The sequence below is a fragment of the Pseudomonas sp. NFPP04 genome, from assembly GCF_900113815.1.
Classification (GTDB): domain Bacteria; phylum Pseudomonadota; class Gammaproteobacteria; order Pseudomonadales; family Pseudomonadaceae; genus Aquipseudomonas; species Aquipseudomonas extremorientalis.
The window spans coordinates 1-113,555 of record NZ_FOQS01000014.1 but is presented as its reverse complement, the minus strand read 5'-3'; the positions used below and the strand labels follow the sequence as shown (position 1 = coordinate 113,555).

Sequence of the window (113,555 nt, the reverse complement as noted above, 5' to 3'; positions counted from 1 at the left end):
CCGGCGGCGGATTGGGCCGGGCCCATGCGCTGCTGTTCGCCAGGCACGGTGCCAAAGTACTGGTCAACGATCTCGGCGGTTCCACCCAAGGTGAGGGCGCCAATGCGTCGGCGGCCGATCGGGTGGTGGCCGAGATTCGCGAAGCGGGCGGTATCGCCGAGGCCAACCACGACTCTGTCACCGACGGTGACAAGATCGTGCAGAACGCCCTCGATGCGTTCGGGCGTATCGATGTGGTGGTCAACAACGCCGGGATCCTGCGCGACAAGACGTTCCACAAAATGGAGGACAGCGACTGGGACCTGGTTTATCGGGTGCATGTCGAAGGCGCCTACAAAGTCACCCGCGCTGCCTGGCCCCATCTGCGTGAGCAAGGGTATGGCCGGGTGATCTTCACCGCGTCCACCTCGGGTATCTACGGCAACTTCGGCCAGTCCAACTACGGCATGGCCAAGCTCGGCCTGTATGGGCTGACCCGCACCCTGGCGCTGGAAGGGCGCAAGAACAACATCCTGGTCAATGCCATCGCCCCCACCGGCGGCACCCGCATGACCGAAGGCCTGATCCCCCCGCAAGTGTTCGAGCGCCTCAAGCCGGAGCTGGTCAGCCCGCTGGTGGTGTACCTGGGCAGCGAGGCATGCCAGGAAACCTCGGGGTTGTTTGAAGTGGGCGGCGGTTGGATCGGCAAGACCCGCTGGGAACGCAGCCTGGGCGTTGGCTTTGATCCGGAGGCGGGGTTTTCGCCCGAAGACGTGGCTGCGCACTGGCAGCAGATCTGTGACTTCGAAGGCGCCGTTCACCCCAAGGACAACATCGAGGCGTTGAAGGAAATGATGGCCAACTTGCAGAAATACAGCCTGTGATCGTTGCTTGAAAAAGCTTTAATCCTGCGGGGCGCTGATGGCGCCCCATTTTATTCAGGGCAAAAAAAAGCCGCTGCAAACGCAGCGGCTGAAGTCAGACGTTGGATCAAGGAGCGACAAATCAACGTCAGTGAACACCGGTAACAGATTGAAAGCAGGCCTCAATCCATTTGAATCTGGCTTTTCTTCCGGTCGGGGAAGCGGGCCGTCTGCCCTGAAAGCCCGGTAAGAATAGTCGTTTGTAACAGGATGAGTAATGCCGGTTCGTGACAAGGACTGTTACCAAAACAGCAATAGTTGGGCTGCGCGTCATCCATTCTCCTGATAACCCCTTATCCACCCGCTGCATGCCCGCGCCCAAACCCCGGCCAGAGCGCCTTGTCATCCTTTCGAGCGACAACACGAATCCCTCCTTGGTGCGCTTATCGCTCCTGAGACGCGGCAGTAGGGTGGGGCCTTCTGTCACTCACCGGGGAAGACGCATGACAAGAACAACAATGCGCGCCATCTTCAGGCCACAGGCGCTGGCCGCTGCGGTTGCGTTGGGGTGCTGTGCCCAGGCACAGGCTGTTTCGTTCAACATTGGCGAGATCGAAGGGCAATTCGATTCTTCGCTGTCGGTGGGCGCGAGCTGGGGCATGCGCGACGCCGACAAGAAGCTGGTGGGCACCGTCAACGGCGGTACTGGCCAGGCGTCTACCGGCGATGACGGACGCCTGAACTTCAAGAAGGGCGAGACCTTCTCCAAGATCTTCAAGGGTATTCACGACCTGGAGCTCAAGTACGGTGACAGCGGCGTCTTCGTGCGCGGCAAGTACTGGTACGACTTCGAGTTGCAGGACGAAGACCGCGAGTTCAAGCAGATCAGCAATCACCATCGTGACGAGGGCGCGCGTTCTTCGGGCTATGAATTGCTCGATGCCTTCGTTTATAACAACTACTCCATCGGCGATCAACCGGGCAACGTGCGCCTCGGCAAGCAAGTGGTCAGCTGGGGTGAGAGCACCTTTATCGGTAACTCTATCAACAGCATCAACCCCATCGACGTTTCGGCTTTCCGTCGCCCTGGTGCAGAGATCAAGGAAGGGCTGATCCCGGTGAACATGCTGTTCGCCTCCCAAAGCCTGACCAACCAACTGACAGTGGAAGGCTTCTACCAGCTCAACTGGGAAAACACCGTGCTGGATAACTGCGGCACCTTCTTTGGTGGGGATGTGGCGGCCCATGGCTGTAATGACAACTACACGGTGGGCAACCCGGCGATTGCGCCGTTGCAGCCCGTCGCCGCCGCGTTCGGGCAAGGCTTTCAAGTGACCCGTGAAGGGGTGATCGTACAGCGTGCACAGGATCGTGACGCCCGTGACAGTGGCCAATTCGGTACGGCGTTGCGTTGGTTGGGGGATGACACCGAATACGGCCTGTACTTCATGAACTACCACAGCCGCACACCGACGGTGGGCACCATCACCAACAATACGAGCCTGGCCCGGCTCGGTGCGATCGCCGGTGCAGCCAATGGCATCGCGCCCGGCTCCGGCGCAGGCCTGGTCCAGAGCCTGATGCTCGGTCGTGGCCAGTACTACCTGGACTACCCGGAAGATATCCGCCTGTTCGGTGCGAGCTTCTCCACCACCTTGCCCACCGGCACGGCGTGGACCGGCGAGATCAGCTATCGCCCCAATGCCCCGGTGCAACTCAACACCACCGACCTGACCCTGGCCCTGATCAACCCGGTCGCCGGGCAACTGGCCTCGCCGATCCGCAGCAACTTCGGTGACGACAACAAAGGCTACCGGCGCAAGGAAATCACCCAGATCCAAAGCACCATGACCCAGTTCTTCGACCAGGTGCTGGGCGCCGAACGCCTGACCCTGGTGGGCGAAGCGGCCTACGTGCACGTCGGCGGGCTGGAAGACAAATCCAAGCTGCGTTATGGCCGCGACTCGGTGTACGGCGCCTATGGCTTCCAGGGTGACACCGACGGTTTTGTCACGGCCAACTCCTGGGGGTACCGCGCCCGGGCGATCCTTGACTACAACAACGCCATTGCCGGGGTGAACCTCAAGCCCAACCTGTCCTGGTCCCATGACGTGGCGGGCTACGGCCCCAACGGCTTGTTCAACAAAGGCGCCAAGGCCATCAGCGTCGGCGTGGATGCGGATTACCGCAGCACCTACACCGCCAGCCTCAGCTACACCGACTTCTTCGGCGGCGACTACAACACTCTCACCGACCGCGACTTCATCGCCCTCAGCTTCGGCGCGAACTTCTGATCTGGCTTAAGGAAGGACAAGACTCTATGCGTAAGATAATTGCGGTAATGGCCCTCAGCCTGTTGGCGGCCCACGTCATGGCGGCGGTGTCGCCGGAAGAGGCGGCCAAGCTCGGCACCACCCTGACCCCGGTGGGCGCCGAAAAAGCCGGCAATGCCGATGGCTCGATCCCGGCCTGGACCGGCGGCATCCCGAAAAACGCCGGCGCAGTGGACAGCAAGGGCTTCCTGGCCGATCCGTTCGCCAGTGAAAAACCGTTGTTCGTGATCACCGCAGCCACCGTCGACAAATACAAGGACAAGCTTTCCGACGGCCAGGTGGCGATGTTCAAGCGCTACCCCGAGACCTACAAGATCCCGGTGTACCCGACTCACCGCACGGTCAACCTGCCGCCGGAGATCTACGAGTCGATCAAGCGCAGCGCGTTGAACGTCAAGCCGATCAACGATGGCAATGGCCTCGAAGGGTTCACCGGCAACCGCTACTACGCGTTCCCGATTCCGAAGAACGGCGTGGAGGTGTTGTGGAACCACATCACCCGTTACCACGGCGGCAACCTGCGCCGCATCATCACCCAGGCCACCCCGCAGACCAACGGCAGCTACACGCCGATCCGCTTCGAGGAAGAGGTGGCGGTGCCGCAACTGATCCCCGACATGGACCCGGCGAAGGCGGCCAACGTACTGACCTTCTTCAAGCAGTCGGTGACGGCGCCGGCGCGCCTGGCGGGCAACGTACTGCTGGTGCATGAAACCCTCGACCAGGTGAAGGAGCCACGCCTGGCGTGGATCTACAATGCCGGCCAGCGTCGCGTGCGCCGGGCGCCGCAAGTGGCGTACGACGGGCCGGGCACCGCCTCCGACGGCCTGCGCACCTCGGACAACTTCGACATGTTCTCCGGCGCGCCGGACCGCTACGACTGGAAGCTGGTGGGCAAGAAGGAGATGTACATCCCCTACAACAGCTACAAGCTGGACCAGCCGACGCTCAAGTACGACGACATCATCAAGGCCGGCCACATCAACCAGGACCTGACCCGTTATGAGCTGCACCGCGTGTGGGAAGTGGTCGGCACGGTCAAGCCGAGTGAGCGGCACATCTACGCCAAGCGCCACATGTACATCGACGAAGACAGCTGGCAGGTGGCGCTGGTGGATCACTACGACGGCCGTGGCCAACTGTGGCGGGTCGCCGAAGGCCATGCGCAGTTCTACTACGACCACCAGACCCCGGCCTACACCGTGGAAACCCTGTACGACATCATCGCCGGGCGCTACATCGCGCTGGGCATGAAGAACGAGGAGAAGAGCAGCTTCGTGTTCGGGTTCAATGCCAAGGCGGCGGATTACACCCCGGCTGCGCTGAGGGCCGAAGGCGTTCGCTGATCCCGATGTGAAATCAAAATGTGGGAGGGGGAAAGCCTCTCCCACATTGGGTTTTATGCATGGCTGGAAATCACCCCGCTGAATACTTCTTCAACAACCACCAACCACAGGACTAGGGTAGGCGTCACGTTGCATAACAATAAGAACGCAGGATGCAGCAATGACCGCCATGACACGCTGCCTGGACCGTCCTGGATTCATGCCTCGGCTGTCCGCCCACCATCTGTTGCGCCCACGCCTGGCCGAGCCTTTGCTCGCCGCGCCGGTCAGGGTCAAGTTGCTGTGCGCCCCCGGCGGCAGTGGCAAGAGTGCGTTGCTGGCCGAATGCGCGTTGCAGGCACCCGCGGAATGCCAGGTGTACTGGTTGCCGCTCAATGGCGTCGCCCTGAGCCCCCTCGACCTTTGCCGGCGCCTGGCGCAAAACCTCGGCTTGGCGTTCACTGACGAAGCCACGCTGCTGTCGGATCTTGGCCGCTGGTCAACCTCGGCCTGGGTGTTCCTCGATGATTTCTGCCGCTTGCCCACCCCCCAAACCGATGCCTTGCTCGACCGCCTGCTCACGGCAAGCAGCCCCTCGTTGACCTGGTGGCTGGGGGCGCGGCGCCGTCCAGCCTGCAACTGGCCGCGCCTGCTGCTCGACGATGAGTTGCTGGAGGGCGGCACTGAGTTGGCGTTCACCCTTGAAGAAATTCAGCAACTGCTCCCGCTGGGGCAGTCACCGGACAGCGTGTTGCAGTTCAGCGCCGGCTGGTGTGCCGGCGTGCGCATTGCGTTGCTGGGGGACGGCCATCCGCAGAAAACCTTGCTCGATTATTTGCAGCACGAACTGTTCAGCACTTTGCCGCCCGAACTGACGGAAGCCTGGCGCGTGCTGGCACACATGCCACGCTTTAATCCGGGATTGTGCGAGCACTTGTTCGGCTTTGGCGACGGTGACCACTACCTGCGCGAGCTGCAGGCCCTCGGCGCCTTTATCCAGCCTTGGGAAGATACCGAGTGGTTGCAGGTTTTCCCGCCGCTTGCCCGGCTGATACGCGATGACCCCTGGCCGGCCAAGCGTTCCTGGCATCGGCGTGCCTGCCAGTGGTTCACCGCCGAACAGGACTGGCAGGCCGCGTTCGAGCACGCGCTGCTGGCCGAAGAATACGAGGTGGCGGTCAGCCTGCTACAGCACTTCAGTTTCGAAGACCTGTTCCGCCAGCAGAACGCCGTATTGATGCTGCGCTTGCATGAAGAGCATGGTGAAGAGTTGATGCTCGGCTCGGCGCAACTGGTGGGGCTGGTGACGGCGGCGTTGCTGTTCGCCGGGCGCTTCGACCAGGCCGCGCAATGCATCGACCAGTTGGCACGGTTTGCGCCGCAACCGACGGCGGTGCAACAACGCTACCTGCTGGCGCGCTGGCAGGCGCAGTGGGGTTGGCTGCTGCACTTGGGCGGCGATGCCGAGCGCTCCCGCGAACATTTCCTCGAAGCGCTGCAAGCCTTGCCCGACAGCGCCTGGACGTCGCGGCTGATGTGCCTGTCGGGCCTCACCCAGCAAGCGTTGCTGCGCGGCGAACTGGACGTGGCCCAGGCGCTGAGCCGCGAAGCGTTATGCCTGGCCCGCGCCCATGGATCGTTGCTGCTCGAGGCCTTGCTTGAGCTGGATCACGCGCAGTTGCTGGAGCAGCGCGGCGCCCCGTATCGCGCGCAGAGCCTGCTGGAGAATGTGCAGGCGATGTTGCTCAAGCAACGCCTGAAAGCCGGACCGCTGGTGGGGCGTATCGCCCTGCGACGCGGGCACCTGGCGCTGCGTCAGGGCCAGGACAGCCTGGCTGCCGAGTGCTTTGAGAGCGGCATGAAGATGTGCCAGCACAGCCAGGACAAGCGCGTGCTCTACGGGTTTCTCGGCCTGGCCCTGCTGGCCGCCAACCGTGGTGACTACGCCGGGGCCTTTGTGCAACTGCGCGAGGCCGAACGCTTGATGCAACAGCGCCAGGTCCCCGACACGGTGTACCGCGCGGTGCTGCTGTTGGTCAGCGGGCATTTCTGGTTGCAGCAGGGGCGCGCCGAGTTGACGGTGGAAGCGGTGCGTCGTGTGCTTCGCCACTTTCGTGGTCCCCAGGCCAAACAGGCGCCGCCGGCCACCTTGGAACTGATCCCGCGCCTGGAATACTTGCTGGTGCTGGCGGAAGTGAAGCTGGGCTGCGCCGAGCAACCGGTGGCGCGTATGACGGCTTTGCTGGAGGCGGCCCATCAACGCGGCATGCTCTGCCTGGAAACCGAATTGCACCTGGTACTGGGTGAGGTCGCCTGGCAAGTCGGCGACCCAGGTCAGGCGCGCCGCTCGCTGCAAACCGGGCTTGAGCTGGCGGCACGCTGCCAGGTGCAGCAGGCGATTCGCGAACTGCGGTTGCGCTCGCCGGGGTTGCTCAGTGAGTTGGGCATGGAGCCCCAGGCCGCCGTGTCGGGCACGGCGGAGAATCCCCTGAGCCAACGCGAGCTGGAAGTGCTGCAGTTGATCGCCCTGGGCAACTCCAACCTGGAAATCGCCGACCGCCTGTTTATCTCCCTGCACACCGTCAAGACCCATGCGCGGCGCATCCACAGCAAGCTGGGGGTGGAGCGGCGTACGCAAGCGGTGGCCAAGGCCAAGACCCTGGGGTTGATGACCTAGGCGCTGAAGGCCTGGCGATATTCGCCGGGGGTGGCACCCATGGCCTGGCGGAAGCGATGGGTGAAGTGGCTGGCGCTGGAGAAACCGCAGATCAACGCGACTTCACTCAAGGGCAGGGCGCCGCTGCGCAGCAGCGCCTGGGCGCGGGTCAGGCGGCGCGCCAGCAGGTACTGATGGGGCGGCAGGCCGAAGCTCTGGCGGAACATCCGCGCGAAATGGTATTCCGAGAGTGCGCACAGGCCGGCCAGTTGGCCCAGGCTGATCGGGTCTTCCAGGTGCTGGTCGATGTACTCCACCAACAGCCGCCGCTGGTACGCCGCCAGCCCGCCTTTAAGGCGCAGCCCGTCGCGTGCGCCCACTTGGCTGAGCAGCGTGTGGCTGAGCATTTCATGGGCCAGGCTGCTGGTCAGCAGGCGCTCGGCGGGTTCGTGCCAGTTCAGCGCGATCAACTGGTGAAAGCGTCGCGCCTGGCCGGCATCTTCCAGAAAGGTGCTTTCGCGCAATTGCAGGGCGCGCGGTTCGCGGTCGAGCAGGGTGACGCAACCGAGAGCGAATTGCTCCGGGCTGAAATACACGTGGGCCAGGCGGATCTCGCCGTTGATCACCCAGGCTGACTGGTGTTCGGCGGGCAGGATGCACAGTTTGTCGGGGCCGCCCTTGGTGCCGGGTTGGTCGCGCCGAAACGTGCCGGTGCCGCCGCCGATGTAGCAGGATAACGTGTGATGGCTGGGGGCCTGGTAGTCCTGCGAGTCGTGATGGTTGCTCCACAGCGCCGCAGACAAGCCGTCACCGAGCTCGGCGCAGGCTTCGAGGCGTGCGTTGGGCGAACGGTTAAGCGCTTGGAAGACTTGCAGGGATTCCAGATCTGGCATGGTTCGTACTCTCCGACGCCTTGCATCCTACTCCGCGCGGTTGTTGCTGTGATCCCATTGGCCGACAAAAGCGCAAGATTGTGCAAGAGCGCACCCCAGGCCGGGGGCCACACTGTGGCTCAACCGATGGAGCCCGCTATGAACCTTTCCCTGTATTTACTCACCGTGCTGATCTGGGGCACCACCTGGATCGCCCTCAAATGGCAGTTGGGCGTGGTGGCGATTCCTGTGTCCATCGTCTATCGCTTCGCCCTGGCGGCGTTGGTGCTGTTTGCGCTGTTGCTGGTGAGCCGCAGGTTGCAGGTGATGAACCGACGCGGGCACCTGATCTGTCTGGCCCAGGGGCTGTGCCTGTTTTGCGTGAACTTCATGTGCTTCCTCACGGCCAGCCAATGGATCCCCAGCGGGTTGGTGGCGGTGGTGTTTTCCACGGCCACGCTGTGGAACGCGCTGAACGCCCGGGTGTTTTTTGGCCAGCGGGTGGCGCGCAATGTGTTGATGGGCGGCGGCCTCGGTCTGGCGGGGTTGGGCCTGCTGTTCTGGCCGGAGCTGGTGGGGCACACCGCCAGCCCGCAGACCTTGCTTGGCCTGGTCTTGGCGTTGCTGGGGACGATGTGCTTCTCGGCCGGCAATATGCTGTCCAGCCTGCAGCAGAAGGCCGGGCTCAAGCCGCTGACCACCAATGCCTGGGGGATGGCCTATGGATCGGCGATGCTGGCGGCTTACTGCGCGGTGCGCGGGATTCCCTTCGAGATGGACTGGAGTGCGCGCTACATCGGTGCGCTGGGGTACCTGGTGATTCCAGGTTCGGTGATCGGCTTTACCGCGTACCTGACGCTGGTCGGGCGCATGGGGCCGGAACGTGCGGCCTATTGCACCGTGCTGTTCCCGGTGGTGGCGCTGAATGTGTCGGCGTTTGCCGAGGGGTATCAGTGGACCGCACCGGCGTTGGCGGGGTTGGTGCTGGTGATGCTAGGTAATGTGCTGGTGTTTCGTAAGCCCAAGCCAGCGAGCCCGGCCTTCAAGGCAAAGGCAATCTAAAAATGTGGGAGGGGGCTTGCCCCCGATAGCGGTGTGACAGCCAGCCCATCCAGCACTGATCCCCTGCCATCGGGGGCAAGCCCCCTCCCACATGTGAACCAGTTGCCTGGGTTATTTGAGGCCCAGGCGCTTGGCCATCCGCCCGAGGTTGGCACGGTCCAGGCCCAGTTCGCGGGCGGCACTGGCCCAGTTGTGCTGGTGGCGTTCCAGGCAGGCGCTGATGATCTGGCGCTGAAAGTGTTCGGTGGCCTGGCGCAGGTCGCCGGTCACCGGGGCGACCGCCTCGGAGGATTCTTCAACCAGCGGTGCGCTGACATCGGGCAGGTCCAGGTCCTGGGCGTTCAGGCTGAGAATCTTCGGACGCTCGCGACAGTTACCCAGCGCCTTGAGTGCGCTGCGTCCGATCAAGTGTTCCAGCTCCCGCACATTGCCCGGCCAGTTATAGGCCAACAGTGCCGCCTGGGCATCGCTGGTCAGGCGCAGGCTGCCCAGGCCCATGCGCGAGCGGTTCTGCTCCAGGAAGAAACCGGCCAGCAGCAACACATCGCGTCCGCGCTCACGCAGCGCCGGGACCTGCAGCGGGTACACACTGAGGCGGTGGTAGAAGTCGGCGCGGTAGCGACCGTTGCGTACCTCGTCGGCCAGGTCGCGGTTGGTGGCGGCGATCAGGCGCACATCGACCTGGTGTTCCTTGTCCGAGCCCAGGCGTTGCAGCTGGCCGCTTTGCAAAACGCGCAGCAGCTTGGCCTGTACGGTCAGTGACAGTTCGCCCACTTCATCCAGGAACAGCGTGCCGCCGTTGGCCAGTTCGAACTTGCCACGACGTTCGTTCAACGCGCCGGTAAAGGCGCCGCGTACGTGGCCGAACAACTCGCTCTCCACCAGGGTTTCCGGCAGGGCGGCGCAGTTGAGGCTGATCAGCGGTTTGTCGGCGCGGGTTGAGGCGGCGTGGATGGCCTGGGCCACCAGCTCCTTGCCCACGCCGGTTTCACCGGTGATCAGCACGGTGAGGTCGCTGCCGCCCACCAGCTTGATTTCCTCGACCAGGCGCTTGTGGGGTTTGCTCTGGCCGATCATTTCCTTGTGCTGTTGGCCGCTGGCCTCGCGGTAGATTTCGGCGCGCAGGACCAGGTGTTCGATACGTTCGGCGACGTTCACGGTGGCGGCAGCGAGACTGGCGAACGCCTGCAGGGCGTCCAGTTCCACGCGTTCGAAACGCTCGGTATCGAGGGCGTCCAGCGTCAGCAGGCCCCAGGGCTGGTCGTCGACGAACAGTGGGCAACCCATGCAGTCGTGTACTTCCAGGTGCCCGTGCAAACCATCGACCAGACCGTCGTAGGGGTCGGGTAATTCGCTGTCGCTGTCAAAGCGCGTGGGGCCGGGGCTGCTGAGAAGCACGGCAAAGCGCGGGTGCTCGCTGACCTTGAAGCGCCGACCCAGGGTGTCGGCGCTGAGCCCGTCCACCGCCAGCGGCACCAGCCACTCGCCGTCCAGGCGCAACAGCGCGGCGGCGTCGCAGGGCAACAGGGCGCGCATGGCTTGCAGCAGGCGGCGGTAACGTTCGCCCTCGGGCAGTTCGCGGGACAGGTCGGCGACCAGGGGCAGCAGGGTGGTGAGCAGCGATTGCGCAGTCATAATGACTCCTTGTAGTCCTAATGACTATAATCTGTAGGAGGTCATACTGACTACATATTAATTAACTCATTGAAAATAAACGGATTTTTTGTTGGCACGAATACTGAGTAGATAAAGACAATCAGTAAAGAAGCCCAGGAGGCTCCCATGCTTAGTGCCCAAGACCGTGCCATCGTCAAATCCACCGTGCCCCTGCTGGAAAGCGGCGGTGAAGCGCTGATCACCCATTTCTACCGCATGATGCTGTCCGAGTACCCGGAAGTCCGCCCGCTGTTCAACCAGGCTCACCAGGCCAGCGGCGACCAGCCCCGTGCCCTGGCCAATGGCGTGTTGATGTACGCGCGACATATCGACCAGCTCGACCAGTTGGGCGACCTGGTGGCCAAGATCATCAACAAGCACGTGGCCCTGCAGATCCTGCCGGAGCATTACCCGATCGTCGGTGCCTGCCTGCTGCGTGCGATTTGCGAAGTGCTGGGCAGCGAGATTGCCACCCCTGAAGTCATGAGTGCCTGGGGCGCGGCCTACGGCCAACTGGCGGATATCCTGATCGGCGCCGAAGCTGCGATCTACGCCGAAAAAGCCCAGGCACCCGGTGGCTGGCGGGGGGCGCGGCCGTTTATCGTGGTCAAGCGCGTGGTCGAGAGCGACGAAATCATCTCCTTCTACTTTGCCCCTGTGGACAATGGCCCGATCCTCGCGGCCGCGCCGGGCCAGTACATCGGCATGAAGCTGGTGCTCGACGGTGAAGAAGTGCGCCGCAACTACTCCCTGTCGGCGTTGACCGATAGCGGGATGTATCGCATCAGCGTCAAGCGCGAAGCGGGTGGTCGGGTGTCCAACTACCTGCACGACCAAGTGCATGTCGGTGCGACCATCGACCTGTTCACGCCGTCGGGCGAGTTCACCCTGGCGGCCAGCGATAAGCCGCTGGTACTGATCAGCGGCGGGGTAGGGATCACACCCACCCTGCCAATGCTCGAAGCCGCCCTGGCCACCGAGCGCCCGGTGCACTTTATCCACTGTGCACGTAACGGCGGCGTACATGCGTTTCGTGACTGGGTGGACGCCCTGGCGGCGAAGCATCCGCAACTCAAGCGCTTCTACTGCTACACCGAAGACGATGGGGTGAGCCCTGCGGCGGACAAGGTGGGTTTGCTCAGCCAGGAACAACTGGCCGCCTGGCTGCCCGAGCAGCGCGACCTGGACGCCTACTTCCTCGGCCCTAAAGGCTTCATGGTCGCGATCAAGCGCCACCTCAAGGCCCTGGGCGTGCCTGAGCAGCAAAGCCGCTACGAATTCTTTGGCCCGGCTGCGGCGCTGGAATAGGGTTTAGCCGATACACCGGGTCGGCATCATCGCGGGCAAGCCCGGCTCCCACAGGGGATCGCATTCCTCTGTGGGAGCCGGGCTTGCCCGCGATGGCGTCCGCCCCGTCACAACATTTCTCTGGATTAATCCGCTGTTAACCCCCCTCTGTTTAAACGGTGGCCTGTGTGTAAACTTGCGCCCATTGGCACAACCAAACAAAGGGATACGGGGATGAGTGACGAATTGCGTTTAGGCAGGGAGCGGCGCTTTCTGGTGTTGCTGGGCATCATCTGCCTGGCGTTGATCGGCGGTGCGTTGTACATGCAGGTGGTACTCGGCGAGGCGCCATGCCCGCTGTGCATCCTGCAACGCTATGCCTTGCTGTTGATCGCGATCTTCGCGTTCATCGGCGCGGCCATGCGTAAAAAAGGTGCGATCACGCTGTTCGAAGGCCTGGTAGTGCTCAGCGCCCTTGGCGGTGTCGCCGCCGCCGGTCATCACGTGTACACCCAGTTCTTCCCCCAGGTCAGTTGCGGCATCGATGTACTGCAACCGATCGTCGATGACCTGCCGCTGGCCAAGGTGTTCCCCCTGGGCTTCCAGGTCGATGGCTTCTGCAGCACACCGTACCCGCCCGTACTGGGGCTTTCCCTGGCGCAATGGGCATTGGTGGCCTTCGTGCTGACCGTGATCCTGGTACCGCTGGGCATCTATCGCAATCGCCAGCGCAAAGCCTGAATCATTCACTCAAACGCCCCGGCGCTTCTTCATGAAGGCCGGGGCGTTTTTGCGTGTGGGAATTTGTGAACGGAACGTGACGCCGGACAATTTTGGGTGCGCGCAGTGTGCGACATGTTGTCACACGGAAGCCGCCGCAGGACGATTCTGACCCGCCGAACACCCGCTTAAATTTGCATAAAACCGCCAAGATGTGCTGTCAGTTCGTGGTGCTGGGAAGGCCGCGCACCTCGCGCCGCGCCAGGGATTTGGTGATGTCCGAATGCCTTGTTTTATGGGGGGTTGCATCGGTTTGGCAGCCCCTTACACGCGGTAAGGGGGGCGGCAGGCTGCCCTATAACACGGCAATTTTTGTGGTTTTTGTTGAGAATCGAACACGATAAGATCGCGAACCGTTGCAATAATGGTGAAGGATTATTGCTGTAATCGATAAAAATTATTTCTTTATAAGACATGGTTTATACATCGCTAGCTAACTACAATCGCCCGCACTGAATGTCCGGTGCTGTTCAATATTTGAGCACTGGAGCGGTCGAAGGGCAGATGGACGGCTCTGTGCGACCCCAAGGTTCCGGCAGCCTTTCAACTATCCGCACCAAATGGAATTGGTCTGTAACAAGGCCTTTAACCACGAAATCGAATAAGAACTCACCGCAGGTCCGTGAAACGTTCCCTTATGACGTGATGGGCAGGCTCTTATTCAATCGAAGAGAAATGCCAACCCTTGGCAGGGTGAAGTGTTGGCGATCAAAACCCAACTGCATTGCGCAAGCTGCTTTAGAGGTCGTGAGATGAGTAAAAACAGGTACCCCCGATTACTAGGCTTTTTGCCGCTGCTTGGCATGATGTTAATGCTGGGAGGCTGCAAGTGGACCTTGATGGACCCGAAAGGACAGATCGGTCTGGATCAACGAAACCTGATCATCACCGCCACCCTGCTGATGCTGCTGGTCGTGGTTCCTGTGATCATCATGACCTTCGCCTTCGCCTGGAAATACCGCGCGTCGAACACCAGCGCGACCTACGCGCCGAAGTGGTCGCACTCCACCAAGATCGAAATCGCGGTGTGGCTGGTCCCGATCCTCATCATCATCGCCCTGGGTTACATCACCTATAAGTCGACCCACGAGCTGGACCCGTACCGTCCGCTGGAGTCCGACGTCAAGCCGATCAACATCGAAGTGGTCGCGCTGGACTGGAAGTGGCTGTTCATCTACCCGGACCTGGGTATCGCCACGGTCAACGAGATCAAGTTCCCCGAGCACACCCCGCTCAACTTCCGGATCACCTCCGACGCTGTGATGAACTCGTTCTTCATCCCTGCCCTGGGTGGCCAGATCTACGCGATGGCAGGCATGCAGACCCGCCTGCACCTGATCGCCAACGAAAAAGCTGAAATGGAAGGCATCTCCGCGAACTACAGCGGCGCTGGCTTCACCGGCATGAAATTCAAAGCGATCTCGACGAGCCAGGAAGATTTCAACGCCTGGGTAGCCGAAGTCAAGGCCGCACCTAAACAGCTTGATCAAGCTGAATACGATGCCCTGACCAAACCGAGCCAGAACAACCCAGTCGCCCTGTACTCCGCGTATGAGCCGAACCTGTTTCAGAAAATCGTCGACAAGTACGAAGGTATGAAGCCAGGCAAGCCGGTCAAGCACGAGAAGAAAGAAGTGGCCGTGGTTGAAGGTTCTGACACGGGCTCGCATTCAACTGCTGGGGCAGAGGAGTAAACGATGTTTGGTAAATTAAGTTGGGATGCGGTCCCGTTCCACGAGCCGATCGTGATGGTGACCATCGCCATGATCGCGCTGGGTGGTCTGGCACTGTTTGCAGCAATCACTTATTTCAAGAAGTGGACCTACCTGTGGACCGAGTGGCTGACGTCCGTCGACCACAAGAAAATCGGCGTCATGTACGTCATCGTTGCCATGGTCATGCTGCTGCGTGGTTTTGCCGACGCCATCATGATGCGTACCCAGTTGGCCATGGCCACCGAGGGTTCGCCTGGCTACCTGCCACCTGAACACTATGACCAGATCTTCACCGCCCACGGTGTGATCATGATCATCTTCATGGCGATGCCATTCTTCACCGGCCTGATGAACCTTGCCTTGCCGCTGCAGATCGGTGCCCGTGACGTTGCCTACCCGTTCCTGAACTCCCTGAGCTTCTGGCTGCTGGTTTCCGGTGTTGTGCTGATCAACGTGTCCCTGGGCGTCGGCGAATTCGCCAAGACCGGTTGGGTTGCGTATCCGCCATTGTCGGGTATCCAGTACAGCCCGGGCGTGGGTGTGGACTACTACATCTGGGCGCTACAGTTATCAGGGCTCGGGACGACATTGACGGGGGTCAACTTCCTGGCCACCGTCCTGAAAATGCGCGCCCCTGGCATGAAACTGATGGACATGCCGATCTTCACCTGGACCTGCACCTGGGCCAACGTCCTGATCGTGGCTTCGTTCCCGATCCTGGCCGCTACCATGGCGCTGCTGTCGCTTGACCGTTACCTGGATTTCCACATTTTCACCAACGAACTTGGTGGCAATCCAATGATGTACGTGAACCTGTTCTGGGCATGGGGTCACCCTGAGGTGTACATCCTGATCCTGCCAGCGTTCGGTATCTTCTCCGAAGTGATCTCGACCTTTACCGGCAAGCGCCTGTTCGGTCACCACTCGATGGTCTACGCATCGGGCGCGATCTCCGTACTGGGCTTCATGGTGTGGCTGCACCACTTCTTCACCATGGGTTCGGGCGCCAGCGTCAACGCCTTCTTCGGCCTGGCGACGATGCTGATTTCCATCCCGACGGGGGTGAAGCTATTCAACTGGCTGTTCACCATCTACCACGGCCGTCTGCGTATCACCAGCCAGGTTCTGTGGACCCTGGGCTTCATGGTGACTTTCGCCATCGGCGGCATGACCGGCGTACTGCTGGCCATCCCGGGTGCTGACTTCGTCCTGCACAACAGCCTGTTCGTGATCGCTCACTTCCACAACGTGATCATCGGCGGTGCGGTATTCGGTTACATCGCTGGTTTCAGCTTCTACTTCCCGAAAGCGTTCGGCTTCAAGCTGCACGAAGGTTGGGGCAAGGCTGCATTCTGGTTCTGGATCTCGGGCTTCTTCGTCGCGTTCATGCCGCTCTACGCCTTGGGCTTCATGGGCATGACCCGTCGTCTGAACGCCACTACCAACCCTGAGTGGGTGCCGTACCTGTACGTCGCCATGTTCGGTGCGGTGATGATCGCCGTGGGTATCGCCTGCCAGCTGATCCAGCTGTACGTGAGTATCCGCGACCGTAAGCAGAACGCTTGCGAATCCGGCGACCCATGGAATGGCCACACCCTGGAATGGTCGACTTCGTCGCCACCGCCGTTCTACAACTTCGCCGTGATCCCTACCGCGAACACCATTGATGCGTTCACCGAAGCCAAGGAAGACGGTACTGCGTACCAGCGTCCGAAGCACTACGAACCGATCCACATGCCAAACAACACCGCTACTGGCGTGGTGATGGGCGCGTTGTTGACCGTGTTCGGTTTCGCGATGATCTGGCACATCTGGTGGCTGGCAATCGTGAGCCTGGTGGGCACTATCGGTTACTTCATCATTCACGCTGCCCGTGATGATCAAGGCTACATGGTGCCGGTCGAGACGATCGAGCGCATCGAAGCCGAGCAGCACGCTCGCCTGGTAGCCGAGAAGAAGATCCCGGCCAACCGTGTTGAAACCTCGTTGGAACAGGCTTAAACCATGTCGAACTTAGTGACCAATGCTGGACACGCCCATGTCGATGACCATGGGCACGATGACCATCACCACGACTCGGGGCCGATGACCGTTTTCGGTTTCTGGCTCTACCTGATGACCGACTGCATCTTGTTTGCGTCGATCTTCGCGGTGTACGCGGTACTGGTAAACAACGTAGCGGGTGGCCCGTCGGGCCACGACATCTTCGAACTGCCTTACGTGCTCGGCGAAACCGCCTTGCTGTTGTTCAGTTCGATCACCTACGGCTTCGCCATGTTGGCCTTCTACAAGGGCAACAAGAAAGGCGTACTGAGCTGGTTGGCCCTGACCTTCCTGTTCGGCCTGGGCTTCATCGGCATGGAGATCAACGAGTTCCACCTGCTGATCTCCGAAGGCTACGGCCCGCACCGTTCCGGCTTCCTGTCCGCGTTCTTCACGCTGGTAGGCACCCACGGTCTGCACGTGTCTGCCGGCCTGCTGTGGATGGCGGTGATGATGTATCAGGTCAATAAGCACGGCCTGACCAACACCAACAAGACTCGCCTGACCTGCCTGAGCCTGTTCTGGCACTTCCTGGACGTGGTCTGGATCTGCGTCTTCACCGTTGTTTACCTGATGGGGACTCTGTAATGGCTAATGCACACTCCCATGACCATGACAGCCATGATGCAAGCCACGGCAGCGTCAAGTCGTACGCCATCGGCTTCATCCTGTCGGTAATCCTGACGCTCATCCCGTTCGGTCTGGTGATGTACCCGACCCTGCCGAAGTCGATCACCTTGATGATCGTGCTGGCATTCGCGGTGATTCAGGTTCTGGTGCACCTGGTGTACTTCCTGCACCTGGACCGTTCCAAGGAGCAGCGCGACAACGTGGTTGCGTTCGTGTTCGCAGGGATCGTAATCGTACTGCTGGTTGGCCTGTCGATATGGATCATGTTCAGCATCCATACGTTCATGATGGCGAAGTGAGGTAAGACCCGATGTCGCTTAAGCACTTTATCCAAATCACCAAACCGGGGATCATTTTCGGTAACGTGCTTTCTGTGGCGGGCGGTTTCTTCCTGGCCTCCAAGGGACATGTCGATCTGGCCATCTTCCTGGCTGCAATGATCGGCACGTCCCTGGTGGTAGCTTCCGGATGTGTGTTCAACAACTGCATCGACCGTGACATCGATATCAAGATGGAGCGCACCAAGAATCGTGTGCTGGTCCAGGGCCTCATCTCCCTGAAACTGGCACTGATCTACGCGACCGTCCTGGGTGTTGCCGGTGTGGCGTTGTTGTACAAGGTGGCCAACCCGCTGGCGGCGCTGTTTGCCGTGATCGGTTTTGTCATCTACGTCGGCCTCTACAGCCTGTACCTCAAGCGCAAGTCGGTTCACGGCACGCTGGTGGGCAGTCTGTCGGGGGCGATGCCGCCGGTGATTGGTTATGTGGCTGTAACCAATAGCTTCGACATGGCCGCGCTGACGCTACTGGTGATGTTCAGCCTGTGGCAGATGCCGCATTCCTACGCCATCGCGATTTTCCGCTTCAACGACTACCTGGCTGCTTCGATTCCGGTATTGCCGGTAAAACGGGGTATCCAGGTCGCCAAGAAACACATCCTGCTGTACATCCTGGCCTTCCTCGTGGCGACCTTGATGTTGACCTTCAGTGGCTACGCCGGCATGAGCTACCTTGCCGTTGCCGCCGCCATGGGCATGTACTGGTTGTACATGGCCTGGACCGGCTACAAGGCGGTGGATGACACCGTCTGGGCGCGCAAGCTGTTCGTGTTCTCGATCTTCACCATCACCGCGCTGAGCGTGATGATGTCCCTGGATTTCCAAGTGCCGAAAGAGCTGCTGCTGACCTACGCTCACTGAGTGGTCCTGCAGTGAAAAAGCCCCGCCTTCGAGAGAAGCGCGGGGCTTTTTCCTGGACGGGGTTTAAATCCCCGGCTGCGTTTATCGTCATACCCCTCAGTACGTGCTGTGCGAATCCATCACCCGCCTACAAGGAGTAGCCCTATGGTCAGCGTAAGTCGTCGGTCCCTTCTCGCCCTGGGCGCCGCCCTGCCTCTGCTGGGGCGCCTCGATTGGGCGGTTGCCAGCCCGCCGCCGACCATGACTGACAAGGTGCTGCTCAACTACAACGAAAGCCCCTATGGGCCCTCTCAGGTCGCCCGCGAAGCCATGCAGAAGGGAATCGCCACAGCCGGGCGTTATCCCTACAAACACATGTACGCCCTGGCCGGGCTGTTTGCCCAGCAGCAGGGGATTGCCGAAGAACAGGTGGCGGTATTTGCCGGCTCCATGGCTGCACTGCGCTATGCAGTGCTGGCATTCACCAGCGAGACCCGCGGTCTGGTGATGGCTACGCCATCCTACGAAGTGCCACGCCAGGCGGCGCAGGCGAACAAGGCCTCGGTCAAGGAAGTCAGCCTCAACGCCGACCACGGCCATGACATCCCGGCCATGCTCGCCGCCGACCCCCAGGCCGGCATGCTTTACCTGTGCAACCCCAACAACCCGACCGGCACCGTGACGCCCACCGACGCCATCCGCCAGGCCTTGGCACACAAACCCGAAGGCAGCGTGTTGGTAGTGGACGAAGCCTATATCGACTTCGCCGACACGCCCAGCGTGGTCAGTTGGGTCAAGGACCACGATGACCTGCTGGTGCTGCGCACCTTCTCGAAAATCTACGGCATGGCCGGCGCCCGCCTGGGCCTGGCGGTCGGTCATCCGGCGCTGCTGGAACGCCTGGCCGTGTTTGGCGGTGACAACGTCCCGGCGGGCAGCACGTTGCTGGGCGGCCTCGCCAGCCTGGAAGACGTGAAGCTGTTGCCGCAACGCAAGGCCCTCAACAATCAACTGCGTGATGAGACCGTGGCGTGGTTGAAAGGCCGGGGTTTCACCTGCACCGCGTCACAGGCCAACTGCTTCATGATCGACGTGAAGCAACCGGCGGAGCAGGTGATCGAAAAGCTGGCGGCGCAAGGTGTGATGATCGGCCGGGTGTTTGAAAGCTGGCCGCAGTGGGTACGGGTGACGGTGGGGGACAAGCAGGATATGGCGCGGTTTCGCGAGGTGTTTGCGCAGCAGGTCAGTTGACGCGACGCCGAACACATGTGGGAGCAACTGTCTTGATGACCATAACTTGGCATCCCTTTCAAGGTCTTTGAAAAACCGACCCTATCTGGCTGATACCACTCCATTAAGGGCGAACACTGCAACTGTGGCGAGCGGGCTTGTCCCGCGTTGGGTTGCGAAGCGACCCTTGAAGGAGGAATGCGGTGAGTCAGGCATTCTTCGGCCGCGGGTTTCAGGGCTGCTTCGCAGCCCAACGCGGGACAAGCCCGCTCGCCACAGAGTACTTATCGCCTGTTCTACCTAAAGACCTTGAAAGGGTTGGGATTAAGGGTTACTGCTGCGCGATGCTGTACCCATCAAACGCCGTCTGCTGCTGCAACGCAGTAATCACGCTCTTGCGGTTCAAAGGCTGTTCGGCGCCGGCGTTATCCACAAAGCTCTCGACTTCCAGCTCCGCTTCATCCCCTTCACCCACAAAGCTGAAGCCCAGGAACTCGAACGCCTCACGGTCAACGTTCAGCTTCGAGCGCGGCGTGCGCAGCGGCAGGGTGACGCTGATGCCATCCTTGCTGATCACAAACACTTCGGCTTCTTTCTTCGGGCGGGATGCCTTGCTCTTGCCGGCGCTCGGGTTGCTGATGGCCTGGTGGCTCTGGTTCAGCACTTTCAACGCCAGGCCGTAGACCAGCTCCTGGAACTCGGGGTCGTCCTTGAAGCAGGACAGGATGCGGCTGATGGAGAACTGGCTGCTCAAGTTTTCCAGGGCGGCATTGTCGGCGGCCTCGGCGTCCTTGAGCTGTTTGAGCTGACCCATCAGGTCGTAGGCCTTGTCGTCATCGAAGGCATCGTGGGCCTGACGGATGGCCACGCGCAGTTCGCGGATCTGGTCGCTTTCCTTGGAGGTGTGGAACGCGTCCAGCACCATCTCGCTGATGATCTTGGCGGCGGGCAGATGCTGTGAAAGATTGATGGCGTTTTCGTATTCGGCTTTGGCGTGCAAGGCGACGACGGATTCTTCGGTGGCAGATTGTTCGGTGTAAGAATCGGACATTGAAATTTCACTACTTCAGTAAACGAGGACAAAAAAGCGTCGGGCATTTTCAGGGGGGAGGGAGGTCAGGTCAAGGCAGCACACTGCCTTTGAGGTTGCGCTGATCCATATCAAGTGGCTGCTTGGGGAATTTCGCGACAACAAGCCTGGGGCTTGGCTGGCCCTGGTGATCTGCCTGATGACGCATAAAAACAACTGCACACCTGAACCGAGGAGACCACTCCAGGTCAGGTTTTAAAGAAATATTGCGATGTTCTCGGGGCAACCGCGCCCGGACTTCCCCGACACGGTCAAGGACTGGCCGAACGGCGGCAGGCCCGTGGATGCGCGCTACTAGTCCAACTGCTTGAGGCAGGCCTCAAGGATATCCAGGCCTTCCTCCAGTACTACGGGTTCGATGGTCAGCGGCGCAAGCAAACGGATAATGTGCCGCGACTTGCCGCTGGGCATCAGCAGCAACCCGGCGCCCCGCGCCAGGCCCAATAGTTGAGCGAGCTGTTGCGGCGCGGGTGTGCCGTCGGCGTTGGCCAACTCGATGCCGCGCATAGCACCGACACCGGTCAGGCGGCCCAGGTATGGCAAGCCTTGCGCGCGCCAGCTCTCATAGCGGCTGACGATGGCGTGTTGCTGCTGTGCGCCCCAGGCGTGCAGGTGTTCGTCGGTCATCGCATCCAGCGTGGCCAAGGCCGCCGCACACGCGATGGGGTTGCCGGAATAGGTCCCACCCAAACCGCCTTTGGGCAGGTTGTCCATCAGCGCCTTGCGCCCGACCACGGCGCCCAGCGGTACTCCACCGGCGATGCTTTTGCCGAGCAGGATCAAGTCCGGTTCGATACCCAGCCGCGAAAAGGCAAAGCGCTGGCCGGTACGGCCAAAGCCCGACTGGATTTCATCGGCAATCAGCAGGATGTTGTGTTCATCGCAAAAGCGTCGCAGCGCCTGGGCAAACTCAACGTCCAGCGCAAGAAAACCGCCTTCGCCCTGCACCGGCTCGATGATGAAACAGGCCACATCGTTGACATCGATTTCCACGCTGAACAGGCGCTCCATGGCCTTCAACGTCTCGGCGCAGCTCACGCCGTTGTCGGCACTCGGGTAGGGCAGGTGATACACCGGACCCGGCAGCACACCGACCTTCTGTTTGTAGGGCGCTACCTTGCCGTTGAGGTTGAGCGTGGCCAGGGTGCGGCCGTGGAAGGCGCCGTCGAAGGCGATCACCGCCGTGCGGCCAGTGGCGCCGCGTACGATCTTCAGGGCGTTTTCCGCGGCTTCCGCACCGCTGTTGGTGAGCATGCCGCTGACTGGGTAGGTCACCGGGATGAATGTGGTCAGCCGCGCCATCAGTTCGATGTAGGGTGTGTGCGGGGCGGCGTTGAACGCGTAGTGCGTCAACCGGGTGGCTTGGTCACGAATCGCCTCGACCACGCCCGGGTGGCAATGACCGAGGTTGAGCACACCGATGCCGCCGACAAAATCGATGTAGCGTTTGCCCGTGGTGTCCCAGACTTCGGCGTTCTTACCGTGGCTGAGGCTGATGGGGTGAACGATGGAAATCGACTGGCTGATGGTTTCGTGGCTCATGAATCGCAGACTCGGCAGTGACGGGCGTCTTTTTATCTAAGCCGGGCACCTACCCTCGTCGCAAACGAAATAAAGTCGCCGGGTCATGACTGAAAATCGCGATGTGCGCCTACATAGTCGACCATCCAGCTCAGGAAAGCCTTCACCTTGGGAATCTCGCCGGCATGTTCGGCATGGGCGATAAAGTGCGCGCCGCTGCTGGGCATCGCATAGTCCCATGGAATCATCAGGCTGCCCTGGGCCAGTTCTTCGGCCACCAGGTACTGCGGCACCAACGCGACGCCGTAGCCCGATTGCGCCGCACGAATGCACATGTAGAACGTGTCGAAGCGCGGCCCGTGGTAGCTGTTCTGCGAGTGCAGGCCCTGCTCCAGGAACCACTCATGCCAGGCCTCCGGGCGCGAGGTGCATTGCAGCAGGGTGTGACGTGACGAAGCATCACTGCCTTCGGCGACAAAACCCGGCGCACACACCGGCACCACCGCCTCACGGAACAGCTCGATGCAGGTCGCTCCCGGCCATGAACCCTGGCCGAAGAAAAACGCGATATCTGCCTTCGCCTGCAACACATCGAACGGCTCCAGCTCGTTGCGCACGTCCAGGTGGATGTTCGGATGCTTCGCTGCAAAATCCTTGAGCTTGGGCACCAGCCAGCGGTCGCCGAAGGTCGGCTGGGTGGCGATGCGCAGCACTTCGGTCTCGCCGCCGTAGGTGAGGATGTAGCGGCTGGAGATGTCCACCTGTGTGAGGATTTTGTGCACTTCGGCCAGGTACAGCGACCCGGCCGGCGACAGGTACAAACGCTGGCGCACCCGGTCGAACAGGTTGTGGCAGAGCATCTCTTCCAACTGCGCGACTTGTTTGCTCACCGCACTCTGGGTCAGGTGCAGCTCTTCGGCGGCACGGGTAAAGCTCAAGTGGCGGGCGGCTGCCTCGAAGCATTGCAGGGCAGTCATCGAAGGGGTCAAGCGTTTTGAAATCATGCACTTCATTCCAAATCGGAAGGAGCCTTTGCCTAAAGGTCGTTTGTGGCAGCGGCGCAAAGCCGTTGATACTGCCCGGCAGCACTATAAACCGGCGCGGGCTGCACGACGCCGAATAATAAGGAATGACAGGGAGAGCCTTGCATGAACCCATTCAAAACCACCTTGGCCGTGATCGGCGCCACCGCTGCATTGGGCCTGGCGAGCAGCGCGCAGGCGGGCGTGACCCTGGACGCCATCCAGAAGAAAGGCTTCATCCAGTGCGGTGTCAGCGACGGCCTGCCGGGTTTTGGCGTACCGGACAGCACGGGCAAGATGACCGGCATCGATGTGGACGTGTGCCATGCGGTGGCGGCGGCGGTCTTCGGCGACGCATCGAAAGTGAAGTTCACCCAGTTGACCGCCAAGGAGCGCTTCACCGCACTGCAATCCGGTGAAATCGACCTGATCTCGCGCAACACCACCTGGACCAGCTCCCGCGATTCGGGCATGGGCCTGGTGTTCACCGGCGTGACCTACTACGACGGCATCGGCTTTCTGGTGAACAACAAACTGGGCGTTACCGGCGCCAGGCAGTTGGACGGCGCGACCGTGTGTATCCAGGCCGGCACCACCACCGAGCTGAACGTCTCGGATTACTTCCGCACCCACGGCATGAAGTACACGCCGATCACCTTCGATACCGCCGACGAAAGCGCCAAGGGCCTGGAAGCCGGGCGCTGCGACGTGCTGACCACCGACCAGTCGGGTCTGTACGCCCAGCGCATCAAGATGGCCCACCCGGACGAGTTCGTGGTGTTGCCGGAAGTGATCTCCAAGGAGCCTTTGGGGCCGCTGGTGCGTAAAGGCGATGATGAGTGGTTCAGCATCGTCAAGTGGACCTTGTTCGCCATGCTCAATGCCGAGGAAATGGCCATCACCTCGCAGAACGTCGAGGAGCAGGCCAAGAGCAGCAAGAACCCGGATGTTGCCCGGTTGCTGGGAGCTGATGGCGAGTACGGCAAGGACCTCAAGCTGCGCAAGGATTGGGTGGTGCAGATCGTCAAGCAGGTGGGTAATTACGGCGAGGTGTTCGAGCGCAACATCGGCCAGGGCAGCGTGCTGAAGATCAAGCGCGGGCTCAATGCGCTATGGAACAACGGCGGCATCCAGTACGCACCGCCGGTTCGATAGCACGGGGGCTGTTATTCAGATACTCCATCTTTTCCCGCCGCTTTGGCGCGGTACAACGCCTGGTCGGCACGCGCCATCAGCGCGGCGGGGGACTCATCCTGTTCGCGCTCGGCTACACCCAGGCTCAAGGTGACTCTGAAGTCGCCGCCGTGCGAGCTGTGTTTCAATTGCTGGCGGATGCTCTTTGCCAGTGCCTTCGCACTGTCCAGCGAGGTCTTGGGCAGGACCAGCACAAACTCGTCGCCGCCCCATCGGGCCAACAGATCCCCACGGCGAATACAGCGTTGCAGGCATTCCACTACCTGCACCAGCGTCTGATCGCCCACGCCATGACCGAAACGGTCATTGATCGGCTTGAAGTCATCGATATCCATCGCGATCAGCGTCAGCGGCAGGCGAAAGCGTTGGGCGCGCTCGCATTCTTCCAGCAGCACTTTCTCCAGGCGGTAGCGGTTGGCGACCAGGGTCAGGGCATCCCGTTCGGCCAGCGAGCGGTTTTCATCCAGCTGTAGCTGCAACTGCTGGTTGACCCGCGACAGCTCGCGTGTGCGCTCGGCCACCAGCGCCTCAAGGGATTGATTGCGTCTTTCCAACTGTTCGACGGAGCATTTTCGCAGATGAATGTTGCGATGGGCGCCCACCATCCTTGCGACCGAGCCGTCGGCGTTACGCGCAATCACGTAGCCACGGTCTTCGATCCACAAGTAGCTGCCGTCTTTTTTGCGACAGCGGTACTCGGCCTGGTAGTAAGGGGCACGCCGGTGGATGTAATCGTCAAACAACTTCATCACTTGGGCATAGTCGTCCGGGTGAATTACGCTTTCCCAGGTGAATACACTGTTCTCCAGCGCGTGGCGGGGATAACCCAGCATTTCGTACCAGCCTGGGTTGCGGTAGACGAACCCGGTGTTGGCGTTCCAGTCCCAGATCCCGTCGCTGACCAACTCCAGCACGGTGTGCAGCATGTCGGCGTTGAAGTGAGAGAAGTCCTGTTCCAACGGGTTGTTGTCGGAGTTATCGACCATGTGCGCATTCCTTGCCTGAGCAGGCCTCAAGGCCTGCCGTTGTTGACGCCGATACTCCGTGGCTGGCGCTACTGTACAACGGGGCCTGGGTGCTTTGAATAGGGCAGATGTACGGCTAAAGGTTGATGGCTAATGGCTATTGATCAGGTGCCATCATCTCCGTCCGCCCCTTCCCATCAGCGTTGTGCTGGTAGATCGTTTCAGGCTGGCCTTGCTCGTTGAAAAACACCTGGCCGATCCCCGCCGAATTCCACAACCGCTCGCCGGCTTCGGCGTGCTCGGGAATATGCGGCACCACCTGCATACTGCGACGGCGCGTGAACCCGTTGAGGGGCGAGCGGGGTGAGTAGAGCCAACGGTTGAGCCGGTCAAACCATTCCAGCAGGCGTGGGGGGAATTCATTCTTGATGCCACTGCTGGTGATCTGCCAGATCCTGGGGCCCGCGTTGCGATGGCGGATCAGCACTTCGTAGACGAATGAATAGTGAACGTCACCTGAAAGGATCACGTAGTTACCCGGTGTACGCGAGTGGCGAAAGATATTGAGGATCACCTGGGCAGCGCCACGGTGGGCCATCCAGTTTTCCGCATCCACCAGCAACGGGTGGCCGCACCAGCTGAAAATCTTCTGGACCGTCTCGATCAACTTCACGCCAAAGATGGGGGCGGGGGAAACAATGATGGCCGAAGGATGGTCGAGCAGTTCCTGTTGCAGCTCACTCAGCGCCTCCCAGTCCAGCAGGCCGGACGGTTGCTTGAGGGTGAACTCGCTGCGCCACCGGCGCGTGCGGGTGTCGAGCACCACCAGGGCCGGGGTAGTGGGTAGCACGTAGTGCCATTGCTGGAAGTTGAGCAGCGCTTGGATCAAATCATCCTGGGCGGCGGCTTGCAGGTGGTTGGCCTGGGGCTGGCAGGTGAGCGACTGGGTTTGGCTGACCAGTTCGTTGAACGCATCCGGCTGGTTGCCCCAGCCCTGGCAGAGCAGGTAGGCCAGCAGAGCGTTACCGATGATGCGTTTGGAGAACGGGTGGCCGTAGGCGGTGGCTTCCCATTGGGCGCTGAGGTTCCAGTCGTCGGTGATGTCGTGATCGTCAAAGATCATCAAGGTGGACAGGTGCGCGAACACCCGGGCGACGCCTGGCAGGCCATTGCAGAATCGCTCGAGTTGCACGTGTTCGCGGGTGTAGCGTTGCTGTTCTTCTGTGCTCAGTTGCGGCGCTTCAGGCGCGATCAGTTCCCAGGACGTCGGCGACCATACCAGCAGGTACATCGCGATGACTTCAGCGAAGGTCACCAGGTGATTGTCGGCAGTGCTGCTGGTGAAGATCGGCTTTTTCACACCGCCAAAGAAGCGTTCACGCAGGGTTTCGTTGCTGTCCAGTGCCGGCAGCAGGTCGGCGCGATGGTAGTAGCTGGCACGATGCCCGTAGAGGCTGGCGCTGTCATCGATCACGGCGCCCTCCAGGTATTCATCGAACAGGCCCAGGCGTGCGATCAATGCATGTATGGCGCGCAACATCGGCCCGGCCACATCGTCGGCGTACACCTGGTCACCGCTCATCATCAGCAGGGCCGGACGCTCGGCGGCATTGGTGGCATCGGCCAGCAGGCGGTCGACACACAGCAGGCCTTCATCGGCGCTGTGATGGGGTTTGCGGCATGAGCCGTGTACCAACTGGTGGATGCGGCTGTGCAAAACGAAGCTTGGGTATTGGGCGTTGGCGTACAGCAGGTGTGGCGCCCAGTCGGCGATGCCGGTGTTGTCGAACAGCAGATCGTAACGGATCGTTATGTCCTGGGGCAGGGCATCGTCCAGCGGTACATCGATCAAGTGGATAAAAGCGTGGCGCCCCACCGGAACGACCTGGCAATGATCCAGGTTGATCTCCAGGATTTGGGCGGGCAGATGCAACTGCAGGGTCAGTTGCAGGGCTCGACTGCCCACCAGCCACAGTACCAGGCGCCGGGGTTCGAGGCGGCGCAGCAGTGGGCCGGCCAATACGGCGGGCAGTGTATCGAGGTGCGGCATGCAGGTAATGGTTCCACGCTGGGCTTGACCGGCAAGGTTAGCCCAGTGAATGTCATGGTTTTGTTAAGCAGGAGTACGAAGGGCCGTGCACTGCCCTTCGTATCAAGGCGGGTTAGAGCAACCTGCCTTGACCCAGTGTGTCTAGCCCACCTCCGCTTTTGCGACGGTCGTTGGCGGCCGTGCTCCCAGGATCGGCGGCGTTCAGTTGCGAGTGTGTGACGTCAATGCTGCGCTTCCTGCGCTGGGGCTCTGCATCATCCTGCTGCAGTGGGGGGTAAAAGCTGCCCAGTGTGTGATTGATTGCGCTTGGCATGGATGTTTCCTTATAGCGTTTAGAGGATGACTTCGCCTGTTGCAGCGAAGTGAGGCCAAACATAATGACGGCATAGCGAGTAGGCTATAAACCCACTGCTGCAAGAGATTACATGGTTGGCTACCGCGCTCTGAAGTCATCCGAAGCGCTGTTCGCACAACTGTCCAGCGCAGGAGATGTCGCGCCTGCCTGGCCCTCGCGCACAAAAGCCGCCCGATTTTCCGCCACCACATTACGCAACGCGCTGTAGTAATCCGGCAGTTTCTGCAGGCTGTCGGTGAGCGGTAACAATGATGCACGGGTATCGACCGTGCCGCCCACCAGGCTGATGGTGCCCAGGGTTTGCACGGTATCGCTGTCGCCCAGTGGCGAAACCAGGAAGCTCAAGACCTTGCCCGCCGCATCCCGGCTATTGCTGGTGCCCAGCAACGGCAGTTCGACAATCGGCCCATTGCCGATCCCCCACACGCCGAACGTCTGGCCGAAGTCGGCTGTATGGCGCGGGATGCCCAGGCGGTCCGACACATCGAACAGCCCCACCACGCCCACCGTCGTGTTCACGGCGAAACGCCCCAGGGTATTGACCGAGCGTCGCGGGTTGCCTTGCATGAGGTCGTTGATAAACACCGCCGGCTCGCCGAAGTTGCTCGCAAAGTTATGCACACCCTGCTGGAAAAAATCCGGCAGGTCACGGTAACCACGTGCTATCGGCGCCAGGGCGTAGTTATCCACAATACGGTTGAACGCAAACACGCCACGGTTGACTGGCTCGGCCGGGTCATACACCGGGTAATTCACCTGCGCACAGCGAGCAGGTGGCGCCACCTGGGTTGGGCTTGCGCAGCCCGTCAGGTAAGACACTGTCAGCAACAGCAAGGCCTGGCGGGCCAGATGCCGGGGGTAGGTCAACGAGCGCATGGGCACAGCCTCCGCAAAAAAGGGAGGCCGATCCTGGCAGTGCAACCTTGCGCAAAGATGTCTGGTTTATTGCGGCGTTGACGCTTTATTGCACGATTGAAATATATGACGGACCGCGCCGAATGGTTTTAGATAGCGCCTCGAACCCACCCAGTGAAGACCGTCGGTGAGCAACTTGTTGATTGTGGACGATGACCTTGAAGTCCTCGCCCTGTTGAAGAAATTTTTCCTGCAACACGGCTATGGGATCGAGACGGCTGCCAGTGGCGCCGAGTTGTGGGCGGCCATGGAGCGCCAGCTGGCTGACCTGATCATCCTCGACCTGATGCTGCCCGGTGATAACGGCCTGCTGCTGTGCCAGCGCTTGCGCCAGCAATATGCGACGCCGGTGATCATGCTCACTGCCATGGGCGAACTCAGCGACCGTGTGGTAGGCCTGGAAATGGGCGCAGACGACTACTTGAGCAAACCATTCGATGCTCGCGAATTGCTGGCGCGGGTGCGCGCGGTCTTGCGTCGGGCGGGCGAAACGCGACTGCCGATGGGGGAGGTGGCACGCCCCCGGATCCACTTTGCCGGCTGGCAGTTGGACCTCACACGCCGCGAATTGCGTTCGCCCGACCAGGTGATGATCCCGTTGTCGTCCGGCGAGTTCGACCTGCTGCTGGTGTTCACCGAACACCCCCAGCGCGTGCTGACCCGTGAGCAGTTGTTGAACCTGGCGCGAGGCCACAGCCACGACGCTTTTGACCGCAGCATCGACGTGCAAGTGAGCCGCCTGCGTCGCAAGCTGGAATTCGATACCAAACGCCCGGCGATGATCCGCACGGTGCGCAATGGCGGCTACCAATTCACCGTCAGCGTGACCCGTTCATGAGTCGCCGCCCACGCGACACCGTGGCGCGCTGGATCGCCCTGACGGTGCTGGTCGCGATGTTCACCGCATTGGCGTTCAACGCCCTGTTCGTGCAACTGGCGGGGGTTTGGGCACGGCCGCCGCTCACCGAGACCGGGCTGCTGGAAAAGATCGCCGTGGTGGTGCGTGTGATCGAAGCGTCGGAGCCGGTGCAACGACCGCGTCTGGCCGAGGTCATGGCTGATGACGCGTTCAGCGTGAGGTGGTCGGCGCAGCGAACCGCCTTTGATCTACCCGTGCTGAATGACCCGGATTTCCAATCGGGAGAACAGGCCTTCGAGCACCTGCTGGACGGCCCGATCCGTCCCATGGAAGCCTATGAACCGTCTGACTGGCCCGACGGCAATGGCCACTACCTGCTGCTGATGCAACTGGCCGATCAGTCCTGGCTGATGTTTACCGCGCCTGCCCGCAGTTGGGGCCTGGACGAGGGCGCACGCAGTGTGATCGTGGTGTTAATGGTGCTGATCTCCACCGCACTGGTCACCCTGGTGGCCACTCGGCGACTGGCGCGGCCGCTGCAGGACTTTGCCCAGGGCGTGCGGCGCTTTGGTGCAGACTTTCGCGCACCGCCCATCGAGCCGGTGGGGCCCCATGAAATCCGCCAGGCGATCCTTGCGTTCAACAGCATGCAGGCGCAATTACGCCACTTCATCCAGGACCGCACGCAAATGCTCGCGGCCATCTCCCACGACCTGCGCGCACCGCTGACGCGCCTGCGCCTGCGCGGGGAATTCATCGAAGATGCCGACCAGCAGCAGCGGCTGTTTCGCGACGTCGATGAAATGCAGGCCATGATCAACACCGCCCTGGAATTCTTCCGCGATGACGCCCGGCTGGAGCAGGCTACGCAACTGGACCTGGCCGAGTTGCTGCAAACCCTGATCGACGACTACCGCGACCAGGCGATCGACATCACCTTTCGCGGCCCGCCACGCCTGGTGTACTTCGGCCGGCCCCTGGGCCTCAAGCGGGTGATCACCAACCTCGTGGACAACGCGATCCACTATGGCATCGCGCCGGAGATCGAGTTGCAGCACACACAGGACGAGGTAGTGATTCGCGTGCTGGATCGCGGGCCGGGCATTGCGGCCGAACATCGGGAGGAGGTGTTCCTGCCTTTCTATCGCCTGGAAGGCTCACGCAACAAAAGCACGGGCGGTGTCGGCTTGGGACTCTCGACCGCTCGGGCGATTGTGCTGGAACATGGCGGCACCGTGACCCTGGCTGAGCGCCAGGGCGGAGGGCTGGAAGCGGTGGTGGTGTTGCCCGTTTAAACATGGCTTGTGGCAAGCCCGCTCACCACAAAAGTCTCGACCTTCACAGTCGGGACGTTCAGTCAGGTATGCGAGTCGTCGATCACCTTCGGCACCGTAAACCGGAACTCACTTCCCCGACCCACTTCACTCTCGGCAACGATCTTGCCGCCATGGGCCTGGACGATGCCTTGGGTGATGTACAGCCCCAACCCGCTGCCGGTTGGGTTGTTTTCCGTCTGGGTCCAGTAGCGATCGAACACGTACGGCAGTTGTTCCGGCGCAATGCCTTCGCCGGAGTCGCGCACAGAGAACACAATCTCTTCGCCATTGCTCATGGCGCTGATGCCGATGTTGCCCTGGCGCGGAGTGAACTTGATCGCGTTGCCGATCAGGTTCGACAGCACCTGGAACAGACGCTCCGGGTCGGCATTGATCTGCAGGCCCGGCTCGGCGTTGAAAGACAGGTCGATGCCCTTATCCATCGCCAGCGGTGCCAGCAGGGAATAGGCTTCCTCGAAGATCTGGGTCACGTCGAGTGCCACCGGCTTGACCACATACCGCCCGGCCTCGATTTTCGAGGTGTCGAGCAAATCCTCCAGCAGTACGTTCATGCGCCCGGCCGCCTGTTGCATGGTGTCGATGGCCGAGGAAATTCGTCGCGAGGTGTGTGGGCCATCGGAGCTGAAGGCCTTTTGCATCATGCCGCACAGCATCGAGATCACTGTCATCGGGTTACGCAGGTCGTGGGACACCACCGCCACCAGTTCATCACGCGCACGCACCGCTTGTTGCTCACGCAGCACCTGGCGCGCCAGGTCGTTTTCCAGGGCCGAGCGGCGCAGGTCGTTGGCGGCAAAGTGGTCGCCATGGCTCCACTTGGTGGAGATACCGGCCATCTCCACTTTCCAGATTTCAAACGAGGTACGTGGGCGAAGGCGCAGGCCAGCGTCGGAGTTTTCCAGGTCCAGCGGTTTTTTCGGGTCGCCACTCCAATTGATGTTCTCTTTCACTTCCGGACGGAACCACAGCACAGCGTTATCCACCGGCTTGGGCAGGCTCATGGCCAACACGCCACTGGCCACCTGCTGGAATTCGGCGGCCGGCGGGTACACCGACACCAGGTTATGGCTGGAAAACACCGGCTCGCTGCGCCCTTGCAGCCACTTGTGCAAGGCGCGGATCTGCGCCGGCTCCGGGCAGTTGCCGTAGCGGTGCAACTGCTTGTCTTCGATGATCGCCACGCCGCCGGACAGGGTCAGGTCCATCAGTACCTGCGGTTGCTGGGCCAGGCCGTCGAATACGTTATCTTCCGAGCGTTTCATCGCCTGGTCGAGCAACGCCAGGGCCTCGACTTTTTCCTCGCGCTGACGGCTCAGGTCCAGGGCCTCCATGGCGCTGATCTGCAACGACAGCACCTGGCCGATGGTCTGGCAGGTGGTGCGCAGCTCGTTCGGCACCAGCAGCGGCTCGCGGTTGCCGCAACTGATCAGCCCCCAGAGTTTGTCGCCCTTCATCAGCGAGATGCTCATGGACGACAACACGCCCATGTTCTGCATGTACTGGCAGTGAATCGGCGACACGCTGCGCAGCGTGGCAAAGCTCAGGTCCAGCGGCTGGCCGGTGTCCGGGCGCAGCTTGGGCAACAGTGGAACCGGCTCGTAGGCCGCGTTCGGGATGATGCGTAGCCAGTTGGTGCGATACAGCTCGCGGGCTTGCTCCGGGATGTCGGACGCGGGGAAGAACAACCCGTTGAACAGCTCCATGGACGGCGCCGACGCTTCGGCGATCACCTGGCCGTGGCCTTCCTCTTCGAAGCGGTAGATCAGCACGCGGTCGTAGCCGGTCATGGCCTGGATTTCAGTCACGCTGATTTCGTACAGCGCTTGCAGGGTTTTCGCCGACTGCAAACGTTGCAGCATCTTGCCCAGGTCACTGGTGCGCCCGTTCAGTGCCCGTGGGCGGAAGTCTTTGAGACGTGGCTCGAATTCCAGCACCAGAACATTCTGATGGCGGTGCAGCAGGCCTTCGAACTCTGCGCCGTTAAAGGAAACGTGCAGCGGTGGCGCGTCAAAAAACGTGTTGTTTTCGGCCATGGCGGCAACCGCCTGGGCGGGCTCGGCGCCCATCAGCGTGTGCAGTGGCTGGCCCAGCAGCGCCTCGGGCGCATGGCCGAACAGGCTGCCCACGTTGGCACTGACCTGGATGATAGTCAGCTCGGGCTCGGACAATGTCAGCAGCACGCCATGGGGCTGGATTGCCCCCGGGAAGCGAATCGGCTCGTCGGCACAGTTGGCAAGCAGCTCTTCAAAATCTTCGGGTTTCATAGCAGTACCTCCTGGCTGTCGAGCCATTGCTCAAAGCAGCGGAATGTTGAACGGGCTGCCTCTACCGCGCGTTGTTTGGCGGGGGCATCCAGCGGCAGGCGGCCCAGGTAATCGAGAAAGTCTTTCCAGCGTCGACCGGTCTCGGCGCCGTATACATTGAGAAACGCCCCACCGTTGTCGGCATTGACGTCCAGGCGCTGGGCCATTTCCCGGCGCAGCACTTGGCCGCCGAGGGTCGCGCCTTCCAGCACGTACAGGGCTCCGAGGCAGGCGGCGGGGGTGTCGAGGGTCGGGAGTTCGGCGCAGCGGGGCAGGGCGCCGATAGCCTGTTCATTCAGGCCCAGTGCATCCAGATCGTGCAGTAGCGTCGGGGTTTTCGTACGCGCCCCCTGATCGAAGCCCTCAGGGATCAACTCACATTCGTACAGCGCCGCTTCCATCGGTCCATAAAAACCGTAGTACGCCTCAAGCAAGCGCTGATACCAATCGGCATCCAGATGCTCAGAGAAAAACGGCAGGCGCTTCTCCAGCGCCACATGCAGCAGGGCCGTGCCTGTGCGCAACGTTTCCAGCAAAGAGGGCGCACCAACGTCATGGGCCTGTGAATGCATTCAGTGAGCTCGAACTGTGGGCCTCTCGGCCATGAATGACGCGTTAAACGGGCGACAATTCTACACAACTCATGGCGGTCAGCTGTACGCGCAAGGCGAAAAGGCTGACCAGCGGATCAGAAAAGTCGCTCCTTGCTTGCATAATGACCCTGGACGGCGCCATGAAGTTCGATCTGAATGATATCGTGACGCTATCAGTGCATTGACAAGCCTTGTTGGGTCAACGCCGTTTGTACGCACTCAATCAAATGCTCAGTGCTCCACGGTTTGGGCAAAAACCGCACCGAGCCGCCCAACTGCGCCGCCAACTTGGTATTCCCCGAGGTCAACACCACCGGCACCGTCGGCCAACGATGGGCCACCACCTTGCTCAGGTCATAGCCATTGAGCAGGCCCGGCATCTGGATATCGCTGACAATCAGGTCGACCGGATCATCGGCCCGCTCAAGATAAATCATCCCCTCATCCGCCGAAGGAAACGACGTCACCAGCGCGCCGAAATCCTCCAGTACATCCACCATTAACGCCCGAATGATTTCGTCGTCTTCCAGCACCAAAATCGATGGCTGAGCCATGATCCTTACTCCACCATCAGGGATTCAGTAAGGTGGAGTGGGATGGGTTGGAATAGGTTCGATTGGATGTGTACCGGGCGATGGATGGTCGTTTCAGAGCGCTTCCCGGGCTGTTACCAGAAGCGGCGGAGGGAAATTGATACAGGCATAATCGGCCTACCGTTGCCGGCTGTGGAGCCTTTGATGAAATACGCCTTTTTCACCCTCGCCCTGATCCTTAACGCAAGCCCCGCTCTGGCGGCCGGCGACGCCGAGGCGGGCGGCAAGCTCTTCACCAAGACCTGCGGCGGCTGCCACAGCATCGGCGAAGGCGCGCGCGGCGGTTTCGGCCCGCAACTCAACGGCATCATCGGCCGGCCCGCCGGTACGACCACGGACTATCAGTATTCCGACGCGATGAAAAACTCCGGTGTGGTCTGGACCCGTGACAAGCTCGCGGCCTATATCGAGGCGCCGAAGAAGGTGGTGAGTGGTACGCGGATGATCTTCTGGGGTATCAGCGACCAGGAGAAAATTGAAAACATCCTGGCGTATCTGGAAACCTTCCAGCCCAAGTGATTGGTGTCGATCGAAGCCTGCGGGCTTTACCTTAAAAAACCAGAGGCACGCTGATGGACCGGCAACTGCTCAAGCTCGCCCGCAACAAACAACTGGCACACCCCGCGATGCTCGACGAGTTCGACATCAACGATTGGATTGTGAAATACCAGGCGCTTTATCCTGGGCACAGCATCGAAAGAGGCTTCCTGGAAGGTGCACGCTGGCTGAACACCCAATTTAAACGGGTGAAGAGCAGCCGTCTGCACTATTCGTTCAGTACAGATGAGCCGCTGACGTATGACGCGCTGATCAGCGCACATATCGGGTCGGCCAATCACTTCTTCTGCGCAATGTCCGCCGAGGCCCTGCACGCCGTCGAGGCCAACCCGACAGCATCCCTTGAAGAGCACCTTTCATTCCGTTCTTCATTGACCAACGGTGAGTCCGGCCTGCCACCGGATCACCTCAACATGCTGCGGCTGGATTCGCTCTGCGGGCCGATCTGGGATCTTTATCAAAACCGCCATGACCTGCGTGTGCTGTTCCCCGACAATTGCCCGCATATGCTCAGCGCTATCAACTTTTTTGCCTATGAAAGCGACCTGGTTCAACTGACCCATAGTTTCAAAAAAATCTGGCAAGAGTTGTTGTACGGCGGCATGGAGTTTTTTGCCGACTCCAAAGGCGTACTGCTCTCCTCTGCGTCGGAGCATCTGGATCTGGTCAAAGTGATTTATGAATACCGCCGTGATCACCACAACGGTACCAACGGTCTGAGAATTTCCAACGACCTTCATCAGGGGCGCCAAACCTATGTGCCCCGGCTCGGGTGGCAGCGCTATATCCACTGCGTCGGCACCGACGTGTTGTCGATCGGCAACTGGTCTGAATTAAGCGACAGCGTCCAGACAGCCGCGCTTTATGCGTATCTGTCGCCGTATTACATGATCGACGAGTACCTGCATCCGTTGTTCGATGCCTCTCTCGACCCGGCTGTAAAAAGTACCGAGTGCCAAAACCTGCTGCATATCTGGCTGCACCTTGCGGTGATCGCGGCGCAACTCAAAGAGCGCTATGGTCAGATGCCTGCGCCTCGGCAGTGGGAAGACCTGCTCAAGCTGTGTCCGCGGTTTTCCCGCAACACTCTTGTCGAACGGCTTGCAGAGTCCACGGGGCTTGCAGTTGAACAGGTAAACGCGGCCATTGATCTGCTCCTTTACGAGGCCAAGAGCCTGCAGCACGACCTGTGGTCGCGACCGTTGGTGAAGGTGGATGAAGACGTACTGATTCCGATCAGTGCGCCGTTGACGGCCAGCGTCTCCAGGAATTTTGATATCTGGCTCAACATCATCGACCCGAAAGGGAAGCAACGCGGACGACTGTTTGAACGTTACCTGCTCGCGGTGTTGGAAGATTGTCGCAAAACCAACCCGATCATGGCGGGCTTGACATGGTTGGGGGCGGTGAAGTTCAGAGGACCGTCCAAGGTTGTCGAGGAGATCGACCTTGTGTTCTCGTTTGGCAGTCTGCTGGTGGTGTGTGAATTGCGCAGTCGTCGAGCACCGATAACACCGCTGGATTACCACAACGATTTTTCCGACAACAATGGCATCATCCATAAAGCCCGCCAGGCGCGGCGAAAAGCCCAGCATATTCAGCAAGGACTGGGGGCATTTTGCAGCCAGTATTTTCCTCACCTCAGCGACGCGTCCGAAGTCACCGTGCTGCCGCTGGTGATCGTCAGTGGTCCTTACCACGCCGGTTTTGCATATGACGACGTGCCTATTCTGGACGCTCACTTGCTCAGGCATTTTCTCAAGGATGGCGAAGTCCGGTTTGGAGGACGCGCGGACTCCGATACCGCTTACGACTACGGCTATGCCTTATATAGCGACGTGGAAAGTGCGCAGCGTGAGTTCGCAGGTTATGCCGCGAACCCGGCTCTGATCAGGGTCTACCGAACCATGGCCCAGCCCCGGCTGCACAGGTACCCCCTGCGAGGCGAACAGGCTCAGCCAGTGCGGAGTCTGTTCTACGAGCTTTCGGGTTTCAGCTTCGAGGAGCAATTGGCCGTGGCACAGTCGGTTTCAGGCGGCAAACTGCGCAAAATTGACAGGTGATAAGGTTTGGAACATTCCCTGTGAGCCCTAGTCTCTTCATCACCCTCATTCGATAAGGATATCCTCCGTGAAGCGAATCGCATTGCTCTCCCTCGCTCTGGCCCTGGGCGCCTGCCAATCCAACCAACGCGACTCATCATCCAGCCTGTTCAAGGACGGCATTCAGTTTCGCCAGAAAACCGTGGCTGTGGATGCGGAACACGCCAAAGTCATTATGAAGTCCAGTGGCGGCACCCCCGCCGTCGACTTCTCGATCAGTCGCGAAGGCGATCCTGACTCACGCATGGAAGCCCTCGGCACGGTGATGGACACCGGCGAAGGCAAGGTCTTCAACTGGATCGCCAAGCTCAACCAGACCGTGGCCAGTGCGGGCTTCAAGCGTTTCCCACAACTGGAAATCCAGGCCGACCCCGGCAAGAAACTCACTGTATCGGGTTACGCGAACGACACCCGTACTGGTTACTACTACACCTGCGGGCCGGAGATGAATACGTTTAGCCCGGAGAAGGCAAAAGTGTATCTGGTGGAATTCCAATTCAAGGGTTCGGGGTGTGAGCAGCATGTGTATGACGTGACGGACCCGGCAAATCGGGTACCGGTGGCTGAGGCGGGGAGTGGGGGTAAGTCGGGTTGAGGGTTAGCCGTGGTGTGGTAGACCCTGCGGGAATACCACACCGTTGAAAGTGTGGGTGCAGCAGTTGCAGAAGGGTTTCATCTGCTCGGGCGTCAGCTGTGGGTTGACCTTTTGCAGCAGGCCGCCTTCGTCGACCCACAAGCCGCTGTAGTAGCTGTTTTCATCCGTTCTCACGTAATCCTGCTTGTCGCTTTCATGTTGCGCGACCATCCAGAACATCGGCTCCGGACGATCCAGGCGGGCGTTGGCTTCGCTGAACACCTGATCCCATGGGTGACCGACTTTGGAAAGTAGAAAGCGGAATAGCGGGGTGTAATCAAAGCCATGCCGTTGATGGCTATGCATCGAACCGCGGTTTGATTGTTTGTCTTTTTCGCTTTTGGTGTGCCGCTCATACCGGTAGGCGCGACAACTGCCGTGGCGCACGCCATGGGTTCGGGTGTTGACTGAGCGGTAGAGAAGGGGCTTTTGCGATGTGGGTTTCATTGCATCACGACGCCTTTTTGGATTGTTTTGGAGGCGGTGGCCAGGCGCCTTGGTAGCGGAAGGAGATTTGGTAGTCGAGGCGGTTGGGTTGGATCACGTGCTGGAAGTACGGCTGAATTAGCGTTATCCAATTGGGTTGGACGTTGAATACGTCGGCATATATCGCGGTCTCTTCGCTTAAGCCCAATGCTTCAAAAATACTGTCTGGGTCAGCGATATCCGCTGAGTATTCATCCGCTTTCAAGTCATTGCTGTGCTTTTCGTACCATCGCAGTCTGATTTTCATCACCATTTTCAGAATTCCTCTTTATCTATAAATTCGACGTTTCGGGTCCGCCGGTCCTCGACGCTCGGCGGTATAAGGATCAAATGCACCGAGGTGTTCCAAGTCACTTTTTCGATAGACTTCCAGCTCGGCTTTCTTGGAATCCCATTCAAATATTCTTTTTCCTTTTGCGTCTATCCAACGTTCGCGTAAGCCAACGCCACCTCTTCTTGGCGTCACAGGCCTTTGCGGAATCAGACCAGGGAAGCCTGTTATATCTTCGGCTTTGGGGGCTGGGAAGTAGTCATGGTCTGGGTTTCTGAGCCCTTTCCTTGGCTTGTTGACCACCACATACAGCGGCCGTACCCCCGACTCCACCGGGAACACCAGAATAAAATCCCGATACTCCGGCGGATAAACCGGGTTCACCAGAATCTGCGCCGCTTTCTCCGTCGGCGGATAAATCCAGATCATCGGCGCTTGCGGCGCAGCCTCCAATGGCGGAATCCCCAGCGTGTCGCTGGGATCAACGGCGGGTGTCCAGATCAACTCCACACCCTCACCCAAATCCGCTACAAACTGATCGCTACGGTTTTGGAACTGCACCACATCAATCATCTGCCAATCGGCATGGTTGCCCGTGTAGAACCCATACCCCTTGAGCGTGCCGTCCTCGCGTTGCTCGATATGCAACCGCATCTGCGACCGCGCCCGTTGCATCGAACGCAACTGCTCCTCGCTGTAGAGCGCGCTATCACCCAGCTCTGACGGCCAGGCCAGCGCCACCAAGCCCGTCAGCAGGCCCCCGGCGACCGATCCAACGGCAGTTGCCGCCGACTCCCAAACGGCCGACCGCAACGCCAACTGGCCCAAACCTGCAGGCAATGTGCTGCCGCCGATCTTGCGCAAGGCAACCGCGCCCCTGCTGTCCACCTCACGCCCACCCAGCAGGCTTAAGTGGCCATACTCCTTGATCAGCTCCAGCGGGACATACCCGGCCGGGTCGAAGTAATGAGTGATGCCGTCAGGCAGTTGGCAAGGCTTCATGAAGACGCAGCCGGGAGGTTTGGCTCGCGTAGGGGCTGGGGCAGGGGATGGCTCGAAAAAATCAACCGATGGCGAATACGGCGCACGCGATGGCTGCGGCGTCAGGATGCGTTGTTTGCGTAACTCTTCTTCGGTGGGTGGGTAAGAGCGTTCTGGCATGACGGCTCACTTCCTTGTGCGAGGAGGTGAGCCTACGAAGGCGGAGCGATGGTAGGTATTGGCTTTGTTCGATGGCTGGCGTGGGAAAAGGCAACAGGTTGTCAGCGCTCTAGAAGGCGAGCGTTTGAGCGCCTTGATCCACACGCGACAGGCTTGTGCGTATTATCCTGCAAGCCAAGCCTATGTCTTGCGTAGGACCGTTCTGGATTCGCTCTGGCGTTCTCTTTATCCGCACCGTGTTTGCTACGGTCGCGGAAAAAATACGCATGGAAAGCAGAATGCTGACATTCAATACCCTATGGAAAAACCACCCGGAAATCTTCGGCGACGCGGCGCCATGCAGAACCAACGGTGCCAAGAATTTCAGTGATCAATGCGCGATCAATCTTGGTGTGGCACTGCGTAGATCTGGCGTTGACCTGAGCAGTTTAAGCAGCGTGCGCTATTGTTGGCAGCATCCCAAAAGCGAGGGACACATACTGGCCGCAGAGGAAATGGCCAACGCATTAAGCCGCGTCATCATTCCCGGTTTACGACGCATGAAGAAGATAAAACCCGAAAGCTTCGAAGATGAGTTGGCTGGGCATCAAGGCATTATCTTCTTCAAAGACTTTTGGCGCCGGGGAAACGAAACGTTTGGTAATCGCAGTGGTGATCACATCGACTTATGGAACGGGCGGCGGTTGACGGACTGGTTGAGCTACCCGCGTATTCAGCTGGGATTTTCGATTGAAGGGACGTTCTCGGATTATCACGAGTCCAGGGAGATATGGTTTTGGAAGGTTGCCTGAAAGTTGTTAAGGGGGTGGTGTTTGTTGTGCTGGTGGTTGCGGTGGCACTTGGGGTGTTTAACGGGGTGGTAGTGGTGCTATCGGCGTATTTTGGACCGTTTTATGAGGGGGATGCGGAGCAGAGTCGGAATTTTGGGCTTTGGCTGGTGGGGAATGGGGTGGTTGTTGTCGGGGCAGTGACGGGTGGGGTGGGTTGGTATCGTAGGCTTCTGCGAAGGAGGTGATGAGCTTACCAAGCGGAAGTAGGAGCCGATTCGGTAGCGCCCGATGTTGGTGTTTCGAATATTGCGATTTTCGTTTGTTTCGTTTAGTTTTGGTCTCAACTGAATTTTGAAACACCGGAGTTGCATCATGATCGCCAATCACCTCCCTAAAACCATTCCTCCTCTGGAAAAGGAAGTCGAAGCTGCCGTACAAGGCCAGCGTGAGCTGGCCTCGCTGCTGTCGACCAAATTTGAAACCCAGCGCATCGACATCTTCGACAAAGAAGATAAGCCTCACAGCCTCGTACTCCCCACCTCGGCACTGCGCTTGTTGGTCGATATCCTGGGCGAGCTTGCTATCGGCAATGCCGTCAAGGTAGTCCCGGTGCACGCTGAATTGACCTCGCAGGAGGCTGCCGACCTGCTTAACGTTTCACGGCCGCATTTGGTGAAGATGCTGGAGGAGGGGGCTATTCCTTTTACGAAAACGGGGCGGCATCGAAGGATTCGGTTTTCGGATTTGATGGCGTTCAAGCAGCGGCGGGATGAGGAAAGTCAGGAGGCGATGGAGGCGCTGGCGCAACAGGCCCAGGAGTTGGGAATGGGGTATGACGGATGAGGTGTTCGCCTTTTACTGCTGTATACAATGCTTTCAGTTCATTTTGCTTTTGCCTCATCAGACACGTTTAGCCACAAAGCCGATTTTTCGCTAATCAATCTCTAGGCTACTTTTGGCGTGTCGTCGACATTCGGCGACCGGGCCTGGAAACCCGTGGAACAATAGCGCACAGGTGCCTTTATTTATCACGATGGCTGGTGTTTTTGTGCCAGCATATCCGTGTTATGGCGGCTGTGCGCGGGAGACCTTCGGGTCTGCCGGGTTCCTATTGTCCCGGTTTTCCAGCCTGCGCATAGCTGCCACCCATTCGCCTGGAAACGAACGTGGCGGCTCTTATCTACATTAGGAGTCAAGCCAATGAGCATTTCTGACAGGTCGCACCCTCGCAATACCCGCGTAAGTACCTCCAACCACCCCGGAGGTGCCCAATGATCAACCCACCCCTCAACAAAACCCTCGGCATCATCACCTTCTCCACCTGTGGCAAGCAGCCGAACCTCCACCGTCTATTCCGCGTCAATTCCGGCGTGCCCATCCGTGATGCCCTGGAGCATGCCTCCGAGTTGTTGCACTGTTCCAAGTTGCTGGCGTTGGATGCAGCCATGGATTCCAGTGCAGATCGCTATGCCTGGGCGGCGCATTATTTGGGGGAGATGGCCAAGGCGGTAGTGGATGATTTGGCGAATGGGATGTTGCCGAATGGGGTTGTGGAGGGGGGTGGTATGTAAGGCAGTGGCTTGATGGTGTGGGAGGGGGCCCTATCGGGGGCAAGCCCCCTCTCACATTTTGATCGAGGTACAGCCGTCTAAATGAATGGCCTGCCGATCAGGTCAGCAAGTGCTTGGAGATCAACCGCGAGATTTCGACGATGGAAGTCTTGCCGGTAAATTCGAATTTCACTTTGCCCAGCGACGAAAAGTAAATCTCCAGCTCCGAATCAAGATCAAACGTCCCGGATGTCTCCACCGAATACGCCACGATGTTTTTATACGGCAGCGACGTGAAATCCTTCTTGCTGCCGGTTATCCCCTGCACGTTCACCGCGATGATGCGCTTGGTGGTGAACACCACGCCGTCGCGCATGGCCTTGTAGGCGTCGACCACTTCTTCGCCGTCCAGCAGCAGGGCGGCGACGCGTTCGGCGTATTCGTTGTTTTGCTTGAGCTTGAAGAAGCCTTTGTTGTTGAAGTCGATCATGTCCTGCCTCTTGGGTGTATGCCGTTTTACTCGCGGATCTGTATCTAACGCGCGCATTTTGAACGCCCTACCATGGCGGCCAAGCTGACAACCTTGGCCAAATGTTTCGCCGACAACCTTACACCCCAGGAGCCCAACAATGCCCGAACCGTCCAGTTGGCTGGCCTATGCGCTGATTTCTCTCGGCATGGTGCTCACGCCCGGTCCGAATATGATTTACCTCATCTCCCGTTCGATCTGCCAGGGCCGCACGGCCGGGTTGATTTCCCTCGGCGGTGTGGCGCTGGGCTTTCTGGTTTATATGGTGTGCGCCGCCTTGGGCATCACGGCCCTGGTCATGGCGGTGCCGTTTGCCTATGACGCGCTGCGCTTTGGCGGGGCGTTGTACCTGGCCTACATGGCCTGGCAGGCGATCCGGCCGGGTGGGCGTTCGCCGTTCCAGGTGCGGGATCTGCCCAAGGACAGCCCGCGCAAGCTGTTCACCATGGGCCTGGTGACCAACCTGCTCAACCCCAAGGTGGCAGTGATGTATTTGTCGTTGCTGCCGCAGTTCATCGACCCGAACGGTCATGGCAGCGTGTTGACGCAATCCCTGGTGCTGGGCTTTACGCAGATTTTCATCAGCGTGAGCGTCAACGCCGTTATTGCCACAATGGCGGGGTCCATCGCGGTGTTTTTCGTTACCCGGCCGGGTTGGCAGGTGGTGCAGCGCTGGTTGATGGGCTCGGTATTGATGGGGCTGGCGGTGCGGATGGCGGTGGAGGGGCGGCGCTGAACCGTGCGTTACAGGATGGCTTTCAGGTAATCCTTGAGTGCGTTGAGCGGGGCATTGAGTTCATCCAGTGTCGACGCCTGGCGCACGTCCAGCGCCAAGCGCTGCAACTCGCGCCCCATCACTGTATCGGCCCCGCCCAGTGCTTCAAGCGCTTGATCAACACATTCCGCGACTTTGGATTGAATGGCCGCCAAGTCTCCCTGCCGCACCAGCAGCCCGAATACCTCCCGCTCATACCCATCCATCACCGGATCGTCCCGCAAGACCGGGCTGCCGCCGTCCGTCTCGTGCACCAGCTTCAGTGCAAAAAGCGCAACAGCTTCCAGCGTCAACTCCATGGTCTTGGTTCCTAGGGCTTGGGGGAGGGCGATGATCACTGTTCCAGGCAGGAAAAAAAAGACCCCAATACCGCGAACTGCCAGGCTCACCCTCCTGTGAAGTCATCTTCCCAAGGAACGATATTAATTAGCCATGTTCCAACTCGCCGTGCCAAATGCACCCGGCCACCAGACTGACAGTGTGCAAGGCTTAACCCATTACAAGGACGCAAACACTTATGCAGTCATCCCCTACCCAAGCACCTTCGGCCACCGGCGAGCTGATCGCGAGTTTCCGCCACGGCAAAGGCTTCCTGATTTTCAGTTTGATATTCGGGGTTGTGTTACTGGCCCTCGCCGGTTTTGTGCTGTACCTGGGCACGATACTGCCACCGGGCAACGATGGCCCGGTCAACCTCCAGACATCACGTGGCATGGCCTTGAACTTTGCCAACCCACATACCCTGATCTACGCCACCAGCGCCTTGCTGGTCGTTCTTGCCGTGGGCGTGTTTGCAGCCTACGCCTGGCACAAAAAACTGCGCGCGCCACGCTACAACGTGTTTGAGTTCGGCATCGAACGCATCATCAACGAGCAACGCGAGTACACGGCGTTTGCCGATATCGAAGACCTGTACTTGTTCGGCTCCGGGCAAACCGTGATGACCGGCATGATCACCAACCTGGCCTATCGACGAAACGCGTCCGAGCCGTTTCATCGGGTGATTGAAAGCCTCAAAGGCTTTTACGAATTCCAGCAACTGGTGCGTGAATTGCACGTTCGCGCACGCATGCCGGCAGTGATCGCGACGCTGGAGATGTGCGGGGCTGTGACGTTCAACTGCATCAGCTCGGGGCAGGTCTGGGGCAAACGCGTGAGTGGCAACTTCCTGAAAATCACCACCTCGCCAATCGTCGTCAGCCGCGCATCCCTCGAGTACCAGGGCCACAAAGTGCCGATGTCGTCGCTGCGCAGCGTCGACCTCAACGCCTGGACCGAAAAAGTGGTGATCAAGGACGAGAGCGGCAAACCCGTGTTGTCGACCATCTCTACCGGCATTCTGAGTCACGACCTGTTCCTCAATACCCTCGATGCCGTGTTTGCGGCGCAACAACAAACACGCGAGCGGGCTTGAGCCAGCAGCGTCACAGCTGAGGATTAAATGATGATCTATCGCGGCGCAGGCTGGCTGACGTTGTTTACACCGGTGGCGATGGTGCTGCTATTGATGGGGCTGTGGCCCGACCCCAGCGTCAAACCCGGCAACACATCGCTGATGCAGGTGTTGCTCGGCTTCGGGGTGGGGTCAGCGATCAACACCCTGCTGGGCTTTGTGCTGAACCGACAACCGCACGCCGATGGCGTGCGCCACCACTTCTTTTTCATGCCGATGCAATGGCCGGCGTTGGCGATCACGATGGTCTGCGCGCTGATTGCCTTGTTGAAATAACCCTACCGGCCGCCCGGCAAGGGCGGCCTCAAGGAATGCCTGCCTCAGGTCCACGGGTCATTAACATATCGGTCATAAACCAGACGGAAGGCACTCAACAGACCTAAAGTTGAGGCGCTAGGGGCGGATAAACACTATGTCGTTTATATCCGCAACACTGTTCAAGGACCGAACTCATGCCCCAGCGCCTATCCAGCCGCATGCCCCTTCCCGTTTATCCTCGTTTCCGTTGGTTCGCCTTGATCCCGGTCGTGCCGGCCGTTGTGTGGATACTCGTGCAATCAACCTCGCCGGCCAATCTGGTGGCCTGCGCGGTACTGGTGGTGGTCGGCCTCGGTGCCTGTGCCTGGAGCGCGGCTTCACAGCGCAACGCACTGCAGCGAGCGATTGCGCAGGCGCAGGCGGACCAATCGAGTGCGCACGCACATGACGGCTTGGCCTCGCGTGCACAGCTCGATGAGGTATTGCTGGGTGCCATGCCCATCTGGGCCAAGCAGGTGGAAAGCTCGCGCCATCAGACCGAGGAAGCGATTGTGAGCCTGGTGAACCGTTTCACCGGGATCGCCACTCGCTTGGAGGAAACGGTACAAGCGTCGCAGCACGCGGCCGGCGAGCTGGACGGGCAGGCCGCTGACGGCGCGCTTGAGGTGCTGGCGCGCAGTGACAGCGAGTTGAGCCAGGTGATCAATTCGCTCAAGGCCACTCAAACCAGCCGTGACCAGACCCTGGCGCAGGTGCGCAGCCTGACCGCCTACACGGGCGAACTGCGTACCATGGCCGCTGATGTGGCAGCGATTGCCGCACAAACCAACCTGCTGGCCCTCAACGCGGCCATCGAAGCGGCGCGCGCCGGTGAGGCCGGTCGCGGCTTCGCGGTGGTGGCCGATGCGGTGCGCAGCCTGTCGAGCAAATCCAGTGAAACGGGCCAGCAGATGTCGGCCAAGGTCGACATCATCAACAACGCCATTACTCAATTGGTGCAGGCCGCGTCCAGCAGTGCCGACCAGGACAGCCATTCGGTGGCCGAGTCCGAAAACAGTATTCAAATGGTGCTCACACGCTTCCAGAACATCACTGGGCGCCTGGCCGAATCCGCCGATCTGCTCAAGCAGGAAAGCTACGGCATCCGCGATGAGATGACCGAGGTGTTGGTCAACCTGCAATTCCAGGACCGGGTCAGCCAGATCCTCAGTCACGTGCGCGACAACATGCACGCCCTGCATGACCATCTGCAACAGGCCAACCAGACCCCGGACCAGCCGCTGGCCATCGACGCCCGCCAATGGCTGGCGCGCATGGAAACCACCTATGCCACTGACGAGCAACGACGCCTCCATCGCGGCGAGGCGGCTGTGCAGTCGAATTCCCAAGACATCACTTTCTTTTAGGAGCACATCATGGCGAAGAATGTATTAGTGGTCGACGATTCCAGCAGCGTGCGCCAAGTGGTCGGCATCGCCTTGAAAAGCGCCGGTTACGACGTGATCGAGGCCAGCGACGGCAAGGACGCCCTGAACAAGCTGACCGGGCAAAAAGTGCACCTGATCATCAGCGACGTGAACATGCCCAACATGGATGGCATCACCTTCGTCAAGGAGGTGAAGAAGCTGGCCAACTACAAGTTCACACCGATCATCATGCTGACCACCGAGTCTCAGGAATCGAAGAAGGCCGAAGGCCAGGCCGCGGGCGCCAAGGCGTGGGTGGTCAAGCCGTTCCAGCCGGCGCAAATGCTGGCGGCGGTCTCCAAATTGATCCTGCCCTGACACCCGGCGCCAGGGAGGCCACCATGCCGATCACTCACGAAACAATCGACGACACCGCCCATGTGGGCATCGACGGCGAACTCACGATCTACACCGTCGCTGAACTGGCGGGCGCGTTGTTGTCGCAGATGGGCGCGGCCCCGCGCCTGGAACTGGACCTGTCCCAGGTGACGGAAATGGACGGTGCCGGCCTGCAGTTGCTGGCCGTCATCCAGCGTGAAGCCGGCATTGCCGGTACCGCCTTGAGTGTGACCGGCCAGAGCCAGGCAGTCATGCAGGCGCTCCAACTGTGTCGCAGCGCCGCGCTTTAAGCGGCACTGTCCCGTTCATTGATCGACAAGGAAAGTCCAGGTGAGCATCAATCTCGATCAGGCACTGCAGACCTTCATCGTCGAGGCGCGCGAGCTGCTGCAGGCCATGGAGCAATCCCTGCTGCAGTTGGAAAGCGACCCCGGCGACCAGGATGCCATCGGCGCGATTTTCCGCGCCGCGCACACTATCAAGGGGTCCGCCGGGCTGTTCGGCCTCGCGTCGATCGTGGGGTTCACGCATATCGTCGAAGACGTTCTCGACCGCCTGCGCGATGGCAGTGTGGCGGTGGACGCGGCGTTGATCGCGCTGCTGCTCAAGTGCGGCGACCACATGCTTGAACTGATCGACGTGGTCGCCAGTCGTGGTGAGACGCCGACCCCGGCCGCACTGGAGCGCGGTGAGACCTTGCGCGAGGCGCTGAGCGACTACCAGCCGCTGCGCACCGCCACCGCCGACGTCGTACCCGCTGCGGTGCACGACGACACGGGGGCCGACGTGCTTTGGCATATTTCTCTGCGTTTCGGCGTGGACGTGTTCCGTAATGGCATGGACCCGCTGTCGTTCCTGCGCTACCTCGATACGCTGGGGCAAATGGTACAGGTCACCACCCTGACCGACAGCATCCCCGCCCTGGAGCACTGGGACCCGGAAAGCTGCTACCTGGGCTTCGAGATCGACCTGCGTTCGACGGCCAGCCATGCCACGCTCAACGAAGTGTTCGACTTCGTGCGCGACGACTGTGACGTGCACATCCGCGCCGTCGACGAAACGCCCGAAAGCAGCGTCGCCATCGGCAGTGACCTGACCGCGCAAGTCGAGCCAGGCCTGGCCCCCGCGTCGCCCCAGCGCCAGCCAGCGAACAGCGAGGCGAAAACCCGCGACGGCAGTTATGTTCGGGTCAACGCCGACAAGCTCGACGAGTTGATCAACCTGGTCGGCGAATTGGTGATCGCCAGCGCCGGCGCAAGCCTGTTGGCGCGCTCCTGTAACAACGACCCGCTGCAGGAGGCCACCTCGACGGTGTCGGGGCTGGTGGAAGAGATTCTCGATGGTGCCCTGCACCTGCGCATGATCCCCATCGGCGACACGTTCAACCGCTTCCGCCGCGTGGTGCGCGATGTCAGCCAGGAACTGGGCAAGGACATCGAGCTGATCATCAGCGGCGCGGAGACCGAGCTGGACAAGACCGTGGTCGAGAAGATCGGCGACCCGCTGATGCACCTGCTGCGCAACGCCATGGACCACGGTATCGAAAGTGCCGATGCGCGACGTGCGGCGGGCAAGTCGAGCAAGGGCCATCTGAGCCTGAATGCCTACCACGACTCTGGAAGCATCGTCATCGAAATCGCCGACGACGGCGCCGGGCTCAACCGCGACCGCATTCTGGAAAAAGCCCAGGAGCGCGGGCTGGTGGCCAGCGGCGCGGTGCTCACCGACCAGGAGGTCTACAACCTGATCTTCGAAGCGGGCTTCTCTACCGCCGAGGCCGTCACCAACCTCTCCGGGCGGGGCGTCGGCATGGACGTGGTCAAGCGCAATATCACGCTGTTGCGCGGCACCGTGGACCTCGACAGCCGCCCAGGCCAGGGCACGGTGGTACGCATTCGCTTGCCGCTGACCCTGGCGATCATCAATGGCTTCCTGGTCGGCATCGACCAATCCACCTACGTGATTCCGCTGGACATGGTCCAGGAATGCGTCGAGCTGGATGACCGCCAGCGCCAGTCCAGCCGCGATCAGGGCTATCTGGACCTGCGTGGCGAGGTGCTGCCCCTGGTGGACCTGCGCGACCACTTCAGCCACGAAGGCCCGGCCGCGCGCCGTCAGAACGTGGTGGTGGTGCGCTATGCCGAGCACAAGGCCGGGCTGGTGGTCGATGACCTGCACGGCGAGTTCCAGACCGTGATCAAGCCCCTGGGCAAGCTGTTCGGCGCACTGCGCGGTATCAGTGGCTCGACCATTCTGGGCAGCGGCGCGGTGGCCTTGATCCTGGATGTACCGGCGCTACTCAATCAAATCGTACAACTGGAAGCCCGCACGGCCCAGGCGCCTCAGTCGCCACCGCTCGTCGCCCGCTGACGTCTTTGCAATTCCATGGAGGTTCCCCGATGAAATGGTTCTACGATCTTAAAATTTCCACCAAGCTGATCAGCTCGTTCCTGGTGGTCCTGGCCCTCACCGGGGCCATGGGCGCCTTCGCTATCCTTCAGCTCGGTGCCGTCAACCAGGCCGCCCAGGACATCAAGGGCAACTGGATGCCCTCCATGCGTGCCGCCGCAGGCATGCGTTTTTTTGCCGCCAACTATCGCTTGAAAGAAAACCGCCACATCGGTACCGAGATTCCCGAAGAAAAGGCCCAGGCCGAACGCGAAGCCGCCGAGGCGCGCCAGCAGTTCGAAACCCGCATGCAGACCTACGAGCAATTGCTGTCGAACGATGAAGATCGTCAACTCCTGCTTAGCGTGAAAAGCGCATGGGACGCCTACATTGCGAGCAGCAAGCAGGTCCTGGAGTTTTCCCGTCAGAACCAGGAAGCCCAGGCGCGCAGTTTGCTCCGGGGTGAATCCAAAGGGCATTTCGATGAGGTGACCAGCCGCCTGCAGAAAATGGTCGAACTCAATGACGCCGGCGCCACCGCCGCGGGTGACAAGGGCTCGGCGCTGTATGAAAGCTCACGCGTGTCGATCATCGCGGTACTGGCCGCATCCCTGCTGATCGGTCTGGGCCTGGCGATATTCATCGCGCGGATCATTTCCCGGCCGTTGCGCCAGGCGGCGAGCGCCGCCGAGCAATTGGCCGAAGGCAACCTTAATGCGCACATCGAGCCAGGTGGCAAAGATGAAACCGGCATGGTGCTCAACGCCATGCGCAACATGGTCGGCAAGCTGGCCCATATCATCGGCGAAGTGCGTAACGCCTCCGATAACCTCGCCAGCGCCTCCGAACAAGTCAGCGCCACCGCGCAATCGATGAGCCAGGCCACCAGTGAACAGGCCGCCAGTGTCGAGGAAACCAGTGCGTCGGTCGAACAGATGAGCGCCAGCATCAACCAGAACACCGAAAACGCCAAGGTCACGGATGGCATGGCCAGCAAAGCGGCCAAGGAAGCCACCGAGGGCGGCGAATCGGTACAGCAGACGGTGGTGGCGATGAAGAAAATCGCCCAGCGCATCAGCATCATCGATGATATCGCTTACCAGACCAATCTGCTCGCGCTCAATGCCGCCATCGAGGCCGCCCGTGCCGGCGAGCACGGCAAGGGGTTCGCCGTGGTGGCCGCCGAAGTGCGCAAGCTGGCCGAACGCAGCCAGGTCGCCGCCCAGGAAATCGGCGAACTGTCTTCCAGCAGCGTGGAGATGGCCGAGAAAGCCGGCAAGTTGCTCGACGAAATGGTGCCTTCCATCAACAAGACGTCCGACCTGGTGCAGGAAATCAGCGCGGCGTCCGAAGAACAGGCCGCCGGTGTCGCGCAGATCAATACGGCGATGACCCAGCTCAACCAAGTGACCCAGCAAAACGCCTCAAGCAGTGAGGAACTGGCGGCCACGGCCGAAGAAATGAGCAGCCAGGCCGAGCAACTGCAACAGGCCATGAGTTTCTTCGTGCTGGATTCAGCGTCCAAGGCTGCGGTGCAAAGCACCGGCGTGGACAGCCCCGGCAGCACGCCCAACCGTCAACCGCCGCGCACTAAACCAACGCCACCGCGCAAGGCGTTCGCCTACACCATGGCCAGTGCCCCGGACGAATCGGATTTCACCCGCTTCTGATCGCACGATCGATGCGGGCCTACAAGGGAGAGTAGTGACATGGGCGCAGTAATGACGACTCGGCAGACCGCGATGGCGGTCGATGAGGATGCGCAGTACCTGACCTTCATGCTGGGCGGCGAAATGTTCGCCATCGGCATCCTGGGGATCAAGGAAATTATCGAATACGGCAGCCTGACCGTGGTGCCGATGATGCCCGCTTTTGTGCGCGGGGTGATCAACCTGCGCGGCGCAGTGGTGCCGGTGGTGGACTTGTCGGCGCGCTTTGGGCGGGCCAACTCGGCGATCACCCGGCGTTCCTGCGTGATCATCATCGAGGCGAGTACCGAGGACGGTCAGCCACAGGACATCGGGCTGCTGGTCGATACGGTATCTGCCGTGCAGGAGATCCCGGCCACGCAGATCGAACCGCCACCGAGTTTCGGTGCGCGCATTCGCGCCGATTTCATCAGTGGCATGGCCAAGGTCGAGGGCAAATTCGTGATCGTGCTGGAAGTGGACAAGGTGCTGTCCATCGACGAGATGTCCAGCCTGGCCGAGGCCGGCCAGGCGCCGGCCCCTGACCTCGACCTGCGTTGAGGCTCGATCATGTCAGACACCGTCTCCATCGACGATCATGAATTCGGTCAGTTCCAGACCTGGCTGTACCGGGCGGCCGGCATCAACCTGTCGCCCGCCAAGAAAGCCCTGGTGGCCGGGCGCCTGTTCAAGCGCCTCAAGCACTATGAGCTGCAGAGCTATGGTGAGTATTTCAAGCTGATCATGAATGACCAGCGCAAGGGCGAACTGCAGGTTGCGCTGGACTTGCTGACCACCAACGAAACCTATTTTTTTCGCGAGCCCAAGCACTTCGACTTCCTGCGTCAGCACGTGCTGCCCCAGGCCGCGCCGGGCCGGATGTTTCGCGTGTGGAGCGCGGCCAGTTCCACCGGCGAAGAGCCCTACAGCCTGGCGATGACCCTGGCCGAAAGCCTCGGCACCACGCCCTGGGAAGTGATCGGCTCGGACATCAGCTCCCAGGTACTGGCCAAGGCGCGCACGGGGCATTACTCAATGGAACGCATCGAGACATTGCCCCAGCCGCTGCTGGTCAAGTACTGCCTCAAGGGCATGGGGCGTCAGGAGGGCACCGTCCTGATCGACAAGACCTTGCGCAACCGCGTCAATTTTATCCAGGTCAACCTTAACGAAGCGCTGCCGGCGCTGGGGGAGTTCGAGGTGATTTTCCTGCGCAACGTGATGATTTATTTCGATCAGCAGACCAAGAGCCAGGTGGTCGCGCGTCTGTTGCCGCTGCTTAAGCGTGGTGGTTATTTGATCATCAGTCACTCCGAAAGCCTCCACGGCGTCAATGACACCTTGAAGCTGGTGGCGCCGTCGATTTACCGCAAGCCATGAAAAAGCCTGTGGGTACGACCGAAGTGGTATTGGCGCCTGGCCAAGTCAGTTTTGCAACGCGGCCGACGCGCCTGCGGACCTTGCTCGGCTCCTGCGTGGCGATCACCTTTTGGCATCCGCAGCGGCTGATCGGCGGCATGTGTCACTTCATGCTGCCGGGGCGCCTGCGCAACCATCAGCCCCTCGATGGCCGGTATGCCGACGAAGCCCTGGAACTGCTGCTGCGTCACGCGCAAATCAATGGCACGCATGTACGGGATTACCAGGTCAAGCTGTTCGGCGGCGGCGAGATGTTTCCTGATCTGCAACGTCGTCTGCCGACGCAGGACGTCGCCAGCCTGAATATTCGCGCGGCGCTGGCCCTGGCCGAGCGTCATCACCTGCACCTGACCGCCCAGGACATGGGCAGTACCGGTTACCGCACGATCATGTTCGACCTGTGGAACGGCAACGTCTGGGTTCGGCACCAACCAATGGGAATACTTCAAGAAGATGCCTACCAAAAAAATCAGTGTGCTGCTGGTCGATGATTCGGCCGTGGTGCGCCAGGTACTGCTGGCGATTCTCAGCGATACGCCGGATATCCACGTCATGGGGGCGGCTTCCGACCCGATTTTCGCCATGGACAAACTGGCGCGGGAATGGCCGGACGTGATCGTGCTGGACGTCGAAATGCCGCGCATGGACGGCATCACGTTTCTCAAGAAAATCATGAGCGAGCGGCCAACGCCGGTGGTGATCTGCTCCTCGCTGACCCAGAAAGGCGCGGAAACCTCCCTGCAGGCGCTGTCGGCGGGCGCTGTGGAAATCATCACCAAGCCCTCAACCGGCCTGAAGAGTTTCCTGATTGAATCGGCGGGCGAGTTGGTGGCCGCGATCCGGGCCGCCGCAAACTCCAATGTCAGGAACCTGGGAAAACGCAGCGTCAGCCCGCCCTTGGTTCCAGCCAGCAAGCTCAGTGCCGATGCGATCCTGCCCGCCGCCAATGGCCATGCCATGGCCCAGACCACCGAGCGCATCGTCGCCATCGGCACCTCCACCGGCGGCACCCAAGCGCTGGAAGCCGTGCTGACGGCACTGCCGCGCGTATGCCCGGGTATGGTGATCGTGCAGCACATGCCCGAGAAGTTCACCGCTTCGTTCGCCGAGCGCCTCAACAGCGTGTGCGAAATCGAAGTGCGCGAAGCGCGCAACAACGACCGTATCCTGCCTGGCTTGGCCCTGATCGCACCCGGCGGCAAGCACCTAATGGTCAACCGCAGCGGCGCCTATTACCACGCTCAGGTGATCGATGGACCGCTGGTCAACCGCCATCGACCCTCCGTGGATGTGCTATTTCGCTCGGTGGCCCGCTACGCCGGCAGGAATGCCACCGGCATCATCATGACCGGCATGGGCGACGACGGCGCACGCGGGCTCAAGGAAATGCTCGAGGCCGGGGCCGCGACAGTCGCCCAGGACGAAGCCAGTTGCGTGGTGTTCGGCATGCCCAAGGAAGCCATCAAACTCAACGCCGCTCAGCGCATCATGGCGCTGGAGGATATTTATCGGGCGATCTTGCATAAGTGAGGGGGGAGGGTGATGTAGCGGGTGTGTAGGTCGGTGGTTTGAGGATGTTGGGGTTGGCGCTGGCGCTATCGCAGATAAGCCAACGCACACAATGGACCGTGTTTCCGGTGTGGAGTGGGAGGTGAATAGGTATTGCGTCGACAAGCCACTTTTTTACACAGACGAAAAAAGGCCTTGAATTTCAAGGTCTTTTTTTAAGACGTGCCCGAGGGAGACTGGAGTCTTCTAGTAAACTCAAGGCCTCCAGGGCCACCGGTTACGGGATAGGTGCGTCTGCACAAAGCAAAAACCCTCAAACCAACCCAATAACCGAGCTGCAAAGCTCAACAAAGGGCCAGAAAACCACTCGATGTGGTGAGTAGGTTCTCCGGTGGAGATCGTGCGTGAGTTCAGCCGATCTGCAAATCCGACTTTTTCAACAGAATCGGCCAAAAGCCGTCATTCAAGGCCCCACAAAAACTGGAACGATTCACTGCACCGAACACGGCTCTTAGAAATAGAGAAATTCGAGAGCTGAGAGGGGGCGGGCAGCGGGTGATCCTCACTTGGAGTTGTCCGGGAACTCTGCGCAATGGGGAGCTGGCAGGGATATTGCCACCGAAACCGGCTTGGAGCACCGCCCGAAGTCGGATGGGGGGGGGCGTGGCCGGCTTCTACTGGCGTCGCTTCATGCTCTGCCAGTAGGCGTGGGATTCTCGCTGGTGTTGTGGAAGCCTGAGATCAAGTAAGGGTTAGAGCAGCAGCTCGCCGCGACAATGCGCCGCGGCAGAGTTTAATTGGAGACCAGATGCCGGCATGGGCCATCAGTGAGATGGCTTTCCATCCTTTGCGAGCAGTTCCTTTGCCATCTCCATTGCTTGCTCGCGTGAAGAAGCTAGAAGCAAAGGGTAGCCCCAGAACTTGGCAAAAACGATTGCGAATGCCCTGAAACCAAGACGTTTTGCCGAGTTGGGTTCGATCATGATCATAGCCAGAACTAACCTACGCAATTCAAGCTTGTGCTTTTTCATCCAGAGCGCGGTGCGTTTCTTTTCTTCCGGTGAGTGCTCATGGTCTTCGGCAGGTACGGTATCGGTCAAGATTACGAAGGACTCCCCGCGCTGCAGATTGGCCTCGAATTCGGCGAAATCCTTTTGGTGATCGTGTCCGGGCTCTTGCGTAAGGCTCATCCAGACAAAAGGGAAGTCAGAACTATTCACCGACATGGACGTTTCCTATGTTTTTAATGCAGCGCCAGGTGGCCGCAATGGCGAACACGCCTGGCAACGTAATGAAAAACACGGCCGAAAAAGCAACGTGCCAACCGTCGCGCAATCCGTCGGAAATTCCTCCGAGGGTATTCAGGGCGAGAAGTAGGCTGCCGAGAACCAAAGCTGCCCACTGAGCCTTACGGGTTCCTATCAGTGCGAGAAGCACCGTTACGATCCAAGAACCATAGAATGCTGAAAACATCCACAGTACATTGGGCTCAAACGTAATCGCAGGTGTCGCTCCGTGCGCTCTCACAAAATCGTTTACGTAGAAAAATAACTGAAAGGTGACAAAAAGTACGGCCCCCACAGCTGTCGTCAGCCAAAACACGGCCACTTTGTTTGCGTTGTTCCTGGCCGTGTCTTGGGCGGGGTCTAGGGTAGGCTTACTGGGCATAAGAGCTTTCTCGATAATCAATGGATGTTGTATGTCTGCGATGTACAACGGTTGAAATGTTCGATTAGGGGAAATCAATACCTGTAGTCCAGCGTCACCATTAAGTTGCGTGGTGCGCCATAACCTACAGTGTCAAAATCTCCTTTCTCCAACGCGTACTTCTTGTCGAGCACGTTGTTGACGTTGACTGCCGCGGTGATCTGCTTCGTGATGGAGTAGCGCCCCAACAGGGATACCAGCGCATAAGAACCTTGTTCACCACCCAACGAACTGGTGCCTGTGTTGGGTGCCTGGTAGAAGCGGCTTTGCCATTTGACGCCTCCGCCCAGCGTCAATTTGTTCCACTCTCCCGGCAACTGGTAGGTGCTGAAAAGCTGGGCAGTGGTGCGCGGTATTTGCGAATTCAAGCGGACGCCATCGCCATCTTGTGCCGTGAAATGGGCGATGCCTGAATAGATGTTCCAGCCACGCGCCAGCTCGCCCTGCAAGTCCAGCTCGATCCCGCGCGACTTCGTCCCATCCGAACCCATATAGGCTTGGGCACCACTTGGCGTATAGGTTCCTGCGACCATCTGTGCAGCGTTGTCCAGCTCGGTATGGAACAAGGCCACCGACGCATTCAGACGCCCATCCAGGTAAGCGCCTTTAAGCCCGACTTCCTTGGTTTTTCCCTTTGTCGGCGTGAGCACGTTGCCCTTGCTGTCGCGATAGTCGGTTTGCGGATTGAATATGCCCGTGTAGCTCACGTAGGCCGAATAGGTCTTATCGATGTCGTAGATCAAACCAGCGTACGGGGTGAATTCACTGCTCTTCTTGTAGTGCAACGACGAGCCGCCGACGGCGTCGTCGATTTCGTAGTTGCTGAAGCGGCCGCCGACAATGAGTTTCAGAGGCTCGGCCAGCGAGAACCGGGCTGCGCTATAGACACCGCTCTGTTTGATCAGGGTGCGAGTCGGTATCGAAGCCATGGCATCGAAGTTGGGGCGGGGAAAGGCCGGGCTCAGTTGATAGACATTGACCGGCGTGAAGGCTGCATAGAACGGAGCGATAGCGTCCTGACTGGCGGTGCGGCGCGAACTCGTCGCCCCCACCACCAAATCATGCTGGCGGCCAAGCAGTTCGAAGGGGCCGCTCGCCATCACATCGAAGGTGTTTTGACGGCTGCGACCTTCGGAAGCCAGTGCCACCGGAAGAGCCCCGTTGGGAAAGGAGCCCAGTCCCGTGGCGCGATCGGGGCGGCCGACCAGGCCGAGCAGTTCGGCATCGAATTCCGTGCGGTATTGATTAGCGACAGCCCGGAGATTCCAGCCGTTGTCAAAGCGGTGCTCGATCTCGGCAAACGCCGTCTTGAGCGTGTTGTCCCAATGGCTCCATTTCTGCGCATAGTTCTTGGAGCGTGAATACTCCGCCTGCGTGCCGTCGCTGAACCATAGCGGCATGCCTCCCCAGGTGGAGCCCTTCGGCGTGCTGTCCTGGTAGTCATAGCCCAGGCTCACCGTCGTGTCTGATGTCAGATCTGCCTCAATGATGCCGTAGAACGCCTTTCTCTGGGGCTTGTACCCATCAATGTACGAGTTTCCTTCCTGGGACGTCCCGACCATGCGGGCGCGGATACGGCCATCCTCGGTCAACGGAGTCGATACGTCGGCCATTTCCCGGTGGGTGTCCCAGCTCCCCGCACCGAGCGAGGCGGACGCCGAGAATTCGCGGGTCGGCCGTTTGCGCACCAGGTTGATGGCGGCCGAGGGATTGCCGGTGCCGGTCAGCAAGCCGGAGGCGCCGCGCACGACCTCGACACGATCGTAGAACGCGGTATCGAGGGAGCCGATGCCGCTCCCGTTGACAATGTCGCCGACGACAGTGGGTATGCCGTCGTACTGAACGTTGTTGATCAAGAAACCACGCGAATAGAAACTCGTCCGTTCGCTGTCTGATTGGTACGACGAGACGCCCGTGGTGTTATCCAGCACGCCCTGCACCGAGTTCAATTGCTGGTCGTCCATGCGTTGGCGGGTGATCACCGTCACCGACTGCGGTGTTTCCCGCAGCGACAGCGGCAGGTGCGTCGCCACCGACGTCTGGCCCGTAGTGTAGGAACCAGTACCTTCGGTGGTCGCCGTATCCACAGGGCCCGTTACGGTGATGGCCGGCAAGGCTATCTCCTCTTGAGGCTTTCCACCGGTCTTGGTCTGAATCTGCCCTGGCTCGGCCGCGAATGCGCCCTGCGCACTAATGAGAACTGCCGCCGCAACTGCCGAGCCCAGCACGGTGCGGGGCGCGCTCCTGATTTCGCTCTTGTACGGCCGATCCAAATGAGGATAGCCAGTGGGCTGTGCGCGCTTATCAATTGGCCAACGGAACTTCCCAACAGTTACGATGATGAACATCAACAATACTCATTTGTATTTGGATGTTACATTTAACAATAGAGACCGCTGGGAGTGATGGCGAAACTAGGCCAGATTGTTATTCAGTTAGGCCAATTGTGATGTCATGCAGGTGCCCGGATGGTTTTCGTCGAAGACCTGGCGTTGCACGAACATTTGCAGCTGCTGGTATTCGAGAAAGGCTTTGCTCTCGACGAGGAACCAGCCTTCACCAACATCACAACGTTGCGAAATGTCAGCAACTTCGCAAGGAAGGACTACAGGCGACGGTGGGCGGCCGCTGGTCCCGAACCAAGATAATCGGATGCATCAGGGGGATATTTCATTGGGGAGGATGATACCGGGCACGGAAGCGAGCTCTGCGCCGCTGATGCGATCCGATAGGTATCGTGCCGGAGGTTTGCCCATGGCCTTGCGGAACATAGTTATGAAACCGCTGGCGTTTTCGTACCCCAGCTCTAATGCTACCGTTTGCACGCTTTCGCCCTTCGTCAAACGTTGAAGTGCAAGGATCACATGCAGCTGCCGACGCCAGCCCCCAAAGCTCATTCCAATTTCATGCAGCAAAAGACGGCTCATGCTTCGCTCGCTCATGCCAATTCGAGTAGCCCAATCGGCCTTCGAGGTCTTGTCCGTGGGGTCGGCCAGCATCATTTCCACGAGGCGGCGCAATCGGGGATCACGCGGCATGGGCAGATGCAAGTCTTCCACCGGTGCCGCCACCAACTCATCGAGCAACGCGGCAATCAAACGGTCTTCTCGTCCACCCTGCGCGTATAACTCAGGAAACCCAGCCACCGTCAGTAGCAACTCGCGTAGTAATGGCGACACCGAAATCGTGCAACAGTTTTTCGGAAGGTCCGGTGCTGCGTCTGGCTCAACGAACAGGCAATAGCATTCCGTTTCACCCGCCCCCCGCGCCGCGTGTGGCAAATCTCCCGGTATCCATACGGCGCACTGCGGCGGCACGATCCAGACACCGTCTTCAATTTCGCAGTTGAGAATACCGCGTAGGGAGTAGATCAGCTGCGCTTTGCGGTGCTGATGCCTCGCGTTTTCCCAGTCCTTTGTCACCGATGTGGCACCTAACGCCACAACGGGGCGCGAGACGCTGTCGACGTCCCAAGGCACTGTTAGATCGGAAATTGCGATGCTAGACATGTTGTCTCGTAGAGCCTCGGATGGAAGATGAGGCTTTGGCCTAATCGGAAAATACTATGACCAACCTGCTCAATAACGTCTAGCCATTCCTTACACCTGAGGCCTGGCTACTCCAGGAGGGGAGAGGGCAATTTTCTTGGCGACGGACAACCCGTTCCAAGGTCCTCGCACGCTGGATCTTGTTCCATCAATGTTTGGGTCAAATAGCGGGCTCCAGCGGCAAATTCAACCTGAGCACCATCGAATTACTCAAGTAGTACGTTCACGAGGCCTGGATTAGGCCCAGTGACAGGAACGATCTATTGAAAGTACTTGGACATTGACTGCTTCTGGCCGATTCTGTTGAAAAAGTCGGATTTGCAGATCGGCTGAACTCACGCACGATCTCCACCGGAGAACCTACTCACCACATCGAGTGGTTTTCTGGCCCTTTGTTGAGCTTTGCAGCTCGGTTATTGGGTTGGTTTGAGGGTTTTTGCTTTGTGCAGACGCACCTATCCCGTAACCGGTGGCCCTTGAGAGGTAAATTTGGCCAGACGTCGTAGGTTCTGCACCGCGGCCGCCAGCGTGAACTCATCGGTCGCGCCACTCATGCCACGTAGTCGCAAGCGATCCAGGTTCAGGATGCGCTTGAGGTGGGCAAACAACATTTCGACCTTCTTACGTTCGTGGCGAGAGCGCACGTACGCAGGTGTCGTTGCGATTCGCCGAGCCACATCGCGCGCGGCTTCATGGACGCTGCGGGCGATCTTGCGGAACGCAGTGTTCGGGCAGCACTTGGCTTTCATCGGACAGGCAACGCAGTCGGTCTGCCTGGATCGGAAGATAATGGTGTTGGCTTTGGTGACGTGCGAACGCTCGTTCTTGAAGGCTCGCCATTCGCTACGTAATGCATTGCCAGCCGGGCAGCAGTATTCCTCAGCCTCTTCATTCCAGTGGAAATCGTTGCTCGAAAAACTGTCGTTCTTGCGTTCGGTTTTGTCCCACACCGGCACATGTGGCTCGATGTCCTTTTCCTCCAACATCCAGGCCAGCATCGACGCGGTACCGTAACCCGGGCAGGCGAATCAAGCTGTACGCCTTTCCGTCGGTTCCCGGCTCGAGCACGCCCCGTTGCAGCAGCTCCTTGTTCACCGCACTGATATTCATGCCCTTGAAGATTTCAGCCCTCCAGGCTTCCGGCAGCACGTAGTAGGTGTTGGTGGTGTGCAGTGCGTCCCCCATGCCGTGTTCCAGGGTCTTGCGAAAGCCCAGCCGATCAATCGTGCGTGGGCCGTGTTCATCGATTTTTGCGGCAGCAGATTCCCAGCGGGTAAAGCGGCTTTCTCCAAACCGCTCAATGACCTGTCTCAGCCGCGCCAAAATCGCATCACCCTCGAAATTTCCGGCGCCGCCATGCTCGGCCAGCCACGCATGCAGACACACGCGCGCGGCGGTCGTGGCTGTGCCGTCAGGCCAGCCGGTGACGCCGAAAGCGGTGGCCAACTCTCCGGCCGCTGCTGCGAGGCCAAAGCGAAGGGCTGCACGCTGGGCCTGTCCACTGGCCGATGCGGGTAGGTTTTGTGTGATGAACTGCTCCACCGTGCGGCGAACGATCACCGACCATCTGAGCATTTCTCCAGGCGCGCACAGTGCGTGCAGGAAGGCGGTGAGGGGTGTGCCGTAGTATTTGGCTACACGGACCTTGAGCGCATCGGAGAGGGCAGCAGCGTCCTCAAAACCGTTCAGCTCATCGAACATGCCGAGGCCTTTGCTCTTGTCAGCTGGCAGGGCGAGCATGCGAACTTCCATACCGGCTTTCAGCTCTTTGTTGACGTCTGCCATGTGCTGCGCCAACGTCTTCTCGCCCGTAGAGAGAAACAGCAAGCGCCACGCCTGCACGTAAGCGGGGTTTGTGCACGACTTTCCTCTTCCTAACGCCCGCAACCCTCCAGACTGGCCGCCGGAAATCTCTCGCCACAGATACTAACTTTCATCTCCAGGCGCTCCTGAGCTACTTTTTCTCCGTCGCTTCCAACCCAGCGACCGGACTTGAGAATCCGAGAAACAATAGGCGCATAGGCGCAACCATCCATTAGACTGTTGGCGCTTTTTTGTGCCCGCATGTCTGTGTCATGGTGGCTATGCGTGGGAGACCTTCGGGTCTGCCGGGTTCCTATTGTCCCGGTTTCTCAGCCCGCGCATAGCTGCCACCCATTCGCATGAGAAACGAACGTGGTAGCTCTCTACATTAGGAGCTTGAGCAATGAGCGTTTCTGATAGGTCGTACCCTCGCAATCCCACAACCCACACCTCCGCCCACTTGGGAGGTGCCCAATGATCAACCCACCTCTCAACAAAACCCTCGGCGTCATCACCTTCTCCAACTGCGGCAAACAGCCCAGCCTCCACCACCTATTCCGCGTCAATTCCGGCGTACCCATTCGCGATGCCCTTGAGCATGCCTCCGAGCTTCTCCATTGTTCAAAAATGCTGGCATTGGATGCAGCCATGGACAAAGGCGCAGATCGCTATGCCTGGGCGGCGCATTATTTGGGGGAGATGGCGAAGGCGGTGGTGGATGATTTGGCGAATGGGATGTTGCCGAATAGGGTGGCGGAGGAGGGGGATTCGGTTGAGGTATAGGCAGGTGGTTTGACGGTGTTGGGGCTGCCGCAATCGCAGGCAAGCCAGCTCCCACATTTGGACTGTGTTTCAGGTTGGAAGTGGGCGGTGGGGGATGAATCCGCTGGTGCCACTTTTCTACAGGCGAAAAAAAAGACCTTGAATTTCAAGGTCTTTTTTTAAGATGGTGCCCCGAGGGAGACTCGAACTCCCACTCCTTTCGAAAACGGATTTTGAATCCGCCGCGTCTACCAATTCCGCCATCAGGGCTCAATGGCGGCGAAGTATAGAGAGGTGATTACCGTTGGTCAATCACGTTTCATGGTCAATTTTGACTATTTCCGCTAGACTTCCCGGCCCTGCTAGACGAACCCCATCATGCGCGTTGCTGACTTTACTTTTGAGCTCCCTGATTCGCTGATCGCTCGCCACCCTTTGGCCGAGCGTCGCGCCAGTCGACTGCTGACCCTGGACGGGGTGAGCGGTGCCCTCGCACACCGTCAATTCACTGATTTACTTGAGCATTTGCGCCCAGGCGACTTGATGGTGTTCAACAATACCCGGGTGATTCCGGCGCGGCTGTTTGGCCAGAAAGCCTCTGGCGGCAAGCTGGAAATCCTGGTGGAGCGGGTGCTGGACAGCCATCGCGTGCTGGCCCATGTGCGCTCCAGCAAGTCGCCGAAACCGGGCTCTTCCATCCTCATTGATGGCGGTGGCGAAGCCGAGATGGTGGCGCGCCATGATGCGCTGTTCGAGCTCAAGTTCGCCGAAGAGGTGTTGCCGCTGCTGGAGCGTGTCGGCCATATGCCGTTGCCTCCTTATATAGACCGCCCCGACGAAGACTCGGACCGCGAGCGCTATCAGACGGTGTACTCCCAGCGCCTGGGCGCCGTTGCCGCGCCGACGGCCGGGTTGCATTTCGACCAGCCGCTGCTGGATGCGATTGCGGCCAAGGGCGTCGAAACCGCCTATGTGACCCTGCACGTGGGGGCCGGGACGTTTCAGCCGGTGCGTGTGGATAACATCGAAGACCACCATATGCACAGCGAATGGCTGGAAGTCAGCCAGGACGTCGTGGATGCCGTGGCTGCGTGCAAGGCGCGTGGCGGGCGGGTGATCGCGGTCGGCACCACCAGCGTGCGCTCCCTGGAGAGTGCGGCGCGTGATGGCGTGCTCAAGCCGTTCAGCGGCGACACCGATATCTTTATCTACCCAGGCCGGCCGTTCCATGTGGTCGATTGCCTGGTCACCAACTTCCATTTGCCGGAATCCACGCTGTTGATGCTGGTGTCGGCATTTGCCGGTTACCCCGAGACCATGGCCGCTTATCAAGCCGCCATCGACAATGGGTACCGTTTTTTCAGCTACGGTGATGCGATGTTTATCACCCGTAACCCGGCGCCACGCGGCCCAGAGGAACAACTATGAGTCGTATGTCGTTTGAATTGCTCGCCACCGACGGTAAAGCCCGTCGTGGTCGCCTGACTTTCCCGCGCGGCACCGTCGAGACCCCGGCCTTCATGCCCGTGGGCACCTACGGCACCGTCAAGGGCATGCTGCCGCGTGACATCGTCGCCACCGGCGCCGAGATCATCCTCGGCAACACCTTCCACCTGTGGCTGCGCCCGGGCACGGAAGTGATCAAGAAGCACGGCGACCTGCATGACTTCATGAAGTGGCAGGGCCCGATCCTGACCGACTCGGGTGGTTTCCAGGTGTTCAGCCTGGGCGCCATGCGCAAGATCAAGGAAGAGGGCGTGACCTTCGCCTCGCCGGTTGACGGTTCCAAAGTGTTCATGGGCCCGGAAGAGTCGATGCAGGTGCAGCGCGACCTGGGTTCCGACATCGTGATGATTTTCGACGAGTGCACGCCGTACCCGGCAGACGAAGATGTCGCGCGGATTTCCATGGAGTTGTCGCTGCGTTGGGCCCAGCGCTCGAAGAACGCCCATGGCGACAATACGGCGGCGCTGTTCGGGATCGTCCAGGGCGGCATGCATGAAAGCCTGCGCAAGCGCTCGCTGGAAGGCCTCGACAAGATCGGCTTTGACGGCCTGGCCATCGGCGGTCTGTCGGTGGGCGAGCCCAAGCACGAGATGATCAAGGTGCTGGATTACCTGCCGGGCCTGATGCCCGCTGACAAACCTCGTTACCTTATGGGCGTTGGCAAACCGGAAGATCTCGTAGAGGGTGTGCGCCGCGGTGTGGACATGTTCGATTGCGTGATGCCAACCCGTAATGCCCGCAATGGGCATCTGTTCATCGATACAGGCGTGCTGAAGATCCGTAACGCGTTCCATCGCCATGATGATTCGCCGCTGGATCCCACCTGTGACTGCTACACCTGCCAGAACTTCTCCCGTGCTTATCTGCACCATCTGGACAAGTGCGGGGAAATGCTGGGTAGCATGTTGAATACCATCCACAATTTGCGTCACTACCAAGTCCTGATGGCTGGTTTGCGCGAGGCTATTCAACAGGGTACATTGGCCGCCTTCGTCGATGCCTTCTATGCCAAGCGCGGGCTCCCTGTGCCGCCCTTGGACTGAGTTTTCCGACCCTAAGATTCACTATTTGCAACTGGAGTGCTAAATGAGCTTTTTTATCTCTAACGCCATGGCTGATGCCGCTGCGCCTGCCGCTGCCGGTCCTATGGGCGGTGGTTTCGAGTGGATTTTCCTGGTCGGCTTCCTGGTCATCTTCTACCTGATGATCTGGCGTCCACAGGCCAAGCGCGCCAAAGAGCAGAAAAACCTGCTCGGCAGCCTGCAAAAAGGCGACGAAGTGGTGACCACTGGCGGCATCGCCGGCAAGATCACCAAGGTTTCCGATGCTTTCGTGGTCCTGGAAGTTTCCGACACCGTAGAAATGAAGTTCCAGAAGGGCGCCATCGCCGCCACGCTGCCAAAAGGCACGCTCAAAGCGATCTGAGTAACAACCTTTACCAATCGACGGGGCGCGCAAGGCGCCCCGCGTTATAAGCGGGCGGCGTGATGCTGAACAAATACCCTCTGTGGAAATACGTACTGATCCTGGCGGTGCTGGCGATCGGTTTTATTTATTCCGCTCCCAATCTTTATCCTGATGACCCGGCGATCCAGATCACTGGCGCCAGCACTTCGCTGCAGGTCAATCAGGCTGATCTGGAACGCGCGAGCAAAGCGCTCAACGACGCGGGTATCCAGGTCAAGGCGGCAACGTTGGCAGCTGGTGCGAAAGGCGGTTTGCTGCGCCTGACCAAGGCAGAAGACCAATTGCCGGCCAAGGATGTCGTGCGCAAGGCCATGGGTGACGACTATGTGGTCGCGCTCAACCTGGCACAGACCACGCCACAATGGCTGCGCAGCATTGGCGCGCACCCGATGAAGCTGGGCCTGGACTTGTCCGGTGGCGTGCACTTCCTGCTGGAAGTCGACATGGACAAAGCGCTCGACGCGCGCCTGAAAGTCTACGAAGGCGATGTGAAGAGCCTGCTGCGCAAAGAGAAGTTGCGTTATCGCAGCCTGCCGCAGATCAACGGCGCCATCCAGTTGGGCTTCTCTGACGAAGCATCCCGCGAACAGGCTCGTGCGCTGGTGCGCAAGAACTTCAACGATTTCGATATCGTACCGGCCGACCTCAATGGTCAGCCTGTACTGCGCCTGGCGATGACGCCAGCCAAGATCGCGGAAATCCGTGAGTACTCCATCAAGCAGAACTTGACCACGGTGCGTAACCGGGTCAACGAACTGGGTGTGGCCGAGCCGATCGTTCAGCGCCAGGGCGCCAACCGCATCGTGGTTGAGCTGCCAGGTGTACAGGACACGGCTGAAGCCAAGCGTATCCTGGGCAAGACCGCCAACCTGGAATTCCGTCTGGCGGCTGAGCCGGGTGCTACCCGCGCCACGGCCGAAGAGTTCGAATTCCGCGAAGGCAACCGTCCTCCTGCATTGATCGAGCGTGGCTTGATCATCACCGGTGACCAGGTCACCGACGCCAAGGCCGGTTTCGATTCGCAGCACGGTACACCTGAAGTGAACATCCGCCTGGATGGCCATGGCGGCGACCTGATGAGCCGCGCCACGCGCAGCAACGTCGGTCGCAGCATGGCGGTGATCTTCATCGAGCAGCGCCCGGTCACCACTTACACCAAGCAAATGGTCGACGGCGTCGAGAAAGACGTACCGGTCCAGACCTTCAAGGAAGAGAAGAAGATCATCAGCCTGGCGACCATCCAGTCGCCACTGGGTGCTCAATTCCGTATCACCGGCCTGAACGGCCAGGGTGAATCGTCTGAGCTGGCCCTGTTGCTGCGTGCCGGTGGCCTGGCGGCGCCGATGTACTTCGCTGAAGAGCGTACCATCGGCCCGAGCCTGGGTGCCGACAACATCACCAAGGGTATCGATGCAGCCTTGTGGGGCATGCTGTTCGTGTCGCTGTTCATCATCGCCATCTATCGCTTCTTCGGCATCATCGCCACCGTGGCCCTGGCGGGCAACATGGTGATGCTGCTGGCCCTGATGTCGCTGCTGGGCGCTACACTGACCCTGCCAGGTATCGCCGGTATCGTACTTACCATGGGTATGGCGGTAGACGCCAACGTACTGATCTTCTCGCGGATCCGTGAAGAGATCGCGGCAGGCATGACCGTACAGCGTGCAATCAACGAAGGCTTCGGCCGGGCATTTACCGCGATTCTCGACTCCAACCTGACCACGTTGCTGGTCGGCGGGATTCTCTTTGCCATGGGCACCGGCCCGGTCAAAGGTTTTGCGGTGACCATGTCCCTCGGTATCTTTACCTCGATGTTCACGGCCATCATGGTGACCCGCGCAATGGTCAACCTGATCTTTGGCGGGCGTGACTTCAAGAAGTTGTGGATTTAAGGGGCTGCCATGTTACGTACAATCAACTTCATGGGCGTTCGCAACGTTGCGTTCGGCGTCACCGTGCTCCTTACCGTTCTGGCGTTGTTCAGCTGGTTCCATAAGGGCCTGAACTACGGTCTGGACTTTACCGGCGGTACGCTCATCGAGCTGACCTACGAGAAGCCTGCCGACGTTACTCTGGTGCGCAACGAGCTGGTCAAGGCCGGCTATCACGAAGCCGTCGTGCAGAGCTTCGGTGCGACCACCGACCTGCTGGTGCGCATGCCGGGCGAAGACCCGCAACTGGGTCACCAGGTGGCGGAGGCCTTGCAGAAGGTCGGCGGCGACAACCCGGCATCGGTCAAGCGCGTCGAGTTCGTCGGCCCGCAAGTCGGTGAAGAACTGCGCGACCAGGGCGGCCTCGGCATGCTGATGGCGCTGGTCGGCATCATGATCTACCTGGCGTTCCGCTTTCAGTGGAAGTTCGGTGTCGGCGCGATTGTGTCGCTGATCCACGACGTGATCGTGACCGTGGGTATCCTGGCGTACTTCCAGGTGACCTTCGACCTGACCGTACTGGCGGCTGTGCTGGCGATCATCGGTTACTCGCTCAACGACACCATCGTGGTATTCGACCGGGTTCGTGAGAACTTCCGCGTACTGCGCAAGGCGTCGCTGATCGAGAACATCAACGTCTCCACCACCCAGACCCTGCTGCGCACCATGGCGACGTCGATCTCCACGCTGCTGGCTATTGCTGCGCTGATGATCTTCGGTGGCGACAACCTGTGGGGCTTCTCCCTGGCGCTGTTCATCGGCGTACTGGCGGGTACCTATTCGTCGATCTACATCGCCAACGTGGTGCTGATCTGGCTGAACCTCAACAGCGAAGACCTGATCCCTCCGGCCAGCACTGGCAAGGAGGTCGACGACCGTCCTTGATGGGCGCTTGTTGATCTGCTGTTACAAAGAAGGCACGAGTATTGAACTCGTGCCTTTTTTTTTGCTCCAAGGCTGGGTATAGCGCGGATCTTTCGATCCGTTTGTGATGGTCAGGAGGTTCACGTGAACAAGTCGTTACTGGTTGGTGCGGTATTGGGTGCTGTCGGTGTGACTGCCGGGGGTGCTGTTGCCACCTACAGCCTGGTAAAAAGCGGCCCTGAGTATGCGCAAGTGCTGGCAGTGCAGCCGGTGAAAACCCAGATCAAAACCCCGCGCGAGGTCTGCAAGGACGTCGCCGTGACCCGGCAGAAGCCGGTGCAGGATCAGCATCAGATCGTCGGCACTGTGGTAGGTGCACTGGCCGGTGGCCTGCTCGGCAACCAGGTCGGTGGCGGTAATGGCAAGAAGCTGGCTACGGTAGCCGGTGCGGTGGGTGGCGGTTACGCCGGTAACAAGGTTCAGGAAGGTATGCAGAACCGCGATACCTACACCACCACGCAAACCCGCTGTAACACCGTCAACGACATCAGCGACAAGGTGGTCGGCTATGACGTGCGTTACAACCTGGATGGCAAGGAAGGCACCGTGCGTATGGATCGTGATCCAGGTGGCCAGATCCCGGTCGACAAAGAAGGTCGTCTGATCCTGGGTCAGAACCAGCAGTAATCCCAGGCACAAAAAAAAGCACCCCTCGGGGTGCTTTTTTGTGCTCGCTCGCTTAACGCTTCAGCGAAGCCGGCAGGTGCGGCTGGATCGCCGTCAGTACTGCCTTGAAGCATTTGGTGTTGCCGGCAACCACGTGGCCTTTTTCAAGGAAGTCGTGGCCACCGGTGAAGTCGCTCACCAAGCCGCCTGCTTCCTGGATCAGCAGGGCACCCGCAGCCATGTCCCACTCGGACAGGCCCGACTCCCAGAACGCATCAAAACGACCGGCGGCCACATAAGCCAGGTCCAGGCTTGCTGCGCCAGCGCGGCGAATGCCGGCGGTCTGGCCAACCAGGGCGCGGAACATGCCCAGGTAGTTTTCCAGGTTGTCCATCTGGTCGTCACGGAACGGGAAGCCGGTACCCAGCAGGGCGCCGTCCAGACTGGTGCGGCCGCTGACGCGCAGGCGACGACCGTTCAACTGGGCGCCACGGCCACGGCTGGCGGTGAATTCTTCCTGGCGGACTGGGTCGAGTACAACGGCGTGTTCCAGGCGGCCACGGTATTTGCACGCGATGCTCACGGCAAAGTGTGGGATGCCGCGCAGGAAGTTGGTGGTGCCATCCAGTGGGTCGATGATCCACAGGTAGTCTTCGCCTTCACCGCTGCCTTTGTGCAGGCCGGTTTCTTCACCGAGGATGCCGTGGGTAGGGTAGGCCTTGCGCAGGGCGTCGATGATTTTCTGTTCGGCGGCGCGATCAACCTCGGATACGTAATCCTTGGCGTCTTTTTCGTCGACCTTGATGGTATCCAGGCGCTCGATGGAGCGGAAGATCAATTCACTGGCGCTGCGGGCGGCGCGCAGCGCGATATTCAGCATGGGCTGCATGGATGTGTCACCTAAGGTTGTTAAAGAAAGCCGAGCATTCTAGCAGAAACTTTCTTCAGGTGAAGGACGACGTTAGCTTTCATGGCATAACCTTAGGCTGTTCTGTAAGATTTGCTCCCCTTTCCCGTGTCCGAGAGCGCCTCCCTTGCTGCAAAACATTCGTGTCGTCCTGGTCAATACCAGTCATCCCGGCAACATCGGCGGGGTGGCGCGAGCCATGAAAAACATGGGGCTGACGCGCCTGGTGCTGGTCGACCCGCGCGTGTTCCCGCATCACGAGGCCGATGCCCGTGCATCCGGCGCCAATGACCTGCTTGAAAAAGCCCAGGTCGTCGCCACCTTGGAAGACGCCTTGGTCGGCTGCAACCTGGTACTTGGCACCAGCGCCCGTGACCGTCGCATCCCCTGGCCACTGCTGGATCCGCGTGAGTGCGGCACCAAGGTGGTGGAAGAGGCCGCTGGCGGCGCTGAAATCGCCTTGGTGTTTGGTCGTGAAGACTCCGGCCTCACCAATGAAGAGCTGCAGCGATGTCATTACCACGTGCACATCCCATCAGACCCCGAGTTCAGCTCGCTGAACCTCGGGGCAGCGGTGCAGGTGTTGACTTACGAAGTGCGCATGGCCTGGCTGGCCGCTGCTGGCCAGCCGAGCAAGGTAGAGAAGGACGAGGTTGCCTCGACCAAAAGTGGCGAACTGGCCACCATGGACGAGCTGGAACGGTTTTATGAGCACCTGGAGCAAACCCTGGTGGCCATCGAATTCCTCGATCCGGAAAAACCACGGCACTTGATGGCGCGCCTGCGTCGCCTTTACGGACGCAGCTCGGTCAGCCGGGCGGAAATGAATATATTGCGTGGCATCCTCACGGAAACCCAGAAAGCGGCCCGTGGCGAGCTTCTAAAGCGGAAGGATTAAAAATGTTCGAGCGTCTGCGAGAAGATATCCAGAGTGTTTTCCACCGTGACCCGGCGGCGCGCAACGCCTTTGAAGTGCTGACCTGCTACCCGGGCATGCATGCGATCTGGATTCACCGCCTGTCCGGCGCCTTGTGGGGCATGGGCTGGAAATGGCTGGCGCGGCTGGTGTCGAACTTCGGCCGTTGGTTGACCGGGATCGAGATTCACCCGGGCGCCAAAGTCGGGCGCCGTTTCTTTATCGACCATGGCATGGGCATCGTGATTGGCGAGACCGCCGAAATTGGTGATGACGTCACCCTTTATCAGGGCGTGACCCTGGGCGGCACCAGCTGGAACAAAGGCAAGCGCCACCCGACGCTGGGTGATGGCGTGGTGGTGGGGGCGGGCGCCAAGGTGCTCGGTCCGTTCACTGTCGGGGCGGGCGCCAAGGTCGGTTCCAATGCTGTCGTGACCAAGGCCGTGCCTCCGGGAGCGACCGTAGTCGGTATTCCAGGCCGGATCATCGTCAAGCCGGAAGCCGGCGACGAGCAGGAGGCCAAGCGCAAGGCCATGGCCGAGAAGATCGGTTTCGATGCTTATGGTGTCAGCGAGGACATGCCGGACCCGGTGGCGCGTGCGATCGGCCAGTTGCTCGACCATCTGCAGGCGGTGGACGGCAAGTTGGAGGGTATGTGCGGTGCGCTGAAGGATCTGGGCAGCCCTTACTGTGCGAAAGATCTGCCTGAGTTGCGCGAAGAAGACTTCGCCGAGATCAAGGACGAGGCTGCGTCCAAGGCCGGCTGAGACCTTTCTGTGGGAGGGGGCTTGCCCCCGATAACAATGTGTCATTCACCACTTTCGTGGCTGGTACACCGCTATCGGGAGCATGCTCCCTCCCACATTTTGGTCTCCGTTGATCCAGCGATCTCCATCCGCCCCTGTTCTCGCTGTTCGTCGTCGACCCATCCTGCTATGATTCGCGCGCCCTTTTTACGGGTAATCCTGACTAAAGTACTAGGTCTTATAGTTGACTTAAATACTCGGGAATCGCATACTTGCTCCCATTCTGAAACACCTTGGTACTTGTCCATGAGACTGACTACAAAAGGCCGATACGCGGTGACCGCCATGCTCGACTTGGCTTTGCACGCGCAAACTGGGCCGGTGTCCCTGGCCGATATCTCTGAGCGCCAAGGCATTTCCCTGTCCTACCTCGAGCAACTGTTCGCCAAATTGCGTCGCAGCAACCTGGTTTCCAGTGTGCGTGGGCCGGGTGGTGGCTATCAGTTGTCCCGCGACATGCAGGGCATTCAGGTCGCCCAGGTGATCGACGCGGTCAACGAATCCGTCGACGCCACCAAATGCCAGGGGCTGGGTGATTGCCACGCCGGCGACACCTGCCTCACGCACCACTTGTGGTGTGACTTGAGCCTGCAGATCCATGAGTTTTTGAGTGGTATCAGCTTGGCTGATCTTGTGACTCGCCGTGAGGTGCAAGAAGTAGCCCAGCGTCAGGACCAGCGCCGTTGCAACACCAAGGCGCCGCGTCTGGACAAGATCGAAGCGTCCGCCGTCGAGTGACAGCCGAAGAGCTAACGGCGCGCCAGCCAGCCTGATTTAGGAGAAAGTCCATGAAATTGCCGATTTACCTTGATTACTCAGCGACCACCCCGGTTGATCCGCGTGTCGCGCAAAAGATGAGCGAATGCCTGCTGGTTGACGGAAACTTCGGCAACCCGGCCTCCCGTTCCCACGTGTTCGGCTGGAAGGCCGAGGAAGCGGTCGAGAACGCTCGTCGCCAGGTGGCTGACCTGGTGGGTGCAGACCCGCGTGAAATCGTCTGGACCTCCGGTGCCACCGAGTCCGACAACCTGGCTATCAAGGGCGCGGCGCATTTCTACGCGACCAAAGGCAAGCACCTGATCACCACCAAGATTGAGCACAAGGCTGTCCTCGACACCATGCGCCAACTGGAGCGTGAAGGTTTCGAGGTCACCTACCTCGAGCCGACCACCGACGGTATCGTCACCCCGGCCATGATCGAAGCCGCGCTGCGTGAAGACACCATCCTGGTTTCCGTGATCCACGTGAACAACGAAATCGGCACCATCAACGACATCGCGGCCATCGGCGAGCTGACCCGTTCCAAGGGCATCCTGCTGCACGTCGACGCTGCACAGTCCACCGGCAAGGTCGACATCGACCTGTCGAAACTGAAAGTCGACCTGATGTCGTTCTCGGCCCACAAGACCTACGGCCCCAAAGGCATCGGCGCCCTGTACGTGAGCCGCAAGCCACGTGTGCGCATCGAAGCCACCATGCACGGCGGCGGTCACGAGCGCGGCATGCGTTCGGGCACCCTGGCAACCCACCAGATCGTCGGCATGGGCGAAGCCTTCCGCGTGGCCAAGGAAGACATGGCTGCCGAAAACGTGCGCATCAAAGCGCTGAGCGACCGCTTCTACAAGCAGGTCGAAGGCCTTGAAGAGCTGTACATCAACGGCAGCATGACCGCCCGCGTACCGCACAACCTGAATTTGAGCTTCAACTACGTCGAAGGCGAGTCGCTGATCATGGCGCTCAAGGACCTGGCGGTTTCGTCCGGTTCGGCCTGCACTTCCGCGTCCCTTGAGCCTTCGTACGTACTGCGCGCCCTGGGCCGCAACGACGAACTGGCACACAGCTCGATCCGCTTTACGTTCGGCCGCTTCACCACCGAAGAGCAAGTCGACTACGCCGCGCAGAAAGTCTGCGAGGCCGTCAACAAGCTGCGCGTCCTGTCGCCGCTGTGGGACATGTACAAAGACGGTGTCGATATTTCCAAGATCGAGTGGGCGGCACACTAACTATAGAAGCCGCCACCCCAGCTCTGTAGGAACGTGGCGGAAAACGCAGGCGTTTCTACAGGGTTCCAGAGCGGCCCTGATGAGTGAGGATTCAGTACCATGGCTTACAGCGAAAAGGTCATCGACCACTACGAAAACCCGCGCAACGTCGGCAAGATGGACGCGGAAGATCCTGATGTCGGCACCGGCATGGTCGGCGCTCCGGCGTGCGGCGATGTGATGCGCCTGCAGATCAAGGTCAACGACGCTGGCGTTATCGAAGACGCCAAGTTCAAGACCTACGGTTGCGGTTCGGCTATCGCCTCCAGCTCCCTGGCGACCGAATGGATGAAAGGCAAGACCCTGGATGAGGCTGTCACTATCAGCAACACCCAGCTGGCCGAAGAACTGGCCCTGCCGCCCGTGAAAATCCACTGCTCGGTACTCGCAGAAGACGCCATCAAGGCGGCCGTTCGCGACTACAAGCAGAAGAAAGGCTTGATCTAAGCATTTGGCGACGAGTAAGGAGTCAACGATGGCTATCAGCATGACAGAAGCGGCTGCGCAGCACATTCGCCGCTCCCTGAATGGGCGCGGTAAAGGTGAGGGGATTCGTCTGGGTGTTCGCACCACGGGCTGTTCCGGCCTTGCCTACGTGCTGGAGTTTGTCGACGAGGTGGTTGCGGAAGACCAGGTGTTCGAAAGTCACGGCGAGAAAGTGATTATCGACCCCAAGAGCCTGACCTACCTGGACGGCACCGAACTCGATTTCGTCAAGGAAGGGTTGAACGAAGGCTTCAAGTTCAACAACCCCAACGTACGCGGTGAATGTGGCTGCGGCGAAAGCTTCAACATCTGAGGCTATTCGTGGGTACTCCTTGTCATTTCGCTTTATTCGAGCTGCAGCCGAGCTTTCGGCTTGACCTTGAGCAGCTTGCCACGCGCTACCGAGAACTGGCGCGTGGCGTGCACCCGGACCGCTTCGCTGACGCTTCCGAGCGTGAGCAGCGCCTGGCGCTGGAGCAATCGGCCAGCCTCAACGAAGCCTATCAGACGCTCAAAAGCCCCCCGAAACGCGCGCGCTACCTGCTCGCGATGAACGGTGGCGAGTTGCCTCTGGAAGTGACCGTGCATGATCCGGACTTCCTGATGCAGCAGATGCAGTGGCGCGAAGAACTCGAAGACTTGCAGGACGAGGCCGATCTGGCTGGTGTTGCAGTCTTCAAGCGTCGTCTGAAAACCGCCCAGAATGAGCTCAACGAAAGCTTCGCAGCCTGTTGGGATGATGCAGCGCAACGTGAGCAGGCCGAACGCCTGATGCGGCGCATGCAGTTCCTCGACAAGCTCACCTACGAAGTGCGCCAGCTAGAAGAGCGCCTCGACGATTAACCCCGTGTGCTGCCCGTGATGCACGCCTGATAGACAGATAAGACCTGATTACCATGGCCCTACTGCAAATCGCCGAACCCGGCCAAAGCCCTCAACCGCACCAGCGTCGCCTGGCGGTCGGGATTGACCTGGGCACCACCAATTCCCTGGTTGCTGCCTTGCGCAGCGGCCTGTCCGAGCCGCTGCCGGACGCTGATGGCCAGGTGATCCTGCCCTCTGCCGTGCGCTATCACGTTGATCGTACCGAAGTGGGTGAGTCGGCCAAGCTGGCGGCGTCTTCCGACCCTTTGAATACCGTACTGTCGGTCAAGCGCTTGATGGGTCGTGGTCTGTCCGACGTCAAGCAATTGGGCGACCAGTTGCCGTACCGCTTTGTCGGTGGCGAATCCCATATGCCGTTCATCGACACCGTCCAAGGCCCGAAAAGCCCTGTGGAAGTGTCGGCCGATATCCTCAAGGTACTGCGTCAGCGCGCGGAAAAGACTCTGGGCGGCGAACTGGTCGGCGCGGTGATCACCGTTCCCGCTTATTTCGATGATGCCCAGCGCCAAGCTACCAAGGATGCGGCCAAACTTGCCGGCCTGAACGTGCTGCGCCTGCTCAATGAGCCGACCGCTGCAGCCGTGGCCTATGGCCTGGACCAGCATGCCGAAGGCCTGGTTGCCATTTACGACCTGGGCGGTGGCACCTTTGATATATCGATTTTGCGCCTGACCGGTGGCGTCTTCGAAGTGCTGGCCACTGGTGGCGACAGCGCCCTGGGCGGCGACGACTTCGACCACGCCATTGCGGGTTGGATCATCGCCAGCGCCGGCTTGTCTGCCGACCTGGACCCGGGCGCGCAGCGCAACCTGCTGCAGACCGCTTGCGCGGCCAAGGAAGCGCTGACCAATGCGGCAAGTGTTGAAGTTTCCTACGGCACTTGGTCAGCTCAGCTGACCCGCGAAGCCTTCGATGCGCTGATCGAGCCTATGGTCGCCCGCAGCCTGAAAGCCTGCCGCCGTGCCGTACGTGATTCCGGTATCGAACTGGAGGACGTGGGTGCAGTGGTCATGGTCGGTGGTTCCACCCGCGTACCACGCGTGCGTGAAGCCGTCGCCGAAGCCTTTGGCCGCCAGCCGCTGACTGAAATCGACCCGGACCAGGTGGTCGCTATCGGCGCCGCGATCCAGGCAGACACCCTGGCCGGTAACAAGCGCGATGGTGGCGAACTGCTGCTGCTCGACGTGATCCCGCTGTCCCTGGGGCTGGAAACCATGGGGGGGCTGATGGAGAAGGTGATACCACGCAACACCACCATCCCCGTCGCCCGTGCCCAGGATTTCACCACTTACAAAGATGGCCAGACGGCCATGATGATCCATGTGCTGCAAGGCGAGCGCGAGCTGATCAGTGACTGCCGCTCCCTGGCGCGCTTCGAATTGCGCGGCATTCCGGCGATGGTGGCTGGCGCGGCAAAGATTCGCGTGACCTTCCAGGTCGACGCCGACGGCCTGCTCAACGTCGCTGCGCGTGAGTTGGGTTCGGGTGTTGAAGCCAGCATCCAGGTCAAGCCGTCCTACGGCCTGACCGACGGCGAAATCGCCAAGATGCTCAAGGACTCGTTCCAGTATGCCGGTGACGACAAGGTCGCTCGCGTGCTGCGCGAGCAACAAGTGGATGCCCAGCGCCTGCTCGAAGCGGTGCAGGGTGCCCTTGATGCCGACGGCGAGCGCCTGCTGGATGCCGAAGAGCGCATGGTCATTGACCTGCAGATGCAGGAACTGGCCGAGCTGATGAAAGGCAACGATGGCTACGCTATCGAGCAACAGACCAAGCGCCTGTCGCAAGTGACAGATGCCTTTGCCGCCCGCCGCATGGATCAGACGGTGAAAGCCGCACTGGCCGGGCGCAACCTGAATGAAATCGAGGAATAATCAATGCCGCAGGTCATTTTTCTGCCACACGCCGAGCATTGCCCGGACGGTATGGTCGTGGAGGCTGAGACCGGCAAGTCCATCCTCGAAGTTGCCCATGACAACCACATCGAGATCGAAAGTGCCTGCGGCGGTGTCTGCGCCTGCACCACCTGTCACTGCATCATCCGCGAGGGTTTCAATTCCCTGGAAGAAGCAGACGAGCTGGAAGAAGACTTTCTTGACCGTGCCTGGGGCCTGGAAGCGACTTCTCGCCTAAGCTGTCAGGCAAAGGTCGGTACGGAAGACATCACCGTCGAAATCCCGAAATATTCCCTCAACCATGCAGCCGAAGCGCCGCATTGATTCAAGGAAGTGTCATGAGTCTTAAATGGGTTGATGTGCAAGAGATCGCTATCCGGTTGGCCGACGCCAACCCGGATCTGGATCCTTACTCCCTGAACTTTGTAGCTTTGCGTGACATGGTCATGGCGCTGCCAGGGTTCGAAGATGAGCGTGATCGCGGTGGTGAGAAGGTCCTGGAGGCTATCCAGACTGCCTGGAAAGAAGAACAGGACTGACGCCTCCCTTACGCAGTTAGGCAATACCCAATAACCCGCGTATAATTCGCGGGTTTAATTTTTCGTAAATTACCGTTTCTGGAGTTACACCATGGCTGTTCAACGTACTTTCTCCATCATCAAGCCTGACGCTGTTGCAAAAAACGTCATCGGCGAGATCACCACTCGTTTCGAAAAAGCCGGCCTGAAGGTTGTAGCTTCGAAACTCAAGCAACTGTCCAAGGCTGAAGCTGAAGGCTTCTACGCTGAGCACAGCGCTCGTGGCTTCTTCGGCGACCTGGTTGCCTTCATGATCTCCGGTCCTGTTGTTGTTCAGGTTCTGGAAGGCGAAAACGCTATCGCTCTGAACCGTGAGCTGATGGGCGCTACCAACCCTAAAGAAGCCGCTGCCGGCACCATCCGTGCTGACTTCGCCGAGTCCATCGACGCCAACGCTGTACACGGTTCGGACTCCGAAGCCGCTGCTGCTCGCGAAATCTCGTACTTCTTCGCCGCTACTGAAGTAACCGCTCGCTAAGCATCGGCTTAAAGAGTGAGGGTGAATCCATGACGACATCGACTGTAAAAACCAACCTGCTGGGGCTGACCCAGCCGGAAATGGAGAAATTCTTCGACTCAATCGGGGAGAAGCGTTTCCGTGCCGGTCAGGTAATGAAATGGATTCACCACTTTGGCGTCGATGATTTCGACGCCATGACGAACGTCAGCAAGGCCCTGCGCGACAAGCTCAAGGCCATTGCCGAGGTACGTGGTCCGGAAGTGGTCAGCGAGGACATCTCCAGCGACGGCACCCGTAAATGGGTGGTGCGCGTTGCGTCCGGCAGCTGTGTCGAGACCGTGTACATTCCCCAGGGCAAACGCGGCACCTTGTGCGTTTCGTCCCAGGCAGGCTGTGCCCTGGACTGCAGTTTCTGCTCCACCGGCAAGCAAGGCTTCAATAGCAACCTCACCGCCGCCGAAGTGATCGGCCAGGTGTGGATTGCCAACAAATCCTTTGGCAGCGTCCCGGCGACCGTCGACCGTGCCATCACCAACGTGGTGATGATGGGCATGGGTGAGCCGCTGCTGAACTTCGACAACGTGGTTTCGGCCATGCACCTGATGATGGACGACCTGGGCTACGGCATCTCCAAGCGCCGTGTAACCCTGTCCACCTCCGGCGTGGTGCCGATGATCGATGAGCTGTCCAAGCACATCGACGTCTCCCTGGCGTTGTCGCTGCACGCACCCAATGACGCATTGCGTAACCAATTGGTGCCAATCAACAAGAAGTATCCGCTTAAGATGCTGCTCGAATCTTGCCAGCGCTATATGTCGTCCCTGGGCGAAAAGCGCGTGCTGACCATCGAGTACACCTTGCTCAAGGACATCAATGACAAGGTTGAGCACGCGGTCGAGATGATCGAGTTGCTCAAGGACACCCCGTGCAAGATCAACCTGATTCCGTTCAACCCGTTTCCACATTCTGGCTACGAGCGGCCGAGCAACAACGCCATCCGTCGTTTCCAGGATCAACTGCACCAGGCCGGCTACAACGTCACCGTCCGCACCACCCGTGGTGAAGACATCGACGCCGCCTGTGGCCAATTGGTCGGGCAGGTGATGGACCGCACCCGCCGCAGTGAGCGCTATATCGCCGGACGCGAAGTGAACGCCGCCGACGATTTGCCGCTGATCGCTGTGAATCGAATCTGAGAGAGGATCTCTATGCCCTTGCGCCTTGCGCTGCTTTTGCTTTTTACCGGTCTTGCGGCCGGTTGTGTTTCATCGGGCCATGACAGCCCTTTGCAAACCGGTAAAGGCCGTGATGAGGCGCGAGTTGCCTATGTGCAACTGGGCTTGGGTTACCTGCAACAAGGCATGAGCGAGCAGGCCAAGGTGCCGTTGAAGAAGGCCCTTGAGCTGGACAGCGACGACGCCGATGCCAATGCCGCACTGGCCCTGGTGTTCCAGGCCCAGGCCGAGCCTGAACTGGCTGACCGCTATTTCCACAAGGCCCTGGCCGCACGCCCTGCCGATCCGCGGCTGCTGAACAACTACGGCAGTTTCCTGTTTGCGCAGGAACGTTATGAGCAGGCCGCCCTTTATTTCCAGCAAGCCAGCGCCGATACCCTCTATCCTGAGCGTTCGCGGGTGTTCGAGAACCTTGGGGTCACCTCGATCCGCCTCGGCCAGCGCGACAATGCTCGCCGGCAACTGGAAAAAGCCCTGCATTTGAACGGTCGTCAGCCTCGGGCATTGCTCGAAATGGCTGAGATATCCTTTGATGACAGGCATTATGTGCCGGCACGTGACTATTACGAACGTTTTAGCCTGCTCAGCGGGCAAAATGCACGTAGTCTATTGCTCGGTGTGCGACTGGCGACGGTTCATGAAGAACGCGACAAGGCCGCACGTTTTGGCCAACAACTCGAACGACTCTATCCCGGTACGCCGGAATATCAGCAATACCTGTCGGAGCAATGATGAAAGCGGCGCACCCGGAAGTTGTAGCAGCTAATCGCGTAAACCCAGGCGACACCTTGCGTCAGGCCCGCGAAAGCAATGGTTGGTCGCTGGCGGAAGTGGCCCTCAAGCTCAATTTGACCACTACATCCCTGGGCAACCTGGAAGCTGGCGCGTTCGATAAGCTGCCTGGGCATACCTTCGCCCGCGGCTATATCCGTGCCTACGCCAAGCTGCTGGGGATCGACCAGGCAGTTTTGGTCCAGGAATTCGACCAGTTCACCGGCACCGACTCCCAGGGCAGCAATGTGCATGGCTTGGGTCGCATCGAAGAGCCGGTGCGGGTTTCCCACACGATTTTGCGAATTGTCAGCCTGCTGCTGCTGATCGCTGTCATTGGTGGCGGTTTTGTCTGGTGGCAAGACCAGACCTCCCAGCGCACCAAGGACCTGACCAGCAACGCCATGGAGCACGTCGAAGTCGAAAGCGCCGACGGCACCACCCAGATTCATCCGCTGGACGAGCCGGAAGACCAGGCTGTAGCAGAAGGCCAGACCACGCCTGAAGCGCCGCTTGCCACTGAGCAGCCTGCACCGGAAACCCCGCCTGCCGCGACCGCTGTCGCACCGGCTCCCGCAACGCCTGCAGCTCCGGCCCACACCCCGGCCGCTCCTGTACAGGCGCCAGCGACTCAGGCCCAGACCGCCCCGGCAGCGATTTCGCCACCTACCACCCCAGCGTTGATCGCCGGTGATGGCCGCGTACAGATTACCTTCGTCGCCGACTGCTGGACGCAAGTCACCGACGGCAATGGCAAAGTGCTGTTTAGCGGTCTGAAGCGTAAGGGAGATACGCTCGACCAAGGCGGCAAGCCTCCTTTGACGCTGCGTCTGGGCTTTGCCCGTGGCGCGCAAGTGGCCTACAACGGCCAGCCTGTGGACGTAGCGCCGTTCACCACCGGCGAGACCGCTCGCCTGAAGTTGGGACAATAGTCATGCACGGCGAATCTCCAATCAAACGTCGCGTATCGCGCAAAATCTGGGTCGGCTCGGTGCCGGTGGGTGGCGACGCCCCCATCGCCGTACAGAGCATGACCAACAGCGACACCAATGACGTGGCCGCCACCGTTGCTCAGATCAACCGCCTGGAAGCCGCTGGCGTGGACATCGTGCGCGTTTCAGTGCCGGACATGGACGCTGCCGAGGCCTTCGGTCGCATCAAGCAACAGGTCAAGGTGCCGTTGGTTGCCGACATTCACTTCGACCACAAGATCGCCTTGCGCGTGGCCGAGCTGGGCGTGGACTGCCTGCGTATCAACCCGGGCAACATCGGCAGCGAAGCCCGTGTGCGTGCGGTGGTGGATGCTGCTCGCGATCGAGGCATTCCGATCCGCATCGGCGTCAACGCCGGTTCCCTGGAAAAAGACCTGCAAAAGAAATACGGCGAGCCGACCCCGGCCGCGCTGGTTGAATCTGCGCTGCGCCACGTCGAACACCTTGAGCGCCTGAATTTCCAGGACTACAAGGTCAGCGTAAAGGCCTCCGACGTGTTCATGGCGGTAGAAGCCTACCGCCTGCTGGCCAAGGAGATCGTGCAGCCGTTGCACCTGGGTATCACTGAAGCCGGCGGTTTACGCTCAGGCACAGTGAAATCTGCGGTGGGTCTCGGTATGCTGCTCGCCGAAGGGATTGGCGATACTATCCGCATCTCCCTGGCGGCAGACCCCGTAGAGGAAGTGAAGGTCGGTTACGACATTCTCAAATCCCTGCGTTTGCGTTCCCGAGGCATCAACTTCATTGCCTGCCCGAGCTGCTCGCGGCAGAACTTCGACGTGGTGAAAACCATGAACGAACTGGAAGGACGCCTCGAAGACCTGCTGGTGCCGCTGGATGTTGCGGTGATCGGATGCGTGGTCAACGGTCCGGGTGAAGCCAAAGAGGCGCACATCGGCCTGACCGGCGGCTCACCGAACCTGATCTACATCGACGGCAAACCGTCGCATAAGTTGACGAATGACAATCTGGTGGATGATCTCGAAAGACTGATCCGCGAGAAAGCGGCCGAAAAGGTCGCGGCTGACGCAGCGCTGATCGCGCGCGGCTAAGAACGAATTTAAGGATTTGATGTGAGCAAGTCTCTGCAAGCCATTCGTGGCATGAACGACATCCTTCCGGAGCAGACGCCGCTGTGGCGCTACTTCGAGGGCACTGTTGCGCGCCTGCTGGATAACTACGGTTACAAGCAGATCCGCATGCCGATCGTCGAGTTCACCGAGCTGTTCAAGCGCTCCATCGGTGAAGTGACCGACATCGTCGAAAAAGAGATGTACACCTTTGAGGACCGCAACGGCGACTCTCTGACCCTGCGTCCGGAAGGCACTGCCGCGTGCGTGCGCGCCGTACTCGAACATGGTCTCACCGGTGGCGGCCAGCCACAGAAGCTGTGGTACATCGGCCCGATGTTCCGCCACGAGCGCCCGCAGAAAGGTCGCTATCGCCAGTTCCACCAGATCGGCCTGGAGGTGTTCAACCTCGACGGTCCGGACATCGACGCCGAGCTGATCGTGCTGACCTGGCGCCTGTGGGGCCTGCTGGGCATCCGCGACGCGGTCAAGCTTGAGCTCAACAGCCTGGGCACCAGCGAGTCCCGGGGCCGCTATCGCGTGGCCCTGGTCGAGTACCTGTCCGCCCACCTGGACAAGTTGGACGAAGACAGCCAGCGCCGTCTGAAAACCAACCCGTTGCGCGTCCTTGATACCAAGAACGCCGACACCCAGGCCGTGCTGGTCAACGCGCCGAAAATGGCCGATTACCTGGACGACGAATCCCGCATCCACTTCGAGGGCCTCAAGGCTCGCCTGGAGGCAGCCGGTATTCCTTACGTCATCAATCCAAAGTTGGTGCGTGGCCTCGATTACTACAGCAAGACGGTCTTCGAGTGGGTCACCGACAAGCTTGGTGCCCAGGGCACCGTGTGTGCCGGTGGCCGCTACGACGGCCTGGTCGAGCAGATGGGCGGCAAGCCGACCACCGGCGTGGGTTTTGCCATGGGCATCGAGCGGCTGATCCTGCTGCTGGAAACCCTGGAGCAGGTCCCGGAAGAGATCTCCCGCCAGGTGGATGTGTACCTGTGCGCCTTTGGCGAGGCCGCTGAACTGGCTGCCCTGGCCCTGAGCGAACAAGTACGCGATCAACTGCCGAACCTGCGCCTGCAGGTCAACGCCGGCGCCGGCAGCTTCAAGAGCCAGTTCAAGAAGGCCGACAAGAGCGGTGCGCTGTATGCACTGATCCTCGGCGAAGACGAACTGGCCCAGCAAGTGATAGGTTTCAAACCCCTGCGTGGCCAGGGTGAGCAACAGAACATTGCCTTTGATGCGCTCGCTGCGCACTTGGCCACCTGCGTCGTGCAGGGTTGAAGCTGTCGAACAGCCGAATTTAGCGATTAAGGAGTATTGGGGTGTCGAGTACTGATGATGAGCAACTGGCCGAGTTCAAGGACTGGTGGCAGCGCAACGGCAAGCCCCTGGTTACTGGCGGTCTGCTGGCTTTAGTGGTGGTGTTCGGCTGGCAGGCCTGGACCAAGTATCAGGCCAACCAGTCCCAAGGCGCCTCGATCCTCTATCAGCAATTGCTGGAAACCACCCTGACGCCGGACGGCAAGCCCGATCCTGCGCAGGTTGCAGACCTGGCCGGTAAGCTGAAGAACGAATTCGGCGGTAGCACCTACGCCCAATACGGCAGCCTGTTCGTCGCGAAGGTCGCGGTCGACACCGGCAAGCTGGACGACGCCGCCGCTGAGTTGAAGGCCATCGCCGACAAGCCGACCAACCCGACCCTGGGTGAAATCGCACGTCAGCGCCTGGCCCAGGTACTGGCGGCACAGAACAAGGCTGACGAAGCACTCAAACTGCTCGACGGCGATGCTGACAAGGCATTTGTAGCCACTCGCGAAGAGCTCAAGGGCGACCTGTTGGTCCAATTGGGTCGTACCGACGAAGCCAATGCTGCGTACAAGAAAGCCAAGGCGGCGCTGTCTGATGAAGCGGCGGTCGGTGGCTTACAAATCAAGCTGGACGACTTGGCCAAAGGGGATGCGTGACGTGATCCGTTGGAAACATGCAGCATTGCTGGCTCTGGCCATTCTGGCCGCGGGTTGCAGCAGCAACAGTAAAAAAGAACTGCCGCCTGCGGAGCTGACCAGCTTCAAGGAAGAAGTGGTCCTGCAAAAGCAGTGGAGCCGCTCCATCGGTGACGGCCAGGGTGAAACCTACAACATGCTGGTACCGGCTATCGACGGTGAAAATATCGTCGCCGCCGACGTGACCGGCGTCGTCATTTCCATGGATCGCATGAACGGCGACGTGAAGTGGAAGAAAGACCTCGAAATTCCGGTATCCGGCGCCGTAGGCGTAGGTTACGGCATGGTCTTGCTCGGCACGCTCAAGGGCGAAGTCGTGGCGTTGGATTCCAGCACCGGTGAAGAGAAATGGCGCGCTCGCGTGACCAGTGAAGTGCTCGCACCGCCTGCCACCAACGGCGATATCGTCGTGGTGCAAACCCAGGATGACCGTGTGATCGGCCTCGACGCCAGCACCGGCGAACAGCGTTGGTTGTACGACAGCACCCCGGCGGTGCTGACGTTGCGTGGTACCAGTGGTCCGATTGTGACCAACAATCTGGCCGTTGCAGGCCTGTCGACCGGTAAAGTGGTCGCCCTGGATACCCAGAACGGCGTGCCGGCCTGGGAAACCCGTGTGGCCATCCCGCAAGGTCGTTCCGAACTGGACCGCGTGGTGGACATCGATGGCGGCCTGCTGCTGTCGGGTGAAACCCTCTACGTCGCCACTTACCAGGGCCGTGTTGCGGCACTGGACCTGCAGAGCGGCCGCGTCAACTGGCAGCGTGATGCTTCCAGCTACGCCGGTGTCGCCCAAGGGTTTGGCAGCGTCTACGTCAGCCTGGCGTCCGGCACCGTTGAAAGTGTCGACGAGCGTTCCACCACGGCACTGTGGAGCAACGATTCCCTGGCGCGCCGCCAGTTGTCGGCACCGGAAGTGTTCTCCAGTTATGTCGCGGTCGGCGACTTCGAAGGCTACCTGCACCTGTTGAGCCAGGTGGACGGTCGTTTCGTCGGTCGTGAGCGTATCGACAGCGACGGCCTGCGTGCGCGTCCGCTGGTGGTGGGTAACATGCTTTATGTGTATGGCAACAGCGGCAAGCTGGAAGCCCTGACCATCAAGTAAGAACTATGCTTGGGGTAATACCCAGGCGGCCCCGCTCAGGCGGGGCATGCGGCATTTGATTATGCTGCCCCGAGCACCAGCCGCTGCCCTGCAGCGGCTTTTGTATTTTCTGAAATAACGAAGTGGAGAGCCGCATGGTTCCCGTAATCGCCCTGGTGGGCCGACCTAACGTCGGCAAGTCCACCTTGTTCAACCGCCTGACCAGGACTCGCGACGCTATCGTCGGCGACTTGTCCGGTCTGACCCGTGATCGCCAATACGGTGAGGCAAAGTGGCAAGGGCGCTCCTACATTATCGTCGACACCGGTGGTATCTCCGGTGACGAGCATGGCATGGACGAAAAGATGGCCGAGCAGTCGCTGCTGGCCATTGAAGAAGCCGATGTCGTGTTGTTCCTGGTGGACGCCCGTGCGGGCTACACCGCTGCCGACCAGATGATTGGCGAGCACCTGCGCAAGCGCAACAAGCGTTCCTATCTGGTCGCGAACAAGATCGACAACATCGATCCTGAAGCTGCCCGTGCCGAATTCAGCCCGATGGGCCTGGGCGATGCGATCCCGGTCGCAGGTGCCCACGGTCGTGGTATCACCCAGATGCTGGAAATTGCCCTGCGCGATTTCCCCAAGGATGACGTCGAGGAGGAAGAGGGCGAAGAGGAAATCGTTGCCGAAGGTGAGGAAGCCAAGCGCATTCCTGGCCCGAGCGAAAAAGACGGTATCAAGATCGCTATCATCGGTCGTCCCAACGTCGGCAAGTCGACCCTGGTCAACCGCATGCTCGGTGAAGACCGGGTCATCGTCTATGACCAGCCCGGCACCACCCGCGACAGCATCTACATCCCGTTCGAACGTAACGAGGAAAAGTACACGCTGATCGATACCGCCGGTGTGCGCAAGCGCGGCAAGATCCACGAGGAAGTCGAAAAGTTCTCGGTGGTCAAAACCCTGCAGGCGATCAAAGACGCCAACGTGGTGATCTTCGTGATGGACGCCCGCGAGGGTGTGGTGGACCACGACCTCAACCTCCTGGGCTTTGCCCTGGAGGCCGGTCGTGCCCTGGTGATCGCGATCAACAAGTGGGACGGCATGACGCCGAGCGAGCGCGACTTCGTCAAGGTCGAGCTGCAACGTCGCCTGTTCTTCGTCGAGTTCGCCGACATCCACTTCATCTCGGCACTGCACGGCACCGGCGTGGGCAACCTGTACGCTTCCGTGCAGAACTCGTTCAAGTCCGCAGTGACCCGCTGGCCGACCAACCGCCTCACCCAGATCCTGGAAGATGCGGTTGGCGAGCACGCGCCGCCGATGGTCAACAACCGCCGGATCAAACTGCGTTACGCCCACTTGGGTGGTGCCAACCCGCCGATTATCGTGATTCACGGTAACCAGATCGAGAAGGTGCCGAAGTCCTATGTGCGTTACCTGGAAAACACCTACCGCCGTGTCTTGAAACTGGTCGGTACGCCGATCCGTATCGAGTTCAAGGGTGGCGAGAACCCATACGAAGGCAACAAGAACACACTGACTGACCGTCAGGTGAACAAGAAGCGTCGTTTGATGACTCACCACAAGAAGGCCGACAAGAAGCGTCGCGATAAGAAGTAACGGCAGCTTCAAGTTGTCAGTTGCAAGAGAGGGCTCCTTTGGAGCCCTTTTTTGTGCCTGGTGGTTTGCCCCTTGACCTGCTTGCGGCTTGCAGCTTAAAACTTGCAGCTCACCCGAAGGGGGCTCCCATGATCACCAGCAAGCTGCCGAATGTCGGCACGACCATTTTCACCACCATGTCGCAACTCGCTGCCGAAACCGGTGCGCTGAACCTGTCCCAGGGCTTTCCGGACTTCAATGGCCCCCAGGGTTTGCTCGATGCGGTGGGCAAGCATATCGCTCTCGGGCACAACCAATACGCGCCCATGACCGGCCTGCCGGTGCTGCGCCAGCAGGTAGCCGCCAAGATCGCCCGTAGCTATGGCGCCACGGTCAATGCGGACACTGAAGTGACCATTACCCCTGGTGCTACCGAGGCGATCTTCTGTGCGATCCAGGCGGTGATTCGCCAGGGTGATGAAGTCATCGTGTTCGACCCCAGCTACGACAGCTACGAGCCTTCGGTGGAGCTGGCCGGCGGCCGTTGCGTGCACGTGCAACTGAGTCTGGATGGCTTCGCGCTGGACTTCGAGAAGATCAAGGCGGCGCTGTCACCGCGTACGCGGATGATCGTCCTCAATTCCCCACACAACCCGACCGGCGCGCTGATCAGCCGCGCCGAACTGGACCAGTTGGCCGAACTGATCCGCGACCGTGACATCTACCTGGTCAGCGATGAAGTCTACGAGCACCTGGTATTTGACGGTGTGCCCCACGTCAGTGTGCTGGCCCACGATGAGCTGTATCAGCGCGCGTTCGTGGTCAGTTCCTTCGGCAAGACTTACCACGTCACCGGTTGGAAAACCGGCTACGTCGTCGCGCCGCCGGCCCTCACCGCTGAACTGCGCAAGGTGCATCAATACGTCAATTTCTGTGGTGTAACCCCGCTGCAGTACGCATTGGCCGATTTCATGGCAGAACACCCGGAGCATGTCGACGAGTTGCCGGCGTTCTATCAGGCCAAGCGCGATCTGTTCTGCGACCTGCTGGCGCCATCGCGCTTCAGCTTTACCCCAGTGACCGGCACCTACTTCCAACTGGTGGATTACTCACAGATCCGCCCGGACCTGGATGACGTCGCCATGTCACTGTGGATGACCCGCGAGCATGGCGTGGCGACGATTCCGGTCTCGGTGTTCTACCAGACCCCACCCCAAGGCCAGCGCCTGGTGCGCCTGTGCTTTGCCAAACGCGAGGAAACGCTGCAACAAGCGGCTGAAAAACTATGCGTGATCTGAGTGCACTGCCGAACCTGAACATCGCCCTGATCCAGACCAGCCTGGCCTGGCACGACCGCCAGGCGAACCTTGAGCACTTCGAGTTATTGTTGGAACAGGCGCAAGGTGCCGACCTGATCGTATTACCGGAGATGTTCACCACCGGTTTCTCCATGGAATCCGCGACCCTCGCCGAACCCGAGAACGGCCCGACCCACCGTTGGCTACAGGCCCAGGCCGCGAAGTACAACGCCGTCATCACCGGTAGCGTGATCATCCAGGCTGCCGACGGCAGCCACCGCAACCGCCTGCTGTGGGCACGGCCGGATGGCGAGGTGTTGCATTACGACAAGCGCCACCTGTTCCGCATGGCCGGCGAGCACAACCACTACACCCCCGGTGAGCGCCAGGTGCAGTTCGAAGTGAAAGGTTGGCGTATTCGCCCGTTGATTTGCTACGACCTGCGTTTCCCGGTGTGGAGCCGTGATGCCCAGGACACCGACCTGCTGCTGTACACCGCCAACTGGCCGGGGGCGCGGCGCTCGCACTGGAACCGACTGCTGCCGGCGCGGGCGATTGAAAACCTGTGCTATGTGGCGGCGGTGAATCGGGTGGGCACGGATGGGAAGGGCTTTGCCTACACCGGGGACAGCCAGGTGTTGGATTTCCAGGGCGAGACCCTGCTGAGTGCGGGGGAGGCGGATGGGGTGTTCCAGGTCAATCTGGATGCAGCAGAGCTGGCGGCGTACCGCACGCGGTTTCCGGCGAACCTGGATGCCGATACTTTCCAGTTTGTCTGACAGACCGCTATCGGGGGCAAGCCCCCTCCCACATTTTGAATGTATTCACAAATTAAAGTGTGGGAGGGGGCTTGCCCCCGATGAGGCCCTCACAGACCACAAAAAACCAAAAAAAGGCCCCTGGACTCGTATCCAGGGGCCTTTCGCATTCAAGCAGACTGCTTACGCCGCCTTCGCTGCCAACTGGCTCAACGAACGGTTCAGCGCGCTGAACAGCGCCTTGAAACTGGCCGTGGTGATGTTTTCATCAATGCCCACGCCATGTACCGGACGCTCACCGTTCACACGCAGTTCGATGTAGGCCGCCGCCTTGGCGTTGGTGCCCGCACCGATCGCATGTTCGTTGTAGTCCATGATCTCCACGCCAATCGGCAAGCCGGCCACCAACGCTTCCAGGGCGCCGTTGCCTTTGCCTTTCCAGTGCAGGTTGGTTTCGCCCTGGCCCTTGCCCGAGACTTCCACCTCGACAAAGCTGTTGCCGTTTTCTTCCTGCAGGCGATGGCTGACCAGCGCATACGGGGTGTTGGCTTGCAGGTATTCGCGCTGCAGCAAGGCGTAGATCTGCGGTGCAGTCATCTCAAGGCCCACGCGGTCGGTTTCGGCCTGTACCACTTGGCTGAATTCGATCTGCATGCGACGTGGCAAGCTGATGTCGTATTCCTGTTCCAGCAGGTAGGCGATGCCACCTTTGCCCGACTGGCTGTTCACGCGAATCACAGCCTCGTAGCTGCGACCGATGTCGGCCGGGTCGATCGGCAGGTACGGCACTTCCCACAGCGCATCGTCTTTCTGCTGGGCGAAGCCCTTGCGGATCGCGTCCTGGTGAGAGCCGGAGAACGCGGTGTGCACCAGGTCGCCGACGTACGGGTGACGTGGGTGAACCTGAATCTGGTTGCACTCTTCGACGACTTTGCGCACGCCGTCGATGTCGGAGAAGTCCAGCTGCGGGTCGAGGCCCTGGGTGTACATGTTCAGTGCCACGGTGACCAGGTCGACGTTGCCGGTACGCTCGCCGTTGCCGAACAGGCAGCCTTCGACACGGTCGGCGCCGGCCATCAGGCCCAACTCGGTGGCCGCTACGCCGGTGCCGCGGTCGTTGTGGGTGTGCAGGCTGATGATCACGCTGTCCCGACGGTTGATATGGCGACCGAACCACTCGATCTGGTCGGCATAGATGTTCGGCGTGGCGCACTCCACGGTGGCCGGCAGGTTGAGGATCATCTTGTGCTCAGGCGTCGGGTTCCACACCTCGATCACCGCGTCACAGACTTCCTTGGCGAATTCCAGCTCGGTGGCACTGAAAGTCTCCGGGGAGTATTCGAAGGTCCACTGGGTTTCCGGCTGCTGGGCGGCGTATTTGACGAACAGCTTGGCCGCGTTGACCGCGATGGCCTTGATGCCTTCCTTGTCCTGGTTGAACACAATGCGGCGGAAGGACGGCGACGTGGCGTTGTACAGGTGCACGATGGCCTTCTTGGCGCCGCGCAGGGATTCGAAGGTGCGTGCGATCAAGTCTTCACGGCCCTGGGTCAGCACCTGGATGGTGGTGTCCTCGGGGATGTGGCCGTCTTCGATCAGGGTGCGCACGAAGTCGAAGTCGGTTTGCGAGGCAGCGGGGAACGAGGCTTCGATTTCTTTCACGCCGACGGCGACCAGGGTCTTCCAGAAACGCAGCTTTTTCACTGCGTCCATCGGCTCGATCAGCGACTGATTGCCATCACGCAGGTCGGAGCTGCACCAGATCGGCGCTTCGGTGATGGTCTTCGATGGCCAGGTGCGGTCCGGGATATCGATGGTCGGGAACGCGCGGTACTTCGAAGACGGGTCTTTGAGCATGCTCATCGGGAAATCCTTTGTTGTAGGGGCCGAGAAAAGGCGGCCTGCCGTAGAACTGTTTTTAGGGATAAAACGTAAAGACGAGGCAGATCGATTCAGCCTGGCAGTCGTGCGCTGACGAGGCACAGGCTGAGGTGCTGGCGGAGCTGAATGAGGGTGTGAGAGGTTTTCATAGGCTCAACCCTAACTGCCGGGGTGAAAGATGGCAAGCAGTCGCTAAAAATTGAGAGAACTTCTGTTATTGATCTGTGAAACGAGATTTATTGCCTGAAGATGGTCTGGCGGCTGGATTTAATTGCGCGCCCGTTATCAAGCGCGCAATCGAGCCTTTCAGGGTTGGAACGCGCCGATAAAGATCGCCGGATCAACCCGCGCATCATTCAGGCTGACGTTCCAATGCATGTGCGGCCCGGTCGCCCGACCAGTCGAGCCGACCTTGCCCACCACTGCGCCGCGTGTGAGCTGATCGCCCACTTTCACGTCGATCTTCGACATGTGGCAGAACATGCTGATAAAGCCTTGGCCATGGTCGACGAACACGGTGTTGCCGTTGAAGAAGTAGTTGCCCACCAGAATCACTTTGCCATTGGCCGGCGTTTTGATCGGCGTACCGGCCGGCACGGCAAAGTCCAGGCCAGAATGGGGGTTGCGCTCTTCACCGTTGAAGAACCGCCGCACGCCAAACTTGCTCGACAGCGGCCCGTTCACCGGTTTGTCCAGCACCAGGTTGCTCGGCAGGTTAGGGCTGAAACTGCGGTAGGCCTTGAGCTGCACTGCCAATTCGCCTTCGATGCGCTTGAGCTGCGCAGGGTCAGGGTTTACCTGGCTTTTGTTTTTCAGGGTGATGCGCTGTTCCGGGTACTTTTTGTAGCCGACGATAAACGGCAGGTTGCGCCCGCCGCTGCTGATGCGCTCATTGCCCGGCTTGACCGTCAACGGAATACCGACAATCGCCAGCCAGGTGTCCGCTTCTTTCACCACCAATACAGGCTTGCCCTGGTACGTGGCTTTGGGCGCGGCAGCGGAAGGACCGAGTTCGACCACGGCAACCCCGCCAGGCACGGGCTTATTGAGGGTGCGGGAAATGTAGCTGTCGGCCTGCGCGTTAAAGGCAAGGCACAGCAGCATCAACACACTGAAGAGACGTGGCATCGATCAATCCAATAACGAAAGGGTGACGGGTGTCAGGTGGTTGTCTTCCACCCGCACCTGCAATTGGCCCTCACCGAGGCGCGCGGTCAGGCGCTGGCCGGTGTGGGTCTGCGCGGCATTGCGAATAGCCTGTCCGCGCTCGTCCAGCAGGATGCTGTAGCCACGGCCCAGGGTCGCCAACGGGCTGACCACATGCAGCGTCTGCATCTGGCTTTGCAGTTGCAGGCGCCGCGCCTTGAGGCCTTCGCGCATGGCGCGGGGCAGGCGTTCGGCGAGGCTGTCCAGGCGCTGGCGCAGCAGTGCCAGTTGGCGACCCGGGTGCTGGCCGGCAAGGCGCGTTTCCAGGCGGATCAGGCGTTCACGGCGGGTATTGAGGCTGCGCTCGAAGGCGCGGCGCAGGCGCATGTCAAGGTCGTCCAGGCGTTGGGCTTGCTGGCGCAGGCGTTCGCCGGGGTGACGCAGGCGCCGGGCCATGCCTTCCAGGCGCAGGCGGTCGTGGCTCAGGCGATTGCGCATCAGCAGCACCAGGCGGCGGTGCAGGTTTTCGACCTGGCGCACCAGGTGGCTGGCATCTGGCGCGAGCAGTTCGGCTGCGGCGGAGGGCGTAGGAGCGCGCACGTCTGCCACGAAGTCGCTGATCGACACATCGGTCTCATGCCCGACGGCGCTGACGATCGGTGTAACGCAGGCGTCCACCGCACGGGCCACGGCTTCCTCGTTGAAGCACCAGAGGTCTTCCAGCGAGCCGCCGCCACGGGCCAGGATCAGCGCATCGAAGCCACGGGCATCCGCGAATTTCAACGCGCGCACAATCTGCGGGATCGCTTCGCGGCCTTGCACGGCGGTGGGGATCAGGGTCAGTTCAATGTTGGGCGCACGGCGGCGGAACACACTGATGATGTCGCGGATCACCGCGCCGGTCGGCGAGCTGATAATGCCGATGCGTCGAGGATGCGCCGGCAGCGGCACCTTGCGTTCGGCACTGAACAGCCCTTCGGCGCTGAGCTTTTCCTTCAGCGCATCGAACGCCAGGCGCAACGCCCCATCACCGGCCGGCTCCACGGTATCGAGGATCAGTTGGTAGTCGCCCCGTCCCTCGAACAGCGAGACCTTGCCGCGCACTTTCACCGCCAGGCCATCCTTCAGCGCCTGGCGCACCCGTGCAGCGTTGTTGCGAAACAACGCGCAACGCACCTGGGCGCCGCTGTCCTTGAGGGTGAAATACACATGACCGGAAGCCGGGCGGGCGAGGTTGGAGATCTCGCCTTCGACCCAGATATTGGTGAACACGTCTTCCAGCAGCACCCGCGCACGGCCGTTGAGCTGGCTGACAGTCAGGACTTCGCGGTCCAGGCCCAGACGGGCAAAAGGATCTTTAATCATGGGCGGCAGTTTATAGGCATTCGTGCAAGGTTTGGCAGAATTGCTCCACCAGCGCGCTCGGCGCCTGTGCGCAGGCCAACGCCACGGTGCTGAGGCAGTCCGGGTCGGCCAGGGGCAAAAAGTGCACGTTGGCGGGGGCGATGTCCTGCATGGATTTTGGTAACAAGGCAATACCGAAGCCGGCCTGGATCAGTTGCAGCTGGGTGGTCTTGCGCGACATCACTCGCGCGGCCTTGGGGAAAAATCCGGCACGCATGCACAACTCGGCTGACAGATAGCTCAAGCCGCCGCGCTGGGGATGGGGTATTGAAATAAACGCTTCGTCCTTCAATTGCCCTAGCTCGATGGGCGCCTGACTACGCGCTAACGCATGGTTGGGCGGTACGGCCAGCAACAGTTGCTCGTTATACAAAGGTAGCACCCGAACCCCCTCGCGCTGGCGCAGTACCGGCAAGCGCAGCACGCCCACCTCAAGGCGACCGTCGGCGATTTCTTCCAGCTGCGCTTCGGAGGACAGTTTGACGATATCCATCGACACCCCAGGGCAGCGTTCCAGCCAAGCGCTGATGCCCTGCAGCAAAGGGCCGCTCATCGGCACAGTGCTCGAATGGCTCAGGCGCAGCGTGCCCAGTTCGCCATTGCCCACTTGGGTCGCCAGTTCGCTGGCCTTGAGTAGTTCACTCAGCAGGTTGCGGGCCCGCGGATAGAAGGCCTCACCTGCGGCCGTAAGCCGCGGTTGACGTGCGGTGCGCTCGAACAACGGGGTTTTCAGCTGGGTCTCCAGCTCCTTGATCTGTCGGCTCAAGGCTGACTGCGCCACAAACAGGCGCTCGGCGGCGGCACTGAAGCTGCCGCTGTCGGCGATTTCGACGAAGTACCGCAGTTGGCGGGTGGATATCACACGTCATGCCTTTTCGAGATAGGTAGAGGGTTTCGAAGATATTAGTCGCATCCCTCACCGATGGCTAAAGTGATGGCCATCTCTTGCAAGGAATACCCCATGAGCCCGGTTGAGCTGATGAGTCAGTGGTCGTTTGGTGGTATGGATTGGCTGGTGATCGGCGTGGGCATCGTCGTGGCCTATATCGTGTTCGGTATCGCGGGATTTGGCACCGCGTTGGTGGCGGGGCCGCTGCTGATCCTGTTCATGCCGTTGTCGAAGATCATCCCGCTGTTGGTGCTGCTGGATTTTGTCGCGGCGTTTGGCAACCTGCTGCAGTCTCGGCGCGATGTGAACAAGCCGGAGCTGCTGCGCTTGCTGCCGTGCATGGCGATTGGCTGCACACTTGGCGTGGTGTTTTTGCTCAACCTGCATTCGGACCTGTTGCTGTTGTTGATGGGCCTGTTTATCAGTGCCTATGCGATCTATAGCCTGGCGGTGAAGGCGCGGCCGACGCAGCTCGCTGCCGGGTGGTCAATACCCATGGGCACGGTGGGCGGATTGTTTGGTGCATTGTTTGGCAGTGGCGGCTTTCTCTATGCGATCTATCTGAATAGCCGTCTCCCCAAAGACGCGGCGCGCGCCACCCAGAGTGCGTTGATCAGTTGCAGCACGGTGGTGCGCTTGAGCCTGTTCCTGATTGCCGGGGTGTACGCGGACCTGCCGCTGCTGATGTTGGCGCTGTGCCTGTTGCCGGCGATGGCCATGGGGCTGTGGTGTGGGCGCCGGTTGACGATGCGTATGTCGCGTGAGGCGTTTGTGCGGTTGGTGACGTGGTTGGTGCTGGCCAGCGGTATTGCATTGATCGGGCGGTATTTGAGTACTTGACCTGTTTTTTTCAGGGATTAAGCTGCCTGCCTTCACGGCCTCTTCGGGGGCAAGCCCTCGCCCGCCCCAAAATGTGAGAGGGGGCTTGCCCCCGATGACGCCAGACGCCACACCGCAGGACTCCCATGAACTCCCAAAGCATCCTTGTCCCGAAAATCTCCACCTTGCCCGTCCACGAACCCCGCGCCCGGGCGATCGTGCGCTGGCTGGTGCGCAAGAACATCATCAAGGAAGAGCTGACCACCTGTGGCCGCACCGGCAACCGCATGGGCTACGCCCTGGCCGATGGCGCCCGCGCCGTGGTGCTTTACCCGCAGGCACTGCCGTTCAACGAGCCGATCAATGGCCTGGAGATCATCTACAAGCGCTGCATCTACACGCCGGCCAAGGGCTTTCTCGAAGAAGCCGGTTGCCCGCAATGCCGCAAGGAAGTCGGCGAAGCGCTGTTCGAAAGCCTGGAAGACTGGATGCCCGGCCACACCGACAACTTCACCTGCCCGCTGTGTGGGCATGAAGACGACATCAACGGGTTCCTTTTCCTGCAGGAGTGTGGGTTTTCCAACTTGGGATTTATCTTCAACAACTGGGCGGAGGCAGGGTTCAAGCAAAGTTTTATCGACGAATTCGCCGATTGGCTGGACCAGAAGATGAGTTGGGTCAAAGTCGAGTTGTAACCCTTCTATCAGTATTCCCAAGTTTGTCAGAGTTTTACATTGAGCCCGACAGGGTGCATGTATATAATGGCGCGCTTCCATTTTCCCGCTCGGGAGCCCCCGCGATGCTGCGTATCAGCCAAGAAGCTCTGACATTCGACGACATTCTCCTAGTGCCCGGTTATTCCGAGGTGCTTCCTAACGAAGTCAGTCTCAAGACCCGCCTAACCCGTGGCATCGAGCTGAATATTCCCCTGGTTTCCGCTGCCATGGACACCGTCACCGAAGCCCGTCTGGCCATCGCCATGGCTCAGGAAGGCGGCATCGGCATCATCCACAAGAACATGACCATCGAGCAGCAGGCTGCCGAAGTGCGCAAGGTCAAGCGTTACGAAGCCGGCGTGGTGAAAGATCCGATCACCATCGAAGCCGACGCCACCGTGCGCGACCTGTTCGACCTGACCCGCCTGCACAACATCTCCGGCGTTCCGGTACTGCACGATGGCGACCTGGTCGGTATCGTCACTTCCCGTGACGTACGTTTCGAGAACCGTCTTGAAGTCACCGTCCGTGAAGTGATGACGCCCAAAGAGCGTCTGGTCACTGTCAAGGAAGGCGCCGACAAGAACGATGTGCGCGAGCTGCTGCACAAGCACCGCATCGAGCGCGTGCTGATCGTCGACGACAAATTCGCCCTCAAAGGCATGATGACCGTCAACGACATCGAAAAAGCCAAGGCTTACCCGCTGGCCAGCAAGGACGATCAAGGTCGTCTGCGCGTTGGTGCCGCCGTCGGTACCGGTAAAGACACCGGCGACCGTGTTTCGGCCCTGGTCGCTGCCGGCGTTGACGTGGTGGTGGTCGACACGGCCCACGGCCACTCCAAAGGCGTGATCGACCGCGTGCGCTGGGTCAAGCAGAACTTCCCTGAAGTACAGGTGATCGGCGGCAACATCGCCACCGGCGCAGCCGCCAAGGCCCTGGCCGAAGCGGGCGCCGATGCGGTCAAGGTCGGTATCGGCCCTGGCTCGATCTGCACCACCCGTATCGTCGCCGGTGTCGGCGTGCCGCAAATCAGCGCCATCGCCAACGTCGCCGCAGCCCTTGAAGGCACCGGCGTTCCGTTGATCGCCGACGGCGGTATCCGCTTCTCCGGTGACCTGTCCAAGGCCATCGTAGCCGGTGCGTCCTGCGTGATGATGGGCTCGATGTTCGCCGGTACCGAAGAAGCGCCAGGCGAGATCGAACTGTTCCAGGGTCGTTCCTACAAGGCTTACCGTGGCATGGGTTCGCTGGGCGCCATGTCCCAGGCGCAAGGTTCTTCCGACCGTTACTTCCAGGACTCCTCGGCAGGCGCCGAGAAGCTCGTCCCGGAAGGCATCGAGGGCCGTGTTCCTTACAAAGGCACCCTGAGCGCGATCATCCATCAACTGATGGGCGGCCTGCGTTCCTCGATGGGCTACACCGGCAGCGCCGACATCGAAGAAATGCGCACCAAGCCAGAGTTCGTACGGATCACCGGCGCCGGCATGGCTGAATCCCATGTCCACGACGTGCAGATCACCAAGGAAGCGCCAAACTACCGCGTAGGTTGAGGCTTCCAGCAAAATGTTAAGTAACCGGGGCTGTTCTTCAGCCCCGAGTTGTTTCTGATTCATTAGACGAGACTGACTTCATGGCCCTCGACATTCACGCCCACCGCATCCTGATCCTCGATTTCGGTTCCCAGTACACCCAGCTGATCGCCCGCCGCGTGCGCGAAATCGGCGTGTACTGCGAACTGCATCCGTTCGACATGGACGACGAAGCGATCCGCGAATTCGCACCGAAAGGCGTCATCCTCGCCGGTGGCCCCGAGTCCGTGCACGAAGCCAACAGCCCGCGTTGCCCGCAAGCGGTATTCGACCTGGGCGTACCGGTCTTCGGTATCTGCTACGGCATGCAGACCATGGCCGAGCAACTGGGCGGCAAGGTTGAAGGTTCCGAGCTGCGTGAATTCGGTTATGCCCGTGTCGACGTGGTCGGTAAGAGCCGCCTGTTGGACGGTATCGAAGACCACGTCGACGCCGACGGCCTGTTCGGCCTCGACGTATGGATGAGCCACGGTGACAAGGTCACCAAAATGCCGCAGGACTTCCACATCCTGGCCAGCACCCCGAGCTGCCCGATCGCCGGCATGTTCAGCGACGAGCGCCGCTACTACGGCGTGCAGTTCCACCCGGAAGTGACCCACACCAAGCAAGGCGGCCGCATCCTGTCGCGCTTCATCCTCGACATCTGCGAGTGTGAGGCCCTGTGGACGCCGTCCAAGATTGCTGAAGATGCCATCGCCCAGGTTCGCGCCCAGGTCGGCACCGATAACGTCCTGCTCGGCCTGTCCGGCGGTGTTGACTCCTCCGTGGTCGCAGCCCTGCTGCACAAAGCCATCGGCGACCAGCTGACTTGCGTATTCGTCGACAACGGCCTGCTGCGCCTGCACGAAGGCGAGCAGGTGATGGCCATGTTCGCCGAGAACATGGGCGTCAAGGTGATCCGCGCCAACGCCGAGGACCAGTTCCTCAACAACCTGGCCGGCGAGTCCGACCCAGAGAAGAAGCGCAAGATCATCGGTCGCACCTTCATCGACGTCTTCGATGCCCAGTCCAGCAAACTGGACAACATCAAGTACCTCGCCCAGGGCACCATCTACCCCGACGTGATCGAGTCGGCCGGCGCCAAGAGCGGCAAGGCCCACGTGATCAAGTCCCACCACAACGTGGGTGGCCTGCCGGAGGAAATGAACCTCAAGCTGGTCGAACCGCTGCGCGAACTGTTCAAGGACGAAGTCCGCCGCTTGGGCCTGGAACTGGGCCTGCCGTACGACATGGTCTACCGCCACCCATTCCCGGGCCCGGGCCTGGGCGTGCGGATCCTCGGTGAAGTGAAGAAGGAATACGCCGACCTGCTGCGTCGCGCCGACCACATCTTTATCGAAGAACTGCGCAAGGCCGACTGGTACCACAAAGTCAGCCAGGCATTCGTGGTGTTCCAACCGGTGAAATCGGTTGGCGTGGTCGGTGACGGCCGTCGTTACGCATGGGTCGTGGCCCTGCGTGCGGTGGAAACCATCGACTTCATGACCGCCCGCTGGGCACACCTGCCGTACGAACTGCTGGAGACTGTCAGCGGCCGTATCATCAATGAGATCGAAGGCATCTCGCGCGTGACGTATGACGTATCGAGCAAGCCGCCGGCGACGATTGAGTGGGAATGATGGGACGTCCGGCATTGCCCGGCACCCACTAGCAAGAAATGCCCTGGAGCCCGCGTAATTGCGGGCTTTTGGCTTTTTGGGTCTGGCAAATTCTGGCAGCTTTGTGCATCGCCAAGCACCGTGTTTATGTGGCATGGTACGGGGCATTGACTGAGCCAAATGCCATGCTTAGTGCTCGATACCATGTCGCCTTAGTAGGAAAGCGCATGGTATCAAATCTCATCATAGGCCCGATTTCATTGGGTTTTCTCGCTATGAATGAGTGATTTTCTGAGCATGGTATTTTTCCATGGAATCCGTGACTGCCATGCTGACCGATACCAAGCTGCGTAACCTCAAACCTAAAGAAAAACTCTACAAGGTGAACGACCGCGACGGGCTGTACGTGGCCGTCACTGCTGCCGGTTCCATCTCATTTCGCTACAACTACTCAATCAACGGCCGCCAGGAGACCATCACGTTCGGTCGTTATGGCGTGGGTGGCATCACACTTGCTGAAGCCAGAGAGCGCCTGGGAGAGGCTAAAAAGATGGTTTCAGCTGGCAAGTCGCCTGCCAAAGAGAAAGCCCGTGCCAAGGCACGCACCAAAGGGGCAGAGACGTTCGATGCGTGGGCTGAGAAATGGCTGCGTGGGTATCAGATGGCTGACTCTACCCGCGACATGCGCCGATCTGTTTACGAGCGCGAGCTCAAGCCGCAATTTGGCAATCAGAAACTGGTGGAAATCAATCATGAGGACCTGCGAACGCTGACTGATGCAATCGTGGAGCGTGGAGCTCCAGCGACGGCCGTGCACTCCCGCGAGATTGTGATGCAGGTGTTTCGATGGGCGATTGAGCGTGGTCAGAAGGTCGAGAACCCGGCTGATCTGGTGCGTCCTGCAAGCATCGCTAAATTCGAGCCGCGTGACCGCGCTTTAGGGCCTGACGAAATCGCGTTGATGTATCAGTATCTGGACCGCATCGGCACCGCCTCATCCGTGAGAGTCGCCGCTAAGCTGCTGTTGCTGACCATGGTTCGCAAAAGTGAGTTGACCAACGCTACCTGGACTGAGATCAATTTCAGCGAAGCCCTGTGGACCATTCCGAAAGAACGGATGAAGCGCCGCAACCCCCATTTGGTGTTCTTATCTCAGCAGGCTTTGGATTTCTTCATTGCATTGAAGACGTTTGCCGGTGGTTCAGATTACGTCTTTCCCTCCCGGTACGATTCTGATTTGCCTATGAGCACAGCGACGATCAATCAGGTGCTGACGCTCACCTACCGGCTTGCGCAGAAAGAAGGGCAGCCGCTGAGCAAGTTCGGACCGCATGATTTGAGGCGCACAGCGAGCACGCTGCTGCATGAGGCGGGTTACAACTCAGACTGGATTGAGAAGTGCCTTGCACACGAGCAGAAGGGCGTACGCGCCGTTTACAACAAGGCTGAATACCGCGATCAGCGTCGGGCGATGTTGCAGGATTGGGCAGATATGATTGACGAATGGACGCTAAAAAAACCACGGGCGAAGGTTTGATATAAGAGTCTGGTTCTGCCGCGTGAACCGTTATTGATTGTGTGTTTTGGTTGACGCTAAAACGAGCCACTAACGGGATCGTTGTGGCTGACTCAAGCAAAATATTTCTGGAATTGAGGCAATGGCTTTGGATACCGCTTGGCGTTCTACACCCAGTCTGCGCGCAATCTCTGATTGATTGAAGCCAAGCCGTCGGAGCATGAGCATTTGTTTTTTTCTGTCAGATAACCTTGAATCCACCATAAGCCGCGCTAGGTCCCGTAACTCTGCTTCCTCTCCTAGCGTTAACGTTTGGCCAAGCATGTAGTTGTGTATGTAGCTGTCAACCAGCTCGTCACCTGATTTCGCTTGCGGAGTACCTCGCGAGGCGCATTGTCGGCTGATTCTGGCTAACTCGAGGTCGAATTGCGCTATAGATCGTTTCGCTTTTCTGTACGCGGGATTCCACGTTTTATCCGGCATCTTGGGGCGATGGGCCTCGCAGTAAAGATTGCTCAGGCGTAAGTCTTCATCTACTCCACGCATTTTGCTCATGCGTAACTCTTCATCTATTCCGCGTTTGCCCTCTGCATCTGCGGATTCGGCGAATGAAGTCAGCTCTGCAAGCGTGCCGCAAAACCTACAAAAGCCCCTAAAGCGTCGACCATTCACGCCGCCACCACGCACTTTTCTCTTCGCCGGTTGTTTGCGTTTGCATGCCCATACAAGCTCTATCAACGTTTCGAGGGTGGCGATGTATCGTCGGTCTCCTTCGGACTGTTTGTCTTCTGTTAAGACAAAAGCTCTCAGCAATTGGCGTTGTACGCGGAGCATTGCCTCAATACCTACCAATCGCATGATTTTGCTGAAGGTGACGCCTGAACCGGCTCCCGGTATGTGCCCCCGATGAAGCGAGGGGAGCGTTGCCGTATACGCAGTTACGGCAGGGTCGATAAGTTCTTCTACCAGTCGGGCGATAGGGTAACGCTTCGATGCTGCAGAGTACGGCTCCCAGCAATCCCGAAACCGTCGAATGGCATCTGCGACGGATAGGTCGCATCCCTTCCAAATGGCGATGGTTGATCTATTTTTCATGTCAACCATTTTAGCCAATCATCTCGTCGAAGCAAGCGGCACGTCCGGGCACGATCAGGCACACATTCAATGTGACTGATTGAGGCAAGGGTATGCAGGTATCAACGAACAGAACGCTTATCGATAAAAAGACGCTGCTAGCGATGATCCCGCTGTGTGAGCGGACGATCTACAACTTTGAAATCAAAGGTAAGTTCCCACGCCGCATTGCGATCAGCAGTCGCAAAGTAGTATGGGATTTGGCTGAGGTCGAAGATTGGATTGACGCATGTAAGGACTCCGGCCCTGCGCCCAGGCCCGGAATTGGAGCCTGAGCGGTGCAGATCGGGCCCGACGCAGGGCCCATATCGCAGCAGCATGCTAGAACGGCTTGCGGTCGACACCAATGTTCACAGCTTGCGCTGTTCAGTTCTCAGGACGAGGCGCAGATGTACCACGACAGCAACAGGAGCGGTTTTTTCTCGCTGCTGGTTGACGTACGTGGCGAAAAACGCCAGTCCTCCCACCGGTTAGCGGATATGCCAGCCATTCTCAATTTGGTAGATAAAACCCGCGACACATGGATGTCTCAGGCAGAGTTCATCCGGCCCAACCGGCGTGTCGTTAACCTTGCCCGGTTGGGGCTGTTGTTCACCGATCTTGACACCTACCGCATACCGGCTCTTACCGGCCGCACGCCTGACGAACTGGCAGCATCGGTGCTTTATTTCTGCACCGAAGAAGGATTACCGGCCCCGTCCGTACTGATCTATAGCGGCCGGGGTATCCAAGCGAAATGGCTACTCGACGGTACTATCCCGCGTCAGGCATTGCCCCGCTGGAATGCGTGCCAACGCTACCTTGTGGATCGCCTCGCACACGTCGGTGCCGATCGGATGGCCAAAGATGCAAGTCGCGTTCTGCGAACGATCCAGACAGTGAACAGCAAGAGTGGCGAACTCTGTCGCGTTGTTCATGTGACGAACGACACCGATGGCCAGCCGGTCCGCTATAACTTCGAGTATTTGGCCGAGGCCTTGCTACCAACTGCCCGCTGGACAATAGAGCAGCAGCGGCAAGAGCAGGCCGAGCGGGTCAAACGCAAGCCTAAGCCCTTCCTTTTGGTGCCCGGCGGTAAAGCTGACAATCTCCGCGGATTCTCCGGCCGTCAGCTTGCGTGGGATCGCCTCGAAGACCTGCGCAAGCTCGCCGAGTTGCGCGGCGGTGTCAGCGAAGGCTGCCGGATGCAACACCTGTTTTGGCGCTTGAACTTCCTGCTACTTTCCGGCGCGACCAACAGCAAACAGATGTATCACGAAGCATCAGCACTGGCTCGCGAGTTAGATCCGCAATGGGATAGCCGTTCCAAGGAACTCATGACGCTGTTCAGCAAGGCCAAGGCCTACGAATCGGGAGAACGGGTCAGCTTCGGAGGTAAGGACTACCCGGCGCTCTACACGCCAAAAAATGACACCCTAATAAACCTGTTCGGGATCACTATAGATGAGCAACGGCAGCTCAAGACGATCATCAGCTTGGGGATGGCACAGGAACGTGACAGGAGCCGCCATGAAGTTCGTAGGCGCGCTGCAGGTAGCGTAGACCGCCAGACTTATTTAAAAAACTCATTGAGCCGCCAGAAGCCTTGGGAGAGCCTCGGAATGAGCCGTGCTAGCTGGTATCGCGCAGGTAAGCCAGAAGCTCCCGAGGTTGAAACAGGTTCGTGTGTATTGCATTCGAAAGAAGTGGCCGCTGATCCGGGTGTCTGGTGAGACAAGTCCGTCCGTATTACTAATGGCGAAGCCTCCGCGCTTTTGAAGGTAGCCGTCCGCGCTGTTGAAGAGGGGGGGTTATAATGCTGGGTTACGTCAGGTATTTGAAGTACGTGCTTATTACAAATGAAGATGCCATCGGGTTTGTCCGGCGCTCCCGCGTGGGGGCCGCACTCGACTTGATCACTCTTTAATATCTACTATAGATAAATCGATGGTTAAAGCTGGACGACATTCGTATCGCAATTGTTTGACAAACTCGTCCGCGTACGGTCTGCTGCTAAATGCACTTGATTAGATTAATTTCCCTATGTTTACAGCCTGCTGAAATGTGCTGATATCGGTCAGTGCTAATATCTGTTATAAAGTTGAATTAAGTTTCTATCGTACAGAGGCGCTAGTAAATAAGTGAGGCTGGTAGCTAGTTTGCTTCACTTATTTTAATGAGTTGTTTCTAGATCCTAAAAGTACCCATTCTTATCGTGGCATGAATACTTTTCTGTTAGTTTGTGAGTTGAGTATTTTTTATCAATCGCGCGCTTGTTGAGTTCTCAAATCGATACCGCGTTTTTTTAACAGTTCCTCGTGATCAAGTGCTGAAAGCTTTTCTAATAGTGAGTCTATGGCTTCCATCTCTTCAGTAAACTCTGATTCGTTTAGTTCCACGAGTCCGACTTGGTGCACTACAGTGTTTCTAGTTTTTTGAGCTTGATTTATAAGGTCGGCTGTTTCTTTAGTGATAATCCCTTTGGTGTTCCAGAGGTACTTGGATTGCATTTTTATGTTTGTTTTGTTTGTCTCGTGTTTGTTGAAAGTGTCCTCTTCACTAGATGAAAGCTCGCAAATATGTCGAACTAGCGCTGAGAGCTTATTATATTTGCTGATGAAATCCGCAGAGTTTTTATTGGCGGTACCGCTAAAATTTTCAGCCAGTTCCTCGCGATCTGTTTCCTCAATGTGTAGATCCCCAACTGCATCAAGTGCGGCCTGGATTTTTTGGCAAATGTCGTCACTGATCAGATTAAGATCGTCAAGCTCTTGCTTCGATATTCCTTTGCAGTGAGCGATCTTGCATCGGTAGTCGTACAGACGTTCCCACTTGGCTTTTAAGTACTCTGACTCGCACTGTACTTTTTTTGAAAAATACTTTTCCCAATTGGTAAATGGAGCGTACTGCTTTAGGTCTTTAACTGTGATATTTTCAGCGTCATTTTTTTCTTTTATAGTATCAAAAAATCGGCTTGCATCTGATTTTGTATAGCTTTTGAACAGGAAGTTTGACAGCTGGATGAAGTCAATCTCATGTAGGAAGTTGGTTTTTTCTTTTTTTCTGTCAGTTCTGACAGAGTCGAGTACCTCTTTTGGAGTTGCCGCATCGCTCCAGTTATATCCAATGCTGATTGCCATGAATTTAGCGATCAGTTTACGCATGAGGTTTTCAGTTTTGTATATTGTAGGGTAGCCGGATTGGCAGTACTCCTCACCAATTCCATCATGAAGTATAATAATATTTCTGCCGCTCAATTTCGTGCAGATTCCTCTTATTTCTCTCAGGAATTCCTTAAACGCTTCAAGCTCTGATCGCTCACTGCACTCTATAGTTAAGTCGTAGTAAATTGACCCGTCTGTGAGAGTTCCTTGTGCTAGCTGATATATGTGCTCTTTGTCTAAGTAGGATATTTTATCTTTTTTGGTGAATGAAATAGATTCATGTGTCGAGAGAAGGCTTTTAAATTTATCTACAGTTTTGCAGATTCCATCTGTTGAGTCGAAGGTGATCAAGTATTCGCTTTTCAATTTACTTCCTTGTTTATATTTAGTGTAAAACCACGCTCTTAGTTTCCAATACTAGGTAGTGATTCAATGAGCGAGTAAAAATGCAGGCATAAAGCTACTACGATATGATGAGTGGCTAGTACTGATTTAATATACAGCCTGTTTTTGCATACAGCATTTGTGGGGTCTTACTGGGCGTTCCATTGACTGTCTGAGCTATCGAGTATCGAGGCTTTTCACGCGGGGAGCTGGCAGTCTTTAGGGGCGTGCGGCGCTGTCTTGCAACGGTGTGACATTGCTGGTGTTGTTAAAAGCGAAAGGAGCAATGGCATTCAACCTGATTCTTGACGGTGATCAGCTTTAGAAAAACGACACTGGGCGGCTCAATCTTGCCTGTCGGCCTACCGTCGCAGGACATGCGTGAGGGATAACAGTGTGCTGGTTTTGTTATTACTTTAGCGGAAGTGTTGGGGGATCGGATATGTGACTCGATGTATAGAAAGTCGCTCAACGAGCACTACAAAGGCTTGCTTGATCTGTGGCGGAAAATACCACCCCACCCTAGGCGAGGTAGTCTTCAAGACAAGTTGGCGTGTTTACTGATTTTCAGGCGGCTCTCGCTTCTGTGCTTCCTGCGCCTTTCGGATGGATATCAAAACCTGCTGGTTCAAAGTGGCGTTATTGTTGCTGCCCAGCAAAGGCAGCCGACTCAGAGCCTCTGCCCCAACAAACATGCGATACGAAGCCGACATTGCGAGCGGGCTAACGCGAAGCTGCAGCGCCGTGTACTGCCGATCCAGCTTATCTAGCTGCGGCCCGTAACCTTTACTTCGCAGCCACCGGCCGAGTGCCCACATGCCGACGGCGAACGTAAAGGCGAATACTGCGAATCCAGCGAACATCAGAAATCCCATCATGATTATTTCTCCGTTTTTTCGTTGTTGGAGGCCGTACCCGGCACACTCAGCGAGGCTAGGCGACCATTTGTAGGGCTTGCGTCTGAGGCTGGACGGATCACGTTGGAATCCCCCTGCTCGGAATTAGCGGCTAACTCTCCGCTGCTGTTTGGAGAGGCCGAATTGGCCTCGCTATTTGAAGGTGGGGTTGATCCAGCACCAAGGGATAAGTCGTGCGCATTCTCCATGCCCGGTACAGCCATTGAAGCCATCACCCCGAGTACCTTCGCACCTCCATTCGCCGCTTGAGAAAGGGAATTTCCCGACACTTCAGTACCCCTTTTTGGTGTCTCTTGTTGTTTGTCTTTGTCGTCGTTGTCTTGCACTACCTTTCCAGCCTGCTTGGCGGCCTGCTGCACGCCGCTGTTAGGTGGTTGGGCAGAGCTGGGCGTCGCTTTAGCGGCACCGCCACCTACGCTCGACCCTGCTGATGTAGAGACTTTGATGGCTGCACCGCCACCAGTGCTGGCACCCACTCCAGAGGACGCGGCGTTGCTCATTGAAGCCGCTGCACCGATGCCGGAGTTTGCCGCACCGGCAAAGCTGGAGTTAATAGAGCCAGCCAATCCTCCGCTACCAGCCGCCCCTGCGGCACTTGCACCACCACCGGCAGCGCCAAGCGCACCAGCAGCGGCGGGCGCAGCGGCACCGGCCGTGGCGATGGTGGCGACTGCGGCAGCAGCACCGGCAGCGCCAGCCGCTGCCATTCCACCGATGGCCGAACCTCCTCCCATTGACGTGCCGCTGATCATCCCGCCAATCAGTTCGGGAATAGTCTTGGTCAGGTAGGCGCATACCAAAGCCAAACCTGCCAATGTCATCAGAGATGCTTCGTCATTGGTATAAGCCGCTAACCAGGACTTAGCCGACGTGACAATAATTCCTACGATCAAGGTTAAGACGAACAGCTTGGCACCTACTGCAACAACAAAGCGGAGTGGTGCAATTGCAAAATCGCGTGTCCATTGGGAGCCACCGAAACCGAAGAACAGTACGGAGGCATTAATGATGACGTACGACTCTACAAGCGTCACAAACATAAATGCCGCGATAAAGGCGAAGCACAGTAAAACCAAGCAACCAACAAGCGCGATAAGAATTGCTTTACCCGGAGAAAAAAGTGAAATGCCTTCCACGATGGTGCGTGAGAAGTTGACAGCCACCGCGAACATATCACCGGGCTGAAGCGCACGGCCCAAACCGCTTGCCGTGCCCGCAGCTTCTCGGAAACTGTCCACTACGGCTGTCGCCCATGGCACGGAATGTTCAATGACTGCGTAGAAAAAGCCAATGGTCATGAAGAAGCGGATCAGCTCGCCGATAATTTCGCCTAAGTCAGCTTGTCTCATCACTAAAGGCATGAACGTCCAAACCAATTGGATGAGAGCGAGAGATGCCAGTAATTTGAGTGCATAACCCTGTAGCCGTGTTGACCATTCACTTGCGGCTTCATAGAGGATCCGCAAAAGCCCGTTCATTTCATTGCTTTGAGTTACATCTCCTGCTGCCATCGCGCTACCGGCCGAAAGCAAGAGTGTTGCACTAACCAGTGCTACAAATGCTGAGCGTTGCATAGTTAGAAATCCTCAGGCGGGCCCCATTTGTTTTTCCGTGCTTCAAAGTTCTTATCCGTATCTGATTGCATCGACCGCTCAACAGCCACGCAATCGGTGCGGACAGAAACAATGAATTCAGATAGAGCGGAGCCACCGAGAGCGGAGGCGATACATAACCCAACAATCAGATATTTAGATATGGACATGGTTAGAAATCCTCGGAAGGCCCCCAGTTATTTTTACGTGCCTCAAATTTTTGCTCGGCGGCTTCGCTAGCAGCCTTCCGGTCGCCCTGCTGAGCCATATAGTTGCCTTGCATGTTTATTTGCGTGGCCAGTAGATCGCGCAGTTTTTGCAACTGCTGAACGTTCTGAGAGGCTATCTCGTTGCCTGCCTGAATGGCTTGCATCCGGCCCACGGCCGACTGTGAGCGAGACACCATGTGACCAAGCTGAGTATCCTCAGACTCGAAGGTGCTGGTGTTGAGGTTCGCCGCCTCAAGCGCCATTTTCACGCTGTCGCGGTTTTGCTCTGACCACTTCTGATAGCGCTCACCCGCCGGTACTTCTGCCGAGTTTGCAGCTTGATTTAGATAGGATTGAAAGCCGGGAAAAGCCGTATTGAACTGCGAGTCCATGTTCTGGATCTGGCGGCCTAGAGACTGCGAGCGGGTGTAGATGTTGGCCACTTTTTTGAGATCGGCCGCGACGCTGCCGAACATTGAGTCGGGCAAGCCGGTGCCTTGAGTGACCATGTTCTGATACTGCTGAATTTGCGTCTGTAACGTCTCGGCCGTGTTCAAGGCTGTATTAACGGCCTCGACGTACTCGAACATCTGCTGATAGAACGTCGAGCAGTTCGAGCAATAGATGGCGTAAGCCGGTGGCGGAGCGATGTACATGACCAATCCGAAAAAGGCGGCTACGGCAAATTTGGCACCATAGGCCGCCTGACGACGGAGTTTCCGAGCAGTAGAAACGGTCGTTTCGCGCAGGGGAATTGTTGTCAGCGGCGTTTTGGCGATAATGGACGTTATGATTTTTTGGTGCATTTCCCGGCCTCTATCAGTCACTGTGGTCAGTGCCTGATCGTGCCCGGACATGCCGGTTGCATCGATGGAATGATTGGCTAATTAGGTTGACACAGGGAAGATCAATTCTTGGCGATTATTTGTTCAATCCGCCCTGTTCGGAATGTACCGAATATTGTGCTTCTACTTGCAGTAGGTGCTTCGGGCCGCTTGAAAGATGTGCAGCCGAAAAGGCTAAACCCTTAGAAGGCTATATAAGATCATCACGGTTATTGCCGCTGCTTGGGTCATGCCGGAACCCAGGTCGGGGCTTCGACATAGGGGCTGGTACCGTTGGGGTGCCGGACTGCATTTGTTCTGGCACCGGCGCTACCGGAATTGTTATTTCGTCAAGAATTGTAGGCTGGGCGCCACGTTTGGTGGGCTTGCGGATGTACTTTCCTACGTACCGAGCGAACTGGCTGTAGCTCAGCCCCGTATTATCTCCGCCGTGGTTCTCATAAACGACCGTCACCGGCCAACCGGCTTGAATGAGACCCCGAAATTCATCTAGGCGCGCTAAAAACGCCACCCGCCCCGCGCCAGTAAGCCCTTCTTTTGGTGTCTTCATCATCGAACCTCTGCTTAAGCATGGTTACGCAAGTATGCGCAAAAAATCTTCTACTAACCATGCGTAATCTAGCTCATAGATGCGCAGATATGCGTAGGTATGCTAGATATGAACCGTTCGCAAAGATACGCACGTATTTGCGTCGAATCGGACGGCAAGATGTGTGTTGTGGGCCTACGCTGCTTCGCAGCTACGACCCCCAACACCGTCCCTTACTCGCCTTCGGCTCGACGGATCTTGCTCTGCGAGGCTTACCGTTGCTGCCGCAACAATTAAGAAGCTTAAGAGGTACAGCATGGAGAAAAAGCAGAAGCTCACCCCTCGACGGAAGCTGCCGCCGATCAAGGTGTGGGTGTCGGAAGACGAGCGCGCAGATATCGAGGACAAGGCACGGCAAACCAACATGTCGTTGTCCGCCTACCTGTCCGCTGTAGGCCGCAACAGCCCTATTCGATCCGCACTTGACCTGAAAGCTGTTGCGGAGCTTGGGAAAGTAAATGGCGACCTTGGGCGGGTCGCAGGCTTGCTGAAAATGTGGTTGGCAGAGAAGCGCGGGCATGGTGCCCCGGCGGCGGACGTTGATGCATTGATGAGGGAGTTCCGTGAGCTACAAGGGAAAGTCTTGGCTGTTATGAGCAATGTTGTTTATGAGCGGAGATAGGAGCGGCCCCTAAGACCAGCTGCAGCATTCTTCGTAGCGCCATATAGAAAAATTATGGCCAATTGGGCATGCACCTCATCCCAATCTGAGGGGGGGCTTTCGAGTTTTGCCATTTCAGAGGGCCGTATCAGGGCACAATCTTGCTGACAGCGCACGACACAGGTTCATGACTCCATCGAGGGCAGAGTAAATCCCGCTGTCTAGGGCGATGTTGCCGTTGCTAGCAACTGGCTGGCGAAAACGCTTTTTTGGATTGCACAATCCAAAAAAGACGTGGCATTAGGCCGGTATCGCGCTAGAGTTCTTAAGTATAAAAAATGCCGTGGTTTTCCGAGACGTGGAGAAGATAGTAATGGGGCTACCAAGAACATTTGTGGGATTTAGTAGTACGGATATTCACTATTATCGCTTGATGCTGGCGTGGAAACAACACGAGCATATTGATTTTAGTTTCACTAATTGCCAGCTTTCTCAAGAAATACATTCTAGTGATGAAGCATATATAAAACGTAAGTGCCGCGAGCGCATAGATATGGCAGGAACGTTTGCCGTGCTTATTGGTTCTGATACGCGTAATAAGCACAAATATGTGAGATGGGAAATGGAAGTCGCGTTAGAAAAAAAATGTAGAATTATAGGCATTAATTTGGACGGTGCGCGTAACGTGGTAGAAGCAAAATGCCCGCCTATTATTCGAAATGTAGGAGCTATCTTTGTTCCTTTTTCACCAAAAATTGTTGCCCATGCGCTTGCTAATTGGACTAAGCAGCCGAATGACGACTGGCACTATAAAGACGAGGTTTATAAAAATCTCGGATATAAATGATCGGAGGAATATATGGAAGATAAAGATTTTCCTGCCCTCTACCGGTCTGCTAATGAGCTTTCGTTAAATTCGCAGTCACAATTTTTCTTGGCTTTGAGATGCCATCTTATTACCTTGGTTCTCGCCGCTTTCTTATCAATCGTAAGCTTTCCACACTGGACTGTAGCCGCCTTGCAGGTTTTTGCTCTTTTAGGAGCTTTGGCGTGCTCTATCTATTTGTTTAGTGTTAGGCCAGAAAAGCTTTGGTACGGTGGCAGAGCGGTCGCGGAATCTATAAAGACGATAACTTGGCGCTATGTGTGTCGAGCTGAACCATTCCAGGGAGACGATGAAAGCGCTCGGAAAGATTTTCGTCTAACACTTAAAGCAATAATTGAACAAAATCGAGAGGTTTGTCGGGCGCTCACTGACCATCTTGAAGGTATCCAAGTTTCTTCTAAGATGGAGCAGATCCGGTGCGAAACATTAAATAAGCGCAAAGAAATATATGTGAAAAGTAGAATTGGAGATCAGCATACATGGTATGCCAACAAAGCTAAATTCAATCGTAGGAGAGCTCGGTATTTTTTTTGGGTTCTTATAACGGTCAATACCTTCGCTGTAGTTTGTGCTGTGGTGCGGGTCGCTAACGTAGAGGTGCCTTTTTGGCCAACTGATGTTTTCGTGGCAGCGGCGGCAAGTATTTTGAGTTGGATGCAAGCAAAACGATTTTCTGAATTGGCGGCGTCGTACTCTTTAACGTCTCACGAGATAGGCTTGGTAAAAGAAGAAGCGAAGCAACCCAATACAGATGAGAAGTTTTCTGTATTTGTAGGGGATGCGGAAAATGCTTTTTCCCGAGAACATACGCAATGGGTTGCAAGGAAAGATGCGTAGATGATTCTGTCAAGGACATAATTGGGGCGCGGGTGATATGTTTAATCTTATTATGAGATCGGTTGAGTGGGACTCTGGGCAAGAATCAATGGAGGTTGGCCGGGTTTTTGAATATACGGATAGCCACATCTCTCAAAAATTTAAAGAAAATAATACACCGTCGCTGGATAAGCTTATAGCTCTGCCGTGTTTGTTTATGCAAGAAGGAACGCGGGATGAGGTTGCTTACGTTGGTCAAATAAATAGAGCAAGAATAGTAGGTAGTGATATATCTTTTGAGTACTCTTTGGATAGTGAGGTTCCAACTATTCATAATTCATTTATATATGAAAATAGAATGGCGCTTGATATGCCGAAGGATTTTGAGTTCTCTCGAAATCATTGGGCTGTTAAGGATATTGATCTTTATCGATTTTTACTTAGGACGGTTAGACCAAGGCGCCAACGGCCAACTGTATTTCAGATTGCAGAGCATGAGAGCATTGAAGCGATGCTGGTCTCTGTAATGATGCCATTTGATGCTGCTTTTAATCCGGTCTACACCAGTATTCAGTTGGCCGCGGAAGGGGTTGGCCTTCGTTGTCGTCGTGCCGATGATATTTGGGAGAATCCAGCCATAATTCAGGATGTAGTCGCTTTAATAGATAGATCGCGTGTTGTGGTTTGTGATTGCACAGGTAGAAACCCTAATGTTTTTTATGAGGCTGGGATTGCGCATACTCTGGGTAGAGAGGTCATACTAATAGCTCAAGCTGAGCACGACATACCGTTTGATCTACGGCATCTACGATTTATTCGCTATCATGCGAACGCGCAAGGAATAGCCGAATTATCCGCGGCTTTGCAGGCACGAATTCAAACCATTGTCGGTCACTAATATATCTGCTTGTTGCAGACATCTTGGATGAACATCGAGAAGCCTTGTATCGAACTCTCAGCAAAGAGGACAGGTGAGATGAAAGACAGATCACATGACAAGGCCATGGTGGAGTATTTCCATGCTAGTCCTTCCTACGCAGCGGAGCTGCTTGCCGAAGTTCGCCTAGACGGCGACCAGGCTGAACTGGCTATTTTGTTGCGACAGACGGCTGAGGCGTTCGGGCAGGATGGATTGCGGATAGTTTCTCAGACGGGGAAGGAGCGCAAATGACCTTGAGATTGTTGATTGATACGTGTGTATGGCTCGACCTTACAAAAGATCCCCGCCACCTTCCGCTGTTGGATGTCCTAGCCGCGATGAGCGCGGCAGACGAAGTAGTACTCGTAGTGCCGCAGATCGTTATCGATGAATTTGCACGGAATCGCGACCGAGTGATGGCCGCGAGTAGAGCCAGCCTTTCGAGTCACTTCAAGAGGGTTCGAGAAGCAATTATGCAGTTCGCGCCTGAAGATGGCCGAGAGGCTACGATCAGGCAGCTAAACGAGGTTGATCACCGCGTAGCGACTGGCGGCGAGGCGGTGAACGAGGCGGTAGAACTGATTGAAAAACTCTTTGGCGAAACTCAGCCTGTGCTTGTAAGTGACAGCATTAAGCTGCGTGCGGCCGACCGAGCTATCGCCAAGGTTGCCCCTTTCCACCGTCAGATGAATGGCATGGGAGATGCGGTCATTATCGAGACCTACATTGATGCTCTGGCTGCGCGTCAGGGGGAAGACGTGTTCGCGTTCGTGACTCATAACATCCACGATTTTAGTCGTCAGGGTGCAGATACGCGTTTGCCTCACCCGGACTTAGAAGCCCTCTTTGATGGTGTGAGTTCGCGATATTCAACCAACCTAAGCACACTACTCAACGAATTCGCCAGCGAGCTGATCGAGGAGACCAGGTTTGAGCGCGAATACAGTCAAACACCTAGACAGCTATCCGAGTTGCTCGAAGCAGAGCAGAAGCTGACAACGCAGGTTTGGTACAACAGGAAGTGGAACATCATCGCTAACGTCGAGGATGGAGAAGAAAGGGTGGTGTCCAAGGAGGAGTGGGATAAGGCTGCGCCAGAAGAGAGGCAGAAGCTTGTTGTCGACACGATTTGGGAGGGAATGCTAGCTGCAATGAGGAGCGCCGAAGAGGAGTTCGGAGCGGAGGAGCTGGGGCCGTGGACTGACTTCGAGTGGGGGATGATCAACGGCAAGCTGTCTGCTATACGCTGGATGCTCGGTGACGAGTGGGATATGCTCGATACGTAAGAGAAAAGGGCAGCTATGGACTTCCGTTATTTTGGATTGGGCAATCCAAAATAACGCCTGTGGGCGTACTGGATTATCGTTGAGCCGTTTTGGCTACCAGAACGGAGGGGCACAAGTGAAATACAGATTACACAGTGAGGTTATGGCTGAGCTTTTCCGTGCCAATCCGAATTATGCCTCCGAACTGCTGGTCAAAAGTTAGCTGAGGCGGTGACCCGGCAGAGCTGTCCATTCTGCTGCGACAGATAGTTGAGGCGTTTGGGAGGCCTTTGCAACTCCGACTTTTGCGACGAGGCAACCATGACGCAAGTGGCTTGGACCCGAGACGGCCTGCCGGTAGATGCGGCTTCCATCCCCGGCATTGAATGGGAGGCGTTGAAACAGGCGGCGCAGCTAGGCGACTTCATGATGCTATGCTGCAAGGCCCCAGCAGTACTCAAGACAAGCATTAACGGCTTGGCCTTCTTCGCCCATCTGTCGGATGAGTGCGACACCGCACCGGAAACGAAGTGGCATAAATCGGGCAAGGCCGCAGTGATGGCCGCCTTAACGTAAGCGAACGGTGAACACACCTACCGACCTCCCAAATTAAGGGCGATGGTGTCCGCCTATTTTTAAGCGGACGCGATAGCCCTTAAATGCGCCAACGAAGCTCTTACCCCAAGTCGTTCAAAGCCCAGGTTGTCCAGGAATGCCTGCAACCCGGCGCCTCCATTTCCAGCGTGGCCATCAGTCACGGCATCAATGCCAACGTGATCCGTAAGTGGCTGCCACTTTTTCGAGACCAGCCACCCGCAACCCTGCCGGCGTTTGTTCCGGTAAAGGTCGCCCCGAAAAGGCAGGCCGAGTCATCGGT

The 113,555-nt window shown here is 58.8% G+C and carries 109 protein-coding genes, 1 tRNA gene and 4 pseudogenes (1 of these 114 running past the window's edge); 80 read left to right on the top strand and 34 right to left on the bottom strand.

What is annotated here, in order from left to right:
• The 4 genes from BM017_RS24675 to BM017_RS24660 form a co-directional block, all read left to right on the top strand.
• On the top strand, positions 1 to 863 hold the 3' portion of the coding sequence (locus tag BM017_RS24675; protein ID WP_071489196.1) for an SDR family oxidoreductase. It extends 49 nt beyond the left edge of the window; only the last 863 of its 912 coding nucleotides appear in the window; the start codon falls outside the window, past its left edge; its stop codon occupies positions 861 to 863.
• Positions 864 to 1,345: 482 nt separating this feature from the next.
• The gene (locus BM017_RS24670) at positions 1,346 to 3,136 is read left to right on the top strand and encodes a DUF1302 domain-containing protein (RefSeq protein WP_092249349.1); all 1,791 of its coding nucleotides are present in this window, start codon (positions 1,346 to 1,348) and stop codon (positions 3,134 to 3,136) included.
• Between the two features lie 26 nt (positions 3,137 to 3,162).
• Entirely contained in the window at positions 3,163 to 4,521 is a 1,359-nt protein-coding gene (locus BM017_RS24665; RefSeq protein WP_071489197.1) for a DUF1329 domain-containing protein, read from the top strand.
• Between the two features lie 160 nt (positions 4,522 to 4,681).
• Positions 4,682 to 7,177 carry a LuxR C-terminal-related transcriptional regulator gene (locus BM017_RS24660; protein WP_092249346.1) on the top strand — a complete coding sequence of 832 codons (2,496 nt, stop codon included), beginning with the start codon at positions 4,682 to 4,684 and terminating at the stop codon, positions 7,175 to 7,177.
• Here BM017_RS24660 and BM017_RS24655 read toward each other — a convergent pair.
• Positions 7,174 to 8,049 (bottom strand): helix-turn-helix domain-containing protein, encoded by an 876-nt coding sequence (locus BM017_RS24655; protein ID WP_071489199.1) that lies wholly within the window; start codon positions 8,047 to 8,049, stop codon positions 7,174 to 7,176. The genes BM017_RS24660 and BM017_RS24655 overlap by 4 nt on opposite strands.
• Positions 8,050 to 8,187: 138 nt before the next feature.
• Between BM017_RS24655 and BM017_RS24650 the strand changes: the two genes are divergently transcribed.
• A complete protein-coding gene (locus BM017_RS24650; protein ID WP_092249343.1) occupies positions 8,188 to 9,090 on the top strand; it encodes a DMT family transporter in 903 nt (300 codons plus the stop codon).
• 111 nt (positions 9,091 to 9,201) lie between these two features.
• Here the strand turns inward: BM017_RS24650 and norR are convergent, their stop codons facing one another.
• A complete protein-coding gene (gene norR / locus BM017_RS24645; RefSeq protein ID WP_071489201.1) occupies positions 9,202 to 10,725 on the bottom strand; it encodes a nitric oxide reductase transcriptional regulator NorR in 1,524 nt (507 codons plus the stop codon).
• Between the two features lie 147 nt (positions 10,726 to 10,872).
• Here norR and hmpA point away from each other — a divergent pair, with 147 nt between their 5' ends.
• The 8 genes from hmpA to BM017_RS24600 all read left to right on the top strand — a co-directional run bounded on the left by hmpA (position 10,873) and on the right by BM017_RS24600 (position 19,629).
• On the top strand, positions 10,873 to 12,054 hold the full coding sequence (hmpA, locus tag BM017_RS24640) for an NO-inducible flavohemoprotein (protein WP_092249340.1): 1,182 nt from the start codon (positions 10,873 to 10,875) through the stop codon (positions 12,052 to 12,054).
• A 213-nt stretch (positions 12,055 to 12,267) separates the two neighbouring features.
• Positions 12,268 to 12,774 carry a disulfide bond formation protein B gene (locus BM017_RS24635; RefSeq protein WP_058426762.1) on the top strand — a complete coding sequence of 169 codons (507 nt, stop codon included), beginning with the start codon at positions 12,268 to 12,270 and terminating at the stop codon, positions 12,772 to 12,774.
• A 791-nt stretch (positions 12,775 to 13,565) separates the two neighbouring features.
• Positions 13,566 to 14,507, top strand: coding sequence for a ubiquinol oxidase subunit II (gene cyoA, locus BM017_RS24625; protein WP_071489203.1), 942 nt, complete (start codon positions 13,566 to 13,568; stop codon positions 14,505 to 14,507).
• A gap of 3 nt (positions 14,508 to 14,510) precedes the next feature.
• Positions 14,511 to 16,529 (top strand): cytochrome o ubiquinol oxidase subunit I, encoded by a 2,019-nt coding sequence (cyoB, locus tag BM017_RS24620; protein WP_071489204.1) that lies wholly within the window; start codon positions 14,511 to 14,513, stop codon positions 16,527 to 16,529.
• A gap of 3 nt (positions 16,530 to 16,532) precedes the next feature.
• Positions 16,533 to 17,159, top strand: coding sequence for a cytochrome o ubiquinol oxidase subunit III (locus BM017_RS24615; RefSeq protein WP_058426759.1), 627 nt, complete (start codon positions 16,533 to 16,535; stop codon positions 17,157 to 17,159).
• Entirely contained in the window at positions 17,159 to 17,500 is a 342-nt protein-coding gene (gene cyoD, locus BM017_RS24610) for a cytochrome o ubiquinol oxidase subunit IV (RefSeq protein WP_016979640.1), read from the top strand. The genes BM017_RS24615 and cyoD overlap by 1 nt, the downstream gene beginning before the upstream one ends.
• Positions 17,501 to 17,511: 11 nt before the next feature.
• Positions 17,512 to 18,399 (top strand): heme o synthase, encoded by an 888-nt coding sequence (gene cyoE, locus BM017_RS24605; protein ID WP_003194050.1) that lies wholly within the window; start codon positions 17,512 to 17,514, stop codon positions 18,397 to 18,399.
• Positions 18,400 to 18,543: 144 nt separating this feature from the next.
• Positions 18,544 to 19,629 (top strand): pyoverdine biosynthesis transaminase PtaA, encoded by a 1,086-nt coding sequence (locus tag BM017_RS24600; RefSeq protein WP_092249337.1) that lies wholly within the window; start codon positions 18,544 to 18,546, stop codon positions 19,627 to 19,629.
• A gap of 310 nt (positions 19,630 to 19,939) precedes the next feature.
• Here BM017_RS24600 and BM017_RS24595 read toward each other — a convergent pair whose 3' ends face one another.
• A complete protein-coding gene (locus BM017_RS24595) occupies positions 19,940 to 20,659 on the bottom strand; it encodes a hypothetical protein (RefSeq protein WP_071489206.1) in 720 nt (239 codons plus the stop codon).
• A 253-nt stretch (positions 20,660 to 20,912) separates the two neighbouring features.
• Between BM017_RS24595 and BM017_RS29735 the strand changes: the two are divergent.
• Positions 20,913 to 20,996 (top strand): annotated as a pseudogene (locus BM017_RS29735) (hypothetical protein); the annotation flags it as partial.
• Here BM017_RS29735 and BM017_RS24590 read toward each other — a convergent pair.
• Positions 20,993 to 22,240 carry a 2-aminoadipate transaminase gene (locus BM017_RS24590; protein WP_092249334.1) on the bottom strand — a complete coding sequence of 416 codons (1,248 nt, stop codon included), beginning with the start codon at positions 22,238 to 22,240 and terminating at the stop codon, positions 20,993 to 20,995. The pseudogene BM017_RS29735 and the gene BM017_RS24590 overlap by 4 nt on opposite strands.
• An 83-nt stretch (positions 22,241 to 22,323) precedes the next feature.
• Positions 22,324 to 23,223: a LysR substrate-binding domain-containing protein gene (locus BM017_RS24585; RefSeq protein ID WP_071489208.1), complete on the bottom strand. Its 900-nt coding sequence runs from the start codon at positions 23,221 to 23,223 to the stop codon at positions 22,324 to 22,326.
• 144 nt (positions 23,224 to 23,367) lie between these two features.
• Between BM017_RS24585 and BM017_RS24580 the strand changes: the two genes are divergently transcribed.
• Positions 23,368 to 24,396, top strand: a complete 1,029-nt coding sequence (locus tag BM017_RS24580; protein WP_092249331.1) for an amino acid ABC transporter substrate-binding protein — start codon at positions 23,368 to 23,370, stop codon at positions 24,394 to 24,396.
• Between the two features lie 11 nt (positions 24,397 to 24,407).
• Here BM017_RS24580 and BM017_RS24575 read toward each other — a convergent pair whose 3' ends face one another.
• The 3 genes from BM017_RS24575 to BM017_RS24560 form a co-directional block, all read right to left on the bottom strand.
• A complete protein-coding gene (locus BM017_RS24575) occupies positions 24,408 to 25,421 on the bottom strand; it encodes a diguanylate cyclase domain-containing protein (protein ID WP_092249328.1) in 1,014 nt (337 codons plus the stop codon).
• 136 nt (positions 25,422 to 25,557) lie between these two features.
• Positions 25,558 to 27,450, bottom strand: a complete 1,893-nt coding sequence (locus BM017_RS24570) for an alkaline phosphatase D family protein (protein WP_092249325.1) — start codon at positions 27,448 to 27,450, stop codon at positions 25,558 to 25,560.
• 433 nt (positions 27,451 to 27,883) lie between these two features.
• Positions 27,884 to 28,681, bottom strand: a complete 798-nt coding sequence (locus BM017_RS24560) for an MlaA family lipoprotein (protein WP_092249319.1) — start codon at positions 28,679 to 28,681, stop codon at positions 27,884 to 27,886.
• Between the two features lie 166 nt (positions 28,682 to 28,847).
• Between BM017_RS24560 and BM017_RS24555 the strand changes: the two genes are divergently transcribed.
• The gene (locus BM017_RS24555; RefSeq protein ID WP_092249316.1) at positions 28,848 to 29,558 is read left to right on the top strand and encodes a response regulator; all 711 of its coding nucleotides are present in this window, start codon (positions 28,848 to 28,850) and stop codon (positions 29,556 to 29,558) included.
• Positions 29,555 to 30,874: an ATP-binding protein gene (locus BM017_RS24550; RefSeq protein ID WP_092249313.1), complete on the top strand. Its 1,320-nt coding sequence runs from the start codon at positions 29,555 to 29,557 to the stop codon at positions 30,872 to 30,874. Before BM017_RS24555 ends, BM017_RS24550 begins: the two co-directional genes overlap by 4 nt.
• A 62-nt stretch (positions 30,875 to 30,936) precedes the next feature.
• Here the strand turns inward: BM017_RS24550 and BM017_RS24545 are convergent, their stop codons facing one another.
• The 3 genes from BM017_RS24545 to BM017_RS24535 form a co-directional block, all read right to left on the bottom strand.
• Entirely contained in the window at positions 30,937 to 33,180 is a 2,244-nt protein-coding gene (locus tag BM017_RS24545) for an ATP-binding protein (protein ID WP_092249311.1), read from the bottom strand.
• Entirely contained in the window at positions 33,177 to 33,791 is a 615-nt protein-coding gene (locus BM017_RS24540; protein ID WP_092249308.1) for a biliverdin-producing heme oxygenase, read from the bottom strand. The genes BM017_RS24545 and BM017_RS24540 overlap by 4 nt, the downstream gene beginning before the upstream one ends.
• 194 nt (positions 33,792 to 33,985) lie before the next feature.
• Positions 33,986 to 34,366 carry a response regulator gene (locus tag BM017_RS24535; RefSeq protein ID WP_092249305.1) on the bottom strand — a complete coding sequence of 127 codons (381 nt, stop codon included), beginning with the start codon at positions 34,364 to 34,366 and terminating at the stop codon, positions 33,986 to 33,988.
• A 183-nt stretch (positions 34,367 to 34,549) separates the two neighbouring features.
• On the opposite strand from BM017_RS24535, the gene BM017_RS24530 reads away from it, so the two are divergent.
• The 3 genes from BM017_RS24530 to BM017_RS24520 all read left to right on the top strand — a co-directional run bounded on the left by BM017_RS24530 (position 34,550) and on the right by BM017_RS24520 (position 37,660).
• Entirely contained in the window at positions 34,550 to 34,924 is a 375-nt protein-coding gene (locus tag BM017_RS24530; RefSeq protein WP_092249302.1) for a c-type cytochrome, read from the top strand.
• A gap of 53 nt (positions 34,925 to 34,977) precedes the next feature.
• Positions 34,978 to 37,026, top strand: coding sequence for a hypothetical protein (locus BM017_RS24525; RefSeq protein ID WP_092249299.1), 2,049 nt, complete (start codon positions 34,978 to 34,980; stop codon positions 37,024 to 37,026).
• A 67-nt stretch (positions 37,027 to 37,093) separates the two neighbouring features.
• Positions 37,094 to 37,660: a hypothetical protein gene (locus BM017_RS24520; RefSeq protein ID WP_092249296.1), complete on the top strand. Its 567-nt coding sequence runs from the start codon at positions 37,094 to 37,096 to the stop codon at positions 37,658 to 37,660.
• Between the two features lie 3 nt (positions 37,661 to 37,663).
• Here BM017_RS24520 and BM017_RS24515 read toward each other — a convergent pair whose 3' ends face one another.
• The 3 genes from BM017_RS24515 to BM017_RS24505 all read right to left on the bottom strand — a co-directional run bounded on the left by BM017_RS24515 (position 37,664) and on the right by BM017_RS24505 (position 39,617).
• The gene (locus BM017_RS24515; RefSeq protein WP_306459258.1) at positions 37,664 to 38,005 is read right to left on the bottom strand and encodes a hypothetical protein; all 342 of its coding nucleotides are present in this window, start codon (positions 38,003 to 38,005) and stop codon (positions 37,664 to 37,666) included.
• A gap of 145 nt (positions 38,006 to 38,150) precedes the next feature.
• Positions 38,151 to 38,438 (bottom strand): colicin E3-like toxin immunity protein, encoded by a 288-nt coding sequence (locus BM017_RS24510; RefSeq protein WP_071496423.1) that lies wholly within the window; start codon positions 38,436 to 38,438, stop codon positions 38,151 to 38,153.
• A gap of 15 nt (positions 38,439 to 38,453) precedes the next feature.
• Complete coding sequence (locus BM017_RS24505) at positions 38,454 to 39,617, bottom strand: S-type pyocin domain-containing protein (RefSeq protein ID WP_092249290.1); 1,164 nt, start codon at positions 39,615 to 39,617, stop codon at positions 38,454 to 38,456.
• A gap of 155 nt (positions 39,618 to 39,772) precedes the next feature.
• Between BM017_RS24505 and BM017_RS24500 the strand changes: the two genes are divergently transcribed.
• The 3 genes from BM017_RS24500 to BM017_RS24485 all read left to right on the top strand — a co-directional run bounded on the left by BM017_RS24500 (position 39,773) and on the right by BM017_RS24485 (position 41,958).
• Positions 39,773 to 40,408 carry a type VI secretion system amidase effector protein Tae4 gene (locus BM017_RS24500; RefSeq protein WP_256575680.1) on the top strand — a complete coding sequence of 212 codons (636 nt, stop codon included), beginning with the start codon at positions 39,773 to 39,775 and terminating at the stop codon, positions 40,406 to 40,408.
• Positions 40,409 to 40,759: 351 nt separating this feature from the next.
• Complete coding sequence (locus BM017_RS24490) at positions 40,760 to 41,230, top strand: helix-turn-helix domain-containing protein (protein ID WP_092249284.1); 471 nt, start codon at positions 40,760 to 40,762, stop codon at positions 41,228 to 41,230.
• A 428-nt stretch (positions 41,231 to 41,658) separates the two neighbouring features.
• Positions 41,659 to 41,958, top strand: a complete 300-nt coding sequence (locus BM017_RS24485) for a DUF3077 domain-containing protein (protein ID WP_092249281.1) — start codon at positions 41,659 to 41,661, stop codon at positions 41,956 to 41,958.
• 97 nt (positions 41,959 to 42,055) lie between these two features.
• On the opposite strand, the gene BM017_RS24480 is transcribed toward BM017_RS24485, so the two are convergent.
• Positions 42,056 to 42,427 (bottom strand): PH domain-containing protein, encoded by a 372-nt coding sequence (locus BM017_RS24480; protein WP_032885644.1) that lies wholly within the window; start codon positions 42,425 to 42,427, stop codon positions 42,056 to 42,058.
• Positions 42,428 to 42,566: 139 nt separating this feature from the next.
• Here BM017_RS24480 and BM017_RS24475 point away from each other — a divergent pair, with 139 nt between their 5' ends.
• On the top strand, positions 42,567 to 43,202 hold the full coding sequence (locus tag BM017_RS24475) for a LysE family translocator (RefSeq protein WP_092249278.1): 636 nt from the start codon (positions 42,567 to 42,569) through the stop codon (positions 43,200 to 43,202).
• An 8-nt stretch (positions 43,203 to 43,210) separates the two neighbouring features.
• Here the strand turns inward: BM017_RS24475 and BM017_RS24470 are convergent, their stop codons facing one another.
• Positions 43,211 to 43,540: a hypothetical protein gene (locus BM017_RS24470; RefSeq protein WP_092249275.1), complete on the bottom strand. Its 330-nt coding sequence runs from the start codon at positions 43,538 to 43,540 to the stop codon at positions 43,211 to 43,213.
• A gap of 218 nt (positions 43,541 to 43,758) precedes the next feature.
• Between BM017_RS24470 and BM017_RS24465 the strand changes: the two genes are divergently transcribed.
• The 12 genes and pseudogenes from BM017_RS24465 to BM017_RS29730 form a co-directional block, all read left to right on the top strand.
• Positions 43,759 to 44,655 (top strand): hypothetical protein, encoded by an 897-nt coding sequence (locus BM017_RS24465; protein ID WP_092249272.1) that lies wholly within the window; start codon positions 43,759 to 43,761, stop codon positions 44,653 to 44,655.
• A gap of 27 nt (positions 44,656 to 44,682) precedes the next feature.
• Positions 44,683 to 44,970 carry a hypothetical protein gene (locus BM017_RS24460; protein ID WP_092249269.1) on the top strand — a complete coding sequence of 96 codons (288 nt, stop codon included), beginning with the start codon at positions 44,683 to 44,685 and terminating at the stop codon, positions 44,968 to 44,970.
• 176 nt (positions 44,971 to 45,146) lie between these two features.
• Complete coding sequence (locus BM017_RS24455; protein ID WP_092249265.1) at positions 45,147 to 46,358, top strand: methyl-accepting chemotaxis protein; 1,212 nt, start codon at positions 45,147 to 45,149, stop codon at positions 46,356 to 46,358.
• Between the two features lie 9 nt (positions 46,359 to 46,367).
• Positions 46,368 to 46,736, top strand: coding sequence for a response regulator (locus tag BM017_RS24450; RefSeq protein ID WP_058423391.1), 369 nt, complete (start codon positions 46,368 to 46,370; stop codon positions 46,734 to 46,736).
• 23 nt (positions 46,737 to 46,759) lie between these two features.
• The gene (locus tag BM017_RS24445; RefSeq protein WP_058423390.1) at positions 46,760 to 47,047 is read left to right on the top strand and encodes an STAS domain-containing protein; all 288 of its coding nucleotides are present in this window, start codon (positions 46,760 to 46,762) and stop codon (positions 47,045 to 47,047) included.
• Positions 47,048 to 47,087: 40 nt separating this feature from the next.
• Positions 47,088 to 49,127 carry a chemotaxis protein CheA gene (locus BM017_RS24440; RefSeq protein ID WP_092249260.1) on the top strand — a complete coding sequence of 680 codons (2,040 nt, stop codon included), beginning with the start codon at positions 47,088 to 47,090 and terminating at the stop codon, positions 49,125 to 49,127.
• 29 nt (positions 49,128 to 49,156) lie between these two features.
• The gene (locus tag BM017_RS24435; RefSeq protein ID WP_092249257.1) at positions 49,157 to 50,815 is read left to right on the top strand and encodes a methyl-accepting chemotaxis protein; all 1,659 of its coding nucleotides are present in this window, start codon (positions 49,157 to 49,159) and stop codon (positions 50,813 to 50,815) included.
• Between the two features lie 39 nt (positions 50,816 to 50,854).
• Positions 50,855 to 51,394 carry a chemotaxis protein CheW gene (locus tag BM017_RS24430; RefSeq protein WP_092249254.1) on the top strand — a complete coding sequence of 180 codons (540 nt, stop codon included), beginning with the start codon at positions 50,855 to 50,857 and terminating at the stop codon, positions 51,392 to 51,394.
• Between the two features lie 9 nt (positions 51,395 to 51,403).
• Entirely contained in the window at positions 51,404 to 52,213 is an 810-nt protein-coding gene (locus BM017_RS24425; protein ID WP_092249251.1) for a CheR family methyltransferase, read from the top strand.
• Positions 52,210 to 52,743, top strand: a complete 534-nt coding sequence (gene cheD / locus BM017_RS24420; RefSeq protein ID WP_092249248.1) for a chemoreceptor glutamine deamidase CheD — start codon at positions 52,210 to 52,212, stop codon at positions 52,741 to 52,743. Before BM017_RS24425 ends, cheD begins: the two co-directional genes overlap by 4 nt.
• Positions 52,706 to 53,782, top strand: coding sequence for a protein-glutamate methylesterase/protein-glutamine glutaminase (locus BM017_RS24415; RefSeq protein WP_092249245.1), 1,077 nt, complete (start codon positions 52,706 to 52,708; stop codon positions 53,780 to 53,782). The genes cheD and BM017_RS24415 overlap by 38 nt, the downstream gene beginning before the upstream one ends.
• Positions 53,783 to 54,307: 525 nt before the next feature.
• A pseudogene (locus BM017_RS29730) lies at positions 54,308 to 54,507 on the top strand (type VI secretion protein); the annotation flags it as partial.
• A 78-nt stretch (positions 54,508 to 54,585) separates the two neighbouring features.
• Here the strand turns inward: BM017_RS29730 and BM017_RS24410 are convergent.
• The 3 genes from BM017_RS24410 to BM017_RS24400 all read right to left on the bottom strand — a co-directional run bounded on the left by BM017_RS24410 (position 54,586) and on the right by BM017_RS24400 (position 57,816).
• Positions 54,586 to 54,987, bottom strand: coding sequence for a hypothetical protein (locus BM017_RS24410; RefSeq protein WP_092249242.1), 402 nt, complete (start codon positions 54,985 to 54,987; stop codon positions 54,586 to 54,588).
• Positions 54,974 to 55,429 (bottom strand): hypothetical protein, encoded by a 456-nt coding sequence (locus tag BM017_RS24405; protein WP_092249239.1) that lies wholly within the window; start codon positions 55,427 to 55,429, stop codon positions 54,974 to 54,976. Before BM017_RS24405 ends, BM017_RS24410 begins: the two co-directional genes overlap by 14 nt.
• Before the next feature lie 74 nt (positions 55,430 to 55,503).
• Positions 55,504 to 57,816 (bottom strand): TonB-dependent siderophore receptor, encoded by a 2,313-nt coding sequence (locus BM017_RS24400; protein ID WP_256575437.1) that lies wholly within the window; start codon positions 57,814 to 57,816, stop codon positions 55,504 to 55,506.
• A gap of 120 nt (positions 57,817 to 57,936) precedes the next feature.
• Here BM017_RS24400 and BM017_RS24395 point away from each other — a divergent pair, with 120 nt between their 5' ends.
• A complete protein-coding gene (locus tag BM017_RS24395; RefSeq protein WP_092249236.1) occupies positions 57,937 to 58,116 on the top strand; it encodes a hypothetical protein in 180 nt (59 codons plus the stop codon).
• Between the two features lie 9 nt (positions 58,117 to 58,125).
• On the opposite strand, the gene BM017_RS24390 is transcribed toward BM017_RS24395, so the two are convergent.
• The 3 genes and pseudogenes from BM017_RS24390 to BM017_RS24380 all read right to left on the bottom strand — a co-directional run.
• Positions 58,126 to 58,977 (bottom strand): AraC family transcriptional regulator, encoded by an 852-nt coding sequence (locus tag BM017_RS24390; protein WP_092249233.1) that lies wholly within the window; start codon positions 58,975 to 58,977, stop codon positions 58,126 to 58,128.
• A gap of 494 nt (positions 58,978 to 59,471) precedes the next feature.
• Positions 59,472 to 60,029: pseudogene (locus BM017_RS24385) on the bottom strand (transposase); the annotation flags it as partial.
• A pseudogene (locus BM017_RS24380) lies at positions 60,028 to 60,909 on the bottom strand (DNA/RNA helicase, superfamily II protein); the annotation flags it as partial. The pseudogenes BM017_RS24380 and BM017_RS24385, both read right to left, overlap by 2 nt.
• A 384-nt stretch (positions 60,910 to 61,293) precedes the next feature.
• On the opposite strand from BM017_RS24380, the gene BM017_RS24375 reads away from it, so the two are divergent.
• Positions 61,294 to 61,602: a DUF3077 domain-containing protein gene (locus BM017_RS24375; RefSeq protein WP_092249230.1), complete on the top strand. Its 309-nt coding sequence runs from the start codon at positions 61,294 to 61,296 to the stop codon at positions 61,600 to 61,602.
• A gap of 164 nt (positions 61,603 to 61,766) precedes the next feature.
• Here BM017_RS24375 and BM017_RS24370 read toward each other — a convergent pair.
• Positions 61,767 to 61,851: transfer RNA gene (locus BM017_RS24370), tRNA-Leu, on the bottom strand.
• 108 nt (positions 61,852 to 61,959) lie between these two features.
• Here BM017_RS24370 and queA point away from each other — a divergent pair.
• The 6 genes from queA (at position 61,960) to BM017_RS24340 (ending at position 68,036) form a co-directional block, all read left to right on the top strand.
• Positions 61,960 to 63,009 carry a tRNA preQ1(34) S-adenosylmethionine ribosyltransferase-isomerase QueA gene (gene queA, locus BM017_RS24365; RefSeq protein ID WP_071489241.1) on the top strand — a complete coding sequence of 350 codons (1,050 nt, stop codon included), beginning with the start codon at positions 61,960 to 61,962 and terminating at the stop codon, positions 63,007 to 63,009.
• Between the two features lie 5 nt (positions 63,010 to 63,014).
• Positions 63,015 to 64,130 (top strand): tRNA guanosine(34) transglycosylase Tgt, encoded by a 1,116-nt coding sequence (gene tgt / locus BM017_RS24360; protein WP_003175976.1) that lies wholly within the window; start codon positions 63,015 to 63,017, stop codon positions 64,128 to 64,130.
• A gap of 43 nt (positions 64,131 to 64,173) precedes the next feature.
• Entirely contained in the window at positions 64,174 to 64,512 is a 339-nt protein-coding gene (gene yajC, locus BM017_RS24355) for a preprotein translocase subunit YajC (protein WP_003175975.1), read from the top strand.
• A 62-nt stretch (positions 64,513 to 64,574) separates the two neighbouring features.
• Entirely contained in the window at positions 64,575 to 66,446 is a 1,872-nt protein-coding gene (gene secD / locus BM017_RS24350; RefSeq protein WP_071489243.1) for a protein translocase subunit SecD, read from the top strand.
• 9 nt (positions 66,447 to 66,455) lie between these two features.
• On the top strand, positions 66,456 to 67,370 hold the full coding sequence (secF, locus tag BM017_RS24345; protein WP_071489244.1) for a protein translocase subunit SecF: 915 nt from the start codon (positions 66,456 to 66,458) through the stop codon (positions 67,368 to 67,370).
• A 123-nt stretch (positions 67,371 to 67,493) separates the two neighbouring features.
• Positions 67,494 to 68,036 carry a glycine zipper 2TM domain-containing protein gene (locus BM017_RS24340; RefSeq protein ID WP_092249227.1) on the top strand — a complete coding sequence of 181 codons (543 nt, stop codon included), beginning with the start codon at positions 67,494 to 67,496 and terminating at the stop codon, positions 68,034 to 68,036.
• Between the two features lie 52 nt (positions 68,037 to 68,088).
• Here the strand turns inward: BM017_RS24340 and suhB are convergent, their stop codons facing one another.
• Positions 68,089 to 68,904, bottom strand: coding sequence for a type III secretion system regulator SuhB (suhB, locus tag BM017_RS24335; RefSeq protein WP_003175971.1), 816 nt, complete (start codon positions 68,902 to 68,904; stop codon positions 68,089 to 68,091).
• A gap of 145 nt (positions 68,905 to 69,049) precedes the next feature.
• Between suhB and trmJ the strand changes: the two genes are divergently transcribed.
• The 21 genes from trmJ to BM017_RS24230 all read left to right on the top strand — a co-directional run bounded on the left by trmJ (position 69,050) and on the right by BM017_RS24230 (position 87,838).
• Complete coding sequence (trmJ, locus tag BM017_RS24330; RefSeq protein WP_092249224.1) at positions 69,050 to 69,820, top strand: tRNA (cytosine(32)/uridine(32)-2'-O)-methyltransferase TrmJ; 771 nt, start codon at positions 69,050 to 69,052, stop codon at positions 69,818 to 69,820.
• A gap of 2 nt (positions 69,821 to 69,822) precedes the next feature.
• Positions 69,823 to 70,605 (top strand): serine O-acetyltransferase, encoded by a 783-nt coding sequence (gene cysE / locus BM017_RS24325; protein ID WP_058423379.1) that lies wholly within the window; start codon positions 69,823 to 69,825, stop codon positions 70,603 to 70,605.
• 285 nt (positions 70,606 to 70,890) lie between these two features.
• A complete protein-coding gene (gene iscR / locus BM017_RS24320) occupies positions 70,891 to 71,382 on the top strand; it encodes a Fe-S cluster assembly transcriptional regulator IscR (RefSeq protein WP_003194020.1) in 492 nt (163 codons plus the stop codon).
• 50 nt (positions 71,383 to 71,432) lie between these two features.
• Positions 71,433 to 72,647, top strand: coding sequence for an IscS subfamily cysteine desulfurase (locus tag BM017_RS24315; protein ID WP_058423378.1), 1,215 nt, complete (start codon positions 71,433 to 71,435; stop codon positions 72,645 to 72,647).
• Positions 72,648 to 72,746: 99 nt separating this feature from the next.
• Positions 72,747 to 73,133 (top strand): Fe-S cluster assembly scaffold IscU, encoded by a 387-nt coding sequence (gene iscU, locus BM017_RS24310; protein WP_028617851.1) that lies wholly within the window; start codon positions 72,747 to 72,749, stop codon positions 73,131 to 73,133.
• Positions 73,134 to 73,161: 28 nt separating this feature from the next.
• On the top strand, positions 73,162 to 73,485 hold the full coding sequence (iscA, locus tag BM017_RS24305; RefSeq protein WP_003175963.1) for an iron-sulfur cluster assembly protein IscA: 324 nt from the start codon (positions 73,162 to 73,164) through the stop codon (positions 73,483 to 73,485).
• Between the two features lie 8 nt (positions 73,486 to 73,493).
• Positions 73,494 to 74,015: a co-chaperone HscB gene (gene hscB / locus BM017_RS24300; protein WP_092249221.1), complete on the top strand. Its 522-nt coding sequence runs from the start codon at positions 73,494 to 73,496 to the stop codon at positions 74,013 to 74,015.
• Positions 74,016 to 74,068: 53 nt separating this feature from the next.
• Positions 74,069 to 75,931, top strand: coding sequence for a Fe-S protein assembly chaperone HscA (gene hscA / locus BM017_RS24295; RefSeq protein ID WP_092249218.1), 1,863 nt, complete (start codon positions 74,069 to 74,071; stop codon positions 75,929 to 75,931).
• A 3-nt stretch (positions 75,932 to 75,934) separates the two neighbouring features.
• Positions 75,935 to 76,276 (top strand): ISC system 2Fe-2S type ferredoxin, encoded by a 342-nt coding sequence (fdx, locus tag BM017_RS24290; protein WP_003175958.1) that lies wholly within the window; start codon positions 75,935 to 75,937, stop codon positions 76,274 to 76,276.
• Between the two features lie 14 nt (positions 76,277 to 76,290).
• On the top strand, positions 76,291 to 76,491 hold the full coding sequence (gene iscX / locus BM017_RS24285; protein ID WP_092249215.1) for a Fe-S cluster assembly protein IscX: 201 nt from the start codon (positions 76,291 to 76,293) through the stop codon (positions 76,489 to 76,491).
• Positions 76,492 to 76,582: 91 nt separating this feature from the next.
• Complete coding sequence (gene ndk, locus BM017_RS24280; RefSeq protein WP_003175956.1) at positions 76,583 to 77,008, top strand: nucleoside-diphosphate kinase; 426 nt, start codon at positions 76,583 to 76,585, stop codon at positions 77,006 to 77,008.
• Between the two features lie 29 nt (positions 77,009 to 77,037).
• The gene (gene rlmN, locus BM017_RS24275) at positions 77,038 to 78,186 is read left to right on the top strand and encodes a dual-specificity RNA methyltransferase RlmN (protein ID WP_071489247.1); all 1,149 of its coding nucleotides are present in this window, start codon (positions 77,038 to 77,040) and stop codon (positions 78,184 to 78,186) included.
• 12 nt (positions 78,187 to 78,198) lie between these two features.
• A complete protein-coding gene (gene pilW, locus BM017_RS24270; RefSeq protein WP_092249212.1) occupies positions 78,199 to 78,957 on the top strand; it encodes a type IV pilus biogenesis/stability protein PilW in 759 nt (252 codons plus the stop codon).
• The gene (locus BM017_RS24265; protein ID WP_092249209.1) at positions 78,957 to 79,928 is read left to right on the top strand and encodes a RodZ domain-containing protein; all 972 of its coding nucleotides are present in this window, start codon (positions 78,957 to 78,959) and stop codon (positions 79,926 to 79,928) included. Before pilW ends, BM017_RS24265 begins: the two co-directional genes overlap by 1 nt.
• Before the next feature lie 2 nt (positions 79,929 to 79,930).
• Positions 79,931 to 81,040, top strand: coding sequence for a flavodoxin-dependent (E)-4-hydroxy-3-methylbut-2-enyl-diphosphate synthase (gene ispG / locus BM017_RS24260; protein ID WP_071489250.1), 1,110 nt, complete (start codon positions 79,931 to 79,933; stop codon positions 81,038 to 81,040).
• 21 nt (positions 81,041 to 81,061) lie between these two features.
• Positions 81,062 to 82,351, top strand: coding sequence for a histidine--tRNA ligase (gene hisS / locus BM017_RS24255; protein WP_092249206.1), 1,290 nt, complete (start codon positions 81,062 to 81,064; stop codon positions 82,349 to 82,351).
• 41 nt (positions 82,352 to 82,392) lie between these two features.
• Entirely contained in the window at positions 82,393 to 83,034 is a 642-nt protein-coding gene (locus BM017_RS24250) for a YfgM family protein (RefSeq protein WP_032890712.1), read from the top strand.
• Complete coding sequence (gene bamB, locus BM017_RS24245; protein ID WP_071489252.1) at positions 83,027 to 84,178, top strand: outer membrane protein assembly factor BamB; 1,152 nt, start codon at positions 83,027 to 83,029, stop codon at positions 84,176 to 84,178. The genes BM017_RS24250 and bamB overlap by 8 nt, the downstream gene beginning before the upstream one ends.
• A 134-nt stretch (positions 84,179 to 84,312) precedes the next feature.
• Positions 84,313 to 85,782 (top strand): ribosome biogenesis GTPase Der, encoded by a 1,470-nt coding sequence (der, locus tag BM017_RS24240; protein ID WP_058423368.1) that lies wholly within the window; start codon positions 84,313 to 84,315, stop codon positions 85,780 to 85,782.
• Positions 85,783 to 85,910: 128 nt separating this feature from the next.
• Positions 85,911 to 87,059: a pyridoxal phosphate-dependent aminotransferase gene (locus BM017_RS24235; RefSeq protein ID WP_092249203.1), complete on the top strand. Its 1,149-nt coding sequence runs from the start codon at positions 85,911 to 85,913 to the stop codon at positions 87,057 to 87,059.
• On the top strand, positions 87,047 to 87,838 hold the full coding sequence (locus tag BM017_RS24230) for an amidohydrolase (protein ID WP_092249200.1): 792 nt from the start codon (positions 87,047 to 87,049) through the stop codon (positions 87,836 to 87,838). Before BM017_RS24235 ends, BM017_RS24230 begins: the two co-directional genes overlap by 13 nt.
• Positions 87,839 to 88,000: 162 nt before the next feature.
• Here the strand turns inward: BM017_RS24230 and leuA are convergent, their stop codons facing one another.
• The 4 genes from leuA to BM017_RS24205 all read right to left on the bottom strand — a co-directional run bounded on the left by leuA (position 88,001) and on the right by BM017_RS24205 (position 93,110).
• A complete protein-coding gene (gene leuA, locus BM017_RS24225) occupies positions 88,001 to 89,680 on the bottom strand; it encodes a 2-isopropylmalate synthase (protein ID WP_071489254.1) in 1,680 nt (559 codons plus the stop codon).
• A 324-nt stretch (positions 89,681 to 90,004) separates the two neighbouring features.
• Positions 90,005 to 90,826, bottom strand: a complete 822-nt coding sequence (locus BM017_RS24215; RefSeq protein ID WP_071489255.1) for a M23 family metallopeptidase — start codon at positions 90,824 to 90,826, stop codon at positions 90,005 to 90,007.
• 3 nt (positions 90,827 to 90,829) lie between these two features.
• The gene (xseA, locus tag BM017_RS24210) at positions 90,830 to 92,209 is read right to left on the bottom strand and encodes an exodeoxyribonuclease VII large subunit (protein WP_092249197.1); all 1,380 of its coding nucleotides are present in this window, start codon (positions 92,207 to 92,209) and stop codon (positions 90,830 to 90,832) included.
• 10 nt (positions 92,210 to 92,219) lie between these two features.
• Positions 92,220 to 93,110, bottom strand: coding sequence for a LysR family transcriptional regulator (locus BM017_RS24205; protein WP_092249195.1), 891 nt, complete (start codon positions 93,108 to 93,110; stop codon positions 92,220 to 92,222).
• A gap of 99 nt (positions 93,111 to 93,209) precedes the next feature.
• On the opposite strand from BM017_RS24205, the gene BM017_RS24200 reads away from it, so the two are divergent.
• From BM017_RS24200 to BM017_RS24180, 5 genes are all read left to right on the top strand, one after another.
• A complete protein-coding gene (locus BM017_RS24200) occupies positions 93,210 to 93,977 on the top strand; it encodes a sulfite exporter TauE/SafE family protein (protein ID WP_092249192.1) in 768 nt (255 codons plus the stop codon).
• Between the two features lie 125 nt (positions 93,978 to 94,102).
• Complete coding sequence (locus BM017_RS24195) at positions 94,103 to 94,651, top strand: sugar ABC transporter ATPase (protein WP_092249189.1); 549 nt, start codon at positions 94,103 to 94,105, stop codon at positions 94,649 to 94,651.
• A 104-nt stretch (positions 94,652 to 94,755) separates the two neighbouring features.
• Positions 94,756 to 96,225 carry an IMP dehydrogenase gene (guaB, locus tag BM017_RS24190; RefSeq protein WP_010207937.1) on the top strand — a complete coding sequence of 490 codons (1,470 nt, stop codon included), beginning with the start codon at positions 94,756 to 94,758 and terminating at the stop codon, positions 96,223 to 96,225.
• An 80-nt stretch (positions 96,226 to 96,305) separates the two neighbouring features.
• Positions 96,306 to 97,883 carry a glutamine-hydrolyzing GMP synthase gene (gene guaA, locus BM017_RS24185; protein WP_092249186.1) on the top strand — a complete coding sequence of 526 codons (1,578 nt, stop codon included), beginning with the start codon at positions 96,306 to 96,308 and terminating at the stop codon, positions 97,881 to 97,883.
• A 307-nt stretch (positions 97,884 to 98,190) separates the two neighbouring features.
• On the top strand, positions 98,191 to 99,399 hold the full coding sequence (locus BM017_RS24180; RefSeq protein WP_092249483.1) for a tyrosine-type recombinase/integrase: 1,209 nt from the start codon (positions 98,191 to 98,193) through the stop codon (positions 99,397 to 99,399).
• A gap of 69 nt (positions 99,400 to 99,468) precedes the next feature.
• Here BM017_RS24180 and BM017_RS29440 read toward each other — a convergent pair whose 3' ends face one another.
• Entirely contained in the window at positions 99,469 to 100,482 is a 1,014-nt protein-coding gene (locus tag BM017_RS29440; protein ID WP_092249183.1) for a LuxR family transcriptional regulator, read from the bottom strand.
• A gap of 83 nt (positions 100,483 to 100,565) precedes the next feature.
• On the opposite strand from BM017_RS29440, the gene BM017_RS24170 reads away from it, so the two are divergent.
• Both BM017_RS24170 and BM017_RS24165 read left to right on the top strand, forming a co-directional pair.
• Entirely contained in the window at positions 100,566 to 100,787 is a 222-nt protein-coding gene (locus tag BM017_RS24170; RefSeq protein ID WP_020328368.1) for a helix-turn-helix transcriptional regulator, read from the top strand.
• Between the two features lie 114 nt (positions 100,788 to 100,901).
• Positions 100,902 to 102,224 (top strand): replication protein, encoded by a 1,323-nt coding sequence (locus BM017_RS24165; RefSeq protein WP_092249179.1) that lies wholly within the window; start codon positions 100,902 to 100,904, stop codon positions 102,222 to 102,224.
• Between the two features lie 528 nt (positions 102,225 to 102,752).
• On the opposite strand, the gene BM017_RS24160 is transcribed toward BM017_RS24165, so the two are convergent.
• From BM017_RS24160 to trbJ, 5 genes are all read right to left on the bottom strand, one after another.
• On the bottom strand, positions 102,753 to 104,021 hold the full coding sequence (locus BM017_RS24160; RefSeq protein ID WP_092249176.1) for a HEPN domain-containing protein: 1,269 nt from the start codon (positions 104,019 to 104,021) through the stop codon (positions 102,753 to 102,755).
• A 575-nt stretch (positions 104,022 to 104,596) separates the two neighbouring features.
• Positions 104,597 to 104,917 (bottom strand): hypothetical protein, encoded by a 321-nt coding sequence (locus tag BM017_RS24155; protein ID WP_092249173.1) that lies wholly within the window; start codon positions 104,915 to 104,917, stop codon positions 104,597 to 104,599.
• Positions 104,918 to 104,919: 2 nt separating this feature from the next.
• Complete coding sequence (gene trbL / locus BM017_RS24150; protein WP_092249170.1) at positions 104,920 to 106,530, bottom strand: P-type conjugative transfer protein TrbL; 1,611 nt, start codon at positions 106,528 to 106,530, stop codon at positions 104,920 to 104,922.
• A gap of 2 nt (positions 106,531 to 106,532) precedes the next feature.
• Positions 106,533 to 106,718: a hypothetical protein gene (locus BM017_RS24145; protein ID WP_092249167.1), complete on the bottom strand. Its 186-nt coding sequence runs from the start codon at positions 106,716 to 106,718 to the stop codon at positions 106,533 to 106,535.
• A gap of 2 nt (positions 106,719 to 106,720) precedes the next feature.
• Entirely contained in the window at positions 106,721 to 107,563 is an 843-nt protein-coding gene (gene trbJ, locus BM017_RS24140; RefSeq protein ID WP_092249164.1) for a P-type conjugative transfer protein TrbJ, read from the bottom strand.
• An 884-nt stretch (positions 107,564 to 108,447) separates the two neighbouring features.
• Between trbJ and BM017_RS24130 the strand changes: the two genes are divergently transcribed.
• The 8 genes from BM017_RS24130 to BM017_RS24095 form a co-directional block, all read left to right on the top strand.
• On the top strand, positions 108,448 to 108,813 hold the full coding sequence (locus tag BM017_RS24130; protein WP_092249158.1) for a plasmid mobilization protein: 366 nt from the start codon (positions 108,448 to 108,450) through the stop codon (positions 108,811 to 108,813).
• A gap of 337 nt (positions 108,814 to 109,150) precedes the next feature.
• Positions 109,151 to 109,639, top strand: coding sequence for a TIR domain-containing protein (locus BM017_RS24125; protein ID WP_256575679.1), 489 nt, complete (start codon positions 109,151 to 109,153; stop codon positions 109,637 to 109,639).
• 12 nt (positions 109,640 to 109,651) lie between these two features.
• Positions 109,652 to 110,515 carry a DUF4231 domain-containing protein gene (locus BM017_RS24120; RefSeq protein WP_092249152.1) on the top strand — a complete coding sequence of 288 codons (864 nt, stop codon included), beginning with the start codon at positions 109,652 to 109,654 and terminating at the stop codon, positions 110,513 to 110,515.
• Between the two features lie 37 nt (positions 110,516 to 110,552).
• Positions 110,553 to 111,392: a hypothetical protein gene (locus BM017_RS24115; protein WP_092249149.1), complete on the top strand. Its 840-nt coding sequence runs from the start codon at positions 110,553 to 110,555 to the stop codon at positions 111,390 to 111,392.
• A 78-nt stretch (positions 111,393 to 111,470) separates the two neighbouring features.
• The gene (locus BM017_RS24110) at positions 111,471 to 111,665 is read left to right on the top strand and encodes a transcriptional regulator (protein WP_092249146.1); all 195 of its coding nucleotides are present in this window, start codon (positions 111,471 to 111,473) and stop codon (positions 111,663 to 111,665) included.
• Positions 111,662 to 112,699 carry a PIN domain-containing protein gene (locus BM017_RS24105; RefSeq protein ID WP_092249143.1) on the top strand — a complete coding sequence of 346 codons (1,038 nt, stop codon included), beginning with the start codon at positions 111,662 to 111,664 and terminating at the stop codon, positions 112,697 to 112,699. The genes BM017_RS24110 and BM017_RS24105 overlap by 4 nt, the downstream gene beginning before the upstream one ends.
• A gap of 300 nt (positions 112,700 to 112,999) precedes the next feature.
• A complete protein-coding gene (locus BM017_RS24100) occupies positions 113,000 to 113,254 on the top strand; it encodes a competence protein CoiA family protein (protein ID WP_256575676.1) in 255 nt (84 codons plus the stop codon).
• Positions 113,255 to 113,337: 83 nt separating this feature from the next.
• The coding region (locus BM017_RS24095) for an IS66-like element accessory protein TnpA (protein WP_139216874.1) at positions 113,338 to 113,555 on the top strand (218 nt) is incomplete at its 3' end.

Bases quoted from the DNA above. Each gene is read 5' to 3' on its own strand.
- BM017_RS24415 (WP_092249245.1), top strand. From the start codon at position 52,706: ATGCCTACCAAAAAAATCAGTGTGCTGCTGGTCGATGATTCGGCCGTG.
- BM017_RS24170 (WP_020328368.1), top strand. From the start codon at position 100,566: ATGCAGGTATCAACGAACAGAACGCTTATCGATAAAAAGACGCTGCTA.
- BM017_RS24195 (WP_092249189.1), top strand. From the start codon at position 94,103: ATGAACTCCCAAAGCATCCTTGTCCCGAAAATCTCCACCTTGCCCGTC.
- BM017_RS24515 (WP_306459258.1), bottom strand. From the start codon at position 38,005: ATGCATAGCCATCAACGGCATGGCTTTGATTACACCCCGCTATTCCGC.
- BM017_RS24550 (WP_092249313.1), top strand. From the start codon at position 29,555: ATGAGTCGCCGCCCACGCGACACCGTGGCGCGCTGGATCGCCCTGACG.
- BM017_RS24655 (WP_071489199.1), bottom strand. From the start codon at position 8,049: ATGCCAGATCTGGAATCCCTGCAAGTCTTCCAAGCGCTTAACCGTTCG.
- hscA (WP_092249218.1), top strand. From the start codon at position 74,069: ATGGCCCTACTGCAAATCGCCGAACCCGGCCAAAGCCCTCAACCGCAC.
- BM017_RS24475 (WP_092249278.1), top strand. From the start codon at position 42,567: ATGCCCGAACCGTCCAGTTGGCTGGCCTATGCGCTGATTTCTCTCGGC.
- cyoE (WP_003194050.1), top strand. From the start codon at position 17,512: ATGTCGCTTAAGCACTTTATCCAAATCACCAAACCGGGGATCATTTTC.
- guaB (WP_010207937.1), top strand. From the start codon at position 94,756: ATGCTGCGTATCAGCCAAGAAGCTCTGACATTCGACGACATTCTCCTA.
- BM017_RS24665 (WP_071489197.1), top strand. From the start codon at position 3,163: ATGCGTAAGATAATTGCGGTAATGGCCCTCAGCCTGTTGGCGGCCCAC.
- BM017_RS24525 (WP_092249299.1), top strand. From the start codon at position 34,978: ATGGACCGGCAACTGCTCAAGCTCGCCCGCAACAAACAACTGGCACAC.
- BM017_RS24165 (WP_092249179.1), top strand. From the start codon at position 100,902: ATGTACCACGACAGCAACAGGAGCGGTTTTTTCTCGCTGCTGGTTGAC.
- BM017_RS24120 (WP_092249152.1), top strand. From the start codon at position 109,652: ATGGAAGATAAAGATTTTCCTGCCCTCTACCGGTCTGCTAATGAGCTT.
- xseA (WP_092249197.1), bottom strand. From the start codon at position 92,209: ATGATTAAAGATCCTTTTGCCCGTCTGGGCCTGGACCGCGAAGTCCTG.
- rlmN (WP_071489247.1), top strand. From the start codon at position 77,038: ATGACGACATCGACTGTAAAAACCAACCTGCTGGGGCTGACCCAGCCG.
- ispG (WP_071489250.1), top strand. From the start codon at position 79,931: ATGCACGGCGAATCTCCAATCAAACGTCGCGTATCGCGCAAAATCTGG.
- trbJ (WP_092249164.1), bottom strand. From the start codon at position 107,563: ATGCACCAAAAAATCATAACGTCCATTATCGCCAAAACGCCGCTGACA.
- iscX (WP_092249215.1), top strand. From the start codon at position 76,291: ATGAGTCTTAAATGGGTTGATGTGCAAGAGATCGCTATCCGGTTGGCC.
- BM017_RS24435 (WP_092249257.1), top strand. From the start codon at position 49,157: ATGAAATGGTTCTACGATCTTAAAATTTCCACCAAGCTGATCAGCTCG.
- BM017_RS24485 (WP_092249281.1), top strand. From the start codon at position 41,659: ATGATCAACCCACCCCTCAACAAAACCCTCGGCATCATCACCTTCTCC.
- BM017_RS24235 (WP_092249203.1), top strand. From the start codon at position 85,911: ATGATCACCAGCAAGCTGCCGAATGTCGGCACGACCATTTTCACCACC.
- BM017_RS24130 (WP_092249158.1), top strand. From the start codon at position 108,448: ATGGAGAAAAAGCAGAAGCTCACCCCTCGACGGAAGCTGCCGCCGATC.
- secD (WP_071489243.1), top strand. From the start codon at position 64,575: ATGCTGAACAAATACCCTCTGTGGAAATACGTACTGATCCTGGCGGTG.
- guaA (WP_092249186.1), top strand. From the start codon at position 96,306: ATGGCCCTCGACATTCACGCCCACCGCATCCTGATCCTCGATTTCGGT.
- BM017_RS24405 (WP_092249239.1), bottom strand. From the start codon at position 55,429: ATGCCCAGTAAGCCTACCCTAGACCCCGCCCAAGACACGGCCAGGAAC.
- queA (WP_071489241.1), top strand. From the start codon at position 61,960: ATGCGCGTTGCTGACTTTACTTTTGAGCTCCCTGATTCGCTGATCGCT.
- BM017_RS24110 (WP_092249146.1), top strand. From the start codon at position 111,471: ATGAAAGACAGATCACATGACAAGGCCATGGTGGAGTATTTCCATGCT.
- BM017_RS24390 (WP_092249233.1), bottom strand. From the start codon at position 58,977: ATGTCTAGCATCGCAATTTCCGATCTAACAGTGCCTTGGGACGTCGAC.
- BM017_RS24395 (WP_092249236.1), top strand. From the start codon at position 57,937: ATGGTTTTCGTCGAAGACCTGGCGTTGCACGAACATTTGCAGCTGCTG.
- bamB (WP_071489252.1), top strand. From the start codon at position 83,027: ATGCGTGACGTGATCCGTTGGAAACATGCAGCATTGCTGGCTCTGGCC.
- BM017_RS24570 (WP_092249325.1), bottom strand. From the start codon at position 27,450: ATGCCGCACCTCGATACACTGCCCGCCGTATTGGCCGGCCCACTGCTG.
- BM017_RS24505 (WP_092249290.1), bottom strand. From the start codon at position 39,617: ATGCCAGAACGCTCTTACCCACCCACCGAAGAAGAGTTACGCAAACAA.
- BM017_RS24215 (WP_071489255.1), bottom strand. From the start codon at position 90,826: ATGCCACGTCTCTTCAGTGTGTTGATGCTGCTGTGCCTTGCCTTTAAC.
- BM017_RS24595 (WP_071489206.1), bottom strand. From the start codon at position 20,659: ATGTCCGATTCTTACACCGAACAATCTGCCACCGAAGAATCCGTCGTC.
- BM017_RS24180 (WP_092249483.1), top strand. From the start codon at position 98,191: ATGCTGACCGATACCAAGCTGCGTAACCTCAAACCTAAAGAAAAACTC.
- BM017_RS24445 (WP_058423390.1), top strand. From the start codon at position 46,760: ATGCCGATCACTCACGAAACAATCGACGACACCGCCCATGTGGGCATC.
- BM017_RS24615 (WP_058426759.1), top strand. From the start codon at position 16,533: ATGTCGAACTTAGTGACCAATGCTGGACACGCCCATGTCGATGACCAT.
- BM017_RS24465 (WP_092249272.1), top strand. From the start codon at position 43,759: ATGCAGTCATCCCCTACCCAAGCACCTTCGGCCACCGGCGAGCTGATC.
- BM017_RS24230 (WP_092249200.1), top strand. From the start codon at position 87,047: ATGCGTGATCTGAGTGCACTGCCGAACCTGAACATCGCCCTGATCCAG.
- BM017_RS24460 (WP_092249269.1), top strand. From the start codon at position 44,683: ATGATGATCTATCGCGGCGCAGGCTGGCTGACGTTGTTTACACCGGTG.
- cyoB (WP_071489204.1), top strand. From the start codon at position 14,511: ATGTTTGGTAAATTAAGTTGGGATGCGGTCCCGTTCCACGAGCCGATC.
- tgt (WP_003175976.1), top strand. From the start codon at position 63,015: ATGTCGTTTGAATTGCTCGCCACCGACGGTAAAGCCCGTCGTGGTCGC.
- iscU (WP_028617851.1), top strand. From the start codon at position 72,747: ATGGCTTACAGCGAAAAGGTCATCGACCACTACGAAAACCCGCGCAAC.
- BM017_RS24490 (WP_092249284.1), top strand. From the start codon at position 40,760: ATGATCGCCAATCACCTCCCTAAAACCATTCCTCCTCTGGAAAAGGAA.
- BM017_RS24540 (WP_092249308.1), bottom strand. From the start codon at position 33,791: ATGCATTCACAGGCCCATGACGTTGGTGCGCCCTCTTTGCTGGAAACG.
- BM017_RS29440 (WP_092249183.1), bottom strand. From the start codon at position 100,482: ATGGTTGACATGAAAAATAGATCAACCATCGCCATTTGGAAGGGATGC.
- BM017_RS24410 (WP_092249242.1), bottom strand. From the start codon at position 54,987: ATGTCGGTGAATAGTTCTGACTTCCCTTTTGTCTGGATGAGCCTTACG.
- BM017_RS24585 (WP_071489208.1), bottom strand. From the start codon at position 23,223: ATGATTTCAAAACGCTTGACCCCTTCGATGACTGCCCTGCAATGCTTC.
- BM017_RS24450 (WP_058423391.1), top strand. From the start codon at position 46,368: ATGGCGAAGAATGTATTAGTGGTCGACGATTCCAGCAGCGTGCGCCAA.
- cheD (WP_092249248.1), top strand. From the start codon at position 52,210: ATGAAAAAGCCTGTGGGTACGACCGAAGTGGTATTGGCGCCTGGCCAA.
- BM017_RS24480 (WP_032885644.1), bottom strand. From the start codon at position 42,427: ATGATCGACTTCAACAACAAAGGCTTCTTCAAGCTCAAGCAAAACAAC.
- pilW (WP_092249212.1), top strand. From the start codon at position 78,199: ATGCCCTTGCGCCTTGCGCTGCTTTTGCTTTTTACCGGTCTTGCGGCC.
- BM017_RS24470 (WP_092249275.1), bottom strand. From the start codon at position 43,540: ATGGAGTTGACGCTGGAAGCTGTTGCGCTTTTTGCACTGAAGCTGGTG.
- cyoA (WP_071489203.1), top strand. From the start codon at position 13,566: ATGAGTAAAAACAGGTACCCCCGATTACTAGGCTTTTTGCCGCTGCTT.
- BM017_RS24590 (WP_092249334.1), bottom strand. From the start codon at position 22,240: ATGAGCCACGAAACCATCAGCCAGTCGATTTCCATCGTTCACCCCATC.
- BM017_RS24400 (WP_256575437.1), bottom strand. From the start codon at position 57,816: ATGTTCATCATCGTAACTGTTGGGAAGTTCCGTTGGCCAATTGATAAG.
- BM017_RS24265 (WP_092249209.1), top strand. From the start codon at position 78,957: ATGAAAGCGGCGCACCCGGAAGTTGTAGCAGCTAATCGCGTAAACCCA.
- BM017_RS24575 (WP_092249328.1), bottom strand. From the start codon at position 25,421: ATGGTCGATAACTCCGACAACAACCCGTTGGAACAGGACTTCTCTCAC.
- cysE (WP_058423379.1), top strand. From the start codon at position 69,823: ATGTTCGAGCGTCTGCGAGAAGATATCCAGAGTGTTTTCCACCGTGAC.
- ndk (WP_003175956.1), top strand. From the start codon at position 76,583: ATGGCTGTTCAACGTACTTTCTCCATCATCAAGCCTGACGCTGTTGCA.
- BM017_RS24455 (WP_092249265.1), top strand. From the start codon at position 45,147: ATGCCCCAGCGCCTATCCAGCCGCATGCCCCTTCCCGTTTATCCTCGT.
- BM017_RS24530 (WP_092249302.1), top strand. From the start codon at position 34,550: ATGAAATACGCCTTTTTCACCCTCGCCCTGATCCTTAACGCAAGCCCC.
- BM017_RS24100 (WP_256575676.1), top strand. From the start codon at position 113,000: ATGACGCAAGTGGCTTGGACCCGAGACGGCCTGCCGGTAGATGCGGCT.
- BM017_RS24430 (WP_092249254.1), top strand. From the start codon at position 50,855: ATGGGCGCAGTAATGACGACTCGGCAGACCGCGATGGCGGTCGATGAG.
- cyoD (WP_016979640.1), top strand. From the start codon at position 17,159: ATGGCTAATGCACACTCCCATGACCATGACAGCCATGATGCAAGCCAC.
- BM017_RS24535 (WP_092249305.1), bottom strand. From the start codon at position 34,366: ATGGCTCAGCCATCGATTTTGGTGCTGGAAGACGACGAAATCATTCGG.
- BM017_RS24545 (WP_092249311.1), bottom strand. From the start codon at position 33,180: ATGAAACCCGAAGATTTTGAAGAGCTGCTTGCCAACTGTGCCGACGAG.
- BM017_RS24600 (WP_092249337.1), top strand. From the start codon at position 18,544: ATGGTCAGCGTAAGTCGTCGGTCCCTTCTCGCCCTGGGCGCCGCCCTG.
- der (WP_058423368.1), top strand. From the start codon at position 84,313: ATGGTTCCCGTAATCGCCCTGGTGGGCCGACCTAACGTCGGCAAGTCC.
- trbL (WP_092249170.1), bottom strand. From the start codon at position 106,530: ATGCAACGCTCAGCATTTGTAGCACTGGTTAGTGCAACACTCTTGCTT.
- BM017_RS24375 (WP_092249230.1), top strand. From the start codon at position 61,294: ATGATCAACCCACCTCTCAACAAAACCCTCGGCGTCATCACCTTCTCC.
- BM017_RS24650 (WP_092249343.1), top strand. From the start codon at position 8,188: ATGAACCTTTCCCTGTATTTACTCACCGTGCTGATCTGGGGCACCACC.
- BM017_RS24670 (WP_092249349.1), top strand. From the start codon at position 1,346: ATGACAAGAACAACAATGCGCGCCATCTTCAGGCCACAGGCGCTGGCC.
- iscA (WP_003175963.1), top strand. From the start codon at position 73,162: ATGGCTATCAGCATGACAGAAGCGGCTGCGCAGCACATTCGCCGCTCC.
- leuA (WP_071489254.1), bottom strand. From the start codon at position 89,680: ATGAGCATGCTCAAAGACCCGTCTTCGAAGTACCGCGCGTTCCCGACC.
- BM017_RS24580 (WP_092249331.1), top strand. From the start codon at position 23,368: ATGAACCCATTCAAAACCACCTTGGCCGTGATCGGCGCCACCGCTGCA.
- BM017_RS24105 (WP_092249143.1), top strand. From the start codon at position 111,662: ATGACCTTGAGATTGTTGATTGATACGTGTGTATGGCTCGACCTTACA.
- suhB (WP_003175971.1), bottom strand. From the start codon at position 68,904: ATGCAGCCCATGCTGAATATCGCGCTGCGCGCCGCCCGCAGCGCCAGT.
- BM017_RS24560 (WP_092249319.1), bottom strand. From the start codon at position 28,681: ATGCGCTCGTTGACCTACCCCCGGCATCTGGCCCGCCAGGCCTTGCTG.
- norR (WP_071489201.1), bottom strand. From the start codon at position 10,725: ATGACTGCGCAATCGCTGCTCACCACCCTGCTGCCCCTGGTCGCCGAC.
- hmpA (WP_092249340.1), top strand. From the start codon at position 10,873: ATGCTTAGTGCCCAAGACCGTGCCATCGTCAAATCCACCGTGCCCCTG.
- yajC (WP_003175975.1), top strand. From the start codon at position 64,174: ATGAGCTTTTTTATCTCTAACGCCATGGCTGATGCCGCTGCGCCTGCC.
- BM017_RS24155 (WP_092249173.1), bottom strand. From the start codon at position 104,917: ATGATGGGATTTCTGATGTTCGCTGGATTCGCAGTATTCGCCTTTACG.
- BM017_RS24200 (WP_092249192.1), top strand. From the start codon at position 93,210: ATGAGCCCGGTTGAGCTGATGAGTCAGTGGTCGTTTGGTGGTATGGAT.
- BM017_RS24635 (WP_058426762.1), top strand. From the start codon at position 12,268: ATGAGTGACGAATTGCGTTTAGGCAGGGAGCGGCGCTTTCTGGTGTTG.
- BM017_RS24115 (WP_092249149.1), top strand. From the start codon at position 110,553: ATGTTTAATCTTATTATGAGATCGGTTGAGTGGGACTCTGGGCAAGAA.
- BM017_RS24425 (WP_092249251.1), top strand. From the start codon at position 51,404: ATGTCAGACACCGTCTCCATCGACGATCATGAATTCGGTCAGTTCCAG.
- BM017_RS24660 (WP_092249346.1), top strand. From the start codon at position 4,682: ATGACCGCCATGACACGCTGCCTGGACCGTCCTGGATTCATGCCTCGG.
- BM017_RS24145 (WP_092249167.1), bottom strand. From the start codon at position 106,718: ATGTCCATATCTAAATATCTGATTGTTGGGTTATGTATCGCCTCCGCT.
- BM017_RS24510 (WP_071496423.1), bottom strand. From the start codon at position 38,438: ATGGTGATGAAAATCAGACTGCGATGGTACGAAAAGCACAGCAATGAC.
- fdx (WP_003175958.1), top strand. From the start codon at position 75,935: ATGCCGCAGGTCATTTTTCTGCCACACGCCGAGCATTGCCCGGACGGT.
- iscR (WP_003194020.1), top strand. From the start codon at position 70,891: ATGAGACTGACTACAAAAGGCCGATACGCGGTGACCGCCATGCTCGAC.
- secF (WP_071489244.1), top strand. From the start codon at position 66,456: ATGTTACGTACAATCAACTTCATGGGCGTTCGCAACGTTGCGTTCGGC.
- BM017_RS24315 (WP_058423378.1), top strand. From the start codon at position 71,433: ATGAAATTGCCGATTTACCTTGATTACTCAGCGACCACCCCGGTTGAT.